Genomic DNA, 115,343 nt, shown 5'->3' with positions numbered 1-115,343 from the left:
GAACAGCGCGGACTTCTTGGCGTGGTCGCCCGGGGTCAGCTCGGCGAGGGCCTCGGCGACCGCCACGTAGCCCTCGTACGGCGTGACCATGAAACAGGTGTGCGTGAAGTCCTGGAGCTGGGCGGTGGCACGGCGGACGACGGCCTCGGCGCTCGCGCCGACGCTCGTCACGGCGATGCCCGAGCCGAAGTCGATGAGCCGGTTGCCGTCGACGTCCTCGATGATGCCGCCGCCCGCGCGCGCGGCGAACACCGGCAACACCGACCCCACCCCCGCCGCGACCGCGGCGACACGACGAGCCTGCAGCTCCTGCGACTTCGGTCCGGGGATGGCGGTGACTACGCGGCGCTCCTGGGGAAGCGGCGGAAGGGCGGTCATGGGAGCTCCCTGGTGATCGTGCGTGTGTACGACATGAGGCGTACGGGGGCGGGTCGGCGCTCGCGCCGACCGGTGAGGGTGTTTTCGGACGCTTGCCTTCTTTTCTCGCAGGCTAGGGCGGCGACCGGAGGGTGGGCATGCTCCATGTGGGCGTTGTCGAGGGTTCTTCTTGTCCGTGTTGGACAGGGAGAAACCGGAGGCACGGGTGTGCGCCCGGTCGCGTAATACGGTGAGCACACGGGTCCACCCGGCCGCGTAATCGGTGAACTCCCCTTGCGGGAGCGTTAGATTGGCTCGCTGATGGTGGACGGAACGGCTGGTCAGGGGGCAGGCGCGATGAACAGCGACGGAACGCGGGACGCGCGAGGCACGCATGCGAATCCCGTGCCGCGTCCGGCGGGGTCGCCGGAGATGCCGGCGGCACCTCCCGTGCCCCCCATGCCCTCGGGAGTCCCGGGAGCGCCGCCCAGGCCGGACGGGAACGCCTTCCTGTCCTGGCTGCGGACGCCACGGCCCGACGCGGCGCCCGGTGTGTGGCGGTTCGGGCATCGGCCGCGGCCGGAGGAGGAGCCCGAGACCGTCCCCGGCCGGCAGCTGCTGGGTGGCGCCGTGATCGCCTTCCTCGTCGGCTGGCTGATCTGGTCCCTGCTCTGGAACGGCTACCTCGGCGGCTGGTGGCTGGTGCCGCTCTACGCGATGATCCCGGACTCCTGGGCGCCGGCCCACTCGTACTCCGCGGTGGTCCTCAGTTATGTCTGGTACACGGTCGTCGCCCTGGCGATCATGATCGGTGTCGGACGGCTCGGCCGCTGGGGCGAGGTCTGGCGCCGGTACGGGGCCCCGCGTTTCCGCCGGCAGGAGGAGCGGCAGGTCGTACCGCCGCCCCAGGAGGACCCGGCCGCCTGGCCGCAGCTGCGAGAGGCCGGTGCCGTAGAAGCCGCCGATCGGCTGGTCGCCGAGGCGCGGGCCGGGCTCATGCGGGATGTGGATCATGCGCGGATCATGCGGGCGTGGCAGGGGGTGCGGAGCGGGCGGCACAGTCTGGCGACGTTCACCGGTGCGGTGATGAAGGACGGGGCCGCCGCCTGTCTGCATCCTTCCGGGGACCGGGACCTGCCGGGCCGGCTCGCCAGGCACGACATGGTCACCGGGCAGGTGCGGCTGGGCGGCACCGTCGACGACCCGCGCAACCCGTACGCCTACCGGGGCACGGGCCTCGCCGTGGGCCCCGAACTGCTCGGCACGTCCCTGCTGGCCGTCGGGCCCGCCGGATCCGGGAAGACCGGGGGCGTGGTGTGGCCCGTCGCCGAGTCGCTGTGCCTGCACGCGCTGGCCGGGCGGGCCGCGGTGGTGGTCGTGGGAGCGGCGGGGGCCGGGCTGGGTCCGGCCGACGCCTACGACGTCGTCGTACGGATCGGGAACCCGGAGTCCGTGTACGACCTCGACCTGTACGGGGGGACCACCGACCCCGACGAGGCCGCGGCCGTCCTCGCGGAGGCGCTCGTCGGCGACCTCACCGACCCGCACCCGGGCGGCGACAGCCGGCGCTCCACGACCGTGCTCGCCCAGCTGCTCGGGCCGTTCCGGGCGGTGCACGGGCGGTTCCCGTCGGTGCCGCAGCTGCGCCAGCTGCTGGACGGCGCGCCCGGCCCCCTGGGCGAGCTGCGCAAGGCCCTCCAGGACGCCGGGCAGGAGTCGCTGCTGCGGGAGCTGGACGCGCGGGAGCGCCAGCTCGGACACCCCGGGGACGTCGGGAGCGTGCTGGCCGACCGGGTCGCCCTGCTCGACCGGCCCGCCTTCGCCCAGTTCTTCGACACCTCCGGCCAGTCCCGGCCCTTCTCCCTCCGAGCCCTCGACCACCCCGTACGGGTCCGCATCGACCTCCCCGAACGCGGCCACGCCGACGCCTCACGCATCCTGGCGCGGCTGGTGCTCGCCCAGTTCACCGCGAGCGTGGCGGTACGGGAGGACCGGTCGCTGTTCGCCTGCCTGGTGCTGGACGACGCCACGGGGGTCGTCACGCCCGAGGCCGTACGCGGCATCCAGCGGCTGCGGTCCGCCAACGCCGGTACGGTCCTCACCCTGCGGACCCTCGACGACGTGCCCCGGCCCTTGCGCAGCCCTCTGCTCGGTTCGATCGGCTGCCGGATGGCGCTGTCCGGGCTCACCCCGTGGGACGGGCAGGACTTCGCCGAGGTCTGGGGCAAGGAGTGGACCGAGGCGCGGGACGTCACCGACCGGCAGATCATCGCCGACTCCCCGGCGGGCAAGGCCTGGCACGCCCTGCGCCGGATGATCACCGGCCATGCGCCCACCGCCCGGGCCGTGACCGTGCGCCAGGTCGAACGCGAACGCTGGTCGGCGTCCGAACTGGCCCACGGCGTGCCGCCCGGCCACGCCGTGCTGTCGCTGACGAACGTGCGGGGCGAGCACGCGCCGCCGTTGCTGGTGGACCTGCGGGGCTGAGGGGGCGGTTCTCGGGATGGGTTCGGATTGAGCCATTCGGTGCGAGCTGTGTGGAACCTGTGTCCGTACGGTGAGGCAGAATCGGGGCAGGTCGTTCATACGCGGCGGCCAAAAGACCGCCCCGCCCCGATGGTTCTGACGCCGAACTGAAGGCCCCATGCCCCCCACGCTCGCCTCGCTCGTCCACCACTCCGCGCTCAAGCTGACCGTGCGGGCGGGCGAGGACCGCCTGGACGTGCCGGTGCGCTGGGCGCACGCCAGTGAGCTCGCCGACCCCGTGCCGTACATGGAGGGCGGGGAGCTGCTGCTGATCACCGCGTTGAAGCTGGACGCGGAGGATCCGGAGGCGATGCGGCGCTATGTACGGCGGCTGGTGGGGGCCGGGGTCGTCGGGCTCGGCTTCGCCGTCGGCGTGCACTACGAGGACATCCCCACGGCGCTCGTCGACGCGGCGCGGGGGGAGGGGCTGCCCCTCCTGGAAGTGCCCCGGCGCACGCCCTTCCTCGCCATCAGCAAGGCGGTGTCGGCCGCCATCGCCGCCGAGCAGTACCGGGCGGTGACGGCGGGGTTCGCCGCGCAACGGGAACTCACCAAGCAGGCGTTGACCGACGGCCCCGAGGGGCTGCTCGCCGTGCTCGCCTCGCAGGTCGACGGGTGGGCCGCCCTGTACGACGCCTCCGGTGCGGTCGTCGCGGTGGCGCCCGAGTGGGCGGAGCGGCGGGCCGGGCGGCTCACCGCCGACGTCGAACGGCTGCGGGACCGGCCCGCGCCGGCCAGCGCGGTCGTCGGCGGCGAGGACCGCGTCGAGCTGCACTCCCTCGGCACCGGGCGCCGGGCCCGCGCCGCCCTCGCCGTGGGCACGGCCGGGGCCCCGGGTACCGCCGAGCGGTACGCCGTCCACTCCGCGATCGCCCTCCTCACCCTCACGACGGAACGGTCGCGCTCGCTGCACGCCGCCGAGCAGCGGATCGGCGCGGCGGTGCTGCGCATGCTGCTGGCCGGGGAGTGCGACCACGCGCGAGCCGTCGCCGGCGATCTGTACGGAGCACTGCTGGACGCGCCGTTCCGGCTGGTCCTCGCGGAGGCGGCCTCGGCTTCGGCGGCGCGGGCGCGGGTGGACGGGGCGGCGGCTGCGACCGGGGTGGCCGCCGCGACCGGGGTGGCTGCTGCGGGTGGGGCGGCCGCTGGGGGCGAGGTCGAAAGTGCGGCTGGAGCCGCGCATCCCTCCGGGGCTGCGACTGGGATCGGGGCCGGCGCCCGCCCTCGGTCCGGGCCCGGGGCCGGGCGCGGCGTCGGCGGTGCGGAAGGCGGGGGGCGGGTGACGGCTGCCGCGCCGGCCACCGGCGACCCGGACGGTGACCTGCTCGGGCAGCTCGTCGAGGTCGTGGAGGCCGCCGCCGCGCGGGCCGGGGAGGCTGTGCTCGTCGTCCCGGACGGGGAGCGGCTCGTGGTGCTCGCCGTGGACGGGGGTGCGGCGGTCGCCGCGTGCGGGGAGTTCGCGGCGGCCTTGGAGGCGTCGAGGGCGGCCGGGCGGGAGCCGGGGGCGGGCGGTTCCGTGTCCGCCGCCGTCGCCGCCTCCATGGCCGTCGAGGAGGAGGAACTCGTCGTCGGGCTGTCCGCGCCCGCCGGGCCCATCGCGGCGGGTGCCGCGTACAAGCAGGCCGAGCAGGCGCTGTCCGTGGCGCGGCGGCGGGGGCGGTGCCTCGTCGAGCACGAGGAGCTGGCCGCCGGGTCCGTGCTGCCGCTCCTCGCCGATGACGCGGTGCGTGCCTTCGCCGACAGCATCCTCCGCCCCCTGCGCGAACACGACGCGACCGGGCGGGGGGATCTGGTCGCCTCGCTGCGGGCGTGGCTGTCGCGGCACGGCCAGTGGGACGCGGCCGCGGCGGACCTCGGCGTCCACCGGCACACGTTGCGGTACCGGATGCGGCGGGTGGAGGAGATCCTGGGGCGTTCACTGGACGATCCGGATGTACGGATGGAGCTGTGGCTGGCGCTGAAGGCGACGGCTGCGGCGGGGGAGTAGCGGCGCCTTCGACTCCGAGGGGCGCCTTGGGTTCGTTGTTCGTGTGCGGGTGAGTGGGGGTTGCTCGCGCAGTTCCCCGCGCCCCTTAAAGACACGGCCCCTGCGGGCCGAAAAGCACGGGGCGCAGCCCCTGCTTTTCAGGGGCGCGGGGAACTGCGCGAGCAACCACAACGCACCCGCACTCGCCGCCGCACCCCCGGCTCACCACGCCAATCCGGCACACCCCCCACCCCGACTCATACGCACCGGACAAACGACCCCCCGCCGCCCCGGCCCTACCGTGGAGCCGAAAGCCGATGTGTCACCCACCGAAGGGCCGGGATCGATATGACCGCCACGCACGCCTTCTGGCTCGCCGGCCGCCAGGCCACCGGTGAGACCACGTTCGATGTCACGTCGCCCTGGGACGGCCGCCTGGTCGGCAGGGTGAGCGTGCCGACGGACGAGCAGGTCGAAGAGGCCGTGGCCGCCGCCTACGCCGTACGGGACGAGTTCGCGGCGACGCCGGCGCATGTGCGGGCCGCCGCCCTGGACCACGTCAGCCGGCGTCTCGTCGAGCGGACCGAGGAGATCGCGCAGCTGATCTCCGCCGAGAACGGCAAGCCGATCAAATGGGCGCGGGGCGAGGTCGGCCGGGCCGTCTCCGTGTTCCGGTTCGCGGCGGAAGAGGCCCGCCGGTTCAACGGCGGCGAGGCGCAGCGACTCGACACCGACCTCGGCGGACAGGGACGGCTCGCCTTCACTCGCCGCTTCCCCAAGGGCGTCGTCCTCGGAATCGCGCCCTTCAACTTCCCGCTCAACCTCTGCGCCCACAAGATCGCCCCGGCGATCGCGGCCGGTGTGCCGATCATCCTGAAGCCCGCCCCGGCCACCCCGCTCTCCGGTCTGATCATCGGCGACCTGCTCTCGGAGGCGGCGACCGAACTCCCCACCGGCGCCTGGAGCATCCTCCCCGTCGCCAACGACCGCATGCCCGCCCTCGTCCAGGACGAGCGGCTGCCCGTGATCTCCTTCACCGGGTCCGAGAAGGTCGGCTACGCGATCATGGACTCGGCGCCGCGCAAGCACTGCACGCTGGAGCTGGGCGGCAACGGCGCGGCGGTCGTGCTGGCCGACTGGGCGAGCGACGAGGACCTCGACTGGGCCGCGACCCGGATCGCGACCTTCTCGAACTACCAGGGCGGCCAGTCCTGCATCTCCGTACAGCGGGTGATCGCGGACGCCTCCGTGTACGAGCGGCTGCTGCCGCGCATCGTCGCCGCGGTCGAGGCACAGGTCACCGGTGACCCCTCCGACGGCGCCACCGACGTGGGGCCGCTGGTGAGCGAGGACGCCGCCAAGCGCGTCGAGGCGTGGGTCCGGGAAGCGGTCGACGCCGGGGCCGCTCTCCTCACCGGCGGCAAGCGGGACGGCGCCACATACGCGCCGACCGTCCTCGCCGACGTACCCGCCGACGTGACGCTCTCCTGCGAGGAGGTCTTCGGGCCCGTCCTCACCGTGACGAAGGTGGCGGGGGAGGCCGAGGCCTTCGCCGCCGTCAACGACTCCAAGTACGGCCTCCAGGCGGGCGTCTTCACGCACGATCTGCAGACCGCCTTCCGCGCCCACCGCGCGCTGGAGGTCGGCGGCGTGGTCGTCGGCGACGTGCCGTCCTACCGCGCCGACCAGATGCCGTACGGCGGAGTGAAGCAGTCCGGCGTCGGTCGGGAGGGCGTGCGCTTCGCCATGGACGACTACACGTACGAGCGGGTGATGGTCCTGACGGGGCTCCAGCTCTGAACGTACACATCTCGGACATCTGGGCCCGGTTCCCGACGACCCCTAGCTTCTGACAATCATTTTCATGTACTCTGGGGTCAGATCCCGGGATGAAGGGGCCCGGCACCGATGCCTTCCGGTGCCGGGCCCCTTCTGTGTGTCGGCCTGCTTCCGGACCCTCAGCCGGAGAAGCCGACGTGCGCCAGCCGCAGCGGGCCGCGCAGCTTGAGGTGGACGTCGTGCACGCCGGCGGCCGAGACGGCGGCGCGCAGGGTCGTGTACGTGTACGGGTCCGTGGTGGGGGTGTCGAGCGTCAGCGTCGCCAGCACCGGACCCCCGATGAGGGAGAACTCGACGCTCCCCCCGCCCGCCGCCTCCACCGTCATCTCGGTGACACCCGCGCCGAAGTCGCAGTCGTGGAAGAGGAGTTCACCCGATTCACCGCCCACGGGCGTCACCGCGTCGCCCGACACCTTCGTACGGTCGACGATCTCCGTGCCGCGCTGCTCGTTGAAGTCCGCCGCGTTCAGGCCGTGGGTGACGACCGGGCGCGGGGCGACCGGCTCGCCCTCGACGGCGACGGTCCTGCGGAGGCGGATGTCCTCGCTCGACGCGCCGGCCAGCAGTTCGTACGCGCCCGGCTCCAGATGCCAGGTGCCGTGCGCCACGTCCCAGAACTGAAGGACGGAGAGTGGGAGTCGGAAGGTCAGCTCCGTCGAGGCGCCGGGGGCGAGGGTGACGCGGCGGTGGCCGAGCAGCTCGCGGCGCGGGCGGGGGACCGAGGGGTTCTCGGCGCGGACGTAGAGCTGGGCGACCTCGTCGGCGGTCACCGCGCCCGTGTTGGTGACGGTGAAGGCGACCGTCAGCTCGCCCTCACCCACATGGGTGCGGAGGTTTCCGTACGCGAACTCCGCGTACGACAGGCCGTGGCCGAACGGGAACAGCGGGGTGCCCTCGAAGTAGAGGTACGTCTGGCGGGCGCCGATCACGTCGTAGTCGAGGAGGTCGGGGAGGTCCGCGTCGGCGGCGTACCAGGTCTGCGGGAGGCGGCCCGCGGGGGAGACGTCACCGGCGAGGACCCGGGCGAGGGCGGTGCCCGCGGCCTGGCCGCCGTGCGCGGTCCACACGACGGCGGGCAGCTCGGCGGGGTCGACCGCGTACGGGTAGGCCGAGACCAGGACCAGCGCGGTGTTCGGGTTGGCGGCGCGGGCCGCGCGCAGCAGGCGCTCCTGGTGGGCGGGGAGGGCGAGGGTCGGGCGGTCCTCGGTCTCGCGGCCGTTGATGTGCGGGTCGTTGCCCGCCACCACGACGACCACGTCGGCCGCGGCGGCCGCCCTGGTCACGGCCTCCTCACCGGACTCGGTCACCATGAGCTCGAAGATCTCCGGATGCGCGTCGTTCTCGTCGGCAACCTTTACGCCGTCGGCGCCGACAGTGACGTACCGGCCTGTCCCTGTGTGCTTGAGGAGGTGACCGTTCCCATGGGATTCGGAGGGCTCCAGGCGGAAGGTCTCCTGGACGACCCAGCCGCCGGGCCGGTCGGCCGAGGCGCGCAGACGGCCGTCGTCGGCGACCGAGAGGTAACGGCCGTCCGGCGCGCGGAAGGTGAGCACGCCCTCGCCCCAGTCGATGAGGGCCAGCTCGGTGCCGTCGGCGTCCGTGGTGAGCGGTGGCAGGTCCGTGCGGCCGGCGAGGAGCGCCGGGTCGAGGGCGCCCTCCGCGCCGCGCACCTCGTCGGTGGCGTCGGCCGCCTCGGGCACGGACACATACGCGCCGGTGGACAGCGCCTTGAGGCGGACGCGGTCCACGCCCTCCGCGAACGTCACACGCTCGGCGCCGAAGCGGTCGTACAGGCCTTCGAGCGGGGTCGAGCGGTGGATGAGGGTGCCGCTGTACCAGTCGAGCTTGCACTCGTCGGCGAGCAGACCGACGACGGCGATGCGGGCGTCGGCTGCGAGCGGCAGCAGGCCGCCCTCGTTCTTCAGCAGGACGACCGCCTGCTCGGCGGCCTCCTGGGCGAGGGCGCGGTGGGCCGGGGTGTCGAAGTCCTTGACGTCGGCGTACGGGTCGGTCTCGGGGTCGAACTCGCCGAGGCGGAAACGGACCGAGAGCTGCCGGCGGACCGCCTCGTCGATGTCGTCCGAGTCCAGCAGACCCTGGTCCAGGGCGCCCCGGATGCGTCCGATCATCGTCGAACTCTCCGTGCCATGGTCGGTGAAGCTGTCGACGCCGGCCCGCAGCGAGGCGGCGGTCGCCTCCTCGTGGGTGTCGTAGTAGTGCTCGGAGTCGACGAGGTTCGACGGCGCGCCCGCGTCCGAGCAGACGAGCAGATGCTCGTCCGTCCAGGCACGCAGATGCTCGCTCAGATAGGGCGAGACATGGTTGGGGCGGCCGTTGACCAGGTTGTACGCGGGCATCACGCCGGCCACCGCGCCCGCCTCGACCGTCTCGCGGAAGGCCCGCAGGTCGTACTCGTGCAGGACGCGGGGGCGGACCGAGGAGGACGTGACGGAGCGGTCGGTCTCGTTGTTGTGGGCCAGCCAGTGCTTGAGCACGGGGGCCGTCCGCCAGTACGTCGGGTGATCGCCGCGCAGGCCGCGGGTGTACGCGGTCGCGATCGCCGAGGTCAGCCTGGGGTCCTCGGAGTAGCCCTCCTCGTTGCGGCCCCACAGGGGGTGGCGCAGCAGGTTGACCGTGGGGGACCAGACGTTGAGCCCGACGCGGTCGTCGCGGGCGCGCATGGCGCGGGTCTCCATGGACACGGCCTCGCCGACGCGGCGTACGAGGTCCTCGTTCCAGGTCGCGCCGAGGCCGATGGCCTGCGGGAACACTGTCGCGGGGCCCATCCAGGCCACCCCGTGCAGGGCCTCCTGGCCGGTGCGGAAGGCGGCCACCCCGAGACGGTCGACGGCGGGTGCGAACTGGTGCAGGAACGCGATCCTCTCGTCCAGGGTGAGCCGCTGGAGCAGATCGTCGATGCGCTTCGCGAGCGGCAGCTGCGGATCGCGGAAAGGCGGCGTGGGCGGCGTCTGTGCGGTCACGTGGGATCCCTTTGCGGTGGAGCGGCGAGGCGCTTTCGAAGCGCTTCGATGCTCATTCGACGGTGGGGTGGGTGTCAAGAGACCAAGGCGCAACGGATTCGTTTCCTCACTGTCATGTCCGCCGTCGGTGCTGATCACTCAGGTCCTTTGTATGCCCGGGGAATTGTGGAAACGACTCTTGTGCACCCCCACAGGTTCACTTAACCTCGCAGCAACATCGAAGCGCTTCGACGACGGAGGGGGCGCATCGCGTGCTCACCACCCTCCGATGGCCACCGCTTCAGCACAGCCAGATCCACTCGAGACACCGCAGCCGACGGCTCCCCCGCCGGGTGTCCTGGTGTGCGCCATGAAGGGTTGACGCAATGACGCCGAACTCCGCCACCTCCTCCGGGCCCAGCCGGAGAAGCTTCCTCGCCTCCACGGCGGTCGCCGCCGCCGCGGTGACCGGGGGCGTGCCGCTGCTGTCCGCCTGTGGCGGCTCGGACAGCGGCTCGCGTGAGGGCACCACGTCGGGCAAGGACGCCAAGAAGATCCTTCCGGCGTACGTGGCCAGCAACGTGGTGAAGCCGGACATCCCGTCCAAGAACGGTTCGTCGATGGGCTTCACCGCCAAGCTCGACGGCGGCGCCCTCAAGACCTCGGTCGCGAAGAAGCTCGGCAAGGGCGGCAAGGTCACCATCATGTCGCCGTTCTGGGGCTCGCCGCCGAAGGGCGACAACCCCTACTACAGGTCCATGAACGACCTGATCGGCGTCGACGTCCAGTGGCGCAACCAGGACGGCAACACCTACGACCAGAAGCTCGGCGCGGTCCTCGCCTCCAGCGACGTCCCGGACGTGGTCGTCATCCCCGGCTGGAACATGATGGGCAAGATACCCAGCGCCATCATCAGCAAGTTCGCCGACCTCGGCCCGTACCTGTCCGGCGACAAGGTCAAGGAGTACCCGAACCTCGCGGCGATCCCCAGCGACGCCTGGCAGCGCTCCATCTTCGGCGGCAAGCTGATGGGCCTGCCCCAGCCCGCCCCCTCCCTCCAGACCATCGTGCCCCTGTACCGCCAGGACATCTTCGACAAGGAGGGCTACGAAGTCCCGCGGTCCGCCGAGGAGTTCATGGCCCTGTGCAAGGAGATCACCAACCCCAGGGCCAAGCGGTGGGCCTGCGGTGACATGAAGTGGACCGCGTTCAACACGTTCGGCGTGCTCGGCGGCGGGGAGAAGCCGCTCTGGTGGAACCTGGTCGACGGCAAGCTGATCAACCGCATCGAGACGCCGGAGTACCTGGAAGCCATCGAGTGGACGCGCAAGCTGTTCGCCGCCGGAGTCGTCCACCCCAATTTCAAGCTGGGCAAGAGCCAGATCGCCGACCCGGCACCCAAGTTCGCCGCCGGCGAGTTCCTGATCTGGGACAACAACATCGTCCATTGGTACGGCCAGCAGGCCTCCCAGGCCACCCAGAACCCCGACTTCAAGGTCTGGGGCATGGACATCTGGGGCCACGACGGCGGTGACCCGACGCTGTACGCCGCGAACCCGGCCGGCATCTTCGCCTTCGTCAGCAAGAAGGCCTCCGAGTCCGTCATCCGCGACGTCCTGGCGGTCGCCAACGTCACCGCGGCGCCGTACGGCACCAAGGAGTGGATGATGACCAACTACGGCGTCGAGGGCACGCACTACACCATCAAGGACGGCGTCCCCGTCAAGAACGACCAGGGCAACAACGAGGTCATGAACGCCTACGTCATGGTGGCGAGCCCCGCCGCGACCACCGCGCACCCCGACCTGCCGGACTACACCAAGGCCATGGTCGAGTGGGAGCAGCGGATGGGGGGCTTCACCAAGAAGTCGTCCTTCTGGGGCCTGCAGATCACCGAGCCCTCCCGTTACACCAACCTCTCCAACGACTTCGAGCAGCTCGAGGACGACATCATCCGCGGGCACAAGAAGATCAGCGACATGCAGCAGGCCGTCGCCGACTGGAAGAGCAAGGGCGGCGACAAGCTGCGCGACTGGTACAAGAAGCTTCTCGACGAGAACGGCTCGGCGGCGAGCTGACCAGGCTCTGAGGCAAGGAGAACAGCCGTGTCCCACAGCACGGTGCCTCGGAGCAGCGCCGAGGCCAGCACGCCGGAGGAGACCCCGGTGACATCCGGCGGCACCACCGGCTCCCCGGAGAAACGCCCCCCGGAGAAGCTGAGCCTGCGGCTCAGGTTCCGACGCGACCGCGTCCTGCTCCTGATGACGCTGCCGGCCGTCGTCCTGGTCATGGTCTTCAACTACCTGCCGATCCTCGGCAACGTCGTCGCCTTCCAGGACTACGACCCGTACATCAGCGACAACGGCATCGTGTCCATGCTGAACAGCCCCTTCGTGGGCCTGGAGAACTTCCAGCGGATCTTCGAGGACTCGGCCTTCTGGAACGCCGTCGAGAACACGCTGGTGCTGTTCTTCATCCAGCTCGTGCTGTTCTTCCCGATCCCGATCCTGCTCGCGCTGCTCATCAACAGCGTGGTCCGGCCCCGGGTGCGGGCCGTCGCGCAGGCCGTGCTCTACCTGCCGCACTTCTTCTCCTGGGTGCTGGTCATCGCCGTCTTCCAGCAGATGTTCGGCGGCGCGGGGATGCTCTCCCAGCTGCTCAGGGAGAACGGGTACGACGGCCTCGACATCATGACCAACCCGGACACCTTCGCCTTCCTGATCACCGCGCAGAGCGTGTGGAAGGACGCCGGGTGGGGGATCATCGTCTTCCTCGCCGCGCTGGCCTCGGTGCCCACGGACCATTACGAGGCCGCCGCGATGGACGGCGCCGGACGCTGGCGCCGCATGTGGCACGTCACGCTTCCCGCCCTGCGTCCGGTGATCGCCCTTCTCCTCGTGCTGCGCGTCGGTGACGCCCTGACCGTCGGGTTCGAACAGATCCTGCTGCAACGCGACGGCGTCGGACCGGGCGCGGGCGAGGTCCTCGACACCTTCGTGTGGTGGAACGGCGTGCGCAACCAGGACTTCGGCTATGCGGCCGCCGCCGGTCTGGTCAAGGGCGTGGTCAGCATCGGCCTGGTTCTCGCCGCGAACAAGGTGGCCCATCTCATGGGCGAGCAGGGGGTGTACAAGAAGTGACAGCCGTGATGTGGGAGCCGCGCCAGGACACCGATCCGGCCCGGCAGCAGAGGAAGCCCCGTTGGTGGCAGGCACCGCCCCGACCGTCCTGGGAGGAGGAGCCCTCGAAGGCCGGCCTGGCGGGCAAGGGCATCGCCCTGTCGTTCGCCTGCCTGGCGGTCCTCTTCCCGTTGTGGATCGTGATCGTCACCAGTCTCTCGTCGCGGAAGACCATCGACGAGGCGGGCGGCCTGGTGATGGTGCCGAAGGGCATCACCTTCATCGCCTACGAGGAACTGCTCAGCGGCGGCCAGGTCACGCGCGCCGCGGTCATCAGCATCGTCATCACCCTGGTCGGCACACTGTTCTCGATGGCGGTGTCCGTCCTGTGCGCCTACGGCCTGTCCCGCTCCGGATCCCTCGGCCACAGCTGGATCCTGATGACGCTGCTGGCGACCATGTTCTTCAGCGCCGGTCTCATCCCCACGTACCTGCTGGTGCAGTCCCTCGGTCTGATGGACAGCTATCTCGCGCTGATCCTGCCGAGCGCGGTGAGCATCTTCAACATCCTGGTGCTGCGCGGCTTCTTCATGGGGATCTCGCAGGAACTCATCGACAGCGCGCGCATCGACGGCGCCGGGGACTTCCGGATCCTCTGGCAGATCGTCATGCCGCTGTCGCGGGCGGTTCTCGCGGTGATCACGCTGTTCTACGCCGTCGGGTACTGGAGTGCCTGGTTCAACGCGTCGCTCTACCTCAACGAGCAGGACATGATGCCGTTGCAGAACGTCATGATCCAGCTCGTGCAGAAGCAGGAAGCCCCGGTCGGTCTGAGCCAGGCCATCAGGACCGGTCAGCTGTCGGGGCTGGCCATCCAGATGGCGGTCATGGTCATGGCCCTGCTCCCCGTCGCCGTCCTCTCCCCCTTCGTCCAGAAGCACTTCAAGAAGGGCATGCTCACCGGCGCGATCAAGGGCTGACCGGGGCGCCTATGAGCTCGGGGGTCCGGGTTGGTCGGCGGGTGCGGGTTGTGTGTGGTTGCTCGCGCAGTTCCCCGCGCCCCTGAGCGGCATGGGGCGCGCCCGGCGCCCTCAAGGGGCGCGGGGCTGTGCCGATATGCGGCTCCGCCGCGTGGGCGCGAGCAACCCCCACTCACCCGCATCCGCCGACGAACCACACTGATCGAGCTCTTGGGCGACCCAACCCCGCCCGTCTCCCAGAAGAGGTATGTCATGCACACGCCCCAGGCGAGCCACCGCTCCCTCCTCGCCGGAACCGCAGCCGCCGCCGCAGTCACCGCCCTCCACCCTGCTCTGGCCCACCTGGCGACGAACGGGCGCGGCATCCAGTACGGGGAGCCGGTCTGATGCCGAAAGCGACGCAGGCGGACCCGAGGGACGCCACCCGGCCCCGACCCGGCCTGAACGACGCCACGCGCGGCCGGGTCCTGTTCGGCGGTGACTACAACCCCGAGCAGTGGCCGGAAGAGGTGTGGCACGAGGACGTACGCCTCATGAAGGAGGCGGGCGTCAACTCCGTCACCCTCGGCGTCTTCTCCTGGGCGAAGCTCGAACCCCGCCCCGGAGCAAGGGAGTTCGGCTGGCTGGACCGCCTGATGGACCTGATGCACGACAACGGCATCGGCGTCGTCCTCGCCACCCCCACCTCGTCACCACCGCCGTGGATGGGCCGTCTCCACCCCGAGACCCTGCCGCGCGACGAGAACGGGCAGGTCGAGTGGTGGGGCTCCCGCCAGCACTTCTCGCACTCCAGTGACACCTACCGCCGTTACGCCGCCGCCATCACCGAGGATCTGGCCGCCCGCTACGCCGGTCACCCGGCCCTCACGATGTGGCACATCAACAACGAGTACTGCACCTACGACTGGGGCGACGAGGCGGCGGCCACCTTCCGCGACTGGCTCCGGCGGAAGTACGGCACGCTCGACGCGCTCAACGAGGCCTGGGGCACGGCCTTCTGGAGCCAGGGCTACGACGGCTGGCACGAGATCCTCCCGCCGCGCCGCGCCCACTACATGAAGAACCCCACGCATGTGCTGGACTTCAAGCGCTTCACGAGCGACATGCTCCTGGAGTGCTACGTCATCGAGCGCGACATCGTCCGCCGGCACACCCCGCACATCCCGGTCACCACCAACTTCATGCCGATGTGGGCGGGCCAGGACGCGTGGCGCTGGGCCGAGGAGGAGGACGTCGTCTCGGTCGACATCTACCCGGATCCGCGCGACCCGCTCGGCGCCCAGAACGGCGCCCTCGTCCAGGACATGACCCGCTCCCAGGCCGGCGGCGGTCCGTGGATGCTCATGGAGCAGGCCGCCGGACCCGTCAACTGGCGCGGCGTCAACCATCCCAAGCCGCGCGGCCTCAACCGCCTGTGGTCCCTCCAGGCCGTCGCCCGGGGAGCGGACGCCGTCTGCTACTTCCAGTGGCGGCAGTCCCGGCAGGGCGCGGAGAAGTTCCACTCCGGCATGGTCAGCCACGCGGGCGAACAAGGCCGCACCTACCAGGAGATCAAACAGCTCGGCGCCGAACTGGCAGCAATCAGCGACAAAGTGACAGACCGTCACATCGACGCCGACGTGGCCGTCCTCTTCGACTGGAACTCCTGGTGGGCCGGTGCCCAGGACGGCCGGCTGTCGTCGGAGGTCGACCTGCCCCAGGTCGTACGCTCCTGGCATCGCGCCCTCTGGGAGGCACAGCTCACCACCGCCTTCGCCCACCCGGAGCACGACCTCTCCGCGTACAGACTCGTCGTCGTACCGCAGCTCTACCTGCTCACCGACACGGCCATCGAGAACCTCCTCGCGTATGTCCGCGGCGGCGGCACCCTCGTCAGCGGCTTCCTGACCGGCGTCGCCGACGAGGACGACCGCGTGCGCCCCGGCGGCATGGACGCACGGCTCCGTGACCTCTTCGGCATCCGCACCCTGCACGAGTGGTGGCCGCTGGACGCGGGCGAGACCGCCGCATGCGACGGTTTCCAGGGGACTTTGTGGTCCGAGGAGATCGAGGCGGCGGCGGACGCGGACGAGGTCATCCCCTACAAAGGCGGCGAACTCGACGGCCTTCCGGCGGTGTTGAGGAAGGGGCGCGCCTGGTACGTCTCCACGCTCCCCGAACCGGCCGAGCTGCGCGGCTTCTTGGCGCGGGTGGCCGCCGACGCGGGGGTGCGGCCGGTGCTCGACGGACTGCCCGACGGGGTCGAGGCGGTGCGGCGCGGCGAGGTGCTGTTCGTGCTCAACCACCGCCGCGACGAGGTCACCGTCGACGTGCCGGGCACCCACCGTGACCTGCTGACGGGCGCGACCGTCACCGCATCGCTGTCGCTCGGCCGGTACGGCGTGGCGGTGCTGACATCATGACCACGCACACGAGCGACACGACCACGCACGCGCGGCAGCACGGCACTTGGGAACCGGCCCCCGCCACCCGCTGGGAGGACGCCTTCCTGAGCGGCAACGGCCGACACGGCGCCATGGTGTTCGGCGATCCGAACGACGACCGCGTCATCGTCAACCACCACACTCTCGTACGCCCCAACGGTGGTGAGACCGCGCGGCCGCCGCGCCTCGCCGAGGAACTCGCCTCGCTCCAGGACCGGTTGCTCGCCGGGGACCTGACCGCCGCCGAAGGGTTCACGGACGGACGGGAGTTGCAGTGGGTGCAGCCCTTCCACCCCGCCTTCCAGGTGCGGCTGAGGCGGGCGGACGAGGGCAGGCGCGGCTACCGCCGCTCGGTCGACTTCACCACCGGTGTCGTCGAGGCGGAGTGCGACGGCTGGCGCAGCCGCGTCTTCGTCTCCCGTGCGGACGACGTGATCGTCCAGTGCGTCACGGGGCACCGGCTCACCCTGGACATCGACCTCGACCACCGGCTGCCGGGCGCGCCCACCGGCCTGGGGGTCGGTCACGGCGCGGTCCTCATCCCCGAGGGCGCGTCGCTGAGCCTGCGCGCCCGCTACCCGGGCAGCGACCGCGCGTACACCGGCACCACGCTCGTCGCCGTCACCGGCGGCCGTACGACCCTCACCCCGCCCGGCGTACAGGTGGAACGGGCCCAGTCCGTGCTGCTGCTCACCCGGGTACGGCGGCACACCGGCGAGCTGGACGCGATGGAAGAACGGCAGGGGCTGCTGGAACTGCTGCGGGAGCACGACCCCTACGGCGACCTCCTGGAGCGTCACCTCCACCTCCACCGGACCGCCTACGACCGGGCCTCACTCACCCTCGACGCCGACGACACCGAGCGCTCCCTGCCCGGCTCCCAGCTGATCCGCCGCCCCCACAGCCCCGCTCTCCTCGAACGCCTCTTCGCCGCCGGCCGCTACCACCTCCTCTCCTCCAGCGGCCTGCTTCCGCCCCGGCTCGTCGGTCTGTGGACCGGCGACTGGAACACGGCCTGGTCGGGGGCGTTCACCAACGACGCCAACCTCAATCTGCAGACGTCCTCCGCCGCGGCCGCCGCCCTTCCCGAAGTCACCGAGGCACACGCCTCCCTGATCCATGGTCAGCTCGCCGACTGGCGGGACAACGCACGGGCGATCTTCGGTGCCCGGGGTGTCGTCGCCCCGCCGCACTCCGACGGTGAGACCGGTCTGACGTACCACTTCAGCCGCGAGTACCCGCTGCACCTGTGGACGGCGGGCGCCGACTGGCTGCTGAAGCCGCTCGTCGACCACGACGAGACCCGCGGCGAACGCGACCCGCGCACGGCCTCCGCCCTCGCCGAAGTCGCCCTGTTCTACGAGGACTTCCTCACCCGCACGGACGCCGACGGAAACATCGTCGTGGTCCCCTCCTACTCGCCCGAGAACCGTCCCGCGAACGCGAGCTGGGGCGCGATCAACGCGGCCATGGACCTGTCGGCCGCCCGGCACGCCCTGCTCACGGCCGCCGAGTACCACGCGGACCAGACCGAGCGGGCGGACCGCTGGCGGGCGCTCGCCGACCGGCTCCCGCCCCATCGCATCAACGCCGACGGCGCCCTCGCCGAGTGGGCCTGGCCGGGCCTCGACGACACCTACGACCACCGCCATCTGAGCCATCTCTACGGCGTCTGGCCCCTGGAGGAGATCAACCCGTACGACACCCCGGACCTCGCGGCCGCCGCTCACCGCGCCCTCGAACTGCGCGGCGCGGAGAACGACTCGGCCCACGGCCATCTGCACCACGCCCTCGTCGCGGCCCGGCTGCGCGACGGCGAACGGGTCGCGCACGCCCTCGGCCAGGTCCTCGACGGGGACTTCTTCCACGCCTCCCTGATGAGCGCGCACTACCCGAAGCGCGACGTCTACAACGCGGACGCCGCGCACACCCTGCCCGCCGTGCTGATCGAGATGCTCGTGCAGTCGACACCGGACCGCCTGGTGCTGCTGCCCGCGCTCCCGGCGGCCTGTCCGACGGGCCGGCTGCGAGGCGTCCGCACGAGGTTCGGGGCCGAACTCGACCTCACCTGGAGCCCGCAAGACGTGACCGCGGTGATCCGCCCCACCCGGAACCGCCGCGTCGAACTCCGGACTTTCTCCGGCGCCGAGCCGCTCGACCTCGTCGCCGGAGAAGACCGCGTCCTCACTGTGGAGGCGCGGTAACCCCCGCAATTCCCCCCACCCATGGAAGGAACACGACACCCCATGGCAACACGCACCCGCACCCGTACCCTGGGCCGTATCGGCAAGGCCCTGCTGCCCCCCGCCCTCGCGCTCGGCGCCACCATCGGCCTCGCCTCCGCCCCCGCCTCGGCCGCCGTCTGGAACTCCTGCGACCAGTGGGGCAACACGAGCCTCAACGGCTACACGCTCTACAACAACATCTGGGGCTCCGGCGCCGGCAGCCAGTGCATCTGGGCCAACTCCGGCACCAACTGGGGGGTGTGGGCCAACCACCCCAACACCGGCGGCATCAAGTCGTACCCCAACTCCAAGAAGGTGATCAACAAGACGATCACCTCGCTCGGCTCGCTCAACAGCAACTACAACGTCACGGTCCCGTCGTCCGGCGCGTACAACACGTCGTACGACATCTGGGACACGGACTACGACTACGAGATCATGCTCTGGGTCAACTACAACGGAGCCGTCGGCCCGCTCGGCACCTCGCAGGGCACGGTGACGCTCGGCGGCCACACCTGGACCGTCTACAAGGGCAACAACGGCGCGAACGAGGTCTTCTCGTTCCTGCGGACCTCCGACTCCAGCTCCGGCAGCGTCCAGATCCTCCCCATCCTGAAGTGGATCAAGGACACCAAGGGCTGGATGGGCAACGAGACCATCGGTGACGTGCAGTTCGGCTTCGAGGTCACCTCGTCGTCCGGCGGCCTGGACTTCGCCACCAACAACCTGACCGTCAGCAGCAGCTGACGTTCGACGGGGGTTGAGCCGTACAGAGGCCAGAGAGCCGGTGCCGTGCCCCCATGCGGCACCGGCTCGGGTCCCGCTACGCCCCGGCCTGAGGCGTCAGCCGGATCAGCAGCACGCCGGGGGTGCGCGGCAGCGACACCCGCAGTTCGCCGGTGTCCGGGTCCCAGACCGCCGCCGACTCCGCCCGCGCTGCGGACGGATGCAGGATCTCCGCTCGGACGGGGCCGCCATGGTCCGCCAAGTGCGCTACAGGCAGCCGCACTTCGGAGTCACCACCGCGCCGCCACACCGAGAGGTACGACGGTCCGCCCGGCACCCGCAGCCCCAGCGCCGGCCACTCGTCCGTCCACCCCGGCATACCGAGCGGCCAGAACGGCACCGCACACGCCAGATCGCCGCGGATCGACTTGTACGTGTCCACCGCGTCCCGCACGAGACGGAGTTGACCCTCCGTCATGCGGTCGAGGTGGCCGGAGAGGTGCATGCGGCCCAGGAGCGCCCCGCCGAGGATGAAGGTGATCAGGCCGTCGTCGTGGTCCGGCTGGGGGTAGGCCCAGACGGCGCCCTGCTCCGGCGGTACCGCCGTGGGCGCGGCGGCGGCGATCGGCGGGTAGCGGAGGGGGTCCTGTTGGTCGCTGGTGGACTGGAGCTGGGCGACGGCCAGGGTGGCGCCGTCCATGCGCATACCGCCGGAGGCGCAGTTCTCGATCACCAGCCGCGGGTAGCGGTCCAGGACGCCGGAGAGCCAGTCCAGGTAGGCGTGGGCGTGGCCGAGGAGGCCGGCGCCGGGGGAGAGGTCGCCGGGGCCGCTGGTGCCGGGGTCGATCACGATGTTGTAGTCGAGCTTCAGATAGCCCACGCCCCAGTCGCCGACGAGGCGGTCCACCGTCTTGTCGAGGTGGGCGCGGGCGGCCGGGTGGCGCAGGTCGAGCTGGTGGCGGCCCTGTTCGCTCAGACGTACACCGTCGCGCTGGAAGAAGGCCTCCGGCGGGAGCTCGGCCGCGACCGGGCTGCGGACACCGACGACCTCCGGCTCCAGCCACAGCCCGGGCACCATGCCACGTTCCCGGATCCGGTCCAGTACGGCCCGGATGCCGCCGCCGGCTCCTTCGCCGGGGAAGCGGCGCGGCGACGGCAGCCAGGCGCCGACGCCGTCCCACCAGCCGCCGTCCACCGAGTCGTCGTACCAGCCGGAGTCGACACAGAAGTACTCCGCGCCCGCGTCCGCCGCCGCGTCGATCAGCGGCAGCAGCTTCTCGGTCGTGGGGTCGCCCATCAGCGTGTTCATGTAGTCGTTGAAGACGACGGGGAGCGTGACATGGTCGGGGTGCGGGCGGCGGACGGCCCGGCGGTACACGGTCAGAGCCCCCAGCGCCTCGTCGAGCCCCGAGCCGCCTCCAGAACCGTGCCCGGCCCCGAGAGCCAGCGCGGCCGGCACAGTCGTGAACTCCTCGCCCGGCGCCAGCCGTACCCGCCACTGGTGCTCGGCGTCGGTCGGGCCGTTCACCGCCAGGTAGGTGCCGTGCGCGCGTTCCCCCAGGTCCCAGCGCCATCCGGCCGGCGACTCCACCTGCCAGACCCACGCGCGGCCCCCGCTCCCACCCCGTTCCGTGAGCGCCCCCATCGCCAGATGCCCGTCGCTCGGCCAACTGCCCCGCCCGGTGAGGGCGAGCGCGGCCCGGCTGTCGTGCTGATGGACGTCCACGCTGATGTCGGCGACGGTGTCGCGCAGCGGCTCGGCATACCAACGGCATTCCGCGAGCCAGTCGTTGCGCGCCCGATGCACGTCGAGGGCGCCCGGGGAGGGGAGTCCGCCGAGGAGGAGGCTGCTGACGGACTGGACGACGAGGGGGTCCGTGCCTTCGTTGCGGAGCCGCACCCGGGAACGCAGGACGGCCACCCCGGTGGGGGAGGACAGCTCGACGAGGGCAGTCAACCCGCTTGCCGTGTCGTGGAGTTCGACGGTCAGCCGTTCCCAGTCGGCGCCACTGTCACAGCGGTGACCCCGGTACGCGAGCCGCGCCCCGAAGGCCGTACCGGTGAAGCGGGGCCCCGACCACCCGCTGCCCTGCCCGAACGCGGTCAACTCGACGAGGGGAAGGGCTGCTTCAGGGTCGGCCGTATCACCGGAGGGGCCCAGCCGGACCAGCCGCAGCGTTCCGTCGGCGGCCGTCGCGAACGCGGTCTCGATCGCCGGATGCCCCCAAGTGAACGCCGCCTTCGCGGAGTTGGGGCCAGTGCCGCTGTCCGTCAGGTCACGTCCGCCGAAGTCGCTTGCGCCCGAGTCCAAGGTCGCTTCCCCTCCTGAGCCGTCCCGTCCGTGCGCGCTCCACCGCCGGAGGCGCCCGCGTGAATCCCTCGTTACGTTCTCTTGACGCCCTCTGTGTGACCGGTCACAATCCTGGCATGAATGTGACCGGTCACACAAGGCGCCCGGCGAGCATCCGGGACGTCGCGACCGCCGCCGGGGTCTCGTACCAGACCGTCTCCCGGGTGATCAACGGCCACCCCAGCGTCAAGCACACGACGCGGGAGCGGGTGCTGGCGGCCATCGACGAGCTGGGGTTCCGGCGGAACGCCACCGCGCTCGCGCTGGCCAGCGGCCGTAGCCGGGCCGTGACCGTGCTGACCGCCAACACCACGCACTACGGCTACGCCTCGATCCTCCAGGGTGTCGAGGAGGCGGCGCGCGCGGCGTCGTACGCGGTCGGGATCGGTGTCCTCGAATCGGCGGACGAGGCCGCCGTCGCCGCCGAGGTGCAGCGGGCGGCGGACGCGGGCGGCGGGCTGATCGTGATCGCCTACGATCCGGCCGGGGTGGCGGCCCTCGGGGCGGTCCCCGCCGAACTACCGGTGGTCGGCGTCGTCGAGACCCCCGCGACCACGCCCGACGGCGACCGCCCCTGGGTGTGGACCGACGACCGCGAGGCCGCCTACGAGGCGACCCGCCATCTGCTCTCCCTCGGCCACGAGACCGTGCACTACGTCGCGATCCCGTCCAGCACACGGCGGACCAGCGCCGCCCGTACCACCGGCTGGCGGCAGGCGCTGCGCGAGGCCGGAGCGCCCGAACCCCGTCCGCTGCAGGGGAGTTGGGGCCCGGCGGGCGGCCACGCGGCCGGGTCGAAGCTGGCCGCGGACCCGTCCGTGACCGCGATCCTCTGCGGCAACGACGACCTCGCCCTCGGTGTGCTGCGCGCGCTGCACGAGGCGGGGCGGTCCGTGCCCGGCGAGGTGAGCGTCGCCGGGTTCGACGACGCCCCGCACTCCGCCTATCTGACCCCGTCCCTGACGACCGTGCGCCTGGACTTCACGGGCCTCGGCCGGGCCGCGTTCGCCCTGCTGCACGGGGTGGTGGAGGAGTCCGCGCAGATCGCTCCGCACCCCGTCTCCGTACCGGAACTGGTGGTGCGGGAGAGCGCGGGGCCGCCGCCCGCCAAGACCTGAACGCCCCGTACGAGCACAGCTGTTCCGCATCTCGCCCTGCCCTGAACCACCTGTTCTCGAAAGGCACGCGATGAAGACAAGAGCTCTCCCGACGCTGGCCCTCATCTGCGCCCTCGGCCTGGCCGCCACCGCGTGCAGCGATCCCACGGCGGGGACCTCCGGCGCGGACACGGACACGAAGAACGCGGCCGTCGACCCCACCGCCCGCCTCGACGGCGTGAAGCTGACCATGTGGACCGCGCAGAACACGGTGAACGCGCCCCAGCAGGTCATCGACGCCTTCGAGAAGGCCACCGGCGCCGAGGTGGAGACCCAGGCGGTCCCGGACCTGTACGAGCAGAACGTGCCGACCAAGCTCGCCTCCGGCGACCGCCCCGACCTGATGTTCTGGCAGCCGTCCATCTCCACCCTCCCCTTCGTCCAGCCGCGGCAGAACCTCCTCACCCTCGACGGGGAGCCGTGGGAATCCAAGCTCGGCGACACCGAGAAGTCGCTCGGCATCATCGACGGCAAGCGGTACGCGGCGATCGTCACCAGCCCCGCCATGCTCGGCGTCTACTACAACAAGGACGTCTTCAAGCAGGCCGGCCTCGCCGAGAAGGACTTCCCGAAGTCGTACGACGAACTGCTGGCCCTCGGGCACACGGTCACCGACAAGACCGACGCGGCCGCCTTCTACGAGGCCGGCGGCGACAAGTGGCCCCTCCAGTGGCAGATGCAGGTGCAGCTCACCGACCTCGACAAGCAGTGGTGGGCGGACCTGAACGAGAACAAGGAGAAGTGGACCGACCCGGTCGTCGTGGGCGCGATCAAGAAGTACAAGGAGAAGCTGCTCGACGCGGGACTCGCCCAGAAGAACTACCGGACCGGCACCTTCACCGGGCAGGCCGACGCGCTGTGGAAGGGCGAGGCGGGCATGGTCCTCAACGTCACCTCCTTCCAGAGCCAGTTGCAGGCCAAGTACTCCACCGCGGAGATCGACGAGAAGATCGGCTGGTTCCCGATCGCCAACTCCGCCGCCACCGGCCTGTATTCGCCCGACCAGACCAACGGGGTCGTCGCCTTCAGGACCGGTGACGAGAAGCGGCAGAACGCGGCCCGCCAGTTCCTCGCCTTCTGGCTCGGCCCCGACTACGCCGACTACATCAAGGCGATGAAGATCCCGTCCGTACAGCCGTCCGTGCCCACCCCGGACGGGCTCCCGCAGACGTCGAAGGCCCAGGTCGCGGCGCTGCCCACCGCCATCGGCGTCTTCCAGGCCAAGGCGATCGTCGCCCCGGACACGCACCTCTACCTCGCCGACATGCTCTTCGACAAGAAGAGCCCGCAGCAGGTCGCCCAGGCCATCCAGGACCAGTTCGCACAGGTGGCGAAGGCCCAGGGCGCGCCCGGTTTCTGACCGGAGGGAGAGGCAGGGCCAGGGACAGACAGGGCTTCCGATGGCGGACACGGCCATACGTACGAACAAACAGGCACCCACGAGAGGCGAACCCCGGCGCGTGGGGCGGTTGCCCCGCGCCGCCGTGCACCACCCCTGGTGGTTCGCGCTCCCCGCGATCGTCGTCTTCGCGGGCTTCTTCCTGGTGCCCAACCTGCTCAACTTCTACTACCCGTTCACCAATTGGTCCTCCTACCACCCGGACATCGCCTTCACCGGCCTCGACAACTTCACGACCATCGCCGACGACGGCACCCTCGTCCGCGCGATCCGCACCACCCTGCTGTACGCCCTGCTCGCGGCGGTCTTCCAGAACGGCTTCGGGCTGGTCCTGGCCCTGCTGCTGGAGGACGACACCCGCTTCAACCGGATCTTCCGTGCCGTCTTCTTCCTGCCGGTGCTCATCTCGGCCCTCGCCACGGGCTACGTCTTCCAGGCGCTCCTCGACCAGGACGGCGCGGTCAACTCCGTGCTGGGCACGGACGTTCCCTGGCTGGGCTCCACGACCTGGACGCTCGTCGTCGTCACGCTCATCCACGGCTGGAAGTGGATGGGCCTGTCGATGCTGATCTATCTGGCGGGACTGAAGGGCATCCCGGGCGACATGCTCGAAGCCGCGCGCATGGACGGGGCCGGCCCCTGGCGGACCTTCTGGTCGGTGCGCTGGCCGATGCTCGCGCCGGCCCTCACCTTCAACGTCACCACGGCGCTCATCGGCTCGATGAACACCTTCGACATCGTGCAGGCCACCACCGGCGGCGGACCCGCCGCCTCCACGGAGGTCTTCAACATCTACATGTTCCGGATCTTCGGACAGGGCCTGTACGCCCAGGCCTCCGCGATGAGCCTGGTCCTCTTCCTGGTCGTGGTCGCCGTAGCGATCCCGCTGGTCATCGGGTTGCGGCGAAGGGAGCAGCTGCTATGAGTACGGTGATGTGGCGATACGGCCGCCCGGCCCTCGTCCTCCTCATCGCCGGGCTCGCCGTCGGCGTCCCCCTGTGGCTGGTCCTCGTCACCTCCGCCAAGCCGCAGGCGGAGGCCATCGAGCCGAACCTGGACCTGCCGGAGCACTGGCAGCCCGGCACCAACTACAAGGACGCCGTCGCCCAGGGCGAGATGCTGCGCGGCCTCCTCAACTCCCTGCTCGTCGTGGTCCCTTCGGTGGTCCTCGTGCTGATCCTCGGCGCGGGCGCCGCCTGGGTCTTCGCGCGCCGCAAGTCCAAGCTGGTCTCGGCGGCGTACGCGCTGTGCATCAGCGGACTGCTGCTGCCACCGGCCGTCATCACCATCGTGATGGAGCTGCGGCAGCTCGGTCTGGCGGGCACCCGGCCCGGAATGATCGCCGTCTACACCGGGATGTACCTCTCCACGTCGATCTTCTTCATGACGGGCTTCATCCGCGCCATCCCCGTGGAACTGGAGGAAGCGGCCCGGATCGACGGGGCGAAACCGTTCCGGATCTTCGCGCGGATCGTCCTTCCGCTCCTCAGGCCGGTCATCGCCACCGCGACGATCATGGTGATGCTCTACGCCTGGAGCGACATCTTCTACGCCTTCTTCGTCCTCGGCGGCGGAGACCGGGCCACCCTCCCGCTCAACCTCTACAAGGTCGCGAGCGCCCAGCTCTACCTCAACAACTGGCATCTCGTCTTCGCGTACGTCGTGGTGATGAGCCTGCCGATGGTCGCCGTCTTCCTCGTCGGCCAGCGAAAGATCGTGTCCGGAATCACCAGTGGAGCCGTCAAATGACTGGAGGTCCAACACAGTGAGCCCCCGCACCGGTACGAGATCCCGATCGAGAACCGCCCTGGTCACAGCACTACTTGGAGTCACCGCCATGGCAGGCACCCTCCCCGCCACCGGATCGTCCGCGGCGGCCTCCCCCACTCTCGACTTCGCTCGAGCGGGAGGTACCCCCATCGACCCGCAGCGCCTCACCGTCGACCTCTCCGCCTCCGAGGGCCCGGTGATGCTCGGCGCCAACGGCGCGCTGTACGGGCTCAGCGACGACGGGGTGCCCAGCGACGCGGCCCTCGCCCCCCTGAAGATCACCAGCATCTCGCAGAAGCCGGAGGGCGGCGCCCAGCACCCCAACGGCGACGCGCTGACCGTCTCCAAGTCGTTCTTCCGCAACGGCGGCGGCGAGATCAACGTGATGATGCAGGACATCTACGCCAAGTGGCCCTACGAGGACCTCGGCATCGACGACTACCTCCCCAAGGTCGACAAGATCGTCAAGGAGGTCGCGGCCGACCCGAACAGCGACCGCTTCGTCTACATCCCGTTCAACGAGCCCGACCAGATCTGGTACAAGCTCGACGTCGCCGACCAGGCGCAGTACGAGGTCAACCGCGACCGGTTCTTCCGGGACTGGAAGACGGTGTACGAGCGCATCCGAGCCATCGACCCGGACGCGCGGATCGCCGGCCCCAACGAGGCCGGCTACCACACCCGTCTGCTCACGGACTTCCTCACGTTCGCCAAGCGGGAGAACGTGCTGCCCCAGGTGATGACCTGGCACGAACTGGGCTCGGGTTCGCTCCGCGACTTCCAGGGCCACTACGACGACTACCGGTCCATTGAGCGGCGGTTGGGGATCGACCCGCTGCCGATCAACATCGACGAGTACGCCAACCGGCGTGACCTCTCCGTCCCCGGTCAACTCGTCCAGTGGGTCTCGATGTTCGAGCGGAACAAGGTGTACGCCAACCAGGCGTACTGGGACGCCGCCGGGAACATGGACGGCAACGTCGTCCGCTCCAACATCCCCAACGGCGGCTGGTGGCTCTTCCGCTGGTACGCCGGCCTGACCGGCGACACCGTCAAGGTGACCCCGCCGCAGGCCGACACCATCGACACCCTCCAGGGTCTCGCCTCCCTCGACGCCTCCCGCCGCCAGGCCCAGGTCCTGCTCGGTGGCTCCGCCGGCGACACGGACGTCGTCGTCCAGAAGGTCCCCCGGTCCCTCTTCGGCCGTACCGTCACCGCGACCGTCGCCGAGGCCGCCTGGTCCGGCTACGAGGGCCAGCACGCCACGCCGCGCGTCCTCGCCCGGACGAAGGTGCGGATCGCGGACGACGGCACGGTGACGGTCCCGCTGCGGGGCCTGCACAAGATGTCCGCGTACCGCGTCGTCCTCACCCCCGGCGGCTCCGGCACCCCCTCCGCCGTCTCCACCCCCTGGACCGGCTCCTACGAGGCCGAGGACGCCGCGATCACCGACGGCAAGGTCTACACCCAGGGCACCGTCAGCAACGCCAACGGCTACGCGGCCTCCGGCACCAAGGACGTCGGCTCGCTCAACCAGGCCACCAGCAAGGTCGACTTCACGGTGTCGGTCCCGAAGGACGGCACGTACGACCTGGCGATCCTCTACGGCAACCAGTCCGGGACCCCCGCCACCCAGAAACTGTTGGTCGACGGCGGCGACCCGGTCACCGTCACCTACCCCTCCACCGAGAACTGGACCTACCGCGCCAAGAAGGACCTCACCGTCCAACTCCCGGCGGGCACCCACCGGTTGACCCTCGCCAAGGGCGACGCCGAGGTCACCCTCGACCGCGTCGACCTCACCGCGCGCACCGGCGAGCCCGCCGCCTCGTACGAGGCCACGCTCGCGGACATCAGCGGCAAGCCGTCCTACGACTACTCCTCGTCGGCCGGTGTCGGCACCGGCGCGCTCGTGCTGCGCTCGGGCGACAAGGCGGTCTTCGACGTGTACGCCCCGCGCGACGGCTACTACCGGGTGGTGCCCCGGGCGTCGGCGCCGGTGAAGCTCGCCCTGCACGGCCAGTCGGTGGCGGCGGTGCCCGGCCGGCCGCTGCGGCTGTACCTGGTCGCGGGCAACAACCGGGTCGAGGCGACCGCCAAGCACACCGCCGTCCGCTCCCTCGACGTCTCGGGCGACGGCTCCACCTCGGGCGTCCTGTCCTACGAGGGCGCCGAGGCCACCCTCGCGGGCGGCGCCAAGCTCGTCGACTCGGTGTACGCCTCCGCCGGCTCGTACATCGGCTGGCTCGGCAACAGCCCCGACAGCACCGCCGAGTTCACCGTGGACGCGCCGGCCTCCGGCCGCTACGTGCTGGTCGTCCACTACGCGCACAACGACCGCCGGGACAACGGCCACGCCTACAACACGGACATCATGTCCCGCACGGCGGACATCACGGTCGGGACCGGCGCCCCGCGGAAGGTCACCTTCAAGAACACCTGGAGCTGGGACGACTACTGGACGGTCGGCGTCCCTGTCGACCTGAAGAAGGGCGCCAACAAGGTGACCTTCGCGAACGCGGGCGCGTGGGCGCCGAACATCGACCGGATCGAGGTGGGCCGGGTCATCGGCTAGGGCCTGTCGTTTGGATCATGCCGACTTCGGGTTGCGGTGCCTGGTGACTGCCGGTGAGCGGGGCGTGGTGCGTGCAGCTGCAAGGCGGAGGAGGGCGTCAACGCGGAGCGTTGGCAACCGACGACAACGCCGCAGATGCGCGTGCCACGCCCCGCGGCCCAGGCGTGATCCAAACGACAGGACCTAGGACGCCCGGCACGGGCCGGCTCCGCGCGGGTGCGGAGCCGGCCCGTGCCGTACGGGTTCAGGCCGGGTCGACCTCGGCCCGCAGGGCGTTGTACTCCGTGAACGCCGACGCGACGTCCTCGCGGGTGAGCCCGTAGCGGGCCAGGTCGTAGCGGTGGGGGCGGGAGCCCTTGAGGCCGGTGGCGACCTCGGGGAGCCGGGCGGCGTCGGCGTCGGTCCAGCGGGCGCCGACGGCGTCGTACAGCTTCGGGGCGCCCGAGGCCGGGTCGGAGCCGAGCCAGGAGTACGGCACGTCCACCACAGCCTCGCGCGGGATGCCGGCACGGGCCGCGAGACCGCGTCGCACGGAGCGGCTCAGCAGGTCGAGCCAGGTGGCGCCGAGGTGGTTCAGGTCGACCGTGCGGCGGGAGAGGACCATGCCCACCTCGACCAGGCTGCAGAACGAGGCGACGGCGGTCGCCGGGTCGCGGTGCGTCCACACGAGCGTGGCGTCGGGGAACACGGAGAACAGCGCGTCGAGGTTGCCGGTGTGGAAGGGCGACTTCAGGATCCAGCGGCGGCGCGGGCGGCCGTACTGGAGCACCTGGAAGGCCTGCTTGAGGTGGCGGTAGTCGGGGACGAAGTCCCGCTCGAAGTGCCAGGCGTGGTACGCCGGTATGTGGGCCTGGGACAGCGGCACCAGGGCGTGCGGCAGGAGGAAGGTGCACTCCTCCGGGCCCTCGGCCGTCATGGGGTGGATCTCGCGGAAACGCGGGGCGAGCCTCTGGGTGCCGCCGAGCATCCGGCGCGCGGACGTGATCGCCTTCTGCCGCTGCTGGGGCGAGGGTTCGAGGCCGGGCGCGAGCAACTCCCACAGCTGCGGGCAGCGGTGCTCGTCCGAGAGGGACAGCACACCGTGGGTGAGGGTGGTGGCGGTGCGCGGCAGACCCACCACGAACACCGGCCGCTCGACGGTCTCCCGCTCGATGGCCGGGTTCTCGGCGATCAGCCGCCGGATCCGGGCCCGGTTGGTGAGATGCCGGCGCACATGGGCCTGCGCGGACTGCCAGCCGACCGGAGACAGGCCGTCGTCCCGAGCCCACTCCCGCAGCAGGAACCGGAAGCCGTCGACGAACCACTCGTCCCCCTCCGCCTGCCCGGCCTTGGCGACGATCCGGTCGAAGACCCGGTCGGGGTCGCGCCGGGAGCCGAGTGCCGGCCGGAGTAAGAGATTGGCCAGGGTCAGGGAGAGGGGGACAGGAGTGGAGGACACGGCTCGAGCTTCCTTCCGGGCGCGGGCGCGGGCGCGGGTGCGGGTGCGGGTGCGGGTGCGGTCGGCGCCTGCCCGGGTGGTGCGGGCGCCGCTGATCATCCTGCCGCCGCGGCGGCCTCCCGCGTCTGCCGGGGTGCCGGCCCGCCCGCCCCGTCGCCGTACCGCGTCCGCAGCTCCGACAGCACACCGGACGCCGCCGCGGTGAGCGGCACCGCGAGGAGCATGCCGAGGATGCCGGCGATGGAGGCGCCCGCCGTCAGGGCCAGCAGGATCGCCGCCGGGTGCATCTGCACGGTCCGGCTGTGGATCATCGGCTGGAGCACGTTCCCTTCGAGGATCTGCACCGCGAAGACGACGCCGACCGCCCACAGAGCCGTCACCAGACCGCGGTCCGCGAACGCGACGAGGATCGCCACCGCGCCCGACAGGAACGCGCCCAGATACGGGATGTACGCGCCGACGAACACCAGCGCGCCGAGGCCGACGGCGCCCGGCACCTGGAGGATCAGCAGGCCGACGGCGATACAGACGGCGTCGATGAAGGCGATGAGCGTCGTCCCGCGCATATAGCCCTCGATCGCCCGGAACGCGCGCCGGGCCATCACCTCCAGGGTGTCACCGGTGCCGCGCGGCGCGAGCGTGTGCAGGGACGCCACCGCCTTGTCGGAGTCCCGCAGGAAGAAGAACATCAGCAGCATCGCCAGGATCGCCATCGTGGCGAACTCACTGACCGCGCTGACCCCGCTGAGCACCCCGGAGGCCGCGGTGCCGCCGAACTTCGACAGCAGTTCCTTCGCGTTCTTCGCCAGGTCGTCCAGCGACGTCCCCGCCAGCCCGAACTCGTCGCTGAGCGACTTCGCCGCGTCCCGCAGCGAGGAGATGATCTGATCACCGGTGTCGATCAGCGCGGCCACCACGATGTACGCGGCCCCGCCCATCACCACGATCACGGCCGCACAAGTGAGCCCGGCGGCAAGGGACTTGTTGAACTTCATCGCGACCAGCCGCCGGTGCAGCGGGCCGAGCAGCGCCGTACCGAGCAGCGCGATCAGCACCGGCGTGACCGCGGTCTGGAACGTCACGCAGATCCACACGCCCACGGACACGACACCGGTCACCAGCAGTATGAGCGCGCTCCACCCGGCGATGTGCCGCGCGGGCCCCGGCAGGAAACCACGGGGGACGACCGCCGCCGGAGGGGCGACCGGCCTCGGCGCGTCGAGGTACGCGCCGGTCGTGCGTATCGTCGTCCGCGTCCGGTGGACGGGTCTGCGTGCGGCCCCGCCCCGACGGCCCGGCCGCCCCCCGCGCGTCGCGCGAGGGTCTCCCGTACGGCTGTTCATCCCCGGTCATCTCCACTCACTCAGAGGTCGCGCACACCCCTGAAGATCATGGGATGGCCGTGGCGCCATAGCGTAGACCCGGCCGACGAACGGCGATCGGGCCGGTCCGCCGCTCCACCACCACATCGCCACCTTCAGCCCGACGAAGAGCTGCGGCAGCGCACCGGGGAACCGGAACCGCAGGAACGTCCGCGTCCGCAACGACCGGGCGACTTCGGCGAGTTCGACGGGCGTCGAGGTCAGCGCGGTGACCACCGCCGTCACGCCCCACCGCCGTCACACCCCACTGCGGGCAATCGTGCCGCTGGGGCGATGGGGGAGGGTGGGCGCAGCGGCACCTCGTAACCGCCGAGCCGCAGAACCCCACCCGGCCCACCCCCACGCCGGGGCCTACTCGGCGATCGGCAAGGACACCCCGTCCCGCAGAAACACCGGAATCCGATCCAGCGGAGCATCCACGGTCACCGACCGACCACCCTCATACGCCTCCCCGGTCCACGCGTCGGCCCACCGCGCCCCCGCCGGAAGGTAAACCGTCCAACGCGTCACCCCCGCCTCCAGCACCGGCGCCACCAGCACATCCCGCCCGAACAGATACGCGTCGTCGACCGACCAGGCCCGCTCGTCCTCGGGGAACTCCAGGAACAGCGGCCGCATCACCGGCAGCCCCTCCTCATGGGCCTCCCGCATGACCCGCAGCACATACGGCTTCAACCGCTCCCGCAGCCGCAGATACCGCTCCAGGATCGCCCCGGCCTCCTCCCCGTACGACCAGACCTCGTTGGGCCCACCGGTCATGGCCGGTCCCAGCGGCATTCCGGGCTCCCGGAAGCCGTGCAGCCGCATCAGCGGGGAGAACGCCCCGAACTGGAACCAGCGCACCATCACCTCGCGGTACGCCGGATCGTCGGGGTCGCCGCCGTGGAAGCCGCCGATGTCGGTGTTCCACCAGGGGATACCGGACAACGCGGTGTTGAGCCCCGCCGCGATCTGCCGGCGCAGGGTGGGGAAGTCGGTCCCGATGTCACCGGACCACAGCGCGGCGCCCCACCGCTGACTGCCCGCCCACGCCGAACGGTTGAGGGAGACGATCTCGTCCTCGCCGGTCGCCTTCAGCCCCTCGTAGAAGGTGCGCGCGCTCTCGGCCGGGTAGATGTTGCCGACCTCCAGGCCGGGTCCCGCCCAGTAGCGCAGGTTCTCCTGGAAGCCCGGCTTGATCTCCGGCTCGCAGGCGTCCAGCCAGAACGCCTTGATGCCGTACGGCTCCAGGTAGTTCTCCTTCACGCGCGACCACACGAACTCGCGCGCCTCGGGGTTCGTCGCGTCGTAGAAGGCCACCTGGACCGTCGACGCTACCTCCTTGTCCGGCCAGTCGGCGTGCGCCATCGGGCCGTACTGCGTGCCGATGAAGTAGCCGCGCTGCTCCATCAGGTGGTGGTTCTCGCTCAGCGGCGAGACCGACGGCCACACGGACACCACCAGCCTGATGCCCAGCTCGTCCAGCTCACGGACCATGGCCGCCGGGTCGGGCCACTCGGCGAGGTCGAACTTCCACTCACCCAGATGCGTCCAGTGGAAGAAGTCGCAGACGATGACGTCGATGGGCAGGCCGCGCCGCTTGTACTCCCGGGCCACGGCGAGGAGTTCGTCCTGTGTGCGGTAGCGCAGCTTGCACTGCCAGAAGCCGGCCGCCCACTCCGGCAGCATCGGCGTACGGCCCGTCGCCGCGCTGTAGCGGCGTTGCGCGTCGGCCGGGTCGCCCGCGGTGATCCAGTAGTCGATCTGCCGGGCCGAGTCGGCGACCCAGCGGGTGCCGTTGCCGGCCAGCTCGACGCGGCCGATCGCCGGGTTGTTCCACAGCAGGGTGTAGCCGCGGCTGGAGGTGAGCACCGGGATGCCGACCTCGGCGTTGCGCTGGACCAGGTCGAGGACCAGGCCCTTCTGGTCGAGCCGCCCGTGCTGGTGCTGCCCGAGGCCGTACAGCTTCTCGTCGTCGTACGCGGCGAAGCGCTGCTCCAGGCGGTGGTAGCCGTTGCCGACGGCGGTGTAGAGGCGCGAGCCCGGCCACCAGAAGTGGGCGCGGGCCTCGGACAGCAGCTCGCCGCCGTCGGCGGTGCGCGTGTAGCGGATCAGGCCCTCGGCGTCGACCTCGACGGTGAGCGCGCCGACGGTCAGCCGTCCCGTCCCGTCCTCGATCTTGAGGCTGCTCTCGGTGCTCTCCGGCTCGTCGAGGAGGGCGCCCGGCAGCCCGTCGAGGACCGGGCCGCCGAGGCGGGCGCGGACCCGGACGGCGTCGGGCCCCCAGGGCTCGATCCGCAGGGTCTCCTGGCGTCCGCTCCACTCCAGGGCGCCGTCCCGCTCACGGAACGTGCCGACGGTGGGGGAGGACTGGGCGAGGCTGACCTCACCCGTCGGGGTGTGGTTCTCGGCAGGCTGATTCACGGGACGGCTCCTGGAAGGGAGGAGTGGCGGCACGCCCGGCTCGGCTCCGGTGGGCCGGACGGTGGAGTGGTGGCGGAAGGCGGGGACAGGGGGGCCGGGGAGGCGAGTCCCCGGCATCCGTTCGCGGCGGCGCGGCACCGCCTACCGGCTCGGTCGGCGGGCTCAGCCCGTGGCGGACAGCGGTCCCGTGCTCGCGCGGACCGTCAACTCGGGGGCGAGGAGCACCACTTCGTCGGTGTCGCGCCCCTCCAGCTTGGCGATCAGCTGCTCCACGGCCCGTCGGCCCATCTCCTGGGCGGGGATGGCGACGGAGGTCAGCCGTACCGAGGCCTGCACGGCGACCTGGTCCGGGCAGACCGCGATCACCGAGACGTCCTCGGGCACGGCCCGGCCCTGCTGCCGCAGCAGCGCTAGCAGCGGCTCCACCGCGGACTCGTTCTGTACGACGACCCCCGTGGTGCCCGGCCGTTCGTCGAATATCCGGGCCAGGGTCGCGGCCATCGCGTCGTAGCCGCCCTCGCAGGGGCGGTGCAGTACGCGCAGGCCCAACTCCCTTGCCCGGGAACGGAGTCCGTCGAGGGTTCGCTCGGCGAAACCGGTGTGCCGTTCGTAGACCGCGGGCGCCTCGCCGATGACAGCGATGTCGCGGTGGCCGAGCTTCGCCAGATGCTCCACGCACAGCGCGCCCGTCGCGCCGAAGTCGAGGTCGACACAGGTCAGGCCGCTGGTGTCGGCCGGCAGCCCGATGAGCACCGACGGCTGGTCGGTGCCGCGCAGCAGCGGCAGCCGCTCGTCGTCCAGCTCGACGTCCATCAGGATCATCGCGTCGGCGAGCCCGCTGCCCGTGACACGGCGCACCGCGTCGGGGCCCTCCTCGCCGGTGAGCAGCAGCACGTCGTAGCCGTACGTGCGGGCCGTGGTGGCCACGGCTATGGCGATCTCCATCATCACCGGGACGTACATGTCGGTGCGCAGCGGGACCATCAGGGCGACGATGTTCGACCTGTTGCTCGCCAGGGCGCGGGCCCCCGCGTTCGGGTGGTAGCCGAGCTCCTGGATGCTCCGCTCGACCCGCTGCCGGGTACCGGCGGAGATGGACCGCTTGCCGCTGAGGACATAGCTCACCGTGCTCGCCGAGACTCCGGCGTGCTGGGCGACCTCGGCGAGGGTGACCATCCAGCTCTCCAAGCGTGTTTAAGCGCTTCGACAGCGCACTTCTGTAGGACAAGGGCGAGTGAGGGTGGCTCGACAGTAGCTCGACGGTGGGTGGGTGTCCATAGGTTGTCGAAGCGCTTCGATAATTCGCCGTCGCCCAGAGGAGTGGGGGGATGGCTGAGTGACGGGTGCGGGTGCGGCGGGGGCCTTCGTTTCAAGGCGCCCGGTCCCCAGCTTAGAACCGGACGGCGGCCTTCGTGGCCTTCGGCGGCACCACCGTGGACCTCGGCTGAGAGCGGGCACGCGTCGGCCGAACGGCACGCGAGGGGTGGCGGGGTCATCCCGGATCGGGTACCAACGATCGAGTAGCACCCATCGGTAACCAATCAGGTACCCATGAGGTACAAGATCCCGATTCGCGGCGAGGTGAGCCTCATGTCCGCCCCACCCCTCAAGAAGCCCGTTGTCACAGAACGTGAGGCCCGCCAGGTGGCGGAGGCCGCCCGGGAGCAGGCCTGGCGCAAGCCCAGCTTCGCCAAGGAACTGTTCCTGGGCCGGTTCCGCCTCGACCTCATCCACCCCCACCCGCTCCCCACGGACGAGGCCGTCCGGCGCGGCGAGCAGTTCCTGGGCAAGCTCCGCGACTTCTGCGAGACGAAGGTCGACGGCGCCCTGATCGAACGTGAGGCCCGCATCCCCGACGAGGTGATCAACGGGCTCAAGGAACTCGGCGCCCTCGGCATGAAGATCGACCCCAAGTACGGCGGTCTCGGCCTCACCCAGGTGTACTACAACAAGGCGCTGGCCCTGGCGGGCTCGGCCAGCCCGGCGATCGGCGTGCTGCTCTCCGCGCACCAGTCGATCGGCGTACCACAGCCGCTGAAGCTGTTCGGCACCCCCGAACAGAAGGAGAAGTTCCTGCCGCGCTGCGCCCGCACCGACATCAGCGCCTTCCTCCTCACCGAGCCCGACGTCGGTTCCGACCCGGCCCGCCTCGCCACGTCGGCCGTGCCCGACGGGGACGACTACGTCCTCGACGGGGTGAAGCTGTGGACCACCAACGGCGTGGTCGCCGACCTCCTCGTCGTGATGGCCCGGGTGCCGAAGAGCGAGGGCCACAAGGGCGGCATCACCGCCTTCGTCGTGGAGACCGACTCGCCCGGCGTCATCGTCGAGAACCGCAACGCCTTCATGGGCCTGCGCGGCATCGAGAACGGCGTCACCCGCTTCCACCAGGTCCGCGTCCCCGCCGCGAACCGTATCGGCCCCGAGGGCGCGGGCCTGAAGATCGCCCTCACCACCCTCAACACCGGCCGGCTGTCGCTCCCGGCGTCCTGCGTGGCCGCCGGCAAGTGGTGTCTGAAGATCGCCCGCGAGTGGTCGGCGGCCCGTGAGCAGTGGGGCAAGCCGGTCGCCCACCACGAGGCGGTCGGGCAGAAGATCTCCTTCATCGCGGCCACGACCTTCGCCCTGGAAGCGGTCCTGGACCTCTCCTCCCAGATGGCCGACGAGGACCGTAACGACATCCGCATCGAGGGCGCCCTGGCCAAGCTCTTCGCCTCCGAGATGGGCTGGCGCATCGCCGACGAACTGGTCCAGATCCGCGGCGGCCGCGGTTTCGAGACGGCGGACTCCCTGCGGGCGCGCGGCGAACGGGCCGTACCCGCCGAGCAGGTCCTGCGCGACCTGCGCATCAACCGCATCTTCGAGGGCTCCACGGAGATCATGCACCTGCTGATCGCCCGCGAGGCCGTCGACGCCCACCTGTCCGTGGCCGGCGACCTCATCGACCCCGAGAAGTCGCTCTCCGACAAGGCGAAAGCGGGCGCGAACGCGGGCGTCTTCTACGCCAAGTGGCTGCCGAAGCTGGTCGCGGGCCCGGGCCAGCTCCCGCGCGCGTACGCCGATTTCCACCCCGCCGGACACCCGGACCTGTCCGGGCATCTGCGGTACGTCGAGCGCTCGGCCCGCAAGCTGGCCCGCTCCACCTTCTACGCCATGTCCCGCTGGCAGGGCCGCATGGAGACCAAGCAGGGCTTCCTGGGCCGGATCGTCGACATCGGCGCCGAACTCTTCGCGATGAGCGCGGCCGTCGTACGCGCCGAACTCCTGCGCACCACAGAGGGCCACGGCCGCGAGGCCTACCAACTCGCCGACGTCTTCTGCCGCCAGTCCCGCATCCGCGTCGAGGAACTCTTCGGCCGCCTGTGGAGCAACACCGACGACCTCGACCGCAAGGTGGTCAAGGGCGTACTCGGGGGCGCGTACGAGTGGCTGGAGCAGGGCGTGGTCGACCCGTCGGGTGAGGGCCCGTGGATCGCGGACGCGACACCGGGCGAGAGCAAGAAGGAGAACGTCCACCGCCGCATCCGGTGACTTCACAACTCCCCGCGCCCTGTCTTTCGGGGGCCGCGGGGAGTTGTGCGACCAGCCACAGAGGACCCGCGGTCGACATCCGGGCCCGCGGAGCGTCAGCAGTACTTGTCGCTGCCGTCCCGCGTGCTCCAGGAGCAGGCGTCCGCCTTCGACCCGTTCGACTTCAGCAGCGTCGCCGTGTCACTCGTGTTGTTCCAGACATAGGCCCTGCGGTTCTGGAACTTGTCGGTGGCCGTGTCCTTGCCCGCACCGGTGTGGACCTTGACGGTCTTCTTCGCCCCGATCTTGATGTTCAGGAACGTGTACTTGTGGTTCTGGGGGTCCTTCAGCACCCAGCCCTTCAGCGAGATCGCCTTGGAGCTCGTGTTCTTGAGCTGCACCCACTCACCGTTGAGGCTCACGTTCGTCCGCGTGTCCTTGCCGGGGCTGTCGAAGTACACGCGGTAGATGATCACGCCACCGGCGGCCTCGGCCGGGCTGCTCAGCAGCGTGCCGGTGAGAGCCACGGCTCCGGCGAGCGCGGGCAGGGCAGCGCGTATGCGCTTGTGCATGGAGATCCCCCCAGGATCCTCGTTCATGATCGTCGTCGTCCACCGACGATCAGCTGATACGACTTTCGGATCAGTCAGGGGAGAAGTCATATCACCCCGTCTTCACGCGTGCTTCACAAACGGAGAAAAGGCATCGTCAACGGCACATCGCACGAAGTGGGTCAACAAGGGGACGCGCGGTCCTGCCGGACCCCGGATGCGGCCACAATGGGGGGATGAGCGACAGTCCAGCCCCTCTCGCCGATCCGCATCTCGTCTTCGACCCGGTCGACGGCGTACGGGACGTAGTGATCCTCGGATCGACCGGATCGATCGGCACCCAGGCCATCGACCTCGTCCTGCGCAACCCGGACCGCTTCCGCGTCACCGGGCTCTCCGCCGCCGGAGGGAGGGTGGAACTGCTGGCCGAGCAGGCGCACCGCCTGCGCGTACGGACCGTAGCGGTGGCCCGCGAGGATGTCGTCCCGGCGCTGCGCGAGGCCCTCGCCACCGCGTACGGCGCCGGAGAGCCGCTCCCCGAGATCCTCGTCGGCCCGGACGCGGCCACCCACCTCGCCACGTCCGACTGTCACACCGTGCTCAACGGCATCACCGGCTCCATCGGCCTCGCCCCGACCCTCGCCGCCCTGGAGGCGGGCCGCACCCTCGCGCTCGCCAACAAGGAGTCGCTCATCGTCGGCGGCCCGCTCGTGAAGGCGGTGGCCGAGCCGGGCCAGATCATCCCGGTCGACTCCGAGCACGCCGCCCTCTTCCAGGCCCTCGCCTCGGGCACCCGGGCCGACGTGCGCAAGCTCGTCGTCACCGCCTCCGGCGGCCCCTTCCGCGGCCGTACGAAGGCCGAACTGGCGGACGTGACCCCCGCCGACGCGCTCGCACACCCCACCTGGGCCATGGGCCCGGTCATCACGGTCAACTCCGCGACCCTGGTCAACAAGGGCCTGGAAGTCATCGAGGCGCACCTCCTCTACGACATTTCCTTCGATCGCATTGAGGTCGTCGTGCACCCCCAGTCGTATGTCCACTCGATGGTTGAGTTCACGGACGGATCGACGATGGCCCAGGCGACACCCCCCGACATGCGCGGCCCCATCGCCATCGGCCTCGGCTGGCCGCAGCGCGTCCCGGACGCCGCACCCGCTTTCGACTGGACCAAGGCGTCCAGCTGGGAGTTCTTCCCCCTCGACAACGACGCGTTCCCGTCGGTCGGACTCGCCCGGCACGTGGGACAGCTCGCCGGCACCGCCCCGGCGGTGTTCAATGCGGCCAACGAGGAGTGCGTCGACGCGTTCCTGCACGGCGGCCTCCAGTTCAACGCGATCATGGAGACCGTGACGCGGGTCGTCGAGGAGCACGGCACTGGCGGAACGGGAACTTCCCTGACCGTGGCGGACGTCCTCGAAGCGGAGACCTGGGCGCGCGCCCGGGCCCGTGAACTCACCACTACGACAGCCGAACCCACCGAGCGGACGACCGCGGAGGCCCGTGCATGACGACCCTGATGTTCATCCTCGGCATAGTCGTCTTCGTGATCGGCCTCGCGTTCTCGATCGCCTGGCACGAGCTGGGCCACCTGTCGACCGCCAAGATGTTCGGCATCCGCGTGCCCCAGTACATGGTCGGCTTCGGCCCGACGATCTGGTCGCGCAAGAAGGGTGAGACCGAGTACGGCATCAAGGCGATCCCCCTCGGCGGCTTCATCCGCATGATCGGCATGATCCCGCCCGGCGCGGACGGCCGACTCGAGGCCCGCTCGACCTCCCCCTGGCGCGGGATGATCGAGGACGCCCGCGCGGCCTCCTTCGAGGAGCTCCAGCCCGGCGACGAGAACCGCCTCTTCTACACGCGCAAGCCCTGGAAGCGCGTCATCGTCATGTTCGCCGGACCCTTCATGAACCTGGTCCTGGCCGTCGTGATCTTCCTCGGCGTGATGATGACCTTCGGCGCCCAGACCCAGACGACCACGGTCAGCAAGGTCTCGGACTGCGTCATCTCCGCCAGCGAGAACCGCTCCAAGTGCAAGGACAGTGACAAGGAGGCCCCCGCCAAGGCCGCCGGCCTGGAGCCCGGCGACAAGATCGTCGCGTTCAACGGCACCCCCGTCGAGGACTGGTCCTCCCTGCAGGCCGACATCCGCGACAACCCCGGCAAGCAGGTCACCCTCACCGTGGAGCGCAAGGGCCAGCAGGTCGATCTGACCCCCACCCTCATCAAGAACCAGGTCAGCCAGACCGACGGCGAGGGCGGCTACGTCCAGGACAAGTACGTGTACGCGGGCTGGCTCGGCTTCACCCCTGCCTCCGACATCCTCCCGCTGTCCTTCGGCGAGTCCGTGAACCGCATGGGCGACATGATGGAGAACGGCGTCGAGTCGCTGCTCTCCCTGCCCTCCAAGGTCCCCGCCCTGTGGGACGCCACCTTCGGCGACGGCGAGCGCGAGGCGGACTCGCCCATGGGCGTGGTCGGCGCGGCCCGCGTCGGCGGCGAGATCTTCACCATGGACATCCCCGCCACCCAGCAGCTCGCGAGCTTCCTCATCCTGCTCGCCGGCTTCAACCTCTCCCTCTTCCTGTTCAACATGCTCCCGCTCCTCCCGCTCGACGGCGGACACATCGCGGGCGCCCTGTGGGAGTCGCTGCGCCGGAACGCGGCCAAGGTGCTGCGCCGCCCCGACCCCGGCCCGTTCGACGTGGCGAAGCTGATGCCCGTCGCGTACGTGGTGGCCGGGATCTTCGTCTGCTTCACGCTCCTGGTGCTGATCGCGGACCTGGTGAACCCGGTGCGCATCTCATAGTCATCCGGAGTTCACGACGGCCGGGCACCCTGGGTGCCCGGCCGTCGCCTTGTACGGGTGGGTCCGCGGACGGTGATGTGCTCGGGCCCATGCCTGTGCCGTAATCTCGAAGCCTGGAGCCCGCCTGTCCCGGGACCCGATCCTGATCCACAACTTGGGGTTGCACAGCAGATGACTGCGATTTCTCTCGGCATGCCGTCCGTTCCGACCAAGCTCGCCGAGCGCCGGAAGAGCCGGCAGATCCAGGTCGGGTCCGTGGCGGTCGGTGGAGACGCCCCGGTGTCGGTCCAGTCGATGACCACCACGCGTACGTCGGACATCGGCGCCACACTGCAGCAGATCGCCGAGCTCACGGCCTCCGGCTGCCAGATCGTCCGCGTCGCCTGCCCCACGCAGGACGACGCCGACGCCCTCCCGGTGATCGCCCGCAAGTCGCAGATCCCGGTCATCGCCGACATCCACTTCCAGCCGAAGTACGTCTTCGCCGCCATCGAGGCCGGCTGTGCCGCGGTCCGCGTCAACCCCGGCAACATCAAGCAGTTCGACGACAAGGTCAAGGAGATCGCCCAGGCGGCGAACGACCACGGCACCCCGATCCGCATCGGCGTGAACGCCGGCTCCCTCGACCGCCGCCTCCTCCAGAAGTACGGCAAGGCCACCCCCGAGGCCCTGGTCGAGTCCGCCCTCTGGGAGGCCTCCCTCTTCGAGGAGCACGGCTTCAGGGACATCAAGATCTCGGTCAAGCACAACGACCCGGTCGTCATGGTCAACGCCTACCGCCAGCTCGCTGCCCAGTGCGACTACCCCCTCCACCTCGGCGTCACGGAGGCCGGCCCGGCCTTCCAGGGCACCATCAAGTCGGCGGTGGCCTTCGGCGCGCTGCTGAGCGAGGGCATCGGCGACACGATCCGGGTGTCCTTGTCGGCCCCGCCGGTCGAGGAGATCAAGGTCGGCAACCAGATCCTCGAATCCCTCAACCTCCGCCAGCGCGGCCTCGAAATCGTCTCCTGCCCCTCCTGCGGCCGCGCCCAGGTCGACGTCTACAAGCTCGCCGAAGAGGTCACGGCAGGCCTGACCGGCATGGAGGTCCCCCTCCGCGTCGCCGTCATGGGCTGCGTCGTCAACGGCCCCGGCGAGGCCCGCGAGGCCGACCTCGGCGTCGCCTCCGGCAACGGCAAGGGCCAGATCTTCGTCAAGGGCGAGGTCATCAAGACCGTTCCCGAGTCCAAGATCGTCGAGACCCTCATCGAGGAAGCGATGAAGATCGCCGAACAGATGGAGGCGGACGGCATCGCTTCGGGCGAGCCGACGGTGGCAGTAGCGGGCTGAACGGGTTCGCGCCCCTGGGGGAAGGGCCGCAGGCCCCTTCCCCCCAGGGGCGCGGGGAACTGCGCGACAAGCCCACAACGCACCCGTACCCGCCAAAGCACAGTAGCGCCCGAGCTACTAGGCGCCCGCCCGTGGCGCAGCCACAGGGCGACCGCCACAGCCCGGCAGGGTATCGTGCGGAGACCAGCGCAGACCCCAGGGTGAGGCCCCCGCACGTGTTGACCCAGACCACCACCAGGGTCCTCGAACCGAGTGACCTGGACGCCGCACTCGCCGTCCTGGACCGAGACCCCGTCGCGAACGCCTTCGTGACGTCCCGGGTCCAGGTCGCAGGCCTGGACCCCTGGCGGCTCGGCGGCGAGATGTGGGGCTGGTACGAGGACGGCGCCCTGACCTCCCTCTGCTACGCCGGCGCCAACCTCGTCCCCATCTGCGCCACCCCCCGCGCCGTCCGCGCCTTCGCCGACCGCGCCCGCCGGGCCGGCCGCCGCTGCTCCTCGGTCGTCGGCCCCGCCGAATCCACCGCCCAGCTCTGGCAGCTGCTCGAACCCAGCTGGGGCCCGGCCCGCGAAGTCCGTGCCCACCAGCCCCTCATGGTCACCGACCGGCTGCCCGACCCCGCCGAGGTCACCCCGGACCCGTATGTCCGCCGGATCCGCAAGGACGAGATGGACGCGATCATGCCGGCGTGCGTCGCGATGTTCACCGAGGAGGTCGGCGTCTCCCCGATGGCCGGCGACGGCGGCCTCCTCTACCAGGCCCGCGTCGCCGAACTCGTGGGCTCCGGCCGCTCCTTCGCCCGTCTCGGCCCTGACGGCCGGGTCGTCTTCAAGGCCGAGATCGGCGCGGCGACCCCCCAGGCCTGCCAGATCCAGGGCGTCTGGGTGGCCCCCGAATACCGGGGCCAGGGCCTCGCGGCCCCCGGCATGGCAGCGGTCCTCCGCTACGCACTGGCCGACGTGGCCCCTCTGGTCAGCCTCTACGTCAACGACTACAACACGGCGGCGAGGCGCACCTACCTGAGGGTGGGCTTCCAGGAGGTCGGCGCGTTCATGAGCGTCCTGTTCTGAGTGTCCCGTTGTGAAGGCTCAGCTTCTGAGCGCCGGGCAAGGTGCGCGCCCTGAAGGGGCGCGGGGAACTGCGCGAGCAACCACAACCAGCCCGCACCCAACCGACAACGACCACCCCCCTGTAATCTCCCCACCATGCGTCTACCCGGTCACGGACAAGGCCACCGCCCCCGCCCCGACGACCTCGTGATCGGCCCGCTCGACCTCTCGGCCCACGTCGACGAAGCCCTCGCGGTCCAAGCGGTAGCGTTCGGTCTGGGCCCCGACGAGGTAGCCGTACGCCGCCAGATCGTCCTCCGCCACATGACCTACCCGGGGGCGAGGGCACTCGGCGCCACGGCCGCAGGCCACCTCGTCGGCTTCGTCTACGGCATGCCCAACGACCGCACCCACTGGTGGTCCACCGTCGTCGAGCCCTACCTCCGCGCCCTCGGCCACGACCACTGGCTGGACGACTCCTTCGTGATCACCGAACTGCACGTCCACCCCCGCTACCAGAACCGCGGCGTCGGCCGTGCCCTGATCACCACCATCACCGACAGCGCGGCCGAACCCCGCTCGATCCTCTCCGCGATCGACGTCGACAGCCCGGCCCGCGGCCTCTACGGCTCCCTCGGCTACACCGACCTGGCCCGCCAGGTCGTCTTCCCCAGCGCCCCCAAGCCGTACGCCGTGATGGGCGCCCACCTGCCCCTGCGCCGCAGGTAGCCGCCGAACCACCCGCTACCGCCGGCGCCGGATTTCCACGGGCCCCCGCCCCCCGGCTAACCTCCTGCCATCAACCGATCCGCAGCAGGAGTACGAGAACCATGGCGAAAGCACCGGTCCAGCGCATGTCCCAGTTGATGGCGAAGACGCTGCGCGACGACCCGGCGGACGCCGAGGTGCTCAGCCACAAGCTCCTCGTCCGCGCCGGTTACGTCCGCCGCACCGCGGCCGGCGTGTGGACCTGGCTGCCGCTCGGCAAGAAGGTCCTCGCCAACGTGGAGCGCATCGTCCGCGAGGAGATGGACGCGATCGGCGCCCAGGAGGTGCTGCTCCCCGCGCTGCTGCCGAAGGAGCCGTACGAGGCGACCGGCCGCTGGGACGAGTACGGCCCGGAGCTGTTCCGCCTCAAGGACCGCAAGGGCGGCGACTACCTGCTCGGTCCGACGCACGAGGAGATCTTCACGCTGATCGTGAAGGACCAGGCGTCCTCGTACAAGGACCTGCCGGTGATCCTCTACCAGATCCAGACCAAGTTCCGGGACGAGGCACGCCCCCGCGCCGGCATCCTGCGCGGCCGTGAGTTCCTGATGAAGGACTCGTACTCCTTCGACACGGAGGACGAGGGCCTGGCCCAGTCGTACGCCCTGCACCGCCAGGCCTACCAGAAGGTGTTCGAGCGTCTGGGCCTCGACTACCGCATCTGCGCGGCGACGGCGGGCGCGATGGGCGGCTCGAAGTCGGAGGAGTTCCTGGCCCCGGCCGGCGCCGGCGAGGACACCTTCGCGGACTGTCCCGCCTGCGACTTCGCGGCCAACACCGAGGCGATCACGTTCGAGTTGAAGCCGGTGGACGCCGAGGGCGTGCCCGCCCTCGAAGAGATCCCGACGCCCGACACCCCGACCATCGAGACCCTCGCCGCACACCTCGGCGTCCCGGCCTCCGCCACCCTCAAGAACCTCCTCGTGAAGGTCGACGGCGAGATCGTCGCCGTCGGCGTCCCCGGGGACCGTGAGGTCGACATGGGCAAGGTCGAGGCGCACTTCGCCCCGGCGGTCGTCGAGATGGTCACCGAGGCGGACTTCGCGGGCCGCCCCGACCTGGTCCGCGGCTATGTCGGCCCGCAGGGCCTGGGCGAGAAGGTCACGTACATCGCCGACCCGCGCGTGGCCCCCGGAACCTCCTGGATCACCGGTGCCAACAAGGACGGCACGCACGCCAAGAACGTCGTCGCGGGCCGTGACTTCGAGGTCGGCGCGTACGTCGACGTCGTGGTCGTCCAGGAGGGTGATCCCTGCCCCAACTGCGGCACCGGCCTCAAGCTCGACCGCGCCATCGAGATCGGCCACATCTTCCAGCTCGGCCGCAAGTACGCCGACGCCCTCAAGCTCGACGTCCTCGGCCAGAACGGCAAGCCCGTCCGCGTCACCATGGGCTCGTACGGCATCGGCGTCTCCCGCGCGGTCGCGGCCCTCGCCGAGCAGTCCGCCGACGACAAGGGCCTGTGCTGGCCCGCCGAGGTCGCCCCGGCCGATGTCCACGTCGTCGCCGCGGGCAAGGCCCTCCAGACCGAACTGGCCCTCGACGTCTCCGAGAAGCTGCGGACGGCCGGCCTCCGCGTCCTGGTCGACGACCGCGCCGGTGTCTCCCCGGGCGTGAAGTTCACCGACTCCGAACTCATCGGCGTCCCGAAGATCCTGGTCGCCGGCCGCCGCTCCGCCGAGGGCGTCCTGGAGCTGAAGGACCGCCGCACCGGCGAGCGCGAGGAACTGACGGTCGACGAGGCGGTCGCCCGCCTGACCACCGCCTGATCCCTGAAGGGAACCCTCAGAAACTTCTCCGGGGAGCTATAGGCACCTCACAGGGTTCTCTCAGACCGTTCCCCGACCGTTGGACGTGACAGAACGTCACTACGGAGGGGAACGGTCATGGCGACCAGGGAACGAGGTGCCGTCGCGGGAATCCGCAGAGGCGCCCGGCGCACGGCGGCGGCGGTGACGCTCGCCGCGGCGGCCGGCATGTTCGCGCTGATCGGCACGATGCAGGCGGACGCGGAGACCACCGCGAGCGGCAGCGGCACGAGTGCGACGTCGTCGAGCTCGGACAGCGACACGGGTGCGAGCACCGACAGCGGCACGAGCGGCACGGACACGTCCTCGGACTCGTCGAGCTCCTCGTCGGCCGACTCCAGCGACTCCTCCACGTCGGACTCCACCGCGAACTCCACGTCCGACTCTTCTTCCGACTCCTCGTCGGCCTCCTCCTCCGGCTCCTCCGGGTCCTCCGGCTCCTCCGGGTCCTCCGGGTCCTCCGGGTCCTCCGGGTCCTCCGGGTCCTCCGGGTCCTCCGGGTCCTCCGGCTCCTCCTCGGACCTCCAGTCCTCCTCCGACGGCATGACCTCGTCCTCGGACGACTCGGCGGACTCGACCTCGGGGGCGTCGTGACGACCGTGTCGACGACGTCCCGCCCCACGGCCGCCACGGACTGGCGGGCCCTCGGTACGAGCGTCCGCCTGGTCACCACGGACCCGGCCCTGCTCGACTCCTGCAACCTGCTCCTGGCCCGGCATCTGGCCGAGGTCGACGCCGCGTGCAGCCGATTCCGCGAGGACTCGGAGCTGTCGGCCCTGAACGCGGCCGAAGGGCGACCCGTGAAGGTCAGCCCGCTGCTGGCCGAGGCCCTGGCGGTGGCCCTGCGCGCCGCCCACGTCACGGACGGCGCGGTCGACCCCACGGTCGGCTCGGCGATGGAGGCCCTCGGCTACGACCGGGACTTCACCCTGGTCCAGGAGGACGACCGCCCGGTACGGCTCTCGGTGAAGCGGGTGCCGGGCTGGAGCCTGGTCGAACTGGACCGCGCCACGAACACGGTGACCCTCCCGCCCGGCGTCAGCCTGGACCTGGGCGCCACGGCCAAGGCCTGGGCGGCCGACAAGGCGGCGCACACGCTGGCCCGGGCCGCCGACTGCGGCATCATGGTCAGCCTCGGCGGCGACACGGCCGTCGCGGGTGAAACCCCGGCCGGCGGCTGGCGCATCCGCGTGCAGGACGAGACAGGCCCCGTCGACGACCTCCCGACCCACGGCTCCCACGCCACGGTCGGCATCCGCAGCGGCGGCCTCGCCACCTCCGGCACCACGGCCCGCCGCTGGCGCCGCGGCGGCCACGACCTCCACCACATCGTCGACCCCCGCACGGGCCGGCCCACCACCACCCCTTGGCGCACCGTCTCGGTCGCCGCCGCCACCTGCGCCGACGCCAATGCGGCCAGTACGGCGGCCTTGGTGAAGGGCGAGACCGCGGTCCGCTGGCTCTCCCGCCTGGGCCTGCCGGCGAGGCTGGTCACGCACGAGGGGACTGCCGTCACGACCCCGGGCTGGCCGTCGTCCGTCTCTACCGCCGAACCTTCCTCACCCGCACGTTCCTCACCCGAACCTTCCTCACCTGCATGCTCCTCACCCGCACGTTCCTCAACCGCACTTTCCAGCCCGGTCCCGGCACATCCAGCCCGTCCGGCGCTTGAGGACGAGGCCGAAGGCCGACAAACCCCCCACTCACCCGCGGACAACACACCCACCCCTGAACGCACTCAGCCCGTCCGGCGCTTGAGGACGAGCCCGCAGGGCGACAAGCAGGGGTCTGGGGGCGCAGCCCCCAGGGTCGGGACGGGAAGGGGCGGCGGGGGCGAAAACCCCGGACCCGCACGGACCCCGAAAGCCGAGCCCACCCCATGAGCGACGAAATCCTCTGGTACGCCAACAACGGAGTCTGCGCGGAACTCCTGCCGGATCAGATAGAGGCGGAACTCCTGCCGGATCACAAAGAGCTGGACGAGTGGGGCTATCCGCGCTTCGAAAAGGCCCGATACCGAGAGCGGCTCTGAAACGAGCGAAGCGAGCAGCGGCCGACTGCCCGGTCCTGGCTCTGAAACTGAGCGCCGGGTAACGACAGCGCCGCCATCTTTCAGGGGCGCGGGCCTGTATCGATATGCGGCTCCGCCGCGTGGGCGCGACCAGCCACGCACGACCGTCACTGCCCGAACGCACCCAGCCGAATCAGCTCCTCATCCGGACCGCTCAAAGCCACCCGGCGAACTCCAGCAACAACTCGGCATCCCGAGGCCGCCCCACCCTCCTGGCGCGAACCCCGGACTCCACCGCCCGGAACAACGCCCACCCCCGCAACCGCTCCTGATCCACATCCAACGACTCGGCCAGCTTCTTCACCCGCCGCCGAGTGATCGCCGCCCCCGACGGCGACGCGATCAGATCCTCGACCCGATCCCGCACCAGCCGCGCCAGATCGAACGCACACTCACCCACCACCGGATCCGGCCCCACCGCCAGCCACGGCAACCGCTCCCCGGCCAGCACCTTGCTCTGCCGAAACGTCCCGTGCAGCAACCGCTCCTCGGGCACATCCGCCAGCAACTCCTCCCGCACGGCAAGAGCGGCGTCGACCAAGGTCTCGGCCTCCCCGTCACCGGCGGAGCCGAACCGCATCAGCTCGGCCTGGCGCCCCGTCCGCTCGGCCACGGTCTCGAAGACATGCGCCTCGGGCGGCTCGACCCACAGCCGCCGCAGCGTCGCCGCGGCCTCCAGCAGCGCCTTCGCCTCGGGCAGCGACCGCACCGACAGATCGGGATGCAGCCGCTCCAGCAGCAGCACGCCATGGCTGTCCCCGGGGTTGAGCAACTGCACCGCACCCCGCCCGTCCCAGTGCGCGAGGGCCGCCCGCTCGCTCTCCGGCCGTGCCCGCTCGGGCGCCAGCTTGAGCACGGCGGGCGTGTTGTCGATCAGCCGGACCAGGAGCACCAGACTGCTGCGGCCGCCGGGCGCCTGGACCCGCTCGACCGTCAACTCGCGTAGATCGACTGCCTTTTGAACCAGCTCGGGCAGCTTCTCCAGCCACTCGCCGATCCCGTCGCCGCCGCCCGGCCGCCGTGTCTCGGCGAGCGCTCGCACCAGCCGCTGCGGCGGTTCGAAGTCCTCGAAAGCCTTGCGAGCCATGTGCGAGTCGTTCCCTTCGGACCGTGATCAGGTGTGCGGTGTCACCGACGGGGAGGCACCGGCCGCCCGCTCGGCGAGACCAGGGAAGGCTACGCTTCCGCCCCGCCACCGCACCGCCCGCACCGCCGCTTCCCGCAGCGCCTCGGCCGCCGTACCCCGCCGGTCACCCTCGGATGCCCGTACGAGATCGGAGTACACGCCGGCCATCCGCTCCTCCAGCTCCGCGGCGAGCCGTACGGCGGAGTCGGAGTCGGTCACCGGGAACGGCAGTGCGTACCCGGCGGCCGCCACGGCGGGCTTGCCGCCCAGGTCCCGTACGGCTCGGGTCAGCTCGTCCCGGCGGGCCCGGTGCGCGTCGTACGCCTCCCGCGCCTCGCTCTGCCGCGCCTCGCCGATCTTCCCGCCGACGACCCCGTACCCGTAGACGGCGGCATGCTCGGCCCCGAGCGCCGCCTGCACCGCCTTCAGCTCCGCGCCGCTCACTTCGCACCCTCCGTCAACAAGTACGCGTGCCCGGCCCCCGCCGCCGCCACCGAAGCCATCAGCCGCGCCACCTCACCCGGCACCGCCACCAGCGCCTTGCCCCGCTTGTCGGCCAGCGCCCGCTCGGCGGCGGCCAGCCCGGCGAGGGCGGCCTTCGGATCCTCCGGAACGGGGGAGGGGGAGTGGGAGGCCGAAGCGGCCGGAGAAGCACTAGCCGAAGCCGAACCCGCACCCTCCCCGCCCCCGAACGCCCGGGCATGCCGAACGACCTCCGCCCGCAGCGGCGTCAGCAGCGCGGCCAGATCCGGATGCGCGGCGATCACCGCGTCGTACCGCTCCACGAGCCCCCCACTGTCCTTCGCCACCCGGGCCCGAGCCTTCTCCACCACCGAGGAACTCTTCCCGGCGGCGTCCGACCCCTCACCCCCCGCCGAACACCCCACCAGCAGGCCCGCACCAGCGGCCCCGACAAGCAGACTCCTTCTGCGCGGCCCCAACGGGGTACGCGACGGCACGGTGAACGACACGGCAGACGTCCTCGGGGGGATCGTACGAACAAAGAAGCGGTGTGATCACGGTACCCGCGCATCTGCTCCAAGGTCGCCACCACCGCGCCCTCAAGGGGCGCGGGGAACGGCGCGAGCAACCACACACCACCCGCAGCCGCCATCCTCAGAGCACCACCCGAGCTCGAGGGCGGACGGCGACACCCCAGCGGAGCGGCTACCCTTTGACCTGACACGCGCCCTACCCACAACAGCACACGCGGCCGAGGAGTCACCCGGATGAGCACCACCCAGAGCGAGAGGCTGCGAGAACTGCTGGAACCGCTCGTACGCTCTCAGGGCCTGGATCTCGAAGAGATCGCAGTGGACTCGGTCGGACGCAAGCGAGTGCTGCGCGTGGTCGTCGACTCGGACGAGGGCGCGGATCTGGACGCGGTCGCCGACGTGAGCCGCGCGCTCTCGGCCAAGCTGGACGAGACGGACGCGATGGGCCAGGCCGAGTACACCCTGGAAGTCGGTACGCCGGGCGCCGAGCGCGCCCTCACCGAGCACCGCCACTACCGCCGCGCCGTGGACCGCCTGGTGAAGTTCTCCCTCCGTGATGAGGGGGAACTGACCGCCAGAATCCTGACCGTGGACGACGACGGCCTCGACCTCGAAGTGCCCGGGGTGAAGGGCCGTAAGGCCACCACCCGCCGGCTCGCCTTCGAGGAGATCGACAAGGCCCGCGTCCAGGTCGAGTTCAACCGCAAGGACAAGAAGGACATGACGGAAGAGGAGGAGGCGTAGCCGTGGACATCGACATGAGCGCCCTGCGGGGCTTGGTACGGGAGAAGGAGATCTCCTTCGACCTGCTCGTCGAGGCGATCGAGGCGGCCCTCCTCATCGCCTACCACCGCACCGAGGGAAGCCGCCGCCACGCGCGCGTGGAGCTCAACCGGGAGACCGGCCATGTGACCGTGTGGGCGAAGGAGGACCCCGAGGACCTGGAGGAGGGGCAGGAGGCGCGCGCGTTCGACGACACCCCGTCGGACTTCGGGCGCATCGCCGCCACCACCGCCAAGCAGGTGATCCTGCAGCGACTGCGGGACGCGGAGGACGACGCGACGCTCGGCGAGTATGCCGGCCGCGAGGGCGACATCGTCACCGGAGTGGTCCAGCAGGGCCGTGACCCGAAGAACGTGCTCGTCGACATCGGCAAGCTGGAGGCCATCCTGCCCGTGCAGGAGCAGGTCCCCGGCGAGACGTACCAGCACGGCCTGCGGCTGCGGTCGTACGTCGTCCGGGTGGCGAAGGGCGTCCGCGGTCCGTCGGTCACCCTCTCGCGCACGCATCCCAATCTGGTGAAGAAGCTGTTCGCGCTGGAGGTGCCGGAGATCGCCGACGGGTCCGTCGAGATCTCCGCCATCGCGCGTGAGGCCGGTCACCGTACGAAGATCGCCGTTCGCTCCACCCGCAGCGGCCTGAACGCCAAGGGTGCCTGCATCGGCCCGATGGGCGGCCGGGTGCGCAATGTCATGGCCGAGCTGAACGGCGAGAAGATCGACATCGTCGACTGGTCGGACGACCCGGCCGAGATGGTGGCGAACGCGCTCTCCCCGGCCCGCGTCTCCAAGGTGGAGGTGGTGGACCTCGCGGCCCGCTCCGCGCGCGTGACGGTGCCCGACTACCAGCTGTCGCTGGCGATCGGCAAGGAGGGCCAGAACGCCCGCCTCGCCGCCCGCCTCACCGGCTGGCGGATCGACATCCGCCCGGACACCGAGCAGCCCTCGGAGTAACCACCCGATCGGACGTACGAGCTGGGCCGTCCGGGTACTTACCGGCGGCCGGGGAATAGATCCAAGCCGCAGGTCGCTTGGATCACGACAACAACCGTTCGATTTTTGCCCCAAAGGGGTGAGGTCGGTGCGGGGAGGTAGACTTACCAGTGTCTGGCCGGACGCGCGCCCGCGCATGCCCTGAACGCACCTGTGTGGGGTGCAGGCAGCGAGCGGCCAAGACCGAACTGCTGCGGGTCGTGGCGATCGAGGACGAATGCGTCCCCGATCCTCGCGGTACGCTGCCCGGCCGGGGTGCGTACGTTCACCCCGCCCAGGTCTGTCTCGACTTGGGCGTTCGCCGCCGGGCGTTCACGCGGGCGCTGCGTGCCCCGGGAGCGCTCGACACAAAGGCGTTGCGCCGATACGTGGAGCAGACAACAGTTGCCGAGCAGGCAACACCGTAAGACGTGTCGTACGGAACCTCCGTACGGCTCTGGTATTCCGCGAGTTGGAAGTAGGTCGAGATTGCGATGAGCACTCGATGAGCACGCGATGAGTACGCCCATGAAGTAGCGACGGTCCGGACGCACCCGGACCTAAAAAGGAGCGAAGTGGCTAAGGTCCGGGTATACGAACTCGCCAAGGAGTTCGGGGTTGAGAGCAAGGTCGTCATGGCCAAGCTCCAAGAGCTCGGTGAATTCGTCCGTTCGGCGTCCTCGACGATCGAGGCGCCCGTTGTACGCAAACTGACTGACGCCCTCCAGCAGGGCAATGGGGGCGGCAAGCCCGCCGCTCCCCGCAAGGCTGCCCCGGCCCGTCCGGCGGCACCCTCTCCCGCGCAGGCCGCCCGTCCGGCCGCCCCGCGTCCGGGTCCCGCCGCGCCGAAGCCGCCCGTCGCCGAGCGGCCCGCCGCTCCGGCCCCGGGTCCGCGCCCGACGCCGGGCCCCAAGCCGCCTGCGCCGAAGCCCGCTCCGGCCTCCCCGGCCCCGAGCGTGCCCGAGTTCCAGGCACCCCCGTCGGCTCCGGCCGCCTCATCGGCTCCCTCGGCCCCGCGTCCGGGCGCCCGTCCCGGCCCCGGTGCGCCGCGCCCCGGTGGTCAGCGTTCCGAGCGTCCCGGTGGTCCCGGCCAGGAGCGTGGCCACGACCGTGGCGACCGCGGTCAGGCACCCCGGCCCGGCGGTCAGCGTCCCGAGCGTTCGGGTGGCGCCGGTGGGCCCAAGCCGGGCGGTGCCCGTCCGGCCGGTCCGCGTCCGGGTAACAACCCCTTCACCTCCGGCGGCTCCACCGGCATGGGACGCCCGCAGGCGCCCCGTCCGGGTGGCGCTCCCCGGCCCGGCGGCCCCGGTGGCGCCCAGGGCGGCGGTCCGCGTCCGCAGGCCCCCGGCCAGGCTCCCCGTCCGCAGGGCGGTCCCGGTGGCGCTCCGCGTCCCCAGGGCGGTCCGGGCGGTGCCCGTCCCACTCCGGGCGGCATGCCCCGTCCGCAGGCTCCCCGTCCCGGCGGTGGCCCCGGCGGCAACCGTCCGAACCCGGGCATGATGCCGCAGCGTCCGGCTGCCGGCCCGCGTCCCGGCGGCGGTGGCCCCGGTGGCCGCGGTCCCGGTGGCGGTGGCGGTCGTCCCGGTGGTCCCGGTGGCGGCGGCGGTCGTCCGGGTGGCGGCGGTTTCGCCGGTCGTCCGGCCGGTCCCGGTGGCGGTGGCGGCGGTTTCGCCGGTCGTCCGGGTGGTCCCGGTGGCGGCGGTGGCGGTTTCGCCGGTCGTCCGGGTGGTCCCGGTGGCGGCGGTGGCCGTCCCGGCTTCGGCGGTCGTCCCGGTGGTCCGGGTGCCCGTGGTGGCACGCAGGGCGCCTTCGGCCGTCCCGGCGGTCCCGCGCGTCGTGGTCGCAAGTCGAAGCGGCAGAGGCGCCAGGAGTACGAGGCCATGCAGGCCCCGTCGGTCGGCGGCGTGATGCTGCCTCGCGGCAACGGACAGTCCGTCCGCCTGTCGCGCGGTGCGTCCCTCACCGACTTCGCGGAGAAGATCAACGCCAACCCGGCGTCGCTCGTCGCCGTGATGATGAACCTCGGCGAGATGGTCACTGCCACGCAGTCCGTCTCCGACGAGACCCTCCAGCTGCTCGCCGGCGAGATGAACTACGTCGTCGAGATCGTCAGCCCGGAGGAGGAGGACCGCGAGCTGCTCGAGTCCTTCGACATCGAGTTCGGCGAGGACGAGGGCGGCGAGGAATACCTCATGCCGCGTCCGCCGGTCGTGACCGTCATGGGTCACGTCGACCACGGTAAGACCCGCCTCCTCGACACCATCCGCAAGACGAACGTCGTCGCGGGCGAGGCCGGCGGTATCACGCAGCACATCGGTGCGTACCAGGTCGCGACCCAGGTCAACGACGAAGAGCGCAGGATCACCTTCATCGACACCCCGGGTCACGAGGCGTTCACCGCCATGCGTGCCCGTGGTGCCAAGTCGACCGACATCGCGATCCTCGTGGTGGCGGCCAACGACGGTGTGATGCCCCAGACGATCGAGGCGCTGAACCACGCCAAGGCGGCCGGTGTGCCGATCGTGGTCGCGGTCAACAAGATCGACGTCGAGGGCGCGGACCCGACCAAGGTGCGCGGTCAGCTCACCGAGTTCGGTCTGGTGGCCGAGGAGTACGGCGGCGACACGATGTTCGTCGACATCTCCGCCAAGCAGGGTCTCAACATCGACTCCCTGCTGGAGGCCGTGGTCCTGACCGCGGACGCCTCGCTCGACCTGCGGGCCAACCCGGAGCAGGACGCGCAGGGCATCGCGATCGAGTCCCACCTCGACCGTGGCCGCGGCGCCGTCGCGACCGTCCTGGTCCAGCGAGGCACCCTGCGGGTCGGCGACACCATGGTGGTCGGCGACGCCTACGGCCGTGTCCGCGCGATGCTCGACGACAAGGGCGCGAACGTGGAAGAGGCGGGTCCCTCGACCCCGGTCCTCGTCCTCGGTCTCACCAACGTCCCGGGCGCCGGCGACAACTTCCTCGTCGTCGACGAGGACCGTACGGCCCGTCAGATCGCCGAGAAGCGCGCGGCGCGTGAGCGCAACGCCAACTTCGCCCGGCGCGGAGTCCGGTTCTCCCTGGAGAACCTGGACGAGGCCCTCAAGGCCGGTCTGGTGCAGGAACTCAACCTCATCATCAAGGGCGACGCGTCCGGTTCGGTGGAGGCTCTCGAGTCCTCGCTGCTCCAGCTCGACGTCGGCGAAGAGGTCGACATCCGCGTCCTGCACCGCGGTGTGGGTGCGGTCACCGAGTCGGACATCGACCTGGCGACCGGCTCCGACGCCATCGTCATCGGCTTCAACGTCCGCGCTGCGGGCCGCGCGGCGCAGATGGCGGAGCGCGAGGGCGTCGACGTCCGGTACTACTCGGTGATCTACCAGGCCATCGAGGAGATCGAGGCGGCCCTCAAGGGCATGCTCAAGCCGGAGTACGAGGAGGTCGAGCTCGGCACGGCGGAGATCCGCGAGGTCTTCAAGTCGTCCAAGCTGGGCAACATCGCCGGTGTCCTGGTCCGCTCCGGAGAGGTCAAGCGCAACACCAAGGCGCGCCTCGTCCGCGACGGCAAGGTCATCGCGGAGAACCTCACCATCTCCGGTCTGCGTCGCTTCAAGGACGACGTCACCGAGATCCGCGAAGGCTTCGAGGGTGGTATCAACCTCGGAAACTTCAACGACATCAAGGTCGACGACGTCATCGCGACGTACGAGATGCGCGAGAAGCCGCGGTCGTAACCAGCGGTGGTTCATGCCGGCCGGGGGTGACCTGTTCACCCCCGGCCGGTGTGGCCGTTTCTGGGGGCTGCGCCCCCAGACCCCCTTCGCGCGGTTCCCCGCGCCCCTAAAGGCATTTGGGGTCACCCCTGGCTTTTAGGGGCGCGGGGAACCGCGCGACCAGCCCCACCGTCCCGCAGCCGCCACACGACCCCGGCTCCCGAGCTCGAAGGCGCCGATATCCCGTCGAGCCGTGCCACCAAGCCGATGTACGGTTCTGATGTCCCCGCCCGGCTACGGGGGGAGGCCATCTATCCCGTACCGGCGGGTGAACCGGTTACAACATGTACGTGGGGACTCTGTCCTTCGATCTCCTGCTCGGCGACGTACGGTCGCTGAAGGAGAAGCGCTCCGTCGTCCGTCCGATCGTGGCCGAGCTGCAGCGCAAGTTCGCGGTGAGCGTGGCGGAGGTCGACCACATGGATCTGCATCGCCGGGCCGTGATCGGACTGGCCGTGGTCTCGGGCGACACGGGGCATCTGACGGACGTACTCGACCGGTGCGAGCGGCTGGTCGCCGGGCGGCCCGAGGTGGAACTGCTCTCGGTGAGACGGCGCCTGCACGGCGACGACGACTGACCGGGCCGCAGAGACAATTCAAGAACCAGCAGTAACGCAGAACGAGCTAGGAGACGGACCAGTGGCCGACAACGCGCGTGCCAAGAGGCTGGCGGACCTCATCCGAGAGGTGGTGGCCCAGAAGCTGCTGCGCGGGATCAAGGACCCGCGGCTCGGCTCACAGGTGACCATCACGGACACCCGGGTGACCGGGGACCTGCGGGAGGCGACCGTCTTCTACACGGTGTACGGGGACGACGAGGAGCGGGCGGCCGCCGCCGCGGGGCTGGAGAGCGCCAAGGGCATCCTCCGTTCCGAAGTCGGCCGGGCGGCAGGGGTGAAGTTCACGCCGACGCTCACGTTCGTGGCCGACGCCCTCCCGGACACCGCCAAGACGATCGAGGACCTCCTCGACAAGGCGCGGTCCTCGGATGCCAAGGTGCGCGAGAGCGCCTCGGGCGCCCAGTACGCCGGTGAAGCCGACCCGTACCGGAAGCCGGACGAGGACGAGGACGACGCCGCCGAATGACCCAGCAGCGCCAGAAGACCACCACGCCCGACGGCCTTGTCATCGTCGACAAGCCGTCGGGCTTCACTTCGCACGACGTCGTCGCCAAGATGCGGGGCATCGCCCGCACCCGGCGGGTCGGGCACGCGGGCACGCTCGATCCCATGGCCACCGGTGTGCTCGTCCTGGGCGTGGAGAAGGCGACCAAGCTGCTCGGTCACCTCGCGCTCACCGAGAAGGAGTACCTGGGGACCATCCGGCTCGGGCAGACGACGGTCACCGACGACGCCGAGGGCGAGATCACGGCGTCGGTCGACGCGTCGAAGGTCACCCGCGACGCCGTCGACGCCGGCATCACCCAGCTGACCGGCGAGATCATGCAGGTGCCGTCCAAGGTCAGCGCCATCAAGATCGACGGCGTGCGGTCGTACAAGCGGGCCCGGGACGGCGAGGACTTCGAGATTCCCGCCCGGCCCGTCACCATCTCGTCCTTCGCGGTCTACGACGTCCGGGACGCCGTCGCCGAGGACGGCACCCCGGTCCTCGACCTGGTGGTGTCGGTGGTGTGCTCCTCCGGGACGTACATCCGGGCCCTCGCCCGCGACCTGGGCGCCGACCTGGGCGTCGGCGGCCACCTCACCGCACTGCGCCGGACGCGCGTGGGGCCGTACAAGCTGGACTCCGCCCGGACCCTCGACCAGCTCCAGGAGGAGCTGACGGTGATGCCGGTCGCCGAGGCCGCCACGGCCGCGTTCCCCCGCTGGGACGTGGACGACCGGCGGGCGCGGCTGCTGCTGAACGGCGTACGCCTGGAGATGCCCGAGGAGTACAGCGGCCGCGGCGCCGTCGCCGTCTTCGACCCCACCGGCCGCTTCCTGGCCCTGGTGGAGAACGAGAAGGGCAAGGCGAAGAGCCTGGCCGTGTTCGGCTGAGGACGGCCTTTCGGGCGTGGGGCACTGCGGGCCTTTTTGGGGGCGCGCGGTGCTCACCGGCCGGGCCCGGCGGAGCGGCGGGGCTGTTCCCGCCGCTCCACGGTCCCCCCTCGGTTCCCCCACACAGAGGTGTATCCATCTGCCCGGGGCTATTCACCCCTTCGTGCAGGCGCTCGGAGTGAACCGAGGGAGCGGAAGGGGGCGCTTTCGCCGGGTGATCTGTTCCGCTGATCTTCACGTGCCTACCGTCGGAACAGAGGTACGACGGGGAGGTCAGGACATGGCGGTACGGGGCCGTCGGGCGACCGACGACGGCCGCCGGGCCGCACGGGACGAAGTCCTGGTGCGGGTCGGCGATCTGGCGGGACGACCGCGCGGCACGGGCTTCGTGGCCGATCACCACGGCACGGTCGTCACCAGCCACGAGGCGGTGGACGGACTGGCCAGGATCGTGCTGCACGCCACCGCCGACCGCGTCTGTGTGGTGACCTCCGACGCGGTGACCCCACTGCCCGCCCTCGACCTTGCCCTCATCCGCACCGAGGGGCTGTGCGTGGACCCGCTGCCCTTCGCCCTACGGGAGGGGATCGAGACGGGGGCGTACGTCCGGATCGCGGCCGGCGGCTGGCGCGAGGCACGGGTGCTGGGCACGGCGGACGTCACGTACACCGCGACCGACGGCTTCCATCTGCTGCGCGACGCCCTGGAGTTGGCGATCGGCACGGCCGGGAGCGAGGCGCTGCGGCTGGGCGGGGGAGCGGCCGGGGGACCCGTGCTCGACATGACCACCGGGGCCGTGGTGGGTGTCCTCGGCACGGCCCTGGAGGCACAGCACCGGACCACCGGCTTCGCCGTACCCCTGCGCGGGTGGCGGGCCGAGCAGCCGCTCGCCGAACTCCTCGCGCGCAACGCGGCGACCGTGCCCGCGTACGGCACCGACCTGAACCTGGCGGGCGTACTGGAGCTCACCGCCACCACCGTGGGGTCGGACGGGCCGGGGGCGAGCACCGGGGCCGTCGCGGCGGCCGGTACCGACCCCGTCGAACGGGTCGGGGTCGTCAGGGAGTTCGCCGCCTTCGCCGAAGGCCCGGCCACCGTGCTCGGCCTCGTCGGCCCACCCGGCAGCGGCCGTACGACGGAACTGGCCGCCCTGGCCGCCAGGCGCGGCCAAGGCTCCGAGCCCGCGCCCACGCTGTGGCTGCGCGGCGCCGACCTGCTGGCCGACGACTCGTCCGTGGCGGACGCGGCGCGCCGCGCGCTGGAGCGGGCGGGCCGGATCGTGGCGGCTTCGGGAGCTTCCGGCGAGAGCCCGGTCGGTGCGGAGCCGTCGTCGCTTCCCGGGCGGTACGACGGGGAGTTGGGGGACATCCGGCCGGAGCGGCTCGCCCGGCTGGCGGGCGAGGAGGGGCGGCCGCTGTTGCTGCTTCTCGACGGGCCCGAGGAACTGCCGCCCACGCTCGCGCACCGGCTGGCCGAATGGACCGCCGGGACGGTGGAGTGGCTGCGGGAGAACGGGGCGCGGCTCGTGATGGCCTGTCGCGCCGAGTACTGGGAGTGGGCCGGGGCGCAGTTCCCGGCGGAGCTGCTGCACGGCAGCGCGCCCGGTGGGGAGGGGCACGACGAAGACGGGCAGGTGTTGCCTCCCTGCGTGCGGCTGGGTGACCTGACGGAGGGGGAGGCCCGTCGGGCCCGCCTGCGGTACGGGATTCCCGAAGGCGCGCTCTCCGCCGCCGACGCCCGGCATCCGCTCACCCTGCGGCTCCTGTCGGAGGTACGGGCGGCGCTGCCGGAGGCTCCGGACGGGCGGCCCGGCGAGGATGGCGCCTTCGCCGGGCCGCCCGGCGGGGGTGCGTATGGGGGTGGCGCGTATGAGGGCGGTGCGGCCGGGGGTTGCGCGCACGGAGGGGGCACGGCCGGGGGTGGCACGGTCGGCGGTGGCTGGGCGGGGTACGACGGGCCGGGGTACGACGGGCCAGGGTCCTCGCGGAGGGCTGCCGAGGGGGCCTCGGTAGGGGGCGCCGGTGCGGCGGCATCTCCGTCCGGTGGCGCCTTCGGTACGGCGGCATCCCCGTCCGGTACGGCGGCGGCATCCGCCGGGGCTTCGGGCCGACCCGGCCGGGAGGACGTGCTGGCCGCCTACCTGGACCTGATGTGCCTGCGCGTCGCCGTGCGGCTCGCCGCGGTGAACGGGGTGCGGGGCACGGCCGTACGGCGGCTCGCGGCGCAGGTCTCCGGGCAGGTGCACGAGGCGGCGCGGCGGTGTCTCGGGCCCGGGCAGGGGGAGCTGGACCGGGCGGCGTTCGAGGCGGTGTTCCCGTGGGGGCCGGTGCCGGGGAGGCGCCTCGGCGGGACCACCGGCTGGGCCTCGGCCGTGCTCACCGAGGGACTGCTCGTCCCGGCGGGCGACGGCTACCGCTTCGCCCACGAGGAACTGGCCGACTGGATCCAGGGCGCGCATCTGGACCTCGACGCGGCCCTGCACGCGCTGGTGCACCGGGGCTGGGTCGCGCAGGCCGAGGCGCGGCGCGGCTGGGGCACGATGCCGTCGGAGGCCCGCGTCCGCCGGCACGCCCGCCGGGCCACCCGCAACCTCCCCGTGCCGCGCCACCGCATCGGTCCCGTCGTCCACGCACTGCTCCTCCTCGGCCGGCAGCAGGGCCCCAACGAACTCGCCGGGCGCCTGGAGGAGTTGCTCGACGCCCTCGACGCACTGCTGCCGCCGGGCGGCGCTCCGCCCGACGACCCGACCTGGTGGGCCACGCACCTCCTGGCCGACGTGCTGTCGCGGGTGCCCGACGCGACGCCGTACAGCCGGGTGCTGCGGTTCCTCACCGAGCGGATCGGGGCCTGGCGGGCCCAGGGCCGGGGTGTGCCGGGGGAGTTCGGACCGGACTTCTGGGCGGCACTGCCGCTGCCCGAGGCGGAACGGTTCGACCTGCTGCGACGCCTCGTCGTCGCCGACCCGGCCACCGGCGAGGGGCCCCGCTGTCTGGACGTGGTCTCCCGTCTCCTCGCTGCCGACCCCACCGCCGTACAACCGCATCTGACCCGCTGGTTCCACGACGAGAGTCCGCTGGACGCGACCCCGGGCGCCACGGTGGCGACGGCCGCGCAGGCGCTGCTGCACACGCATCGGCGGTGTGCCCTGGACGACCTGACCGAGGTACTGGTCGACAGCGCGCACCGGCGGGGCGACGAACTGCTCGCCGTACTGTCCGAGGAGGAGCCCTCGGCCGTGTGCCGGGCCGTCGACCGGTGGGCGCACGACGAGCGCCCGGCGCGGCGGGTCGCGGCGCTCGCGTACGGGCTGCGGGCCGCTCCCCATGCGCGCACGGAGGCAGACCGCGAGCTGCTCCGCTACGCGGCCCTCGCCCTGCTGGGCCGCCCCGCCGACGTCACCCTGCACAGCGGGGCGCTCGCCCTGCTCGTACGGGATCCGCGAACCAGGTCCCGGTATCTGCCGCAGGCGCTGGAACGCTTCGCGGCCGGGGACCCGCAGCTGCCCGCGAGCGCCCTGGTCACTGCCCTCGCCACCCACCCCGACCCGGTTCTCGACGCCTTCCGCATGCGCTTGCGGACACCGGGCGCCGACGGTTCCGACGGCTCCGAGGGCTCTGACGGCTCTGACGGCTCCGTCGGGGAGGCCCTGCGCACGCTCGCCGAGGTCACCACGCCCGGCCTCGCGCGCCGCGTCACCACGCTCGTGCGGGAGGTCGTCGAACTGCGCCCCGAGGTGGCCGGTCATGTGGCCGCGTACGTCGACCGGCGGCTGGAGCATGGGCCGGGCACCCGCGCCGTACTGTTCCCGCTGGTCAGCGGGCTCATCGCCGACGGACCGGTCCAGGTGAGGGCAGCGCTCGCGGCGGTGTTCGCCGAGCCCGGCACCGCTGCCTCCGGCCCGCTGCGGCGCGAACTGCTCGATCTGCTGATGGCGACCGAGCGGGACCCGTCCGTCCTGGACGCGCTGCTGCGGGCGGCCGCCGCGCGCGGAGTGACAGCCGACGCGGCGGACACCACGGCCACCCGGCTGCTGGTCCACCGGGTCGGAATGCTGCTCGTCCGAACGCCCGAGGGCGCCACCCGTTTCGACTGGGCGCTCGTCGATCTGGCCCGCCAGGTGCCGGGCTTCGCGGGGCTGGTGGCTGGGTGGCTCAGCGGCACGCCGCAGGAGTGGGCGGCGGTCGTCGGGCCGAGCACACGGCGGATGATCGAGAACCTGGCGGGCGTGTCGGGGGTGCGGGTGCCCGCGTGAGACGGTTTCCAGAAGGGCTTCGCTTCCGTGCTCAGGGTCACAGCCCGGATGCCGATGCGGGCCGAGGCCATCGGGCATGGCACCCTTAGACCTGCGCAAGGTAAGCGTCAATACGGACACGGGTTCGACGAGGAGCGGTCACAGTGCAGCGCTGGCGTGGCTTGGAGGACATCCCCGAGGACTGGGGACGCAGCGTCGTCACCATCGGTTCCTATGACGGGGTGCACCGCGGGCACCAGCTGATCCTCCGGCACGCCGTGGAGCGCGCGCGTGAGCTGGGCGTTCCCTCCGTCGCCGTCACCTTCGACCCGCACCCCAGCGAGGTCCTGCGCCCCGGCAGCCACCCGCCGCTGCTCGCCCCGCACCACCGCCGTGCCGAACTGATGGCCGAGGTCGGCGTGGACGCGGTCCTGATCCTGCCCTTCACGACCGAGTTCTCGCGGCTGTCCCCGGCCGACTTCGTCGCCAAGGTGATCGTCGACAAGCTGCACGCCAAGGCCGTCGTCGAGGGCCCCAACTTCCGCTTCGGCCACAAGGCCGCCGGAGACGTGGCGTTCCTGGCCGAGCAGGGCAAGACGTACGACTTCGAGGTCGAGGTCGTCGACCTGTTCGTCACCGGTGAGGCCGGCGGCGGGCAGCCCTTCTCCTCGACCCTGACCCGGCGGCTGGTCGCCGAGGGCGATGTCGAGGGCGCGCGCGAGATCCTCGGCCGCCCCCACCGCGTCGAGGGCGTCGTCGTACGCGGCGCCCAGCGCGGCCGCGAACTGGGCTTCCCGACGGCCAACGTCGAGACCCTCCCGCACACCGCGATCCCCGCCGACGGCGTCTACGCCGGCTGGCTGCACGTCGACGGCGAGGCCATGCCGGCCGCGATCTCCGTCGGCACGAACCCACAGTTCGACGGCACCGAGCGCACGGTCGAGGCGTACGCCATCGACCGCGTCGGCCTCGACCTCTACGGCCTCCATGTCGCCGTCGACTTCCTCGCCTTCGTGCGCGGACAGGCGAAGTTCGACTCGCTGGACGCGCTGCTCGTGGCGATGGGGGAGGACGTGAAGAGGTGCCGGGAGCTGATCGGGGCGTATGAGGGGGAGTAGCTCCCGAGGTCTGGATGTGTCCCGACGGGCCTGGACGTGCTGAGGGCCCGTACCGTTCGTGGATCGTGAACGGTACGGGCCCTTTCGCTGTGCCGTGTGCGGTTACTGCCCTGTGCGGCTACTGCTGAGGCGGTGCCGGCGGGTAGGGCTGCTGCCCCTGCTGCGGAGGTTGCGGTTGCTGCGGCGGGTACGGCTGACCCGGAGCGGGTTGACCCGGGGCCGGCTGGCCGGGGTGGCCGTAGGGCTGCGGGGCCTGGTCGGGGTACGGCTGGCCCGGGTAGGGCTGGGGCTGGCCGGGGTACGGCTGGCCCTGCTGCTGCGGGTACGGCTGCTGACCCGGCATCTGCTGACCCGGCATCGGCGGGGCGACCACCGGCGGCGGGTTGCCGTCCGACGTCCACAGGCCGTGCGACTGCTGGTGCCTGGCGATGTCCTCGGCGACCATCGCGGCGAGCGTGAAGTACGCCTCCCGCACCTTCGGCCGCATCATGTCGAGATCCAACTCGGCGCCCGCGGACAGGTGTTCGTCGAAGGGGACGACGACGACACCGCGGCAGCGCGTCTCGAAGTGGGAGACGATGTCCTCCACCTTGATCATCTTGCCGGTCTCGCGCACCCCGGAGATGACCGTGATGGAACGGGCCACCAGGTCCTGGTACCCGTGAGCGGAGAGCCAGTCCAGCGTCGTACTGGCGCTGCTCGCACCGTCCACGGACGGCGTCGAGATGATGATGAGCTGGTCGGCGAGGTCGAGCACGCCGCGCATCGCGCTGTAGAGCAGACCCGTACCCGAGTCGGTCAGGATGATCGGGTACTGCTTGCCGAGGATGTCGATCGCGCGCCGGTAGTCCTCGTCGTTGAACGTCGTGGAGACGGCCGGGTCGACATCGTTGGCGATGATCTCCAGCCCGGAGGCCGCCTGCGAGGTGAACCGCCGGATGTCCATGTACGAGTTGAGGTACGGGATCGCCTGGACGAGGTCGCGGATGGTCGCCCCGGTCTCGCGCCGCACGCGACGGCCGAGGGTGCCCGCGTCCGGGTTGGCGTCGATCGCGAGGATCTTGTCCTGCCGCTCCGTGGCGAGCGTGGAGCCGAGGGCCGTGGTGGTCGTCGTCTTGCCGACGCCGCCCTTGAGGCTGATCACCGCGATGCGGTAGCAGGACAACACCGGCGTCCTGATCAGCTCCAGCTTCCGCTGCCGCTCGGCCTCCTCCTTCTTCCCACCCAGCTTGAACAGCCCGCCGCCCGACGCCGGACGGCTGCTCTTCTGCTTCTGCTTCTTGCTGTTCAGCAGCCGGTCGGAGGAGAGCTCGACGGCCGCGGTGTAACCGAGCGGCGCCACACCGGGGTTGGTGGGCTGGCGCTGGTCGTGCTGGACCGGCTGGGGCCAGGCCGCGCCGGTGCGGGGGTCGATGGGGGCGGGGGGGTGGGGGTGACCGCCGGGGTTGCCCGGGTGTCCCGGGTGCCCCGGGTGGTCTGGGTGAGCTGCGTTTGCGGGCTGGACGGGGTGGGCGGCCTGTGCGGGCTGGCCTGGGTGTCCGGGCTGACCGGGCTGACCGGGGAAGGGGGGTTGCGGCTGGCCCGGGTGGCCTGGGTGCTCCGGCTGGCCGGGCTGTCCGGGTTGGCCGGGTTGGCCGGGCTGGGCGGGGGGCTGGGGGAAGCCGTAGCCGCTCTGGGGGGTAGGGGAGTTGGGCGGGCCCTGGGGGGTGGGGGTACCGGGCGTGGCGGGGGCGCCGGGGTGCGGGAAGCCGTAGCCGGCCTGGGGAGTAGGGGCCTGCGGGGTGTTGGGGTGGGGCGTGGGGGCGCTCGGTGTGTTCGGCGTGCCCGGCTGCCCGGGCTGGGCCGGGGGTTGGGGGAAGCCGTAGCCGCCCTGTTGGGGGATGGGTGCCTGTGGGGGTACGGGTGCGCCGGGGTGCGGGAAGCCGTAACCGGGGGTGGGCTGGGCTGGGGGCGCGGCGGGAGCGGGGGCGCCGGGGTGGCCCGGCTGTCCGGGCTGGGCAGGGGGCTGGGGGAAGCCGTAGCCGCCTTGCTGGGGGATGGGTGGCTGTGGGGGTACCGGTGCACCGGGGTGCGGGAAGCCGTAACCGGCGGGGGAGGGGGCGTTGGGGGCCTGCGGGGGCGTCGGGCCGGCCGCCGTACCGGAGGCGTTGGGGGCGCCGGGGGCGGCGTCGACCGGGTTGCCCCAGGCCGCGGGAGCGCCCTGAGGAGCCTGCGGGTGGAACGGCTGCTGCGGCGGCACGGACGGCTCGCCCTGCGCGGCCGCCGGCTGCTGACCGGGCATCTCGGGGTACGCCGGCGCGGTCGGGGGCCACTGCGCCCCCGGGGCGGGGGCTGCGGGCTCGGCGGGCTGGTACGCGGGCGGCAACGGCGGAAGCCCACCCTGCGGCGCCGGCGGCGTCCAGGCGGGGGGCGTCTGCGGTACGCCACCGGGGGCGCCCGGAGTGGGTGCGGCGGGCGGGACGGGCGTGGCGTCCTGAGGCGGGCCGGGCTGAGGCGTGCTGGTCTGCGGGGCGGCGTCGACGGGCTTGGCGGCGTCAGGGGTGGCGTTGTGAGAGTCGGCGCTCTGCGGAGCGACGCCTTGAGCTTGAGGAGGCGTGACGGCCTGCGGGACGGCGCCCTGGGATGGGGCGTCCTGGGGGTCAGAGCCCTGGGACGGGGTGTCCTGCGGGACGGAACTCTGGGGCGCGGTGTCCTGCGGGACGGAACTCTGGGGCGCGGTGTCCTGCGGGACGGAACCCTGGGGAACGGCCTCCTGGGAGGCGGCATCCGTCGGCTCCCCCTCGTCGGAGACGGCGTCCGGGTTCGCGGCGCCGCCGCCGGGCTGTTCGCCCGCAGCGGCAGGGGCCTCGCCGGACACCTCCGCGGCAGCCGAACCCTCGGCTGCCGCATCGCCCCCACTGCCCTGACCGTTGCTGTCCTCTGCGCCTTGCCCCTCGCCGGACGAGGCGGGGTCACCGGGCTGCTCGACGGCGGCAGCGGCAGCGGCATCGGTTACGGCGGCGCCGGTGTTGTCCTGCCCCTGCACCGGAGCCTCGGCTCCCGCAGGAAGACCGTCGCTGTCACCAGCACTGTCACTGTCGCCGCCACCGGCTACGGACCCGGCATCGGGCGCAGCGGCGGTAGGCTCTCCGCCCTCCACCTGCGGCGCGTTCAACTCGAAATCGCCGGCGCCGACTTCCCCACCGGAAGCAACACCCGCGGGCACACCTGCATCCGGACCCACACCCGCACCCGTGCCCGCATCAGCCCCCGAGTCGGACGCGCCCTCGGCCGCAGCCGCAGCCGCATCCGAGATCTCACGCTTCAACGCGACAGCGGAAATCCGCATGGTCGCGCCGCTCTCGATGTCCCCACTGTCGCCGTCGGCCTCGGGCACGGCGGCCACCGGCGGCCAGGGGGACGGAAACGTGCCACCCGAAGCGGCGGCACCGGACCCGCCGGTCATGTCGACGGGAGGACCGACCGGCGGCGCGGGCGGAGACGTCACGGAACCGACGCCCGGAGAAACGCCCCCCGCGCCCGGATCAGCACCCGTACCCGATTCCGAACCGGCCCCTCCCGATGACGCGTTCTGCGTGTACCAGGCAGGCGGCGCGTAGTCGATGGTGAACTCGCCCGTCGTCTCGATGGCGGACTCCGCGTCGGACTGGTCATCGCCGGGTGTGGCCCAGCCCCCGCGGATCCCGTCCCGATCGCTGTTCACAATTCCTCCTGGTGTGGTCGAGCACCCTCAAAGTCGTGCCGGGGCCGACCGTTCTGGTCGTTCGAGCCATGTCGTCGTGACGTCGTGATGTGCGCCCCCGGTCCCAGCCTAATCACCACAAGCGCAACGACGGCAGGCCCGTCCACCCCTCCGCGCCCGCCCGCTCCGTCACACCCTGCCCGGAGATGGTGCCGATATCCCCAACGAGTCCGATCAAACCGGTCATTACCGGTGAACAAGTCGAAAGGGAGGGAGCCCGAACCAACACGGCACGATGACCGGCAACGCGTCCACGACAACCACCGGAACGGCCTCCAGGACCGGCCATTCACCGAGACCGGACGCTCCCCGGCCCCGGACAGTTATCGGGACCGAACGGTTACCGGACCGGAACGACAACCGCGCCCGCGTCCGCCGACCCCGTGGCAGCCGGACAACGCTCCCAACCGCTCTTGAGCGATCCCCGACCAGTCCCAAGCGGCCCTCACAGTCTCCAGCGGCCACCGGTACGCCTGCAGTACTCCTGAACGGCCCTTCTGTCCGCCTCAGTCCATCCGTCGAGGCGTACCCAGCAACCCGATCTCGGCATCGGTCGGCTGGGTCATCACGTACTGCCGATCGCGATCGGCGCACCACAGGGAGACTCCGTCGGCGAGCGTGGGCAACGAGTCGACGTCCGCCCGGGGCAGCGCCATCGTGCGCCCCAACTCCGCCGCCTCGTCGGGGGAGACCCGCTGCACACCGACGAGCCGGGCCTGACGGATGAGCCGGGGAGCCACCGGACTGAGGTACGGCAGCAGTGTCAGCACGGACTGCCAGGGACCGGAGACGACCCGCCCGCGCGGCGGCCGCATACCGCAGTCACGCACGACGACCACAGGACCGCCGGCCGACGCGCCCTGCGGCGGCACCCGCCCCACGTCGTACACGGCCATGCCGTTCTGCCCGCCGCCCATGGCGTGCACCATCTGCATCCAGGCCTGCGCCCGCCCGGTCTCCACGGCGACCCGCGCTCCCGTGGCCGCCGCGCGCAGGGCGAGGACCTGGGCGGTCCACAGCCCACCGATGAGGACGACGTCGTACGGCGTGGGCCGATTGATCCCGAGGACGGCGGGCTGCCCCTCGGCGTCGACCCCTATGACGACGCCGTCGTCCCCGATGGGCAGCGCGAGCGAGTCGAACTGTTCGACTGGCAATGCGTGCCGCCCGTGCCGGGGCCCGATGAGCCCGAACCCGGAGCGCAACCGCTCACGTACCCGTTCACCGACGGAGGGCTCCGCGACACCGGGACCGGGGTTGCCGCCGGTGCCGGAACCGGGTGCATACGGACCCGTACCGGTCATGGCCATCACCGAACACCCCCGAGAGGCAGCGTGGCGAGGACACCCGGCAACTGCTCACGGTCGAGCCGCGCGAGCCCGGTCCCGGCCTGCCGGGCCGCGTGTTCCAATCCCCGTCGGGCCGCGACGAGTTCGTCGTCGCTGCGCCCCGTCACCCGGAGATGGCCGGTGACCGCGATCTCCTGCCGCTCTCCGTGCGCCAAGGTCAGACTGAACGTCGTGGCGAGCGCGGGCACGGCCGTGAGCAGCCCGACGAGCTGCGGCAGCGACGGCCCCGAGCCGCCCAACTGCGGCCACCGCCGCACCCAGTAGGTCGTGTGCCGACGGTTGTCGCACCGCCAACTGCGCCCGGACTCCTCGGTCCGCCGCTGCGGAGTGTCCGTACGCCCTGCCTCGGCTGTCACCAAAGGATTGGCGCAGGCGGAGGTGGCGACAGCGGCGACCAACTCCTCCTCGTTGAGCACGGTCGTCCGGAACCCGGCCCCGGTCAGCCGACTGGCCAGATGGTCCGCGACCCGCACCACACACTTCTGCGCCCCCAAAAGCCCACCGCCACGCGCGGCCACGGCCTCCGGGCACAACTCGGGGTCGAGCTTCAACGCGATCCAGGTGATCCGAACCGCCGGCGCCCCTGTCTGGGCCTGCAAGGGCGCGTAGTTGCTGACGGCCACCGACTGCTGAGGCAGCTGGATGGCTGGCGCCGGCTGTGTGTGCAGCACGATCTGAGCGCCCTCCAGCCGAATCCCGTCCACCTCCAGCGCGTCCCGCACCAGGCCCAACGGCAACGGACGCCGACTCCGCTCCGCCCGCAGCGCGGTGGCGTCCGCCTCGACCTGCAGTACGGCGGTGACGAACGTCCCGTCCCCGATGACCCCGACGGCGCGCCGGTCCCTCCCGCCGTACGCGTAGGTCCGCAGACTCGGGTCGCACTCCACTGCCGGCGCCAGCCCCGGTTCCGTCCCGGGCGGTATCACCGCACCGGCCGCCTTCCGCTGCCGTGCCTTCAGCGCCCGTGCCGTGGCCAGCCATTCGGGGAGGGAACGCCCGCGACGGCGTACGACGGCGAGCAGAACGAGCACGACGGAGACGACGGCCGTGGGGATGAGGGCGAGAGGGTGGAGGGCCCAGCCGGCGAGCAGTACGGCGGCAGCCGCCTCGACAAGAAGTACCTGCTGCAACCGGAACGCCCCGAAGCTCCCGGAGCCCCCTTTGAGGTGAAGCGTGGCCGAACCGGGAGCGGGCGTCGTCACCGAGAGCGTGGACGCAGGGGTGGGCGCGGGAGCGGAACGCGGGTCGACCGCCTCTGTACGCGACCGTGATCGCGTCCGGCTTGCGGAAGCCATTGCTGCAAACCCCCCGTAGTCACCTGAAACGACCCACTCGACACCGGTCCCGATGCGGAACGCACCCTACCCGCCCCACACGCGCCAAGGCTCAACAGGCATAGTAGGGGGCCGATCTGACAACGGAGGGCGTGGGACGTCGCCCCCGGGCGCGGTACGGGGAGAAACAGGCACTCATGGCATCACGGCGGGACGAACTCAACGCCTACACGTTCGCGAAGCGACGCACCCTCGCGGCCTTTCTCCAGCCGTCCCCCTGGGGCTCGGAGGAAGGCGCCCCGAAGCCGCTGCGGGCCGTCGTGCCGAGCCTGATCGCAGGCGCCCTCGTCCTGGGTGTCTTCGGCGCCTGGGGCATGTTCCAGCCCACCGCGCCCAAGGACTGGAACCAGCCGGGCACCCGGGTCATCGTGGGCAAGCAGTCGACGACGCGTTACGTCGTCCTGAAGACGGACGGCACCACTCGCCTGCACCCCGTCCTCAACCTCGCCTCCGCCCGTCTGCTCATGAACGGTGCCGACTACCAGGTCGTCCAGATCAGCGACAAGATCCTCGACGCGGGCAAGCCGCCCCGCGGTCCGATCCTCGGCATCCCCTACGCACCGGACCGGCTGCCGACGTCCGACGAGGCGGGCAAGGCCAAGCGGTGGGCGGTGTGCGAGCAGCCCGGCGGTAAGGGCAGCACGGTCCAGGAGGCGACGTTCGTCCTCGCCGACCGGGACGCCGAGAAGACGGACGGCTCCGGCCGCCTCACCGGCGGCGAGGTGCTGTACGTCAAGACGCGCGCCGGGGATCGCTATCTGGTGGACGCTTCGGGCAAGGCGTATCCCGTCCCGGGTGAGGCGACGGACGAGGACAACCGGAAACTGACGGACGCGCTGGTGGGCTCCAAGCAGCCGCAGCTCGTCACGAAGGAGTGGATCGACACCCTGCACAAGGGCGACCCGGTCGCCTTTCCCGAACTCCCCTCCAACGTCGGCTCTCCGGCCGGAGTCCAGGGCCAGCTCTCGGACGACGAGAACAAAGTCGGCATGGTGCTGGAAACGGAGACGGGCGAAGGCGAGAGGTACTACGTCGTACTGCCGGGCGAAGTGAAGCCCATCAGTGAGTTCACCGCTTGGCTGCTGATCAACTCGCCCCGGACCGCTGTCCTCAACATGAACGGTGAGGCCGCCAAAGTAGGCCTCCAGGACTTCACCGCCGACAGCAGCCCCTTCGACGGCCAGCCGGCGAACTGGCCGTCGCAGCGCGCCTCCATGGTCAACTCCGCCTCCCTGGAGTCGGGCCGCAACACCGTGTGCAGCGTCCTGCGTGACGTGGACGACGGCAACGACACGACACTCAGCACCTGGGCGGGCACCGAGTACCCCGCCGAGATCGCCGCAGGCGGCACGAGCACGTACGTCACCCCCGGAACGGGCCTGCTCTACACACAGATCCAGGGCACCGACACTGACTCGGGATCACTCTTCCTCGTGACGGACACCGGCCTGCGGTACGCCGTCCAGGCGAACGGCGACAGCGACAGCGAACAGTCCGGCGTCGGCACGGACGGCAAGCAGAAGACGTCGGACGGGACACCGGAGCCGAGCGAGGCCCAGGTGAAGCTCGGCTACGAGAACGTCCGGCCGGCGAAGGTCCCGCTGGTCTGGTCGGAGTTCCTGGCGAAGGGGCCCCGCCTCGACACCAACAGCGCCCGGCAGCCGCAGGGTTCGTAGGACGAACACGACGGCCTCAGCACACGGAATCTCACGGAGAAGGACGGGAGCGACGTAGAGGTGTCGCCCAAGAAGACAACCCTGTCGGCCGCGGCCGCGTTCCTGACGATGCTGGCCACGGCCCCACCGGCCGTGGCCGCACCCGACGGCCACACGCGCGTGGGGCTCGATCGCGGCCACGCGCGCGTGCGACTCGACGGCAGTGGCGAGTGCACCTTTCCGGCCAAGCAGATCAAGGGCACCCCCTGGGCGCTGCAACGAGTACTCCTCGACGAGCTCTGGCAGGGGACCGACAAGGGCAAGGGCATTCGGGTGGCGGTCATCGACACCGGCGTTGACGACAAGAACCCGCAGTTGAAAACGGCGGTCGACAAGGCGGCCGGGCGGGACTTCCTGAGCAAGGGCAAGGACGCCGATCCCACGAATGACCAGGTGGGCCACGGCACCAAGGTCGCGGGCATCATCGCGGCCCGGCCGCTCGACGGCACGGGTTTCGTGGGCCTCGCGCCCAACGCCACGATCATCCCCATCCGTCAGAACGACGCCGACAACAGCGGCGACTCGGACTCCATGGCGGAGGCGATCACATACGCGGTCTCCCAGGGCGCCGACGTCATCAACATCTCCCAGGACACGACAAAGCCCCTGTCGAACACCTCCAAGCTCGCCACGGCGGTCCGCGAGGCCCTCGCCAGGGACGTCGTCGTGGTCGCCTCCGCGGGCAACGACGGCCTGGACGGCAAGGCCAAGAACACCTACCCGGCAGCCTTCCAGGGCGTCCTCGCCGTGGCCTCCTCAGACCGGAACAACGAACGAGCGTCCTTCTCCCAGGCGGGCGAGTTCGTGGGGGTGGCGGCCCCCGGCGTCGACATCGTCTCCACGGTCCCGGACGGCGGCCAGTGCACCGACAACGGAACGAGTTTCTCCGCCCCGTTCGTCGCAGGCGTCGCCGCACTCCTCAGGGAGAAGCACAAAGACTGGTCGACCGCCCAGATCGTGACCCAGATCGAGCAGACCGCCGAACGCTCCGTCAACGGCCACGACAAGTTCGTCGGCTGGGGCGTCGTCGACCCGGTCCGCGCGGTCCAGGAGTCCGACCTCACCGACCCGCCCTCCTCACCCACTCCCGACCCGGGCGTGTCCAAGGCCCCGGCCCCCGACACCGCCCGCTTCTCCCTCGCCGAAACGCCGCAGGAACGCGACGAGCGCTATGCCACGTACACCCTCGGCCTCACCGCGGCCCTGGTCACGGTCATCGCCGGCACGGCCGTCGTCCTGCGGGACCTGCGCCGCCGCAGGAAGGACGCCTGAGCGTGAGCTTCGGACCACCGCCTTCACCGTTCACCGCATCCGCCAAGGCGGCGGACACAGCACGCAGACGCCGTCGTACGAGGCTGCTCGGGGCCGTGGCGGCGGCCGTGGTCGCCGCGCTGGGCGCGGGCGTCGGGCTCCTGACGTACGCCACCGACGACGATCCCGCCCCCGCCGGAGCCACGTCGGCCGCTGTCGCCCAGCACCCGGACGACGTCCGGGAAACGGTCGAAAAACGCCCTCGGAGCACTGGCGGACGGATGGCGTTCCGTTTCTCCAGCGACGACGTGGGCCCGGGCGAGAACACCGAGATGCCTGGCCTGTGGGCCACGGACAAGATCCTCGCCAAGGGCATCAACCGCACGCTCGTGGGCTTCGAGATCGGCAAGGACGTGGCCCCGGGCGACGAGACCTGGCGCGTCCGGCTGGACGGTCCGATCTGCGGCACGACGCACCACGTGACCGCCGACGGCCGTACAGCGGTGCTCTACAGGGCGGACACCGGGGAGGAAGCGCTCTGCGACCACGTGGCGTTCGTCGACCTCGACACGGGCAGGAAGCTCTGGCAGACCGCTCTCCCCCCGAGTGGTGTACGGCGCTCCTCCGAGACTCTGCCCAGCGTCACCATGACCCGCGGCACAGTGGCCGTGACGTGGGGCAAGGGATCAAGCGCATACGACATGGCTTCAGGCAAGGAACTCTGGAAGAAGCGGCGCACCGACGGCTGTAGGGACACGGGCAGCGCCGGCGGAAAGGCTTTGCTGGTCCGCGATACCTGCTTCGTCAAGAAGACCCTCGACGACACGTTCCGGGTCCGTAAGGTCGCCCCGCGCACCGGCAAGGCGGAATGGACGTACGACGTCGCCAAGGGCGTCCGGGACGTCTACCTGATGTCCAGCGAACCGGCTGTCCTCGCCACCGCGGCGGGCGACGTCAACATCAGCGACCTGATCACACTCGACGAGAACGGTGAGTACCGCGCCACGATCCGCCTCGGAAACGGCACCTATGTCGCTGACTGCGACAGCCAGACGAACTACAACACGATCGACGACTGCCCGTCAGTGGTGGTCGGAGACGGTCAGGTCTTCCTGGAGAGCAGGGAGGACCCGGACCAGACCGCGGAGGCGAACTCCAACTGGATCATCGGCTTCGACGTCAGCACGGGAAGAACGACGAAGAAGTTCGAGTCGGGCCCCAACCAACTCCTGCATCCCCTGCGCATGAGCGGTGACCAACTTCTCGCTTACCGGGAGAGCACCGACAACATCAGGCCCTACGGCCTCGTCAGCATCGACCCGCGAACCGGCAAGGAAACGCCCTACTACTACTTCGGCCTCCCCATCGAAGCGACGATCCTGTCGACCCCGAAACTGGTCGACCTCCGCGTCCAGAACGGCCGCCTCTTCTTCGGCGCCAGGGCGGCGACGGGCCCGGACAACGGCCAGCAGAAGAACTGGGTGTGGCTGGTGCTGGGCATCGAGAGCGTGCGACCCGGCACATGAGGTGAGCGCTCGGGGCCGGGCGAGACCGACGCCGGACCCCGAGACATACGGTCATGACCGCACCGCGGTCACCGCACCGCACTCACTACGGGGCGTCGGCCCCTCGATCGAGCCCACCATTGTGAGGCGCCGGCTCCAGATCGAACTCCCCGTCCCGCGCTCCGAGCACGAAGGCCCGCCATTCGGCCTCGGTGTACCGCAGCACGGTGTCCGGATCGAGCGACGACCTCATGGCCACTGCCCCCTCCGGCAGATACGCGATCTCGACCCGCTCCTCATGCTCCTCAGTCCCCGGCGCGCTCTGCCACTCGACCCCCGAGATGTCGAGCGCGTACAACTCGTCCTTCTCACGCTCTTTGCGTTCCTTGAGTGCCTTCTCGACATCCTTGTCCAGCCCATCGGCCATGACGGCGCGGTCCCTTCCCGACGTATGAACGAGCTACGGGCTCACAGTACTTGGGAGGAAGGCGACCGGGGCGCGACAGACGGAACAGCACATCATCACGCCGCGCGATCATCACCTCACAGTCCGTCGACCGACCCGTGCTCGCCATGACGCACTTGTCCCCATACTTGCCAAACCCCTGAACTGCCCCGTTACAACTTTGCAGTTGGAAGCGTCACGTCAAGTGACTAGAGTGGTATGCGGTATCACGTGGGTGATACGGCACGGGGGCGGCGTAACGCTGTGGCCGCGCGGCACGCGGCGACCGCGGTGATTCCTGCCCGCCTGGACCATCTGGGCGTTCGGCCTGGATGGACGCGTCACGGCGGTCGACCCGCCGTCACATCAAGAGGAGGGTGGAGGACCTGTGAGCGGGACCGCGGACCAGAAACGCGAGAACGACCAACTCATCGCTCTGGCCAACAAGATCCAGAACTTCCACGTCGAGGTGAGCCGTCGCGTGACGTCCCTCAACACCGTGGTGGACATGATCCAGGGCGGCTGGCAGGGCGCGGCGAGCCAGGAGTACGACAGGGTGCAGCGAGAGGTGAACATCCACCTCAAGAAGCTCCAGGACAACCTCGTCGACCTGGAAGACGTCATGCGTATGGCCGTGAACGGGTTCGACGAGCACGAGCAGGAGCGCATCGCGGAGATCCGGAAGGTGGACAACTCCTCGGAGTCCCAGGCCCAGGCCGACGCCGGCATGAGGGGCCAGACGTACACCACCGACCGCATCACCAGCCTCGCCTGAGCCACGGAGGAGTACCCACGATGAGCACCAGCTACGACCGCACAGCGATCAACTACGCCACGGTGACCCAGGCCGCGAGCGACGTCCGCAAAACCGCCACGGACCTCACCCAGGAACTCGAGGCCCTCATGCAAGAGGTGAAGCGCGTCGCCGAGACCTGGGAGGGAGAGGCGAAGACCGCGTACGGAGACATCCAGCGCAAGAACACCACCGAGATGCAGCAGATGACCGAAAAGCTCCGCTTCATCGCCGACCTCCTGGACAGGTCGGTCGTCGGCTACCAGGGCACAGACCTGGACGGCGCGAAGCGCATCCGCATGTTGATGGGCTGAACATGAAACAAGGGGAGGCGACACAAGCTGTCGCCTCCCCTTGTTTCGCAGTGGATGGCTTTCTCAGGCGTAGTGCCCCGAAGTTGCCGTGGGAGATCCAGAGGTGAGCCCTGGGTCCTTGCAGCCGAGCTCAGCCGAAACCTTGTGCGCCGCCGCGTTCAGAAGAACGATGTGGTCCTGGGAGAGTTTCTTCTCGGGCACCTCTACGTTGTTCTCCCGCTCCAGGCTGCCATTGATGATGACGGACTTGTCCGAGTCTGCCATCTGGCAACGGAAGTAGAGAGAAGCCGTACGGTCCGATGCGAGAGCCGACTCCCCGGTCTTGTAGAACGTGAAATGTTTCTCGTCATCCGTATCCGCTTTGTCGACGGTCAGTGCCTCTCGGAAGTTGATCGAGAGGATTGCTTCCCCATCGGCTGACGACTGCAGCCTGCAGAAGGGCGATCCCAAGGCCTCGCCACTTTCCACTTTGCCATCGGCTTCCCGAAGTGATGTCAGCGTGTCGTCGGGCTCCGATCCTTCCTGAGTGAAGGTGTCGGTGCCGGAGACCTCTTTCAGCGCCGCGGCGACAGTCGATTCCTTGGCGAAAGAGCCGCAAACAACCTCAACTTTGACGCCGCTGTCGGCCGTGTCATCGACTTCTTCCGAGCAGGCGCTGATGGCTGCTACGAGCGCGGCCGTGAGCACCACGATTCTCGCAGTGGACTTCATCAGTCTTCCTTTTCATAGCGGGCAGGGTGAAGGTCGTTCCCGGCATGTGAACGACTGTCTTTGATGTACTTCGTCAGCTCTTCTTGGAGGACCGCAGGGCTGAGAGCCTTCGCCGATCTCTCACGTCTCGGCGTCGGCGCACAGTCTTCTGCGAAACCAACGTGCCGACAAAGCCGAATGCCACCACGTGAGGCGCGAATGCTGCGCTGATCTGCTGCACAGGTAGCGCCCTCTCCTTCAGATACGGAGCCTTGCAACGGAATTCAAGCACGGCAGGGCCAGTACCCGAAAAGAATCAGTATAATTATCGTGATATTAGGAGGCGGGATTTATGGGGGGAATCTCTACTGGGAGCCTTTCCTTTTCCTGGCATTTTCCAATCTTGTATGCGTGCTTCGTCATCTGAAAGGAGAAGTCGGTCAACGCCTGACGCAAGGCGACCCCCTTCACGCGACTATCTCCGATGACTCTTGCCTGGGTCACGAGTGCGTATGACTGGACTGCTTCAGCTGGGTCCTTGTCAGGCGGGGTGCAGGGTACGTATACGCTGGCGAGGCCGGACACTGTGAGGGCTCGGACGTCACCACTCGATACCTTCATCACCTTGCCATCGCCTTTTCCCTCAAAATGGCGAGTCCAACTGGCGACAGAGGCATCGCTTACCTCACTTTCGCCAGAAATAATGGAGTCATTGCTGGTTGTGACACGGCAAGCGAATAGAAAGTCCTCACCGGGAGCGGTCTGGCTCTCTCCCTCGTGAGCCTCGCGGGCATTCGGGAGAGCGCTGAGCACTGTGGCTCGCTCAACAGCACCTGAGCAAACTTCCGCCGGCAAGCGATCGAGACCCTTAGTGAAAAAATACTGGTACCCGAAAAAGCATCCGGAAACGAGAAGGCAGATCCCTCCGCCCAGTGCTACTGCTCTCACTTTTTTCGTCATGGTCAATAACCGCGATCCTATAAACTCAGGCGCTCGGGCGCTGGTGAGATTCTTCCAGAATGGTGTCGCTTTGTAGCCAGCCTCTGTTCACTGCGTCACGGATGGAATTCTTGGTGGAACCCTCCGCCAGGTCTGAATCATGGGCGGCGATTGCGTCCAAGGCAGACCACTGAGTCTGCTGAGTCACTGAATCCTGGGTCTTATTTAGATCCTGACCTGTGCGATAAAGTGCCTCATCCAGCGCACCGTCTAGCTCTCGTCCCTCGTACAGTCGGTCCACGGCCATGCCGGAGATTCCACTGAAAAAGCCGCCAGCAGCAGCCCCGACAACTGCTGATGTAGGAACGAGAGCTACTGCGCCGACTCCTATACCAGTAGATAGGATGGTCTTGACAAAGTCGCCCTGCTTCTTGAGTGACTCGTTGTACTCCTTCTCTCCTTCGAGGGAATCGAGAATTCCTGAATCGGCAGTTGAACGCCCGACAACCCCTTGAATAATGCCGGCATTCTGTGCAATGTCCTCAATTACTTTCTCTGACCTGCCATCGTAGAGAGAAGGATTTGCGATATGCGCTTCAAGTAGGCTGCTTGTATAAATTCCTTCGCCGTAGCGGATCGCGGCATTGCCGTCCTTGTCTTGGGCAACCTCGTACAGGAAACGGGTCACGTCCGTTCGTTCGAGCCCCTCCGGGGCCGCGCTGTTCGTAACGAAGACCGACTCGGCTCCTGGTCCGGCCATTGCTCGGCTAATCTCGGGCATATAGGCGGACGCCATACGGCCAAAACTATCGCCGATGGCGCTGTCCACCAGTTCGGCACCGCCGTTCGGCTGAGCAACTGCATGCATAATGTTGCTCATGATCTCTACCTGCGTCTTGGAGTGGGGAATCTCCCTGTCCGCGATTTCCCCGCGAGCTAGCCCGGTAACTGCGACTTCAAGGGAATGTCCCAGAGAGTTTCCCCTATCCGTATATTTACTGCTCTCCAGCAAATGATTCAGGTCAGACTTGGAGGAAAAGGCGTCCGTTGCGGCTTCGGGATTATGTGACAGTGCACCCATGAAGCCAATCAAAGGATCCCGTCCGTTTCCATCGCCAAAAACTAGATCTGAATTGAGATAGCTCCCCTCCCAAATCTTGTCAGTGTGCATTGCCCCCCCTGCCTTATCCATCTTAAGCAACTCTTTCCTGTAGTCATTAAGGAAATCGGTGTCATAATTTCCGTGACTCATCAGGCTGCTCATTACCTGGAATCCGAGCGAGCGCGAAGGTACCTGCATCGGGGCTGTGGGATCCGACTCGATGCGCATGTTTCCTGCTTCGATGATTTCCTTCTTCCAGCGCTCCATCTCTGGCGAGTGGGATTGTGAAGCGTTTGCCAGGGTTGTGCTTAGGTTGTTTTGCAGTTGCTTGAGGTGATTAAGCTCGGAGCCCTTGGCTCCGGCGTACGAATCTGTGACATTGGCCCAGAACTGTAGGGTTCCCTTCGACCCGAGAGTGGTGGCGAACTCTTCGTTGAAGAGAGGGTCACCTTCATACTTAGCGAATGTTTTGGTCATGCGTTGAACCTGGGTGATACTGAGATCATTTCCCTTTCGGGCAAGTGCCGCCATGTCGTGAGCTTCTCTGAGTGCTTCCTTGCGTCCCTTCTGAGCCTCTTTGATGCTGCCGGACGTGGTGGTATTGAATCCCTTCTTGTCGCCATTGGCGTCCATGGTGAGTGCCCAATGGAGGGCAGTATCCGCATTGCTCGCATCTGTTAGAGCTGCTTTGATTCTGTTGTTGCAGTCATGAACAGTCTCGAGATATGCCTTTTGTAGTGCCGCAGATTGATCCCTGTGTTCCTCTGGAGGATCGCAATAAACGTGACCCTCACTGGTGATTTTGAGGTTCTTGTCCTCGTGGACGTATCGTTCTATTGCCTTCAGTTCGTCTTTAGCTGCTTGGAAGGTTTCCAGTGCGCTCTTAAGGAGTTCGTGTACATCGTGGGCTTCGTCGGCGGCTGCTTTCATTTGCCTCTCGACGTGAGAGAATTTCTCTAGGGCCTCGGTTGCCGTTTCGCCTTTCCAGTCAGAATCCTGGAGGCCTTTCGTAACGGTCGTGCCAAAGGAGCGGGCGATTGTGTCGAATTTTCCAGGAAGATTGCGCCAACTGTCCACGGCCTCAGACAGGGTTGAAAGATTTGCCGAGCGCAGCTGCTCAAAGGTGAGAGTCATATCAGCTCTTATCCTTGCGATCCTGCAACTTCTTGGTTTCGGCCAGCCGCTTCGCTTCCTCAGCCTTGAATTCGGCTGCGGAGATACGCAGGTTCCCGGCCACCCCCGTCTCTAGGAGGGTGTCCATGTAGTGCATCTGTGAACGCCAACGCTTTTGGAACGTGCTGATGGCCCCATCGGACTTGAACCCGCTGAGGTCAATCTTTTCGGTAGCCCCCATCACCTTGTTGTCGGCGTCCTTAAAGTTCGTTCGCACTGTGTCCGCTTTTTTGGCTCGGTCCTCAAGAAGACTGGCATCGACGTTCAACTGAGCTTCTGGCCCGCCCGAGCCGCCGCTGGCGGCGAGCTGATTCAGCTGTGTTCTGCTGATTTGGCGAGCGGCAGCCGCGCTACGTGCTTGACCCCAGGCTTCGTCGAACGACATTGGTGGTCCCTCCGTACTGTCACTGGTTAGGAAGGTCGTCCTGTACCGGCGCCTCCCTCAGGGGGCGAGCCAGCGGGATGCCCCTGCGGCGGGCCGAAGGGGGGATACTGCTGATGGAGAGGGTTCGTGTACGTGGGTGGCAGCGGCGCAGCGGTCGAAATCGCGCTGCGCCGACGACGGCCGCGGACAACGGGAATGGCGATCGACGTGCCCAGCAGAGCTGCGGTTGCGATGCCCAAAGCGATCCAGAGGGGCGTGTCGTCATCGTTCGATGCGGAAGCGCCGGAGGCTGACTCGTCTGCCTTTTCCCGCTGATCGCCGGACGAACCGCTAACGGACTTGGACGCCTCAGGGGATGGAGAAGCGGAAGCCGCAGCAGCGAGGTCGGGCAACGGGTACTCGTCGGCTGGCCCTGGGTCTCCGGGGTTCATGAGAGCGACACGCGGACGGACAATGCCGTAGCCGATGGCGTTGTTCCAAGTCCAGCTCTTCTCGTTGCCCTTCATCGTGTTGATCAGGACACGCAGGACCTGGTTGTTCGTCCAGGTCGGGTGCTTCGACCAGATGAGGGCGGCGGATGCGGAGGCGATGGCGGTGGCATCGCTCGTTCCGTCGGACTTGCAGATCTGTGTGCCACCAGTGCACGCGTGGACCATCTCTTCGCCCGGAGCGGCAACATCGATCTGTGGCCCCCACTGGGAAAAGGTGCTCCGCTCGACGTTTTTGTCGATCGCGGCAACAGCGACGACGCCGGGCGTCGCTGCCGGATACTGCAGGAAGTTGGATGTGTCACCGCTGTTACCAGCCCCAGCGAAGATCAGCTTTCCCTTGGTCAGGGCGTACTTGACGGCGGAGGCGAGTGCCGGAGTGCCGACGTTCTGTGCGCCCGGCGAATCAGCCCGACCCATGGAGATATTGATGATCTGCGCCTTTGATTCGGCCGCGTACCGGATCGCTTCCGTCAGCTTCCTGGAGTACTCGGCTCCTATATCGACCTTCCCGTAGTCCTCGGTGCCGTAGCGCATACGGATGGGAAGAATCTTGGCTCCTGGCGCGAGGCCGTATGAGCCACTGGCAGCTCCGCGAGCTCCGGTAGCCGCGATGAGTGCTGCGACGCCGGTTCCGTGACGATCGCGGTCCGTGTATTCATCACCCGGAAGGTCTGAGTAGTCCTTGCCTGACAGCACTTGACCCTTGAGGTCGGCTGTCGAGGCGTCGACCCCTGAGTCGATGACGGCGACCGTGATCCCACGACCCGTGCTGGTCTTCCACATCTCCTCGGCGTGCATCGCGTCGAGATGCCACTGCCGATCCCGAACCGATTCGGCATGGGCAGGCGTCGCGGCAATTCCCACCAACAGCAGGCCGAGGGCCATTGATATTGCTGAGCCATCTTGCAGCGTTCGCTTACCACGGGTGCGCATATGCCTTCCTGAGGTGTGGAAATGGGGTGAAGTCAGTCGACGACCGGCGGAAGAGAGCGCCGGTTGTTGCGCGCCCAGGTTTCCTCGTCCTCAGTGAGGTAGTCCGGTCGGTGGCCTGACCGTTGATCTCGCTGTGAGCCGGAAGGCACTGCTGAAGGTGACGCTGCTCCGTTACCTCGTGGGGTCGAATTGCGAGGTGTAGCAGTGGCATTGGGCTGATGCACCAAGCCCGACCCGCCCGGTGTGAAGGGACGCGTGCCAACGCGACCTGGCGGAACCGGACGGTTGCCCACAAGGCCTCCGGCTTCCGAGGCGAGGCGGCGGCCGCCTACGATGCCGTTCTGACCCGCAGTGCTGTTTCCGCCACCTGGGGCACCGGGTGTGATTCCGCGGGTCATGGGGGTTCGGCCCTGCACATGGTCACCGCCGATGACGGTTCCGCGCGGGATGCCGCCTGCTCGGCTGGTGGAGGGTGGGACAGGACGCCCCCCGACGATTCCGCTCTCGCGTGGCATACGTGCCGCAGGACCATTGGTGATTCCCTGCCCGGCCTGGAACGGCACACGGGTGGCTGATGGACCACGTCCAGTAACCGCGTTCTGCCCGCTCCCACCACCGTTGAGAGATGGCGGAACGATGCCCGGTTGGATATGAGGCGTCGATTCAGAGCGTGACGGAGGTCCACCGGGTGCCGGTGCAACCGGAGTGCTCGGTCCCGAAGCCTCCGGAAGTGTGACGAGGCCGTCGAGGTCCATTCCGATGGGCTCGGAGCGTTCGATACGGCGCTCACCCGACTGAGGAGGAAGGGACGACTGGCCGCTGTCGGTCCGTGACATTTGGCTGCGTTCGGGCACCGCAGAGGTGGAAGGGGAACCAAACGAGGCTGAGGTGCCTTGTGACGGGACAGAGATGTACTGCTGGTCGGTGTCAATCCAGCCTGCGCCCAGGTGGTTGCCTGGCGGCGAGTACGTAGGCGGCTCCACAGAATTAACCTGCGCAGCCGACTGCTGATAAGTCTGCGCCAGCTTCCGCATCTGCTGAGCGGCCTCATAACGAGCCGCATCGATCCGCCCCTGCGCAGCCGTCGCGTCGGACTGCGCGGTCTGGGCCAGCTTGCGGGCGTCGGGGTCGTTGCGCGCGCCCGGCTCCTTGGCCGCCGAGAGGGACTTCTGCGCGGTCCGAAGGTCCGCCTGCGCGGCGGTGGTCTCGGAGGTGTCCGGCATGACCGCCTTCGCCTCCGCGATCGCCTGGGACACGATGCCCATCCACCGGGATGCCACCTCGGCGTACTCACCGAGGTGGAGCGTGGCGCTCGCCGTCTGCCCGCCCCACTCACGGAAGGTGTCGCCGGCCTCGCCCTGCCACTCCAGGCCCTTGACGTACGTCATGAGGTCGTCGCCGATCTTGGTGATCGTCGAGGCGGCCTTGGAGAGCTTTGCGGCGAGGTCGTATGCGCCCTCGGCGTTGGCGGACTCGAGCATGGCCACGAGTTGGGCGTGGGTCATGGACTCGAAGTCGGTGTGCTGCGGCGTGGGTTGGTTCCGCTTGGGCTGCTCGCTCATCACAGGCCCTTCTCCGCGTCGGTGACCTCCGCGACCGGCTCGCCCTGCTGCTGGTCGGCCTGTCGTCGGGTATACGGATCCCGGTCGACGTCGTAGTACTTGTCGACCTCCGCATTGACCTGCCGCATCCGTGCCCGAATGTCCTCGTCCAGGTTCTCGAAGCCCACGCGCGACGCGTGCACAGCCAGCCCCACTCCCTCGATCTGCGCGCTGAGCGCCTTCGAGAGTTTCTCCAACTCGTCGTGGACGATGGCGTACGACTCGTAGAGGAACTGCGCTTCCTTGAAGTCGGCGGAGCCGAGCTGGGCGCGGGCGAGGCGGTCCTGGCCGACCTTGTCAGGGGCGGCCTCGGACTTGCCGAGCTCGATCAGCAGGTTGTCGACGCGCTTCTTGAAGTCCTTCATGGCGTCGTGCTGGATGTCCAGCGCCATCTGAGGGTTCACGCCGTACAAGCTGTCGAAGGACTTGCCGGTGTCCGGCGCGCCCTGTTCGCCGTTGCCGCCCCCGTCCGAACTCACGTCAGCCGCCTCCCCGTTCTCCCCGTTCGCCTGTGTCAGTCAAGGCTTGATTCATCAATGTTCATCACTCTAATGGCGTTGCGGAAGCAAGCCCACCTGGATAAGAGGGGTACCGCGCTTCCGTGACACGAACGTGCCACGCCCGGGTGGCATGGGACGGGCTCGGACGTTGCCGAGGATGTCGCCCTCCATCGGGTCGCCGGACAGGACCACACCCTGCGCGCCGAGCTCCTTCACCCGCTGCATGAACGACTCGTACATGGAGCGCGAGGCCCCCGCGGCGTTGCGGGCGATGATGAACTTGACGCCCACGTCACGGGCGAACGGCAGATGCTCGACGAGGGCCGACAGCGGGTTCCCGGAGTTCGTGGCGACCAGCTCGTAGTCGTCGACGATGACGAACAGCTGGGGGCCGTTCCACCAGCTGCGGTCACGCAGCTGCTGCGGGGTGATGTCGGGCTTCGGCGCGCGCATCTCCATGAACTGGCGGATGGCGTCCATGTGGACGTCCATCGCGGACGCCATGGGCGCGTACTCCAGCAAATGCTCCTCGGGGACCGTCTCCAGCATCGTGCGACGGTAGTCGCCGACGACGATCCGGGCCTCCGCGGGGGTATAGCGCTCCGTGATCTGCTTGGCGAGCAGACGCAGCAGGTTCGTCTTGCCCGACTCGCTCTCTCCGAAGACAAGGAAGAAGGGGTCCGTCTCGAAGTCGATGAAGACCGGTTCGAGGTTCGCCTCGTCGATGCCGATCGCGATGCCGTGCTGCGGGAACTCGAAGCCCTTGGGCAGTTGGTCGGCCGGCAGCTTGCGGGGCAGAAGCCGGACCGTCGGGGCTGGCGGGCCCTGCCAGTTGCCCTTCACCGCCTGCACCAACTGGACCGTGGCATCCGAGAGGCCGTCCGCGTCCGCCAAGGAGTCGATACGTGGCATCGCCGTCATGAAGTGCAGCTTCTCCGGGACCTGGCCACGGCCCGGCACGCCCGCCGGCACGTTCGCCGCGACCTTGCGGTCGAACTCGGAGTCCATGACGTCGCCGAGGCGCAGCTCCAACCGGCCCAGGATCTGGTCCTTGAGGGCGGACCGCACTTCCATGTAGCGCGATGCGGAGAGGATGACGTGGATGCCGTAGCCGAGGCCGCGGCCGGCGATGTCGTGGACGATGCCTTCGAGGCCCTCGTAGTCGCCCTTGAAGTTGCCCCAGCCGTCGATCAGGAGGAAGACGTCCCCCCAGGCCTCGCCCGGCAGATCGCCCGCCGCGCGGCGTCTGCGGTACGTGCCGATGGAGTCGATGCCGTTCGCGCGGAAGAACTGCTCGCGGCGGTTGAGGATGCCCGCCACCTCCGCGACCGTACGGCGGACCCGCTCGGGGTCCAACCTGGAAGCGACACCGCCCACATGCGGCAGGTCCGACAGGGACGACAGGCCGCCACCGCCGAAGTCCAGGCAGTAGAACTGCACCTCGTGCGGGGTGTGGGTCAGCGCGAAGGACGCGACCAGCGTGCGTAGCAGCGTGGACTTGCCGGACTGCGGGCCGCCCACCACCATCATGTGGCCCGCCGCGCCGGAGAAGTCCCGGTACAGCACCTCGCGCTTCTGCTCGAACGGTTTGTCGATCAGGCCGAGGGGCACGGTCAGGCCGCCCAGCCGCGTGTACTCGGCGGCCTGAAGTCCGCGTTCGGCGGTCGTCGTCAGCGGCGGCAGCAACTGATCCAGCGTCGGCGCCTGATCCAGCGGCGGCAGCCACACCTGGTGGGCGGGCACACCCTGCCCCTCCAGCCGCTGCACGATGACGTCGAGCACGGTATCGGCCAGTGCGTCGTCCTCCTGCCTGGACGGGGCCTGCGCCTGCGCCGGGTCCGGAGCCGCGTAGACCACCGGCACCGGCGTCGCCGTGAACAGCGCGGGCCTGCGCTCGATGGGCATCCGGTCCCGGGAGACCTCGGGGCCGCCCGCGCGGTACGTGCCCGACACGTACGCCGCCTTGAAGCGGGTCATCTCGTCCGTACCGAACTTCAGATAGCCGGAGCCGGGCACCGACGGCAGGTGGTACGCGTCCGGCACGCCCAGCGCCGCGCGCGACTCGGCGGCCGAGAACGTACGCAGACCGATCCGGTACGAGAGGTAGGTGTCCAGGCCGCGCAGACGGCCCTCCTCCAGGCGCTGTGAGGCGAGCAACAGGTGCACACCCAGGGAGCGGCCGATGCGGCCGATCTGGATGAACATGTCGATGAAGTCCGGCTTCGCCGTGAGGAGTTCGCTGAACTCGTCGATCACGAGGACGAGTGACGCCAGCGGCTCCAGCGGCGCACCGGCGGCCCGCGCCTTCTCGTAGTCGTGGATGTTCGCGTAGTTGCCCGCCGAGCGCAGTAGCTCCTGGCGGCGCTGGAGTTCGCCGCGGATCGCGTCACCCATGCGATCGACGAGGGTCAGGTCGTCGGAGAGATTGGTGATGACGGCGGCGACGTGCGGCATCTGGGACATGCCGGCGAAGGTGGCGCCGCCCTTGAAGTCAGCGAGGACGAAGTTCAGGGTCTCGGAGGAGTGGGTGACCGCCAGGCCGAGGACCAGCGTGCGCAGCAGCTCCGACTTGCCGGAACCGGTGGCGCCCACGCACAGACCGTGCGGGCCCATGCCGTCCTGCGCGGCCTCCTTGAGGTCGAGCATGACGGGCCGGCCGTCCTCGCCGACACCGATCGGCACCCGCAGGCGCTCCGGCGTCGACCGGGGCCGCCACGTGCGGGTGACGTCCACGGAGGCGGCGTCGCCGAGGCCGAGCAGATCGGTGAAGTCCAGGTTGGCGAGCAGTGGTTCGTCGTCGTCCCCGCCGCCCATGCGCAGCGGCGCGAGCTGGCGGGCGAGTGCCTCGGCGGCGGGCAGCGACAGCCTGTCGGGCGTGCCCTCGTAGGCGACTCCGGCACCTGAGTCCAGCCACAGCCGGTCCGGTCGTACGACGATGGAGAGGCCGCCCCGGGGCTGGTCGAGTTCGCCCGGGACCACCTCGATGATCGTCACGCCCTGCAGGCCCTCCGCAGCCGCGAAAACAGAGGTGGGGGGCACGATTCCACCGTCGAGGACGATCACGAGGTGCGGCTGGTCCAGCACCGGCTGGCCGTTCCGGCTGAAACGCGGGCGGCCTTCGAGCCGGGCCGACAGGAGCTGCTCCAGCTCACCGAGGTCGTCACCGAACAGCCGCCGCGTACCCGAGCCGTCGAACTGGCCGGGCAACTGGCTGTGCGGCAGCCACTTGGTCCAGTCCCAGCGGCCCACCGCGTTCGGGGCGGCGACGACGGCCACCATCAGGTCGTCGGGGGAGTGCAACGTGGCGAGCTGGGCCACCAGGGCACGCGCCGCGGCCTGCGCGCTCTCCTGCTCACCGGACACCGTCAGGTGATAGAAGGCGCGCAGCGACACCGCGACCGGCAGCCCGTCCAACTGGCCGTGCACGGCGAGGAACCGCTGCATGGCACCGGCGCACAACGGCTCCAACTCGTCCACGGGTGCCGTATTCGGAGCCACCAGAGGCGAGGCCAGCTGCTGCACGCCCAGACCGATCCGTACCTGCCCGAAATCGGCGTCCCCGACGCGGCGCTCCCACACCCGGCTGCCCTCGGCGACCACCGACCACAACTGCTCGGGGGACGGGTGCAGATACAGCTGCGCGTCGCGCTGCTTCAACGCCGTCCTGCGGACCGTACGCCGGGTCTGCGCGAGATATTTGAGGTAGTCCCGACGCACATCGGCCATTTGCCCCTGCGTACCGCGGCGGTGCCGGACGATCTGTGCGATCACCATCGCGGCCGTCGACACGAGCATCACCACACCCATGATCCGCATGAACGGATGGGCGTTCGGGGACGCGAAGTAGAACACCACCGACGAACCCATGCCGAGCGTCGGCAGGATCTGCATCAGCATGCCCTCCTGCTGCCCCCGCGGCAGCTCCGGAGGAGCCTCCAGATGCAGCTCATCGGAGGGCACTTCGGACGGCAGGGAACGTGGTGGGCGCTTGATGACGATCTGGCTCACCGGAGCATCAATCCCCCTAAGCGGACGAGCAGTTCGTACCGGCACCCCCGTGGTGACGGTCGCTCTCCGCGTGCGGGGGATCCTACTTGTCACCACTGACGGCCCCTACCGGTAGGGTGACGCCCGCAGCGTACGCATCCGCGAAGCAGGGGGTCAGTGAAGGTGAGTACGACCGCGGCTACCGGGTTCTGCCGGGTCACCGTCGTGGCACCCGACAGCCGCATCGACGTCGCCCTCCCGGTGGACATCGCCATCGCCGACGTCTACCCGGAGATCCTGCGCCTGACGGGCCAGACCCAGCCGGTCGGCACCCCGACGGGCTACCACCTCGTGCGCCGCGACGGCACCGTTCTCGAAGGCGCCCGCACGCTCGCCGACGAACGGGTGCTCGACGGCGAGGTGCTCAGCCTGCGGCCCTTCGCGGAGTCGCTGCCGCCGGCCGTCCACGACGACGTGTCCGACGCGGTCGCCTCCGCGGTCATCCGCGACCGCCACCTTTGGAGTGACGACCTGCTGCGTGTCGCCGGGCTGACCGGCGGCGCCCTGCTCCTGCTGCTCGTCGCCTTCGTGCTCTGGTACGCCGACCCGGTCCACCACGACATGCATGGCTTGCCCGGCCTTATCGGGGGCGGCCTCGGCGTACTCCTCGTCGCCTACGCGGCGGTACGCGCGCGCGTGTACGCCGACCGCGTCGCAACCGTCGCCCTCGGGCTGGCCGCGCTGCCCCTGCTCCTCCTCGCCGGCTCCGGAATCGTCGGCCCGGCGGACGGCCAGGGACCCGGCAAACTCCAGTTCATGCTGGGTTGCGTGGCCGTCCTGGTCGCCTCCGTCGCCCTCGTCGCGCTCACCCCCAGTGGGGACGCGCCCTTCGTGGCCTCCACCTTCCTCGCGGCGGTGGGCACCATCGCCACCTTCGTGGCGATCGTCGCCGACGCCTCCGCGACCGAGGCCGCCTCGGTGTGCGCCCCGGTCGCCATCGGCCTTGTCGCCTTTCTGCCGGGCCTGTCCGCCCGGTTCGCCCGCTTGCCCATCGGTTACGCCGCGCCGCGTTCCGCCACGCACGAGGACTTCGACCTGGATCCCGGGCAGGGCCCGGACACCGACCCCCTGGACGCCGAACGCATCGCCGCCCAGGCCCGACGGGGTCACGAGATGCTCCTGGGTCTCGTCGGCGGCACCTCCGCCGTGGCCGTCGCCTCCGCCGCCGTCCTCGGCTTCTCGGACAACATCTGGGGCCAACTGCTGGCCCTCGCGACGGGCCTGGCCATGCTGATCCGCGCCCGCCTCTTCCGCTACACCTCCCAGGTCGCCTGCGCCCTCGTCGCCGGACTGGGGGCGATCGCCTTCCTTCTCGTCGGCCTCGCACTCAATCCCCCGACCGAGGCCCTCACCGAGTTCGTGTTGCACGACGACCGGGGCGCGCTGGACCTCCGCACCATCTGGCTGACGGCGGCCGTCGCGGTCGGAGCCGCGCTGCTCGCCGCGATCGGCCTGATCGTTCCCCAGAAGGGCCTGTCCCCGTTCTGGGGCCGTTTCCTCGACATCGCCGAGAGCTTGGTGCTGCTCACGCTGATTCCGCTGTGCCTGGCGGTGCTGGGGGTCCTCACGACGGTCCGGTCACTCACCGGCTGAGGGAGCGGCTGGGGGGCACCCCCCAGCCTGGTACCCTGGCTGACGGCCGTTTGTGTGCGCACCCCCATCCCGGAGGCAGCCCCCACCGGCCCCCGTCACCCGAGTCACAGAAGCCCCCCTGAGACGAAGACCAGGGGCACTCGGTGGCATCAATGAGACTCATGAGGAGTATCGCGTGTCGCTCGACGCCGCTACGAAGAAGCAGATCATCAGCGAGTTCGGTACCAAGGAGGGCGACACCGGCTCCCCCGAGGTCCAGGTCGCGATGCTCTCCCGCCGCATCTCCGACCTGACCGAGCACCTCAAGACCCACAAGCACGACCACCACTCCCGCCGTGGTCTGCTGATCCTGGTCGGTCAGCGTCGCCGTCTGCTGCAGTACCTCGCCAAGAAGGACATCCAGCGCTTCCGTGCGCTGGTCGACCGCCTCGGCATCCGCCGCGGTGCGGCGGGCGCCAAGTAAGACGCCGTGAGGGGAGCGGTTCCCGGGAAATCGGGGCCGCTCCTTTTGTTGTACGCACGTCCGCGGTCTTGTCGTACGCATGTCCGCGGCCTGCCGCCCGCACCTCCGCGGCGCCCGCCGGATCTCCGTGGCCCCGCTTGCAGGGGGCGCGCGGCTCCGGCCGTACGCGGGACGTACGTGCGGAAACGTGCGGAGTGTCACCACCCCTTTGTAGTGTGGTAGCACAACGCAATATGTACGACACCGTGTGAGGGCGCCCGGACACGGGCGACCGCACGCACACCGAACGAGGAGAAGCGCACCTCGCCGCCGCCGGTCCTCGGTAGTGGCCCCCGGGGGATTGCGAACCCCGAGGGCTTCGATCGAAGACCGGCCCGCACCAGACGGCGCGCTTCTCCGCCACCGTCCCCCTGCCACACGGGCGGGCCCAGGGACGAAAGACGAAAAGTATCGGAGAATTTGCTAGTGGAGAACGAGACCCACTACGCCGAGGCCGTCATCGACAACGGCTCCTTCGGCACCCGCACCATCCGTTTCGAGACGGGCCGCCTGGCCAAGCAGGCCGCCGGCTCCGCCGTGGCGTACCTGGACGACGACACCATGGTGCTGTCGGCCACCACCGCCTCCAAGAACCCCAAGGACCAGCTCGACTTCTTCCCCCTCACGGTGGACGTCGAGGAGCGGATGTACGCCGCCGGCAAGATCCCCGGCAGCTTCTTCCGCCGTGAGGGCCGTCCCTCCGAGGACGCCATCCTCACCTGCCGCCTGATCGACCGCCCGCTGCGCCCGTCCTTCAAGAAGGGCCTGCGCAACGAGATCCAGGTCGTCGCCACGATCATGGCGCTCAACCCCGACCACCTGTACGACGTCGTGGCGATCAACGCCGCCTCCGCGTCCACGCAGCTGGCCGGTCTGCCCTTCTCCGGCCCGATCGGCGGCGTCCGCGTCGCGCTGATCAACGGCCAGTGGGTGGCCTTCCCGACGCACACCGAGCTCGAGGACGCCGTCTTCGACATGGTCGTCGCGGGCCGCACGCTCGAGGACGGCGACGTCGCGATCATGATGGTCGAGGCCGAGGCCACCGAGAAGACCATCCAGCTGGTCAAGGGCGGCGCCGAGGCGCCGACCGAGGAGGTCGTCGCCGCCGGTCTGGACGCCGCGAAGCCCTTCATCAAGGTCCTGTGCAAGGCCCAGGCCGACCTCGCGTCGAAGGCCGCCAAGCCGACCGCCGAGTTCCCGATCTTCCTCGACTACCAGGACGACGTCCTGGAGGCCCTCGCGGCCGCCGTCAAGGACGAGCTCGCCCAGGCGCTCACCATCGCCGGCAAGCAGGAGCGCGAGACGGAGCTGGACCGCGTCAAGGCGCTCGCCGCCGAGAAGCTGATCCCACAGTTCGAAGGCCGCGAGAAGGAGATCTCCGCCGCGTACCGCTCGCTCACCAAGCAGCTGGTCCGCGAGCGCGTGATCAAGGAGAAGAAGCGCATCGACGGCCGCGGCGTGACGGACATCCGTACGCTCGCCGCCGAGGTCGAGGCCATCCCGCGCGTGCACGGTTCCGCCGTGTTCGAGCGTGGCGAGACCCAGATCCTGGGTGTCACCACCCTCAACATGCTCCGCATGGAGCAGCAGCTGGACACGCTGTCGCCGGTGACGCGCAAGCGCTACATGCACAACTACAACTTCCCGCCGTACTCCACCGGTGAGACCGGCCGCGTCGGCTCCCCGAAGCGCCGCGAGATCGGCCACGGCGCCCTCGCCGAGCGCGCCCTCGTGCCGGTCCTGCCGACGCGCGAGGAGTTCCCCTACGCGATCCGCCAGGTCTCCGAGGCGCTCAGCTCGAACGGCTCGACGTCCATGGGCTCGGTCTGCGCCTCCACCATGTCGCTGCTGAACGCCGGTGTGCCGCTGAAGGCCCCGGTCGCCGGTATCGCCATGGGTCTGATCTCCCAGGAGATCGACGGCGAGACGCACTACGTCACCCTCACCGACATCCTCGGTGCGGAGGACGCCTTCGGCGACATGGACTTCAAGGTCGCCGGCACCAAGGAGTTCGTGACCGCCCTCCAGCTCGACACCAAGCTGGACGGCATCCCGGCCTCCGTCCTGGCCGCCGCGCTGAAGCAGGCCCGTGACGCCCGCCTCCACATCCTCGACGTGATGATGGAAGCGATCGACACGCCGGACGAGATGTCCCCCAACGCCCCGCGGATCATCACCGTCAAGATCCCCGTGGACAAGATCGGCGAGGTCATCGGCCCCAAGGGCAAGATGATCAACCAGATCCAGGAGGACACCGGCGCGGACATCACCATCGAGGACGACGGCACCATCTACATCGGTGCCGTCGACGGCCCGTCCGCCGAGGCCGCCCGTACGACGATCAACGGCATCGCCAACCCGACGATGCCGGAGGTCGGCGAGCGCTACCTGGGCACGGTCGTGAAGACCACCACCTTCGGTGCGTTCGTCTCCCTGCTTCCCGGCAAGGACGGTCTGCTGCACATCTCGCAGATCCGCAAGCTGGCCGGCGGCAAGCGCGTGGAGAACGTCGAGGACGTGCTCGGTGTGGGCGCCAAGGTCCAGGTCGAGATCGCCGAGATCGACTCCCGCGGCAAGCTCTCCCTCATCCCCGTGATCGAGGGCGAGACTGACGACGAGAAGAAGGACGACGCCGACAAGTGACGTCGCGTAGCTCCAAGGCGACGGCCCGCACCTCTTCGGAGGCGCGGGCCGTCGCCCGTACCCAAACCCTGATCAAGGGCATGAACGGCATCGGTACGGTCCGCAAGACCACCCTCCCGGGTGGACTGCGTATCGTCACCGAGACCCTGCCGTCCGTGCGCTCCGCCACCTTCGGCATCTGGGCGCACGTCGGCTCCCGCGACGAGACACCCACGCTGAACGGCGCCACCCACTACCTGGAGCACCTGCTCTTCAAGGGCACCTCACGCCGTAGCGCGCTGGACATCTCCTCCGCGATCGACGCGGTCGGCGGCGAGATGAACGCGTTCACGGCGAAGGAGTACACGTGCTACTACGCACGCGTGCTCGACGCCGACCTGCCGCTCGCCATCGACACGGTCTGCGACATGCTCACCGACTCGCTCATCCGCGAGGAGGACGTGGACGTCGAGCGCGGCGCCATCCTCGAAGAGATCGCGATGACCGAGGACGACCCGGGCGACTGTGTGCACGACCTGTTCGCGCACACCATGTTCGGCGACACCCCCCTCGGCCGCCCGGTCCTCGGCACGGTCGACACGGTCAACGCCCTCACCGCCGACCGCATCCGCCGCTTCTACAAGAAGCACTACGACCCGACCCACCTCGTGGTCGCCTGCGCCGGCAACATCGACCACAACAAGGTCGTACGACTGGTCCGCGCGGCCTTCGAGAAGGCGGACGCCCTCACCCGCGCCGACGCCACCCCGATCGCCCCGCGCGAGGGCCGTCGCAGCCTCCGTACGGCCGGCCGCGTCGAGCTCGTCGGACGCAAGACCGAGCAGGCGCATATCGTCCTCGGCATGCCCGGCCTCGCCCGCACCGACGAGCGCCGCTGGGCCCTCGGCGTCCTCAACACCGCGCTCGGCGGCGGCATGTCCTCCCGCCTCTTCCAGGAGGTCCGGGAGAAGCGGGGCCTGGCGTACAGCGTGTACTCGTACACGTCCGGCTTCGCCGACTGCGGTCTCTTCGGCGTCTACGCAGGCTGCCGCCCGTCCCAGGTGCACGACGTGCTGAAGATCTGCCGTGACGAACTCGACCAGGTCGCCGAGCACGGGCTGCCGGACGACGAGATCGAGCGCGCCATCGGCCAGCTCCGCGGCTCCACGGTCCTCGGCCTGGAGGACACCGGCGCGATCATGAACCGCATCGGCAAGAGCGAGCTGTGCTGGGGCGAGCAGATGTCCGTCGACGAGATGCTGACCCGGATAGCCATGGTGACCCCGGACGAGATCCGCGCCGTGGCCCGCGAGGTCCTGGGCCGGCGCCCCTCCTTGTCGGTGATCGGCCCGCTCAAGGACAAACAGGCGTCCCGTCTGCACGAAGCCGTCGCCTAACACCCCAGTTAAGGAACCAAGCAATGAGCAAGCTGCGCGTGGCGGTCCTCGGTGCCCAGGGCCGCATCGGCTCCGAGGCCGTACGGGCCGTCGAGGCCGCCGAGGACATGGAACTGGTCGCCGCCCTGGGCCGGGGCGACAAGCTGGAGACGCTGGCGGAGACCGGCGCCCAGGTCGCCGTCGAACTGACCACCCCCGCCTCGGTCATGGGCAACCTCGACTTCTGTGTCCGCCACGGCATCCACGCGGTCGTCGGCACCACGGGCTGGACCGACGAACGCCTCGCGCAGCTCAAGGGCTGGCTGGACGGGTCCCCGGAGACCGGTGTGCTGATCGCGCCCAACTTCTCCATCGGGGCCGTCCTGACCATGAAGTTCGCGCAGATCGCGGCACCCTACTTCGAGTCCGTCGAGGTCGTCGAGCTGCACCACCCGAACAAGGTCGACGCGCCCAGCGGCACCGCCACCCGCACCGCCCAGCTCATCGCCGAGGCCCGCCGCGCGGCCGGTACCGCCCCGGCGCCGGACGCCACGGTCACGGCCCTGGACGGCGCGCGGGGCGCCGACGTCGACGGCGTGCCCGTCCACGCCGTACGCCTGCGCGGCCTCCTCGCCCACCAGGAGGTCCTGCTCGGCGGCGAGGGCGAGACCTTGACCGTCCGCCACGACTCCCTCCACCACAGCAGCTTCATGCCGGGCATCCTGCTCGGCGCCCGCCGTGTGGTGACGGCCCCAGGCCTCACCTTCGGCCTCGAACACTTCCTCGACCTGGGCTGATCGGCCGGAAACGTCATGCGCGTGAAGCTCACCTACGCCGTCACGGCAGCCGTCCTGGTCGTCTACTTCGTCCTGGTCGGCAGCCGCGGGCTCCTGCTCATAGAGACCGGCACACCGGTCACGATCGCCTTCGGCGTCGCCGTGCTCGTCCTGCCGGCGATCGGCGTCTGGTTCCTGTGGAAGAACACCCAGTTCGTCCGCAAGGCCAACCAGCTCGCCGCCGAACTCGACGCCGAAGGAGGCCTCCCCGTCGACGAGTTGAAGCGCACCCCGGGCGGCCGCATCGACCGCGACTCGGCCGACGAGGTCTTCGCGCGGCGCAAGGCGGAGACCGAGGATGCTCCCGACGACTGGCGCAGCTGGTTCCGCCTGGCCATCGCCTACCACGACGCCCGCGACACCCCACGGGCCCGCAAGGCCATGCAGCGCGCGATCGCCCTCCACGAAGGCAAGCCGGCGCAGACCGCCTGATCTCTTCTTTCCCGCATACGGGTGAGGGGCCGATCCGTATCGCGGACCGGCCCCTCACCCGTATGTTCGACTACGCGGCGCGGCCGTACTCCGCCGCCCACGCCTCGATCGTGTCCGCCGCCCGGTCGAAGGCCTCCGTACGCGCCAGGAAGTCGGCGTTGTGCGTGGTCATCAGCGGCGTCACGTACTCCTGCACACGGTCCGCGCGGACGAGGAGCAGCGCTTGCCCCTGCACGGACCGCGGCAGCCCGAGCCACCGCACCGGCTGCTGCACGGTACGCACCGAGACGCTCGGCTCCCAGGACGCCGTACGCGTTCTGAAGAAGCCCACCTGACGCACCCCCCGCGCGCTCACCCAGATGCCGACCCGCAGCAGCCGCAGGGCGCAGCCGATGACCAGCAGCGCGGCGCCGAAGCAGATCGCGCCCGCCTGCAGGGTCCCGGCCATGGCGATGACGACCGCCGCGACCAGCACGTACGAGGCGAGCAGCAGCAGGAGCGCGGCCGCGCCGACGCGCCACGGGCCGGGCCGGTAGGGGCGCCGCCAGCGGTCGCGGTCGTCGAACGGCAGCGCTTCGTCCACCGCCTGGTCGAAGGCGCGGTCGGCGGTCAGGAAGGGCAGGGGCACGGCTGATCCTCACTCAATCCACGCACGGGTTTCGCCGGGTGAGGCTACCTAGCCGGATGCCCGCTCACCAGCCTCGGGGGGCCAACGGGGGCGCAAAGGGGTGTAACTCGGGCTATCCGGCCCCCTGTCGGTGCCGGGCCGTAGAGTGGGCGCCGCCCGAGAGCAGCAATGGGAAGGACCCTCCGAGCCGTGACCGACACCCCCGCCGACGACCTCAAACCCAGTTTCCGCAGCGATGTCAGCGTCGAGTTGGTGAAGCACAGCGCGGCCGACTCGGACGTGCTGTGGGCCGCCCGCGTCTCCACCGCCGGCGAGCAGTCCCTGGACGAGCTGCAGAAGGATCCCGAGCGCTCCAAGGGCCTGATCAACTACCTGATGCGGGACCGGCACGGCAGCCCCTTCGAGCACAACTCGATGACCTTCTTCATCAGCGCCCCGATCTTCGTCTTCCGCGAGTTCATGCGCCACCGCGTCGGCTGGTGCATCGCCGGTGACACCGAGATCACCCTGGAGAGCGAGGCCGGGAATCTCCGTCGACGCACCATCGCCGAGCTGTACGAGCTCTGGCACCTCGGCGTCGAGGATCGGCTTCCGCATTCCGCCGGTGGCGTGACCTGGCACAGCCGGGCCGGGAAGTGGATGGCCCAGGTCCGGCGCGATGAGGAGAACCACTACCTCGGCCTGTACGAGAGCCGTGAGGCAGCCGAGTCGGCCGTGGCGGAGTTCCGGGAACGGCACCCCGGCACCCGCCTCCGGAAGCTCGAATCGGTGCGTCGCGACCACGTGCGCTGCTACGACGAAGAGACACTGCTCGCCCAGCGGGCCAGGATCGTCGACGTCATCCGGTCCGGGGTGAAATCACTCATCAGGATCACCACGGAATCCGGGAAGACCCTCCGCTGCACGGTGGATCACGCGGTGTTCACGCCCGAGGGTTGGTGCAAGGCCGGGGAACTGGCCGTCGGGGATGCCGTCATGGCGGCGGGGACCGCCCCTCGCCCGTCGGAGGCACTGATCCCGCCGAGCCTGCGGCGAGGCATCGGCGTGTGGACCTCCACGCAGCGCGATCGGCTGATCAAGGAGCTCGACACCTGCCACCTCTGTGGCCAGGACTTCCCCCGCGCCGAACTCGCCCTGGACCACGTGGTTCCGGTGGCGGGTGACCTCACCCGGGCCCTCGACGAGAAGAACCTCGCACCCGCGTGCGCGTCCTGCCATGCGATCAAGAGCGCCGGCGAGCAGGCCCTGGCCCAGCGCGGCGGCGAGATCGCCAATGCCGTTCCCGACCGGATCGTCGCCATCGAGCAGGACGGCGAGGAGATGACGTACGACCTCTCGGTGGAGGGGCCCTGGCACAACTTCCTTGCCAACGGGATCGTCGTACACAACTCGTACAACGAGGAGTCGGGTCGCTACCGGGAACTCCAGCCCCACTTCTACGTCCCCGACGAGGCCCGCAAGCTCGTCCAGGAGGGCCGTCCCGGCAAGTACGTCTTCGTCGAGGGCACCCAGGCCCAGCAGGAGCTGGTCGGCCGTGTCATGGAGGACTCGTACGTCCACGCGTACGAGGCGTACCAGGAGATGCTCGCCGCCGGTGTCGCCCGCGAGGTCGCCCGTGCGGTCCTCCCGGTCGGCCTCTTCTCCTCGATGTACGCCACCTGCAACGCCCGCTCGCTGATGCACTTCCTCGGCCTGCGCACCCAGCACGAGCTCGCCAAGGTCCCGTCCTTCCCGCAGCGGGAGATCGAGATGGTCGGCGAGAAGATGGAGGCGGAGTGGGCGCGGCTCATGCCGCTCACGCACGCCGCGTTCAATGCGAACGGCCGGGTCGCGCCCTAGCGGGCCGCCGACATCCGGCCAGGCACAGATGTACGGGTCAGCCGAGCGAAGTGTCCGTATTGCGGCCTTTCGAGAAGTTCATCTAGCCTGATCAAACGGACCCGGCACTGCTTGAACCCCCGAGCAGGCAGTGCCGGGCTCCGCATTTGTCCTGACTTTTCCCGCCCCCCGAGGGCAGACCGTGCCCTGAGCAGCGAGTAGCGTGTTACCCATGGCTCCGACCTCGACTCCGCAGACCCCCTTCGGGCGGGTCCTCACCGCCATGGTCACGCCCTTCACGGCGGACGGCGCACTCGACCTCGACGGCGCGCAGCGGCTCGCCACCCACCTGGTGGACGCAGGCAACGACGGCCTGGTCATCAACGGCACCACCGGCGAGTCCCCCACCACCAGTGACGCGGAGAAATCGGACCTGGTACGAGCCGTCCTCGAGGCCGTCGGCGACCGCGCGCACATCATCGCCGGCGTCGGCACGAACGACACCCACCACAGCACCGAGCTCGCCCGCGCCGCCGAGAAGGTCGGCGCCCACGGTCTCCTCGTCGTCACGCCGTACTACAACAAGCCCCCGCAGGAGGGCCTGTACCGCCACTTCAAGGCGATCGCCGACGCCGCCGAGCTGCCGGTCATGCTCTACGACATCCCCGGCCGCAGCGGCGTCCCGATCGACACCGAGACGATCGTCCGGCTCGCCGAGCACCCGCGCATCGTCGCCAACAAGGACGCCAAGGGCGACCTCGGCCGCGCCAGCTGGGCCATCGCCCGTTCGGGCCTCGCCTGGTACTCCGGCGACGACATGCTGAACCTGCCGCTGCTCTCCGTGGGCGCGGTCGGCTTCGTCTCGGTCGTCGGCCATGTCGTCACCCCCGAGCTGCGCGCTCTCGTCGAGGCGTACGTCTCCGGCGACGTCCAGAAGGCCACCGAGATCCACCAGAAGCTGCTCCCGGTCTTCACCGGCATGTTCCGCACCCAGGGCGTGATGACCACCAAGGCGGCGCTCGCCCTCCAGGGCCTGCCCGCCGGACCGCTGCGCGCCCCCATGGTGGAGCTTTCGCCCGAGGAGACGGCCCAGCTCAAGATCGATCTTGGTGCGGGCGGGGTACAGCTCTAACACCGGACTTCGCGCAACGCGACAACCAGACTTCACAACTGAATAAGGCAGGACGAAAGCGCCTGCGTCCACATCCACAACTGCTTTTGCACGAACGTCATGCGCGCCACGTGCCACAGAGGTACGTGGCGCGCGTGGTGAGGAGAGTCTTTTGAGTCATCCGCATCCTGAACTCGGCCCGCCGCCGCCGCTTCCCGAAGGTGGCCTACGGGTCACCCCACTGGGCGGCCTAGGTGAGATCGGCCGGAACATGACCGTCTTCGAGTACGGCGGCCGTCTGCTGATCGTCGACTGCGGGGTGCTCTTCCCCGAGGAGGAGCAGCCCGGAATCGACCTGATCCTGCCGGACTTCTCGTCCGTCAGGGAACGCCTCGACGACATCGAGGGCATCGTCCTCACGCACGGCCACGAGGACCACATCGGCGCGGTCCCGTATCTGCTGCGCGAGAAGCCCGACATCCCGCTGATCGGCTCCAAGCTCACCCTCGCCCTCATCGAGGCGAAGCTCCAGGAGCACCGCATCCGCCCGTACACCCTTGAGGTGACCGAGGGGAACCGCGAACGCATCGGCCCCTTCGACTGCGAGTTCGTCGCGGTCAACCACTCCATCCCCGACGCCCTCGCCGTGGCCATCCGCACCCCCGCGGGCATGGTGGTCCACACGGGCGACTTCAAGATGGACCAGCTCCCGCTGGACAACCGCCTGACGGATCTGCACGCGTTCGCACGGTTGAGCGAAGAGGGGATCGACCTCCTTCTCTCCGACTCCACGAACGCCGAGGTTCCAGGGTTCGTCCCGCCCGAGCGTGACATCTCCAACGTCCTGCGTCAGGTCTTCGCGGGTGCCCGGAAGCGGATCATCGTGGCCAGCTTCGCCAGCCACATCCACCGCATCCAGCAGATCCTCGACGCGGCCCACGAGTACGGCCGCCGGGTCGCCTTCGTCGGCCGGTCGATGGTCCGGAACATGGGCATCGCCCGTGACCTGGGCTATCTGAAGGTCCCGCCGGGCCTGGTGGTCGACGTCAAGACGCTCGACGACCTGCCGGACCACGAGATCGTCCTCGTGTGCACCGGATCGCAGGGCGAGCCGATGGCGGCCCTGTCCCGCATGGCCAACCGGGACCACCAGATCCGCATCGTCCAGGGCGACACGGTGATCCTGGCCTCGTCCCTGATCCCCGGCAACGAGAACGCGGTCTACCGCGTCATCAACGGTCTGACCCGCTGGGGCGCCAACGTCATCCACAAGGGCAACGCCAAGGTCCATGTCTCCGGACACGCCTCGGCCGGCGAGCTGCTGTACTTCTACAACATCTGCCGTCCGAAGAACCTGATGCCGGTGCACGGCGAATGGCGCCACCTACGCGCCAACGCCGAGCTGGGCGCCCTGACGGGCGTACCGCACGACCGCATCGTCATCGCCGAGGACGGTGTCGTGGTCGACCTCATCGAGGGCAAGGCCAAGATCTCCGGCAAGGTCCAGGCCGGTTACGTGTACGTCGACGGCCTCTCGGTCGGCGATGTCGGCGAGCCAGCCCTCAAGGACCGGAAGATCCTGGGCGACGAGGGCATCATCTCGGTCTTCGTCGTCATGGACGCCTCCACCGGCAAGATCACCGGCGGCCCGCACATCCAGGCCCGCGGCTCGGGTATCGACGACTCCGCCTTCACCGTGGTCCTCCCGCGGATCACCGAAGTCCTGGAGCGTTCGGCACAGGACGGGGTCGTAGAGCCCCACCAGATGCAACAGCTCATCCGCCGCACCCTGGGCAAGTGGGTCTCCGACACCTACCGGCGCAGGCCGATGATCCTGCCTGTGGTGGTTGAGGTCTGACCCTCCGTCAGCGCCCGCCTGGAGCGGGGCTCCTCGATTTGCATCGGGGCGCCCCGCTCCAGTACGTTTACGGCTCCGCCCAGGGGGGAACCCGACGCAACTGTGCGTCAGGAGCCACCCGGACCGGGCGGAAATTCCGACTCAGAACCTCTGATAAAGTCGGAAGCGCCGGAAAGGGAAACGCGGAAGCGGAAACCTGGAAAGCACCGAGGAAATCGGATCGGAAAACGATCTGATAGAGTCGGAAACGCAAGACCGAAGGGAAGCGCCCGGAGGAAAGCTCGAGAAGTTGCTCGGGTGAGTACAAAGGAAGCGTCCGTTCCTTGAGAACTCAACAGCGTGCCAAAAATCAACGCCAGATATGTTGATACCCCGTTCCCGGCCATGTGGTTGGGGCGAGGTTCCTTTGAAAAAACACAGCGAGGACGCTGTGAACGGCCGGGCTTATTCCGCCTGGTTGTTCCGCTCTCGTGATGTGTGCACCCGATTACGGGTAAACATTCACGGAGAGTTTGATCCTGGCTCAGGACGAACGCTGGCGGCGTGCTTAACACATGCAAGTCGAACGATGAACCACTTCGGTGGGGATTAGTGGCGAACGGGTGAGTAACACGTGGGCAATCTGCCCTTCACTCTGGGACAAGCCCTGGAAACGGGGTCTAATACCGGATACAACCACCGGCCGCATGGCCTGGTGGTGGAAAGCTCCGGCGGTGAAGGATGAGCCCGCGGCCTATCAGCTTGTTGGTGAGGTAACGGCTCACCAAGGCGACGACGGGTAGCCGGCCTGAGAGGGCGACCGGCCACACTGGGACTGAGACACGGCCCAGACTCCTACGGGAGGCAGCAGTGGGGAATATTGCACAATGGGCGAAAGCCTGATGCAGCGACGCCGCGTGAGGGATGACGGCCTTCGGGTTGTAAACCTCTTTCAGCAGGGAAGAAGCGAAAGTGACGGTACCTGCAGAAGAAGCGCCGGCTAACTACGTGCCAGCAGCCGCGGTAATACGTAGGGCGCGAGCGTTGTCCGGAATTATTGGGCGTAAAGAGCTCGTAGGCGGTCTGTCGCGTCGGATGTGAAAGCCCGGGGCTTAACCCCGGGTCTGCATTCGATACGGGCAGACTAGAGTGTGGTAGGGGAGATCGGAATTCCTGGTGTAGCGGTGAAATGCGCAGATATCAGGAGGAACACCGGTGGCGAAGGCGGATCTCTGGGCCATTACTGACGCTGAGGAGCGAAAGCGTGGGGAGCGAACAGGATTAGATACCCTGGTAGTCCACGCCGTAAACGGTGGGAACTAGGTGTTGGCGACATTCCACGTCGTCGGTGCCGCAGCTAACGCATTAAGTTCCCCGCCTGGGGAGTACGGCCGCAAGGCTAAAACTCAAAGGAATTGACGGGGGCCCGCACAAGCAGCGGAGCATGTGGCTTAATTCGACGCAACGCGAAGAACCTTACCAAGGCTTGACATACACCGGAAACGGCCAGAGATGGTCGCCCCCTTGTGGTCGGTGTACAGGTGGTGCATGGCTGTCGTCAGCTCGTGTCGTGAGATGTTGGGTTAAGTCCCGCAACGAGCGCAACCCTTGTTCTGTGTTGCCAGCATGCCTTTCGGGGTGATGGGGACTCACAGGAGACTGCCGGGGTCAACTCGGAGGAAGGTGGGGACGACGTCAAGTCATCATGCCCCTTATGTCTTGGGCTGCACACGTGCTACAATGGCAGGTACAATGAGCTGCGAAGCCGTGAGGCGGAGCGAATCTCAAAAAGCCTGTCTCAGTTCGGATTGGGGTCTGCAACTCGACCCCATGAAGTCGGAGTTGCTAGTAATCGCAGATCAGCAGTGCTGCGGTGAATACGTTCCCGGGCCTTGTACACACCGCCCGTCACGTCACGAAAGTCGGTAACACCCGAAGCCGGTGGCCCAACCCGTAAGGGAGGGAGCTGTCGAAGGTGGGACTGGCGATTGGGACGAAGTCGTAACAAGGTAGCCGTACCGGAAGGTGCGGCTGGATCACCTCCTTTCTAAGGAGCATCTAGGCCGTCGAGCTTGCTCGGTGGTCCAGGGCCACAACGCAGGCGAATGTTCTGCGGTGGTTGCTCAAGGGTGGAACGTTGATTATTCGGCACACTCGGTCTTCTCGGGTTCGTTAGTACTGCTTCGGCGTGGAACACGGATGAGAGAGGCGAGGGTGTCGGGCACGCTGTTGGGTGTCTGAGGGTATGGCCGTGTGGCTGCCTTCAGTGCCGGCCCCAGTGAACTCCGGTTGTTGCCGGGGGTGATGGGTGGTTGGTCGTTGTTTGAGAACTGCACAGTGGACGCGAGCATCTGTGGCCAAGTTTTTAAGGGCGCACGGTGGATGCCTTGGCACCAGGAACCGATGAAGGACGTGGGAGGCCACGATAGGCCCCGGGGAGTCGTCAACCAGGCTTTGATCCGGGGGTGTCCGAATGGGGAAACCCGGCAGTCGTCATGGGCTGTCACCCTTGCCTGAACACATAGGGCAAGTGGAGGGAACGCGGGGAAGTGAAACATCTCAGTACCCGCAGGAAGAGAAAACAACCGTGATTCCGGGAGTAGTGGCGAGCGAAACCGGATGAGGCCAAACCGTATGCGTGTGAGACCCGGCAGGGGTTGCGTATACGGGGTTGTGGGATCTCTCTTCTGTCGTCTGCCGGCGACAGGACGAGTCAGAAACCGTTGATGTAGGCGAAGGACATGCGAAAGGTCCGGCGTAGAGGGTAAGACCCCCGTAGCTGAAACGTCAACGGCTCGTTTGAGAGACACCCAAGTAGCACGGGGCCCGAGAAATCCCGTGTGAATCTGGCGGGACCACCCGCTAAGCCTAAATATTCCCTGGTGACCGATAGCGGATAGTACCGTGAGGGAATGGTGAAAAGTACCGCGGGAGCGGAGTGAAATAGTACCTGAAACCGTGTGCCTACAAGCCGTGGGAGCGTCGGGTGAGCACTTGTGCTTGCCTCGTGACTGCGTGCCTTTTGAAGAATGAGCCTGCGAGTTTGCGGTGTGTTGCGAGGTTAACCCGTTGTGGGGTAGCCGTAGCGAAAGCGAGTCCGAATAGGGCGTTTGAGTAGCACGCTCAAGACCCGAAGCGGAGTGATCTAGCCATGGGCAGGTTGAAGCGGAGGTAAGACTTCGTGGAGGACCGAACCCACCAGGGTTGAAAACCTGGGGGATGACCTGTGGTTAGGGGTGAAAGGCCAATCAAACTCCGTGATAGCTGGTTCTCCCCGAAATGCATTTAGGTGCAGCGTCGTGTGTTTCTTGCCGGAGGTAGAGCACTGGATAGGCGATGGGCCCTACCGGGTTACTGACCTTAGCCAAACTCCGAATGCCGGTAAGTGAGAGCGCGGCAGTGAGACTGTGGGGGATAAGCTCCATGGTCGAGAGGGAAACAGCCCAGAGCATCGACTAAGGCCCCTAAGCGTACGCTAAGTGGGAAAGGATGTGGAGTCGCACAGACAACCAGGAGGTTGGCTTAGAAGCAGCCACCCTTGAAAGAGTGCGTAATAGCTCACTGGTCTAGTGATTCCGCGCCGACAATGTAGCGGGGCTCAAGCGTACCGCCGAAGTCGTGTCATTTCAGCATGAGGGCCAACGCCCGCTGGGATGGGTAGGGGAGCGTCGTCTGCCGGGTGAAGCAGCCGCGGAAGCGAGTTGTGGACGGTTGACGAGTGAGAATGCAGGCATGAGTAGCGATACACACGTGAGAAACGTGTGCGCCGATTGACCAAGGGTTCCTGGGTCAAGCTGATCTGCCCAGGGTAAGTCGGGACCTAAGGCGAGGCCGACAGGCGTAGTCGATGGATAACCGGTTGATATTCCGGTACCCGCTGTGAAGCGTCAAACATTGAACCAGGCGATGCTAAGTCCGTGAAGCCGTTCCGGACCCTTCGGGGAAAGGAAAGTGGTGGAGCCGACGGACCAGACCTGTAGTAGGTGAGTGATGGGGTGACGCAGGAAGGTAGTCCATCCCGGGCGGTGGTTGTCCCGGGGTAAGGGTGTAGGACGTCAGGTAGGTAAATCCGCCTGGCAATAGTCTGAGACCTGATGCCGAGCCGATTGTGGTGAAGTGGATGATCCTATGCTGTCGAGAAAAGCCTCTAGCGAGTTTCATGGCGGCCCGTACCCTAAACCGACTCAGGTGGTCAGGTAGAGAATACCGAGGCGTTCGGGTGAACTATGGTTAAGGAACTCGGCAAAATGCCCCCGTAACTTCGGGAGAAGGGGGGCCATCACCGGTGATCCGATTTACTCGGTGAGCTGGGGGTGGCCGCAGAGACCAGCGAGAAGCGACTGTTTACTAAAAACACAGGTCCGTGCGAAGCCGTAAGGCGATGTATACGGACTGACGCCTGCCCGGTGCTGGAACGTTAAGGGGACCGGTTAGTGCGCTTTCGGGCGTGCGAAGCTGAGAACTTAAGCGCCAGTAAACGGCGGTGGTAACTATAACCATCCTAAGGTAGCGAAATTCCTTGTCGGGTAAGTTCCGACCTGCACGAATGGCGTAACGACTTCTCGACTGTCTCAACCATAGGCCCGGTGAAATTGCACTACGAGTAAAGATGCTCGTTTCGCGCAGCAGGACGGAAAGACCCCGGGACCTTTACTACAGTTTGATATTGGTGTTCGGTTCGGCTTGTGTAGGATAGCTGGGAGACTGTGAAGCTCGGACGCCAGTTCGGGTGGAGTCGTCGTTGAAATACCAGTCTGGTCGTGCTGGATGTCTAACCCGGGTCCGTGATCCGGATCGGGGACAGTGTCTGATGGGTAGTTTAACTGGGGCGGTTGCCTCCTAAAGAGTAACGGAGGCGCCCAAAGGTTCCCTCAGCCTGGTTGGCAATCAGGTGGTGAGTGTAAGTGCACAAGGGAGCTTGACTGTGAGACCGACGGGTCGAGCAGGGACGAAAGTCGGGACTAGTGATCCGGCGGTGGCTTGTGGAAGCGCCGTCGCTCAACGGATAAAAGGTACCCCGGGGATAACAGGCTGATCTTCCCCAAGAGTCCATATCGACGGGATGGTTTGGCACCTCGATGTCGGCTCGTCGCATCCTGGGGCTGGAGTCGGTCCCAAGGGTTGGGCTGTTCGCCCATTAAAGCGGTACGCGAGCTGGGTTTAGAACGTCGTGAGACAGTTCGGTCCCTATCCGCTGCGCGCGCAGGAATATTGAGAAGGGCTGTCCCTAGTACGAGAGGACCGGGACGGACGAACCTCTGGTGTGCCAGTTGTTCTGCCAAGGGCATGGCTGGTTGGCTACGTTCGGGAGGGATAACCGCTGAAAGCATCTAAGCGGGAAGCCTGCTTCGAGATGAGTATTCCCACCCCCTTTGAGGGGTTAAGGCTCCCAGTAGACGACTGGGTTGATAGGCCAGATATGGAAGGCGGGTAACCGCTGGAGTTGACTGGTACTAATAGGCCGAGGGCTTGTCCTCAGTTGCTCGCGTCCACTGTGTTGGTTCTGAAACCACGAACAACCCCGCCCGGGTCACAGCGGGTGGTGCGGGTGTTTGACAGTTTCATAGTGTTTCGGTGGTCATAGCGTGAGGGAAACGCCCGGTTACATTCCGAACCCGGAAGCTAAGCCTTACAGCGCCGATGGTACTGCAGGGGGGACCCTGTGGGAGAGTAGGACACCGCCGAACAAATATTGAGAGAGCTGGTCCCTGAACTTCGGTTCAGGGACCAGCTCTTTTTTGTTGGGCTTTACTTGGAGTTCACATTGCGCGACCAGGATCCGCGCCATGGGTACCGTTGGAATGCTCAGGGCCGCGGGTGTCGGCGCCGGTGACGAGGTCGTCGTGCCGGCGTTCGGAAACCCGGAGGTCGCCCAGGCGGTGAGCCTGGCGGGGGCTGTGCCGGTGTTCGCCGACATAGACCCGGTGACGTACTGCCTGGATGCCTCGGGTGTCGAGGCCGCGGTGACATCGCGGACGGTGGCTGTGGTGGTCGTCCACCGCTTCGGTCGGTCGGCCGACATCGCGGCGCTGCACCAAGTCGGGCAGCGGCATGGGCTGTTGGTGCTGGAGCAGGGTGAGTCGGAGATGCCGTACAGCGAGCTGGCGGAGCGTCGGCAGCGGGCCGCGTATCTCAGCGCGAAGCTGAAGGGCGTACGGACGCCCCAGGGGTGTGACGGGCATACCTTCCAGCAGTACGTCGTGCGGGTGCCCGGGAACGGGCGACCGGACCGGGACGCCTTCGCGCGGGCCGTGCGGGCCAAGGGAGTCGAGTGCAGCGTGCCGGTGAAGACGCCGGTGCACCGGATGCCCGGATTCCGGCGGGACGTGTGTCTGCCGGAGACCGAGCGGGCCGCCGACGAGACGCTGGCGCTGCCCATCGGCGGCCGGATGTCGCGGCGGGAGCTGCAGCGCCTCGTGTCCGCCTGCAACGCGCTCGGCGGGCTGTTGCAGCCGGCTTTCTAGTTCTGATGCGCGGGGCAACTCGGGGGCGCGTGGACTTCGTACGCGCGCTGTTTGCCCTTCCAGGTCAGGGCGGTTCGAAGCAGTCGCCGATTCGGGGTATGATCTATCTCGTTGCCGCGAGGGAAACCTCAAGCAGGTGACAGGCCCCTATAGCTCAGTCGGCAGAGCGTCTCCATGGTAAGGAGAAGGTCAACGGTTCGATTCCGTTTGGGGGCTCAGCTAAAAGGCCCCGCCCTATTGGGCGGGGCCTTTGTCGTATCCGGGGTCAGTTCGTCTGGAGGCCCGGGACGCGCATCGCCAGGATGGCCATGTCGTCGGACGGGGCGTCGGAGGCGAAGCGTTCGACCGCGCGCATGACACGGGCCGCGACCGCGCCCGCCGTGAGGCCCGTGCAGGCGGTGAGGACCTCGGTGAGGCCGTCGTCGCCCAACATGCGGGTGCCTTCGCGGCGTTCGGTGACGCCGTCCGTGACACAGAGGAGGACGTCGCCGGGGTCGAGGGTGACCGTCTGCTCGTACAGCTCCAGGTCCTCCATGACGCCGAGGAGGGCCTGCGGTTCGGCGGCCGGCTCGACCGTGCCGTCCTGGCGCAGGCGCAGCGGGAGCGGGTGGCCGGCGCAGACGACCTTCAGGACGGCGCTGCCGTCCTCCTGGGGCCACAGCTCGCCGTACAGGAGCGTCAGGAAGCGGCTGCGGGCGCCCTCGTCGATGATCGCGGAGTTGAGGCGCTCCAGGACCGCCGGGCCGCCGTAACCCTCCCGGGCGAGCAGGCGCAGGGCGTGGCGGGCCAGGCCGGTGACCGCGGCGGCCTCCGGGCCAGTGCCGCAGACGTCGCCGATGGCGAAGCCGTACGCGCCGTCGCGGATGGGGAACAGGTCGTAGAAGTCGCCGCCGACCTCGTTGCCTTCGCCGGCCGCACGGTAGATGACCTCTACCTCCACGCCGTCGATCAGGGGGAGTTCGGGCGGGAGGAGGCTGCGCTGGAGGGACTGGCTGATGGCCACGCGCTCCGAGTACAGACGGGCGTTGTCCAGGGCGAGGGCGGCCCGGCGGGAGAGGTCCTCCGCCAGCTCCAGGATCTCCTGGCGGAAGTGCTCGTCCGTGGGCTTGCCGAGGGTCAGCATGCCGATGACGCGGTTGCGGGCCACCAACGGGAGTACGACGGTCTCGCCGCCCACCGCCGAGGCCGTCGCCAGTGTCGTGCCGATGCCCGAGCTGACCGTGGCGGGCTCGCCGAGGCCCAGGCTGCGCATGGACGTCCGTAGAGCCGCCTGGTGGGCCGCCTCGGCGGGGGCCGTCCAGACGCGGGCGCCCGGCGTGGGGATCGGCTCCGGCGGGCGGATCTTGGAGAGGAGGGCCTTGAGGCCGTCGATGAGGTCCTCGTCCTCGTGCAGGACGTAACTGAGGTACGGGTCCGAGGCCTGGTCGGCGATCGTGTAGACCGCGCACCAGGTGGCCAGGGTCGGGATCGTCATCTGGGCCATGAGAGCGAGGGTCTGGTCGCGGTCCAGGGTGCCTGCCAGGAGGTCGGAGGCTTCCACGAGGAAACTCAACGACCCGCGGCGCAGGCGTTCCAGCTCGCCCAGACGGGCCGACTCGACGGCCAGGGCGATGCGGTCGGCGGCGAACTGGAGGCGCAGGGCCTCCTCGTTGGAGTACCGGCCCTGGGCCTCGGCGGCGACGCCCAGGGAGCCCGTGAGGCGGCCCTCGACCTTGAGCGGGACGGTGACGACCGAGCGCATGCCCGTGCCGTTGAGGAGCGGCACGGCGCCGGGGACGGCCGTGAGGTCGTCGTGGACGGCCGGCATGCGGGCCGAGCCGTAGCGGCCGGGGCCGGCCTCCACCGGGACGCGGGCGAAGCGCTGGCGGGCCGACGGGAGGCCCGTGGAGGCCCGTACCTCCAGCTCGGTCTCGTCGTCGGTGGCCAGGAGCAGGAAGGCGGAGTCGCCGTCGAGCATGTCGCGAGCCCGTTCGACCGTGCGCTGGAGGAGGCCGTCGAGGTCGTCCGGGGCGGGGGAGCCGATGAAGACCTCGAACGGGTCCGTGGCCTGGCCCTCGCCGGAGCCGGAGGAGTCGCCGGTCGGTACGCGGATCGGGGTCTGGAGGACGGCTCGCTCGTGGTCCCGTACGAGCAGGCAGACCGTGGAGGGGTCGCCGTCCGTGTCGCGGACCCGGAGGTGGGAGGCGTAGACCGGCGTCACCCGGCCGTTGGCGCCGCGGATGCCGTAACTGCCCTCCCAGCGGGAGAGTTGGAGGGCCTCGGCGACGCCGGTGCTGGTGCCGGGGGTGTGCGGCCAGGCGGCGAGGTCGGTGAGGGGCTTGCCGATGACCTGGTCCGGCGCGTAGCCGAAGAGTTCCTCGGCGTCTTCGTTCCAGGCGCTGATCGCGCTCGAGCGGTCGATCTGGACGACCGCGACGCGGACCCGGCCGTCGGCGAGCGGGAGCAGGTCGGCGGGGAGGGACGGGCCGGCCGTGCGGGTGCCCACCGGGCGGTCGGGGAGGTCGAGTTGGAACCAGACCTGCTTGTGCGTGGACGTGTACTCGACGCCCCAGCGGGTGGCCATCGCCGCGCACAGCTGGAGGCCGCGGCCGCCCTCGCGGTCCGGGCTTCCCATGTTGATGCGGCTGCCCTGGAGGGGGATCTCACGCTCGGGGTATCTGTCGGCGACCTCGATGCGTACGCCGTCGTCCGCCCGCAGGCACAGGACGTCGGCGGAGGTGCCCGCGTGGACGACCGCGTTGGTGACGAGTTCGCTGGTGAGGACCACGGCGTCGTCGACGATGTCGGCGAATCCCCAGCCCTGCAGGGTGTCGCGGACGAACGAGCGGGCGGTCGCGACGGATCGCGAGACGGGGTCGAAACTGGCGGCCGCGCGCGCGGTGATCACAGAACTCCTTGTCCGGTTCTCGACGTGCGAGGACCCGCGGCCGGCCTCCTGCCGCGGCAGAGGCTGGTTCTCCGTCGGCCTGGGGTCCCGGGGGGCTTCCCCAGGATGCAGTCCGGTGGTCATGGTGCGGCCGCCCCTCCGATGCCTGCCCACTCGTGCTCGTGCGCCACCGCCCAGGCCGGACGGGACCGGCATGGCTGGACAGCCGCATGCAAGGTTACTTACCTTCGCCGTCCATGCGGATGCCGGTCGTCTGTGTTTCCGTCCGGAGGTGTGCGGACCGTGTGCGAAGCTGCCGAACTGTTATGGCCTGGTTCAGCCATGGTGAAACACTGGGCAGGCTTCCAGGAGAAGGTCGGGCAGGGCCGAGTACCTTCCGAGTGCGCCGGGGAGTGGCACCGGGTTTGCCGAGCAGAAGTATCCGAGTACGAAGTAGTACGAGTGGTACGAGCAGTATGAGCAGTGCCAAGCGTTCGAATACGGCGAAGTACGTCTAGCAGGAACGGTCGACCCTTGCGGGAGGGACACAGTGGAGTCTGGCGCAGCGGCGCGGGGCACTAAGGCGCGCGCGAAAGGCGGACAGTCCCTGAACGACCAGCGCACATCGCGCAAACCGCGGAATGGGACCACCACCGTGGACACGGCGGCCCTGAACCGGCTGCTCACGGCGCTGGAGGCGATGCGGGACGGCAACTTCCGCAAGCGGCTCACCGTCTCGGGTGACGGCGTCATGTCCGAGATCGCCGCCGTGTTCAACGAGGTGGCGGACCGGAATCTGCATCTGACCGGCGAGTTGTCGCGGGTGCGGCGCATGGTGGGGCGTGAGGGAAAGCTCACCGAGCGGTTGGAGACGGGGGCGAGCGAGGGGTCCTGGGCGGCCGCGATCGACGCGTCGAACGCGCTGGTCGACGACCTCGTACGGCCTGTTTCCGAGGTCAGCCGGGTGCTGTCGGCCGTCGCGGAGGGTGATCTGTCGCCGCGTATGGAACTGCGGACGCAGGCGCCGGACGGGACGGGGCATCCGCTGCGCGGGGAGTTCCTGAAGGTCGGGCGCACGGTCAACAATCTGGTCGACCAACTGTCGACGTTCACCGATGAGGTCACGCGCGTGGCCAGCGAGGTGGGCACCGAGGGCAAGCTGGGCGGGCAGGCCAAGGTGCGCGGGATGTCCGGTTCGTGGAAGGACCTGACGGAGTCCGTCAACACCATGGCGTATCGGCTCACCGCACAGGTGAGGGACATCGCGCTGGTGACGACCGCGGTCGCGAAGGGTGACCTGTCCCGGAAGGTCACGGTTCATGTGGCCGGCGAGATGCTGGAGCTGAAGGAGACCGTCAACACGATGGTCGACCAGCTCTCCGCGTTCTCCTCCGAGGTGACGCGAGTCGCCCGTGAGGTGGGCACCGAAGGGCAGCTCGGCGGTCAGGCCGAAGTGCCGGGTGTGGCCGGTGTGTGGAAGGAACTCACCGATTCGGTGAACACCATGGCCGGCAACCTCACCCTCCAGATGCGCGGGATCGCTCAGGTCACCACCGCGGTCGCCAATGGTGATCTGTCGCAGAAGGTGACCGTCCCGGCGCGCGGTGAGGTCGCCAAGCTGGCCGAGACGATCAACCAGATGACCGAGACGCTGCGGATCTTCGCCGACGAGGTCACGCGCGTGGCCAACGAGGTCGGTGCCGAGGGTCGGCTGGGTGGTCAGGCGCAGGTGCCGGGTGCGGCGGGGACATGGAAGGACCTCACCGATTCCGTGAACACCGTCTTCCGGAACCTGACCATCCAGGTGCGGGACATCGCGGCGGTGACGACGGCCGTGGCCAACGGCGACCTGTCGCAGAAGGTCACCGTCGATGTCGCGGGCGAGATGCTCGCGATGAAGAACACCGTCAACGGGATGGTCGACCAGCTCTCCTACTTCGGTGCCGAGGTCACGCGGGTGGCCAACGAGGTGGGTGCCGAGGGTCGGCTGGGCGGTCAGGCGCAGGTGCCGGGCGCGGCCGGTACGTGGAAGGACCTGACGGACTCCGTCAACACCGCGTTCCGGAACCTCACCGGACAGGTGAGGAACATCGCGGCGGTGACGACGGCCGTGGCCAACGGCGATCTCTCGCAGAAGGTCACCGTCGATGTCGCGGGCGAGATGCTCGAACTGAAGAACACCGTGAACACGATGGTGGACCAGCTGTCGAGCTTCGCCGACCAGGTGACCCGGATGGCTCGGGACGTGGGCACGGAGGGCCGTCTCGGCGGTCAGGCCCGCGTGGACGGCGTATCGGGTACGTGGAAGGAACTGACCGACTCCGTCAACTCGATGGCGGGCAACCTCACCTCTCAGGTGCGCAACATCGCGCAGGTCACGACGGCTGTGGCGCGCGGTGACCTCTCCCAGAAGATCGACGTCGACGCGCGCGGCGAGATCCTGGAGCTGAAGAACACCATCAACACGATGGTGGACCAGCTGTCGTCGTTCGCCGACCAGGTGACCCGGGTCGCCCGTGAGGTGGGTACGGAAGGTCGGCTGGGCGGACAGGCGCGGGTGCCCGGTGTCGCCGGTGTGTGGCACGACCTCACCGAGTCCGTGAACGGCATGGCCGGCAATCTGACCGACCAGGTCCGCAACATCGCGCAGGTCGCCACGGCGGTGGCCCGCGGTGACCTCTCCCAGAAGATCACCGTGGACGCGCGCGGCGAGATCCTGGAGCTGAAGAACACGCTGAACACGATGGTGGACCAGCTGTCGTCGTTCGCGGAGGAGGTCACCCGGGTCGCCCGCGAGGTGGGTACGGAGGGCCAACTCGGCGGTCAAGCCGAGGTGCAGGGCGTCTCCGGCACCTGGAAGGACCTCACGCAGTCCGTGAACTTCATGGCGAACAACCTGACCATCCAGGTGCGTCAGATCGCCGAGGTCACGACCGCCGTCGCCAAGGGCGACCTGTCGAAGAAGATCACCGTCGACGCGAAGGGCGAGATCCTCGAACTCGTCACGACCGTCAACACGATGGTCGACCAGCTGTCGTCCTTCGCCGAGCAGGTGACCCGGGTGGCCCGTGAGGTGGGCACCGAGGGCATCCTCGGCGGCCAGGCGCACGTGCCGGGTGTCACCGGCATCTGGAAGGACCTCAGCGGCAATGTGAACCTGATGGCCAAGAACCTGACCATGCAGGTGCGGAACATCTCCCAGGTCGCGGCCGCCGTCGCCAACGGCGATCTGACCCGTACGGTGACGATCGAGGCGCGCGGTGAGGTCGCGCAGCTGGCCGACACCTTCAACAGCATGGTGAAGACGCTGAGTTCGTTCGCCGACCAGGTCACCAAGGTGGCCCGTGAGGTGGGCACGGACGGCATCCTGGGCGGCCAGGCGCACGTACCGGGTGTGGCCGGCACCTGGAAGGACCTCACCGAGTCCGTGAACTCGATGGCGTCCAACCTCACCGGACAGGTCCGCAACATCGCGATGGTCACGACCGCCATCGCCAAGGGCGATCTGACCAAGAAGATCGACATCGACGCGCGCGGCGAGATCCTGGAGCTCAAGACCACCATCAACACGATGGTCGACCAGCTGTCGTCCTTCGCCGAGGAGGTCACCCGGGTGGCCCGTGAGGTGGGTACCGAGGGGCAGCTGGGCGGTCTGGCGCGCGTGCGGGACGTCGACGGCACCTGGCGGGACCTCACCGAGTCGGTGAACGAGATGGCCGGGAACCTGACCCGGCAGGTGCGCGCCATCGCGCGCGTGGCCACCGCGGTGACCCGTGGCGACCTGAACCTCAAGATCGACGTCGACGCGTCCGGCGAGATCAAGGAGCTGCAGGACTACATCAACAAGATGATCGCCAACCTGCGCGACACCACGATCGCCAACCAGGAGCAGGACTGGCTCAAGGGCAACCTCGCCCGGATCTCCGCCCTCATGCAGGGCCGCCGGGACCTCGACGACGTGGCCTCGCTGATCATGAGCGAGCTGACGCCGGTGGTGTCCGCGCAGCACGGCGCGTTCTTCCTCGCGCTGCCGTTCCTCGACGGAAAGGACCTGGCCCCGGACGACGAGGAGCAGTACGAGCTGCGCATGCTCGGCTCCTACGGCTACTCCATGGGCTCGATGCCGACGTCGTTCCGGCCGGGTGAGGCGCTGGTCGGCACGGCCGCCCAGGAGAAGCGCACGATCCTCGTGGAGAACGCGCCGAGCGGCTATCTGAAGATCTCCTCCGGGCTCGGCGAGGCGCCCCCTGCGCAGGTCATCGTGCTCCCGGTGCTCTTCGAGGGGACCGTGCTCGGTGTCATCGAGCTGGCGTCGTTCACCCCGTTCACGCAGATCCAGAAGGACTTCCTGAACCAGATCGCGGAGATGATCGCGACGAGCGTCAACACCATCTCCGTCAACACCAAGACCGAGGTGCTGCTGAAGCAGTCGCAGGAGCTGACCGAGCAACTGCGTGAGCGCTCCGACGAGTTGGAGAACCGGCAGAAGGCCCTCCAGGCGTCCAACGCCGAACTGGAGGAGAAGGCCGAACTGCTGGCCCGGCAGAACCGCGACATCGAGGTCAAGAACACCGAGATCGAGGAGGCGCGGCAGGTCCTGGAGGAGCGCGCCGAGCAGCTCGCGGTGTCCATGCGCTACAAGAGCGAGTTCCTCGCGAACATGTCGCACGAGTTGCGCACCCCGCTCAACTCGCTGCTGATCCTCGCCAAGCTGCTCGCCGACAACGCCGAGTCGAATCTGACGCCCAAGCAGGTCGAGTTCGCCGAGACGATCCACGGGGCGGGCTCCGACCTGCTCCAGCTGATCAACGACATCCTGGACCTGTCGAAGGTCGAGGCGGGCAAGATGGACGTCTCGCCGACCCGTATCGCGCTCGTCCAGCTCGTCGACTACGTGGAGGCCACCTTCCGGCCGCTGACCGCGGAGAAGGGCCTCGACTTCTCCGTACGGGTCTCGCCGGAGCTGCCCGCCACGCTGCACACGGACGAGCAGCGGCTGTTGCAGGTGCTGCGGAACCTGCTGTCCAACGCGGTGAAGTTCACCGACTCCGGGGCCGTCGAGCTGGTCATCCGGCCCGCCGGCGCGGATGTGCCGGTGGCCATCAGGGAGCAGCTCCTGGAGGCGGGCTCGCTGCGGGACGCGGACGCCGGCATGATCGCTTTCTCGGTGACGGACACGGGCATCGGTATCGCGGCCAGCAAGATGCGGGTGATCTTCGAGGCGTTCAAGCAGGCGGACGGCACCACGAGCCGCAAGTACGGCGGTACGGGTCTGGGGTTGTCCATCTCGCGGGAGATCGCCCGGCTGCTGGGCGGCGAGATCCACGCGCAGAGCGAGCCCGGACGCGGCTCCACCTTCACCCTGTATTTGCCGCTGCACCCGAGCGAACTGCCCCCGCAGGGCTATGCGCACAACGCGCCCGCCGCACTGGAGGCCGGGGAACTGCTGGCCTCCGAGGACGAGCTGGCCGAGCGCACCGAGACGCCGGCCGAGGTGAGGTCGTACCGCGAGACCCAGAACGGGGCCGCCGCGCTCTTCAGGCGGCGCCGCAGGGGCGTGCCGGCGGGTTTCCCGTCCGCCCTGCCCGGTCAGGGCAACGGGCAGGCACAGGAGCACTGGGCGCAGCAGGCGGCTCAGGAGGCGGCGTCGCAGTCGCGCCGGACGGCCCGGTTCGAAGGCGAGAAGGTGCTCATCGTCGACGACGACATCCGTAACGTCTTCGCGCTCACCAGCGTTCTGGAACAGCACGGTCTGTCCGTGCTGTACGCCGAGAACGGCCGTGAGGGCATCGAGGTCCTGGAACAGCACGACGACGTGACGGTCGTCCTGATGGACATCATGATGCCCGAGATGGACGGATACGCGACGACCACGGCCATCCGCCGGATGCCCCAGTTCGCCGGACTGCCGATCATCGCGCTGACGGCCAAGGCGATGAAGGGCGACCGGGAGAAGGCGATCGACTCGGGAGCCTCCGACTATGTGACGAAGCCGGTCGATCCGGATCATCTGCTGTCGGTCATGGAGCAGTGGATGCGGAGTGAGTGACAGGAAGTACGGCAGGCGGTCGCAACCCGCTGGGGCGCGCGCGGACTTGTTGACTGAGTGTGGCCACGGCCGTGTAGAAACGCGGGATTCGGGGAACCTTCTGGTCCCCTGCCGCGTTTCTGCTACGAGCACAGTGACATCATGGTGACAGGGTGTGGCGACAGGCGGGGTGCGGCTACGATGACCGGCACAAGGACGGGTGGCGCGAGGGAGTCGTCCCCTGGGGTGACGCCGAGTGGTGTCACGTCGAGTCCTGCGGACAGGGGAGGCCCCAAGCCGGGGCGAGGAGGGCGGGCCATGGTGCAGAAGGCCAAGATCCTCCTGGTCGATGACCGGCCGGAGAATCTGTTGGCGCTGGAGGCCATCCTCTCCGCGCTCGATCAGACACTGGTGAGGGCATCGTCCGGGGAGGAAGCGCTCAAGGCGCT

74 protein-coding genes, 1 tRNA gene, 3 rRNA genes and 4 pseudogenes (2 of these 82 running past the window's edge) are annotated in these 115,343 nt (G+C 69.2%); 56 read left to right on the top strand and 26 right to left on the bottom strand.

The window, feature by feature from the left end; genetic code table 11:
• A protein-coding gene (gene gabT / locus JIX56_RS11970) for a 4-aminobutyrate--2-oxoglutarate transaminase (protein ID WP_257540023.1) crosses the window boundary here: on the bottom strand, positions 1–378 show its start. It extends 966 nt beyond the left edge of the window; the window shows 378 of its 1,344 coding nt (coding positions 1–378); the start codon lies at positions 376–378; the stop codon falls past the left edge of the window.
• A gap of 336 nt (positions 379–714) precedes the next feature.
• Here gabT and JIX56_RS11965 point away from each other — a divergent pair, with 336 nt between their 5' ends.
• The 3 genes from JIX56_RS11965 to JIX56_RS11955 all read left to right on the top strand — a co-directional run bounded on the left by JIX56_RS11965 (position 715) and on the right by JIX56_RS11955 (position 6,649).
• Positions 715–2,844 (top strand): ATP-binding protein, encoded by a 2,130-nt coding sequence (locus tag JIX56_RS11965; protein ID WP_257540021.1) that lies wholly within the window; start codon positions 715–717, stop codon positions 2,842–2,844.
• Positions 2,845–3,001: 157 nt separating this feature from the next.
• Positions 3,002–4,870, top strand: a complete 1,869-nt coding sequence (locus JIX56_RS11960; RefSeq protein ID WP_257540019.1) for a PucR family transcriptional regulator — start codon at positions 3,002–3,004, stop codon at positions 4,868–4,870.
• A 327-nt stretch (positions 4,871–5,197) separates the two neighbouring features.
• The gene (locus JIX56_RS11955) at positions 5,198–6,649 is read left to right on the top strand and encodes an aldehyde dehydrogenase family protein (RefSeq protein WP_257540017.1); all 1,452 of its coding nucleotides are present in this window, start codon (positions 5,198–5,200) and stop codon (positions 6,647–6,649) included.
• A 158-nt stretch (positions 6,650–6,807) separates the two neighbouring features.
• Here the strand turns inward: JIX56_RS11955 and JIX56_RS11950 are convergent, their stop codons facing one another.
• Positions 6,808–9,669, bottom strand: a complete 2,862-nt coding sequence (locus JIX56_RS11950; protein ID WP_257540015.1) for a glycoside hydrolase family 3 C-terminal domain-containing protein — start codon at positions 9,667–9,669, stop codon at positions 6,808–6,810.
• Positions 9,670–10,034: 365 nt separating this feature from the next.
• Between JIX56_RS11950 and JIX56_RS11945 the strand changes: the two genes are divergently transcribed.
• The 7 genes from JIX56_RS11945 (at position 10,035) to JIX56_RS11915 (ending at position 19,142) form a co-directional block, all read left to right on the top strand.
• Entirely contained in the window at positions 10,035–11,726 is a 1,692-nt protein-coding gene (locus tag JIX56_RS11945; protein ID WP_257540013.1) for an extracellular solute-binding protein, read from the top strand.
• Between the two features lie 27 nt (positions 11,727–11,753).
• Positions 11,754–12,788, top strand: a complete 1,035-nt coding sequence (locus JIX56_RS11940; RefSeq protein ID WP_257540011.1) for an ABC transporter permease — start codon at positions 11,754–11,756, stop codon at positions 12,786–12,788.
• Between the two features lie 8 nt (positions 12,789–12,796).
• Positions 12,797–13,747, top strand: a complete 951-nt coding sequence (locus tag JIX56_RS11935; protein ID WP_443031804.1) for a carbohydrate ABC transporter permease — start codon at positions 12,797–12,799, stop codon at positions 13,745–13,747.
• A gap of 252 nt (positions 13,748–13,999) precedes the next feature.
• Complete coding sequence (locus JIX56_RS11930) at positions 14,000–14,134, top strand: hypothetical protein (RefSeq protein ID WP_257540007.1); 135 nt, start codon at positions 14,000–14,002, stop codon at positions 14,132–14,134.
• Positions 14,134–16,149 carry a beta-galactosidase gene (locus JIX56_RS11925; RefSeq protein ID WP_257540005.1) on the top strand — a complete coding sequence of 672 codons (2,016 nt, stop codon included), beginning with the start codon at positions 14,134–14,136 and terminating at the stop codon, positions 16,147–16,149. Before JIX56_RS11930 ends, JIX56_RS11925 begins: the two co-directional genes overlap by 1 nt.
• Positions 16,146–18,374 carry a glycoside hydrolase family 95 protein gene (locus JIX56_RS11920; protein ID WP_257540003.1) on the top strand — a complete coding sequence of 743 codons (2,229 nt, stop codon included), beginning with the start codon at positions 16,146–16,148 and terminating at the stop codon, positions 18,372–18,374. The genes JIX56_RS11925 and JIX56_RS11920 overlap by 4 nt, the downstream gene beginning before the upstream one ends.
• Before the next feature lie 42 nt (positions 18,375–18,416).
• Positions 18,417–19,142, top strand: coding sequence for a glycoside hydrolase family 12 protein (locus JIX56_RS11915; protein ID WP_257540002.1), 726 nt, complete (start codon positions 18,417–18,419; stop codon positions 19,140–19,142).
• Between the two features lie 76 nt (positions 19,143–19,218).
• On the opposite strand, the gene JIX56_RS11910 is transcribed toward JIX56_RS11915, so the two are convergent.
• Positions 19,219–21,396 (bottom strand): alpha-galactosidase, encoded by a 2,178-nt coding sequence (locus tag JIX56_RS11910; RefSeq protein WP_257550820.1) that lies wholly within the window; start codon positions 21,394–21,396, stop codon positions 19,219–19,221.
• A gap of 152 nt (positions 21,397–21,548) precedes the next feature.
• Between JIX56_RS11910 and JIX56_RS11905 the strand changes: the two genes are divergently transcribed.
• The 5 genes from JIX56_RS11905 to JIX56_RS11885 all read left to right on the top strand — a co-directional run bounded on the left by JIX56_RS11905 (position 21,549) and on the right by JIX56_RS11885 (position 28,372).
• Positions 21,549–22,589 (top strand): LacI family DNA-binding transcriptional regulator, encoded by a 1,041-nt coding sequence (locus JIX56_RS11905; protein WP_257540000.1) that lies wholly within the window; start codon positions 21,549–21,551, stop codon positions 22,587–22,589.
• 70 nt (positions 22,590–22,659) lie between these two features.
• Positions 22,660–23,988: an ABC transporter substrate-binding protein gene (locus JIX56_RS11900; protein ID WP_257539998.1), complete on the top strand. Its 1,329-nt coding sequence runs from the start codon at positions 22,660–22,662 to the stop codon at positions 23,986–23,988.
• Between the two features lie 40 nt (positions 23,989–24,028).
• On the top strand, positions 24,029–24,952 hold the full coding sequence (locus JIX56_RS11895; protein ID WP_257539996.1) for a carbohydrate ABC transporter permease: 924 nt from the start codon (positions 24,029–24,031) through the stop codon (positions 24,950–24,952).
• The gene (locus JIX56_RS11890; RefSeq protein WP_257539994.1) at positions 24,949–25,776 is read left to right on the top strand and encodes a carbohydrate ABC transporter permease; all 828 of its coding nucleotides are present in this window, start codon (positions 24,949–24,951) and stop codon (positions 25,774–25,776) included. The genes JIX56_RS11895 and JIX56_RS11890 overlap by 4 nt, the downstream gene beginning before the upstream one ends.
• An 88-nt stretch (positions 25,777–25,864) precedes the next feature.
• Positions 25,865–28,372: a CBM35 domain-containing protein gene (locus tag JIX56_RS11885; RefSeq protein ID WP_257539992.1), complete on the top strand. Its 2,508-nt coding sequence runs from the start codon at positions 25,865–25,867 to the stop codon at positions 28,370–28,372.
• 244 nt (positions 28,373–28,616) lie between these two features.
• On the opposite strand, the gene JIX56_RS11880 is transcribed toward JIX56_RS11885, so the two are convergent.
• The 4 genes from JIX56_RS11880 to JIX56_RS11865 all read right to left on the bottom strand — a co-directional run bounded on the left by JIX56_RS11880 (position 28,617) and on the right by JIX56_RS11865 (position 34,771).
• The gene (locus tag JIX56_RS11880; protein WP_257539990.1) at positions 28,617–29,810 is read right to left on the bottom strand and encodes a sulfotransferase family protein; all 1,194 of its coding nucleotides are present in this window, start codon (positions 29,808–29,810) and stop codon (positions 28,617–28,619) included.
• Positions 29,811–29,905: 95 nt separating this feature from the next.
• Positions 29,906–31,153: an AI-2E family transporter gene (locus JIX56_RS11875; RefSeq protein ID WP_257539989.1), complete on the bottom strand. Its 1,248-nt coding sequence runs from the start codon at positions 31,151–31,153 to the stop codon at positions 29,906–29,908.
• 390 nt (positions 31,154–31,543) lie between these two features.
• On the bottom strand, positions 31,544–33,595 hold the full coding sequence (locus JIX56_RS11870) for a glycoside hydrolase family 31 protein (RefSeq protein ID WP_257539987.1): 2,052 nt from the start codon (positions 33,593–33,595) through the stop codon (positions 31,544–31,546).
• Positions 33,596–33,757: 162 nt separating this feature from the next.
• A complete protein-coding gene (locus tag JIX56_RS11865) occupies positions 33,758–34,771 on the bottom strand; it encodes a LacI family DNA-binding transcriptional regulator (RefSeq protein ID WP_257539985.1) in 1,014 nt (337 codons plus the stop codon).
• A gap of 414 nt (positions 34,772–35,185) precedes the next feature.
• On the opposite strand from JIX56_RS11865, the gene JIX56_RS11860 reads away from it, so the two are divergent.
• The gene (locus JIX56_RS11860) at positions 35,186–37,126 is read left to right on the top strand and encodes an acyl-CoA dehydrogenase family protein (RefSeq protein WP_257539983.1); all 1,941 of its coding nucleotides are present in this window, start codon (positions 35,186–35,188) and stop codon (positions 37,124–37,126) included.
• A 95-nt stretch (positions 37,127–37,221) separates the two neighbouring features.
• Here the strand turns inward: JIX56_RS11860 and JIX56_RS11855 are convergent, their stop codons facing one another.
• Complete coding sequence (locus JIX56_RS11855) at positions 37,222–37,704, bottom strand: lamin tail domain-containing protein (RefSeq protein WP_257539981.1); 483 nt, start codon at positions 37,702–37,704, stop codon at positions 37,222–37,224.
• Between the two features lie 188 nt (positions 37,705–37,892).
• Between JIX56_RS11855 and dxr the strand changes: the two genes are divergently transcribed.
• The 6 genes from dxr to JIX56_RS11825 all read left to right on the top strand — a co-directional run bounded on the left by dxr (position 37,893) and on the right by JIX56_RS11825 (position 45,383).
• Positions 37,893–39,167, top strand: a complete 1,275-nt coding sequence (gene dxr, locus JIX56_RS11850; RefSeq protein WP_257539979.1) for a 1-deoxy-D-xylulose-5-phosphate reductoisomerase — start codon at positions 37,893–37,895, stop codon at positions 39,165–39,167.
• Complete coding sequence (locus tag JIX56_RS11845) at positions 39,164–40,468, top strand: M50 family metallopeptidase (RefSeq protein WP_257539977.1); 1,305 nt, start codon at positions 39,164–39,166, stop codon at positions 40,466–40,468. Before dxr ends, JIX56_RS11845 begins: the two co-directional genes overlap by 4 nt.
• A 171-nt stretch (positions 40,469–40,639) precedes the next feature.
• Complete coding sequence (gene ispG, locus JIX56_RS11840; RefSeq protein ID WP_257539975.1) at positions 40,640–41,797, top strand: flavodoxin-dependent (E)-4-hydroxy-3-methylbut-2-enyl-diphosphate synthase; 1,158 nt, start codon at positions 40,640–40,642, stop codon at positions 41,795–41,797.
• A 215-nt stretch (positions 41,798–42,012) separates the two neighbouring features.
• Entirely contained in the window at positions 42,013–42,867 is an 855-nt protein-coding gene (locus JIX56_RS11835; RefSeq protein ID WP_257539973.1) for a GNAT family N-acetyltransferase, read from the top strand.
• Between the two features lie 135 nt (positions 42,868–43,002).
• Positions 43,003–43,575 carry a GNAT family N-acetyltransferase gene (locus JIX56_RS11830; protein ID WP_257539971.1) on the top strand — a complete coding sequence of 191 codons (573 nt, stop codon included), beginning with the start codon at positions 43,003–43,005 and terminating at the stop codon, positions 43,573–43,575.
• A 101-nt stretch (positions 43,576–43,676) separates the two neighbouring features.
• Positions 43,677–45,383 carry a proline--tRNA ligase gene (locus tag JIX56_RS11825; protein ID WP_257539969.1) on the top strand — a complete coding sequence of 569 codons (1,707 nt, stop codon included), beginning with the start codon at positions 43,677–43,679 and terminating at the stop codon, positions 45,381–45,383.
• Positions 45,384–45,430: 47 nt separating this feature from the next.
• Here JIX56_RS11825 and JIX56_RS11820 read toward each other — a convergent pair whose 3' ends face one another.
• Positions 45,431–45,967: a hypothetical protein gene (locus JIX56_RS11820; protein WP_257539967.1), complete on the bottom strand. Its 537-nt coding sequence runs from the start codon at positions 45,965–45,967 to the stop codon at positions 45,431–45,433.
• A 45-nt stretch (positions 45,968–46,012) separates the two neighbouring features.
• On the opposite strand from JIX56_RS11820, the gene JIX56_RS11815 reads away from it, so the two are divergent.
• The gene (locus tag JIX56_RS11815; RefSeq protein WP_257539965.1) at positions 46,013–47,305 is read left to right on the top strand and encodes an FAD:protein FMN transferase; all 1,293 of its coding nucleotides are present in this window, start codon (positions 46,013–46,015) and stop codon (positions 47,303–47,305) included.
• Positions 47,302–47,454 (top strand): hypothetical protein, encoded by a 153-nt coding sequence (locus JIX56_RS11810; RefSeq protein ID WP_257539963.1) that lies wholly within the window; start codon positions 47,302–47,304, stop codon positions 47,452–47,454. The genes JIX56_RS11815 and JIX56_RS11810 overlap by 4 nt, the downstream gene beginning before the upstream one ends.
• A 193-nt stretch (positions 47,455–47,647) precedes the next feature.
• Here the strand turns inward: JIX56_RS11810 and JIX56_RS11805 are convergent, their stop codons facing one another.
• From JIX56_RS11805 to JIX56_RS11795, 3 genes are read right to left on the bottom strand one after another with little or no spacing between them, the layout of a single operon-like run.
• Complete coding sequence (locus tag JIX56_RS11805) at positions 47,648–48,580, bottom strand: aminoglycoside phosphotransferase family protein (protein WP_257539961.1); 933 nt, start codon at positions 48,578–48,580, stop codon at positions 47,648–47,650.
• Between the two features lie 27 nt (positions 48,581–48,607).
• On the bottom strand, positions 48,608–49,063 hold the full coding sequence (locus tag JIX56_RS11800; RefSeq protein ID WP_257539959.1) for a ferritin-like domain-containing protein: 456 nt from the start codon (positions 49,061–49,063) through the stop codon (positions 48,608–48,610).
• Positions 49,060–49,539, bottom strand: a complete 480-nt coding sequence (locus JIX56_RS11795; RefSeq protein ID WP_257550818.1) for a hypothetical protein — start codon at positions 49,537–49,539, stop codon at positions 49,060–49,062. Before JIX56_RS11795 ends, JIX56_RS11800 begins: the two co-directional genes overlap by 4 nt.
• Before the next feature lie 309 nt (positions 49,540–49,848).
• Here JIX56_RS11795 and rimP point away from each other — a divergent pair, with 309 nt between their 5' ends.
• The 9 genes from rimP (at position 49,849) to JIX56_RS11750 (ending at position 62,472) form a co-directional block, all read left to right on the top strand.
• A complete protein-coding gene (gene rimP / locus JIX56_RS11790) occupies positions 49,849–50,358 on the top strand; it encodes a ribosome maturation factor RimP (RefSeq protein WP_257539957.1) in 510 nt (169 codons plus the stop codon).
• 2 nt (positions 50,359–50,360) lie between these two features.
• Entirely contained in the window at positions 50,361–51,347 is a 987-nt protein-coding gene (nusA, locus tag JIX56_RS11785; RefSeq protein WP_257539956.1) for a transcription termination factor NusA, read from the top strand.
• Positions 51,348–51,496: 149 nt separating this feature from the next.
• Positions 51,497–51,793: a YlxR family protein gene (locus tag JIX56_RS11780; protein ID WP_257539954.1), complete on the top strand. Its 297-nt coding sequence runs from the start codon at positions 51,497–51,499 to the stop codon at positions 51,791–51,793.
• A 147-nt stretch (positions 51,794–51,940) separates the two neighbouring features.
• Positions 51,941–55,087 (top strand): translation initiation factor IF-2, encoded by a 3,147-nt coding sequence (gene infB / locus JIX56_RS11775; RefSeq protein ID WP_257539952.1) that lies wholly within the window; start codon positions 51,941–51,943, stop codon positions 55,085–55,087.
• A gap of 323 nt (positions 55,088–55,410) precedes the next feature.
• On the top strand, positions 55,411–55,704 hold the full coding sequence (locus tag JIX56_RS11770; protein ID WP_055543214.1) for a DUF503 domain-containing protein: 294 nt from the start codon (positions 55,411–55,413) through the stop codon (positions 55,702–55,704).
• A 61-nt stretch (positions 55,705–55,765) separates the two neighbouring features.
• Entirely contained in the window at positions 55,766–56,212 is a 447-nt protein-coding gene (gene rbfA / locus JIX56_RS11765; protein WP_257539951.1) for a 30S ribosome-binding factor RbfA, read from the top strand.
• The gene (truB, locus tag JIX56_RS11760) at positions 56,209–57,123 is read left to right on the top strand and encodes a tRNA pseudouridine(55) synthase TruB (protein WP_257539949.1); all 915 of its coding nucleotides are present in this window, start codon (positions 56,209–56,211) and stop codon (positions 57,121–57,123) included. The genes rbfA and truB overlap by 4 nt, the downstream gene beginning before the upstream one ends.
• 280 nt (positions 57,124–57,403) lie before the next feature.
• Positions 57,404–61,375 carry a serine protease gene (locus tag JIX56_RS11755; RefSeq protein WP_257539947.1) on the top strand — a complete coding sequence of 1,324 codons (3,972 nt, stop codon included), beginning with the start codon at positions 57,404–57,406 and terminating at the stop codon, positions 61,373–61,375.
• 143 nt (positions 61,376–61,518) lie between these two features.
• Entirely contained in the window at positions 61,519–62,472 is a 954-nt protein-coding gene (locus JIX56_RS11750) for a bifunctional riboflavin kinase/FAD synthetase (RefSeq protein WP_257539945.1), read from the top strand.
• A gap of 118 nt (positions 62,473–62,590) precedes the next feature.
• Here JIX56_RS11750 and JIX56_RS11745 read toward each other — a convergent pair whose 3' ends face one another.
• From JIX56_RS11745 to eccE, 4 genes and pseudogenes are all read right to left on the bottom strand, one after another.
• Positions 62,591–65,497: a nucleotide-binding protein gene (locus JIX56_RS11745; protein WP_443032034.1), complete on the bottom strand. Its 2,907-nt coding sequence runs from the start codon at positions 65,495–65,497 to the stop codon at positions 62,591–62,593.
• A gap of 546 nt (positions 65,498–66,043) precedes the next feature.
• Positions 66,044–66,175: pseudogene (locus tag JIX56_RS47985) on the bottom strand (SCO5717 family growth-regulating ATPase); the annotation flags it as partial.
• Between the two features lie 545 nt (positions 66,176–66,720).
• Positions 66,721–67,524, bottom strand: a complete 804-nt coding sequence (locus tag JIX56_RS11740) for a hypothetical protein (RefSeq protein ID WP_443031803.1) — start codon at positions 67,522–67,524, stop codon at positions 66,721–66,723.
• Positions 67,524–68,858, bottom strand: a complete 1,335-nt coding sequence (gene eccE / locus JIX56_RS11735) for a type VII secretion protein EccE (protein ID WP_257539939.1) — start codon at positions 68,856–68,858, stop codon at positions 67,524–67,526. Before eccE ends, JIX56_RS11740 begins: the two co-directional genes overlap by 1 nt.
• Before the next feature lie 176 nt (positions 68,859–69,034).
• On the opposite strand from eccE, the gene eccB reads away from it, so the two are divergent.
• From eccB to JIX56_RS11720, 3 genes are read left to right on the top strand one after another with little or no spacing between them, the layout of a single operon-like run.
• Complete coding sequence (gene eccB, locus JIX56_RS11730; protein ID WP_257539937.1) at positions 69,035–70,573, top strand: type VII secretion protein EccB; 1,539 nt, start codon at positions 69,035–69,037, stop codon at positions 70,571–70,573.
• A 60-nt stretch (positions 70,574–70,633) separates the two neighbouring features.
• Entirely contained in the window at positions 70,634–71,884 is a 1,251-nt protein-coding gene (gene mycP, locus JIX56_RS11725) for a type VII secretion-associated serine protease mycosin (RefSeq protein WP_257539935.1), read from the top strand.
• 2 nt (positions 71,885–71,886) lie between these two features.
• Positions 71,887–73,389 carry a PQQ-like beta-propeller repeat protein gene (locus JIX56_RS11720; RefSeq protein ID WP_257539934.1) on the top strand — a complete coding sequence of 501 codons (1,503 nt, stop codon included), beginning with the start codon at positions 71,887–71,889 and terminating at the stop codon, positions 73,387–73,389.
• Between the two features lie 85 nt (positions 73,390–73,474).
• On the opposite strand, the gene JIX56_RS11715 is transcribed toward JIX56_RS11720, so the two are convergent.
• The gene (locus JIX56_RS11715; protein ID WP_257539932.1) at positions 73,475–73,795 is read right to left on the bottom strand and encodes a DUF397 domain-containing protein; all 321 of its coding nucleotides are present in this window, start codon (positions 73,793–73,795) and stop codon (positions 73,475–73,477) included.
• A 406-nt stretch (positions 73,796–74,201) separates the two neighbouring features.
• Here JIX56_RS11715 and JIX56_RS11710 point away from each other — a divergent pair, with 406 nt between their 5' ends.
• Together JIX56_RS11710 and JIX56_RS11705 are read left to right on the top strand one after the other, a co-directional pair.
• On the top strand, positions 74,202–74,588 hold the full coding sequence (locus JIX56_RS11710) for a WXG100 family type VII secretion target (RefSeq protein ID WP_257539930.1): 387 nt from the start codon (positions 74,202–74,204) through the stop codon (positions 74,586–74,588).
• Positions 74,589–74,608: 20 nt separating this feature from the next.
• Positions 74,609–74,920, top strand: coding sequence for a WXG100 family type VII secretion target (locus JIX56_RS11705; protein ID WP_257539929.1), 312 nt, complete (start codon positions 74,609–74,611; stop codon positions 74,918–74,920).
• 63 nt (positions 74,921–74,983) lie between these two features.
• Here the strand turns inward: JIX56_RS11705 and JIX56_RS11700 are convergent, their stop codons facing one another.
• The 7 genes from JIX56_RS11700 to eccCa all read right to left on the bottom strand — a co-directional run bounded on the left by JIX56_RS11700 (position 74,984) and on the right by eccCa (position 86,742).
• Positions 74,984–75,631 (bottom strand): hypothetical protein, encoded by a 648-nt coding sequence (locus JIX56_RS11700; protein ID WP_257539927.1) that lies wholly within the window; start codon positions 75,629–75,631, stop codon positions 74,984–74,986.
• A gap of 964 nt (positions 75,632–76,595) precedes the next feature.
• Positions 76,596–78,785 carry a hypothetical protein gene (locus tag JIX56_RS11695; RefSeq protein ID WP_257539925.1) on the bottom strand — a complete coding sequence of 730 codons (2,190 nt, stop codon included), beginning with the start codon at positions 78,783–78,785 and terminating at the stop codon, positions 76,596–76,598.
• A 1-nt stretch (position 78,786) separates the two neighbouring features.
• Complete coding sequence (locus JIX56_RS11690; RefSeq protein ID WP_257539923.1) at positions 78,787–79,209, bottom strand: hypothetical protein; 423 nt, start codon at positions 79,207–79,209, stop codon at positions 78,787–78,789.
• Positions 79,210–79,235: 26 nt separating this feature from the next.
• On the bottom strand, positions 79,236–80,633 hold the full coding sequence (gene mycP, locus JIX56_RS11685; RefSeq protein WP_443031802.1) for a type VII secretion-associated serine protease mycosin: 1,398 nt from the start codon (positions 80,631–80,633) through the stop codon (positions 79,236–79,238).
• Positions 80,634–80,665: 32 nt separating this feature from the next.
• The gene (locus tag JIX56_RS11680) at positions 80,666–82,195 is read right to left on the bottom strand and encodes a hypothetical protein (RefSeq protein WP_257539919.1); all 1,530 of its coding nucleotides are present in this window, start codon (positions 82,193–82,195) and stop codon (positions 80,666–80,668) included.
• Positions 82,195–82,713, bottom strand: coding sequence for a hypothetical protein (locus tag JIX56_RS11675; RefSeq protein ID WP_257539917.1), 519 nt, complete (start codon positions 82,711–82,713; stop codon positions 82,195–82,197). The genes JIX56_RS11680 and JIX56_RS11675 overlap by 1 nt, the downstream gene beginning before the upstream one ends.
• Positions 82,714–82,782: 69 nt before the next feature.
• On the bottom strand, positions 82,783–86,742 hold the full coding sequence (gene eccCa, locus JIX56_RS11670) for a type VII secretion protein EccCa (protein WP_257539915.1): 3,960 nt from the start codon (positions 86,740–86,742) through the stop codon (positions 82,783–82,785).
• 162 nt (positions 86,743–86,904) lie between these two features.
• On the opposite strand from eccCa, the gene eccD reads away from it, so the two are divergent.
• The 6 genes from eccD (at position 86,905) to JIX56_RS11640 (ending at position 94,142) form a co-directional block, all read left to right on the top strand.
• Entirely contained in the window at positions 86,905–88,374 is a 1,470-nt protein-coding gene (gene eccD / locus JIX56_RS11665; protein ID WP_257539913.1) for a type VII secretion integral membrane protein EccD, read from the top strand.
• Between the two features lie 175 nt (positions 88,375–88,549).
• Positions 88,550–88,837, top strand: coding sequence for a 30S ribosomal protein S15 (rpsO, locus tag JIX56_RS11660; protein WP_030041128.1), 288 nt, complete (start codon positions 88,550–88,552; stop codon positions 88,835–88,837).
• 465 nt (positions 88,838–89,302) lie between these two features.
• The gene (locus tag JIX56_RS11655) at positions 89,303–91,519 is read left to right on the top strand and encodes a polyribonucleotide nucleotidyltransferase (protein ID WP_257539911.1); all 2,217 of its coding nucleotides are present in this window, start codon (positions 89,303–89,305) and stop codon (positions 91,517–91,519) included.
• Positions 91,516–92,895 carry a M16 family metallopeptidase gene (locus JIX56_RS11650; protein WP_257539909.1) on the top strand — a complete coding sequence of 460 codons (1,380 nt, stop codon included), beginning with the start codon at positions 91,516–91,518 and terminating at the stop codon, positions 92,893–92,895. The genes JIX56_RS11655 and JIX56_RS11650 overlap by 4 nt, the downstream gene beginning before the upstream one ends.
• A 23-nt stretch (positions 92,896–92,918) precedes the next feature.
• Complete coding sequence (gene dapB / locus JIX56_RS11645; protein WP_257539907.1) at positions 92,919–93,671, top strand: 4-hydroxy-tetrahydrodipicolinate reductase; 753 nt, start codon at positions 92,919–92,921, stop codon at positions 93,669–93,671.
• A gap of 15 nt (positions 93,672–93,686) precedes the next feature.
• Positions 93,687–94,142 carry a hypothetical protein gene (locus JIX56_RS11640; RefSeq protein WP_257539905.1) on the top strand — a complete coding sequence of 152 codons (456 nt, stop codon included), beginning with the start codon at positions 93,687–93,689 and terminating at the stop codon, positions 94,140–94,142.
• Positions 94,143–94,212: 70 nt separating this feature from the next.
• Here JIX56_RS11640 and JIX56_RS11635 read toward each other — a convergent pair whose 3' ends face one another.
• Entirely contained in the window at positions 94,213–94,770 is a 558-nt protein-coding gene (locus tag JIX56_RS11635) for a hypothetical protein (RefSeq protein WP_257539903.1), read from the bottom strand.
• Between the two features lie 189 nt (positions 94,771–94,959).
• On the opposite strand from JIX56_RS11635, the pseudogene JIX56_RS47980 reads away from it, so the two are divergent.
• The 10 genes and pseudogenes from JIX56_RS47980 to JIX56_RS11590 form a co-directional block, all read left to right on the top strand.
• Positions 94,960–95,250, top strand: a pseudogene (locus tag JIX56_RS47980) (FAD-dependent thymidylate synthase); the annotation flags it as partial.
• Positions 95,230–96,156 (top strand): annotated as a pseudogene (locus JIX56_RS11630) (HNH endonuclease); the annotation flags it as partial. The pseudogenes JIX56_RS47980 and JIX56_RS11630, both read left to right, overlap by 21 nt.
• Positions 96,157–96,159: 3 nt before the next feature.
• A pseudogene (thyX, locus tag JIX56_RS11625) lies at positions 96,160–96,609 on the top strand (FAD-dependent thymidylate synthase); the annotation flags it as partial.
• A 211-nt stretch (positions 96,610–96,820) separates the two neighbouring features.
• Complete coding sequence (gene dapA, locus JIX56_RS11620) at positions 96,821–97,720, top strand: 4-hydroxy-tetrahydrodipicolinate synthase (protein ID WP_257539901.1); 900 nt, start codon at positions 96,821–96,823, stop codon at positions 97,718–97,720.
• 151 nt (positions 97,721–97,871) lie between these two features.
• Positions 97,872–99,557: a ribonuclease J gene (locus JIX56_RS11615; protein WP_257539899.1), complete on the top strand. Its 1,686-nt coding sequence runs from the start codon at positions 97,872–97,874 to the stop codon at positions 99,555–99,557.
• Positions 99,558–100,057: 500 nt separating this feature from the next.
• A 16S ribosomal RNA gene (locus tag JIX56_RS11610) occupies positions 100,058–101,583 on the top strand.
• Positions 101,584–101,891: 308 nt separating this feature from the next.
• A 23S ribosomal RNA gene (locus tag JIX56_RS11605) occupies positions 101,892–105,013 on the top strand.
• 93 nt (positions 105,014–105,106) lie between these two features.
• Positions 105,107–105,223 (top strand): 5S ribosomal RNA (gene rrf, locus JIX56_RS11600).
• Together the 16S, 23S and 5S rRNA genes form the textbook arrangement of a ribosomal RNA operon.
• A gap of 114 nt (positions 105,224–105,337) precedes the next feature.
• Positions 105,338–106,000, top strand: coding sequence for a DegT/DnrJ/EryC1/StrS family aminotransferase (locus JIX56_RS11595; protein WP_257550817.1), 663 nt, complete (start codon positions 105,338–105,340; stop codon positions 105,998–106,000).
• A gap of 143 nt (positions 106,001–106,143) precedes the next feature.
• Positions 106,144–106,216 (top strand) — tRNA-Thr (locus JIX56_RS11590).
• A gap of 49 nt (positions 106,217–106,265) precedes the next feature.
• Here JIX56_RS11590 and JIX56_RS11585 read toward each other — a convergent pair.
• Positions 106,266–109,010, bottom strand: a complete 2,745-nt coding sequence (locus JIX56_RS11585; RefSeq protein ID WP_257539897.1) for a SpoIIE family protein phosphatase — start codon at positions 109,008–109,010, stop codon at positions 106,266–106,268.
• A 406-nt stretch (positions 109,011–109,416) separates the two neighbouring features.
• Here JIX56_RS11585 and JIX56_RS11580 point away from each other — a divergent pair, with 406 nt between their 5' ends.
• Together JIX56_RS11580 and JIX56_RS11575 are read left to right on the top strand one after the other, a co-directional pair.
• On the top strand, positions 109,417–114,915 hold the full coding sequence (locus JIX56_RS11580) for a HAMP domain-containing protein (RefSeq protein ID WP_257539895.1): 5,499 nt from the start codon (positions 109,417–109,419) through the stop codon (positions 114,913–114,915).
• Positions 114,916–115,212: 297 nt separating this feature from the next.
• Positions 115,213–115,343 carry the start of a response regulator gene (locus tag JIX56_RS11575; protein WP_257539894.1) on the top strand. Its footprint extends 553 nt past the window's final position, so 131 of the gene's 684 nt are visible here — the first part of the coding sequence; its start codon is at positions 115,213–115,215; its stop codon lies off the right edge, out of view.

This window comes from Streptomyces sp. CA-210063, assembly GCF_024612015.1.
Taxonomy (GTDB): domain Bacteria; phylum Actinomycetota; class Actinomycetes; order Streptomycetales; family Streptomycetaceae; genus Streptomyces.
This window is presented reverse-complemented; position numbering and strand designations above follow the sequence as displayed.

Excerpts from the sequence above, each read along its gene's own strand:
- JIX56_RS11965 (WP_257540021.1), top strand. The coding sequence starts at position 715 with ATGAACAGCGACGGAACGCGGGACGCGCGAGGCACGCATGCGAATCCC.
- JIX56_RS11960 (WP_257540019.1), top strand. The coding sequence starts at position 3,002 with ATGCCCCCCACGCTCGCCTCGCTCGTCCACCACTCCGCGCTCAAGCTG.
- JIX56_RS11955 (WP_257540017.1), top strand. The coding sequence starts at position 5,198 with ATGACCGCCACGCACGCCTTCTGGCTCGCCGGCCGCCAGGCCACCGGT.
- JIX56_RS11945 (WP_257540013.1), top strand. The coding sequence starts at position 10,035 with ATGACGCCGAACTCCGCCACCTCCTCCGGGCCCAGCCGGAGAAGCTTC.
- JIX56_RS11935 (WP_443031804.1), top strand. The coding sequence starts at position 12,797 with ATGTGGGAGCCGCGCCAGGACACCGATCCGGCCCGGCAGCAGAGGAAG.
- JIX56_RS11930 (WP_257540007.1), top strand. The coding sequence starts at position 14,000 with ATGCACACGCCCCAGGCGAGCCACCGCTCCCTCCTCGCCGGAACCGCA.
- JIX56_RS11925 (WP_257540005.1), top strand. The coding sequence starts at position 14,134 with ATGCCGAAAGCGACGCAGGCGGACCCGAGGGACGCCACCCGGCCCCGA.
- JIX56_RS11920 (WP_257540003.1), top strand. The coding sequence starts at position 16,146 with ATGACCACGCACACGAGCGACACGACCACGCACGCGCGGCAGCACGGC.
- JIX56_RS11915 (WP_257540002.1), top strand. The coding sequence starts at position 18,417 with ATGGCAACACGCACCCGCACCCGTACCCTGGGCCGTATCGGCAAGGCC.
- JIX56_RS11905 (WP_257540000.1), top strand. The coding sequence starts at position 21,549 with ATGAATGTGACCGGTCACACAAGGCGCCCGGCGAGCATCCGGGACGTC.
- JIX56_RS11900 (WP_257539998.1), top strand. The coding sequence starts at position 22,660 with ATGAAGACAAGAGCTCTCCCGACGCTGGCCCTCATCTGCGCCCTCGGC.
- JIX56_RS11895 (WP_257539996.1), top strand. The coding sequence starts at position 24,029 with ATGGCGGACACGGCCATACGTACGAACAAACAGGCACCCACGAGAGGC.
- JIX56_RS11890 (WP_257539994.1), top strand. The coding sequence starts at position 24,949 with ATGAGTACGGTGATGTGGCGATACGGCCGCCCGGCCCTCGTCCTCCTC.
- JIX56_RS11885 (WP_257539992.1), top strand. The coding sequence starts at position 25,865 with ATGGCAGGCACCCTCCCCGCCACCGGATCGTCCGCGGCGGCCTCCCCC.
- JIX56_RS11875 (WP_257539989.1), bottom strand. The coding sequence starts at position 31,153 with ATGAACAGCCGTACGGGAGACCCTCGCGCGACGCGCGGGGGGCGGCCG.
- JIX56_RS11865 (WP_257539985.1), bottom strand. The coding sequence starts at position 34,771 with ATGGTCACCCTCGCCGAGGTCGCCCAGCACGCCGGAGTCTCGGCGAGC.
- JIX56_RS11860 (WP_257539983.1), top strand. The coding sequence starts at position 35,186 with ATGTCCGCCCCACCCCTCAAGAAGCCCGTTGTCACAGAACGTGAGGCC.
- JIX56_RS11855 (WP_257539981.1), bottom strand. The coding sequence starts at position 37,704 with ATGAACGAGGATCCTGGGGGGATCTCCATGCACAAGCGCATACGCGCT.
- dxr (WP_257539979.1), top strand. The coding sequence starts at position 37,893 with ATGAGCGACAGTCCAGCCCCTCTCGCCGATCCGCATCTCGTCTTCGAC.
- JIX56_RS11845 (WP_257539977.1), top strand. The coding sequence starts at position 39,164 with ATGACGACCCTGATGTTCATCCTCGGCATAGTCGTCTTCGTGATCGGC.
- ispG (WP_257539975.1), top strand. The coding sequence starts at position 40,640 with ATGACTGCGATTTCTCTCGGCATGCCGTCCGTTCCGACCAAGCTCGCC.
- JIX56_RS11830 (WP_257539971.1), top strand. The coding sequence starts at position 43,003 with ATGCGTCTACCCGGTCACGGACAAGGCCACCGCCCCCGCCCCGACGAC.
- JIX56_RS11825 (WP_257539969.1), top strand. The coding sequence starts at position 43,677 with ATGGCGAAAGCACCGGTCCAGCGCATGTCCCAGTTGATGGCGAAGACG.
- JIX56_RS11820 (WP_257539967.1), bottom strand. The coding sequence starts at position 45,967 with ATGCCGTCGGAGGAGGACTGGAGGTCCGAGGAGGAGCCGGAGGACCCG.
- JIX56_RS11810 (WP_257539963.1), top strand. The coding sequence starts at position 47,302 with ATGAGCGACGAAATCCTCTGGTACGCCAACAACGGAGTCTGCGCGGAA.
- JIX56_RS11805 (WP_257539961.1), bottom strand. The coding sequence starts at position 48,580 with ATGGCTCGCAAGGCTTTCGAGGACTTCGAACCGCCGCAGCGGCTGGTG.
- rimP (WP_257539957.1), top strand. The coding sequence starts at position 49,849 with ATGAGCACCACCCAGAGCGAGAGGCTGCGAGAACTGCTGGAACCGCTC.
- JIX56_RS11770 (WP_055543214.1), top strand. The coding sequence starts at position 55,411 with ATGTACGTGGGGACTCTGTCCTTCGATCTCCTGCTCGGCGACGTACGG.
- truB (WP_257539949.1), top strand. The coding sequence starts at position 56,209 with ATGACCCAGCAGCGCCAGAAGACCACCACGCCCGACGGCCTTGTCATC.
- JIX56_RS11755 (WP_257539947.1), top strand. The coding sequence starts at position 57,404 with ATGGCGGTACGGGGCCGTCGGGCGACCGACGACGGCCGCCGGGCCGCA.
- JIX56_RS11740 (WP_443031803.1), bottom strand. The coding sequence starts at position 67,524 with ATGGCCATGACCGGTACGGGTCCGTATGCACCCGGTTCCGGCACCGGC.
- eccE (WP_257539939.1), bottom strand. The coding sequence starts at position 68,858 with ATGGCTTCCGCAAGCCGGACGCGATCACGGTCGCGTACAGAGGCGGTC.
- eccB (WP_257539937.1), top strand. The coding sequence starts at position 69,035 with ATGGCATCACGGCGGGACGAACTCAACGCCTACACGTTCGCGAAGCGA.
- JIX56_RS11715 (WP_257539932.1), bottom strand. The coding sequence starts at position 73,795 with ATGGCCGATGGGCTGGACAAGGATGTCGAGAAGGCACTCAAGGAACGC.
- JIX56_RS11705 (WP_257539929.1), top strand. The coding sequence starts at position 74,609 with ATGAGCACCAGCTACGACCGCACAGCGATCAACTACGCCACGGTGACC.
- JIX56_RS11700 (WP_257539927.1), bottom strand. The coding sequence starts at position 75,631 with ATGAAGTCCACTGCGAGAATCGTGGTGCTCACGGCCGCGCTCGTAGCA.
- JIX56_RS11695 (WP_257539925.1), bottom strand. The coding sequence starts at position 78,785 with ATGACTCTCACCTTTGAGCAGCTGCGCTCGGCAAATCTTTCAACCCTG.
- JIX56_RS11690 (WP_257539923.1), bottom strand. The coding sequence starts at position 79,209 with ATGTCGTTCGACGAAGCCTGGGGTCAAGCACGTAGCGCGGCTGCCGCT.
- mycP (WP_443031802.1), bottom strand. The coding sequence starts at position 80,633 with ATGCGCACCCGTGGTAAGCGAACGCTGCAAGATGGCTCAGCAATATCA.
- JIX56_RS11680 (WP_257539919.1), bottom strand. The coding sequence starts at position 82,195 with ATGAGCGAGCAGCCCAAGCGGAACCAACCCACGCCGCAGCACACCGAC.
- dapB (WP_257539907.1), top strand. The coding sequence starts at position 92,919 with ATGAGCAAGCTGCGCGTGGCGGTCCTCGGTGCCCAGGGCCGCATCGGC.
- JIX56_RS11640 (WP_257539905.1), top strand. The coding sequence starts at position 93,687 with ATGCGCGTGAAGCTCACCTACGCCGTCACGGCAGCCGTCCTGGTCGTC.
- dapA (WP_257539901.1), top strand. The coding sequence starts at position 96,821 with ATGGCTCCGACCTCGACTCCGCAGACCCCCTTCGGGCGGGTCCTCACC.
- JIX56_RS11595 (WP_257550817.1), top strand. The coding sequence starts at position 105,338 with ATGCTCAGGGCCGCGGGTGTCGGCGCCGGTGACGAGGTCGTCGTGCCG.
- JIX56_RS11585 (WP_257539897.1), bottom strand. The coding sequence starts at position 109,010 with ATGACCACCGGACTGCATCCTGGGGAAGCCCCCCGGGACCCCAGGCCG.